This is a genomic window from Arthrobacter sp. 10N44_2, from assembly GCF_056394385.1.
In genome coordinates, this window is record NZ_JBFTHT010000006.1 from 1 (window position 1) to 115,343 (window position 115,343).

Sequence of the window (115,343 nt, forward strand, 5' to 3'; positions counted from 1 at the left end):
CCGGACCAGCGCCCGTCCGCAAACCAGACATGTCAGAGATATACAAGCACCCCAGCCACCCTAAGCTTTCAAAGCTTAGCTACCCCTGATTTGCCCCGCCGTCACTGGGAAGCAGGACCAATCCATACACACGTTTTGTCCTATAACCCCCGGCTGCCCCCAAACCGGTCCGGTACACGGCCTGCCATAACAGCGGCCCCAGGGCCCGCTACGAGCGCCCCACATCCCCGGGCAGCCGGCAGGGCATCCAAGGCCGGTGCCGGCGTCGACCCGCCAAGGCATCCCCTCACTGCCCGCCAGGATGCTTCTAAATTCGTCAAGCCGGGTTCTGATGGCGCAGCCAGCGCAGCGAAAGGACAAACCAGCTCCTTGGAACTGGCCCCCTACATATTAAGTTCCTGGCGTTGTGCAAGTATTAGTCCACTGACCTTGGGGGGTGTCCGGTGATGATCACAGGCAAGTTCAAGTACGCCGCTACTACCACAACGCTGGGGCTGATCTGCGTCCTAACAGCCTGTGGCATGGAGGCGCAGCAGTCCTCGAATGCCCGGTCTTCGCAGTCCCCGCAGCATACGGAATTCGGCTCTATCGAGGAAGCCCGCCGAGCCGTTGCCGATGTCATTGGCTGCGAGGAAGCGCCCAAAACGGCCCCCATCATCAATCCGGAGCTGGCCGGTTACACGGCCGAATACGCCGTCTGTTCAAAACGTGTACAGGTCGAGTGGTTCAAGACCGAAGAGGCCCGAAATGCTGAGCAGCAGCTGTATGCGGACAGCACCCAGCCTTTAGCCATCGTGGAGGGTAAAAACTGGATGGTCGTGGACATGTCCGAGGCACTTCAGGAGTCTCCGAGCGGTATGGACTTGAAGGGCCTGGCGCAAGAGCTCGGCGGCCAGTTCAAATCCTTGAATGGTGCCAAGCAGTCTTAGAACACCAAGAGTTAGGCCTCATCAGTACGTGGGTGCAGGGTGAGCGTGGTTGAGAGCGCGGTAGATCTGGCGAGTGATGTATCTCTTGAGGCTACGAATGATCTCCTTCTTGGTTCGTCCTTGGCTTGTTCGTTTGGCGACATAGTTCTGGGTGCTTTGGTCACGCTTCATTCTGATGAGGGCGATGGTGTAAATCGCTTTGCTGAGTTGGCGGTCCCCACCTCGGTTCGAGCGGCATCAGGTGCTACTGCCCGATGACGCCGGGACCGGGCAGGTGCCGGCCAGGGCTGCGAACGCCGCTTCGGAGCGAATCCTCCCGGTGTGTGACCATGCGGTCAGGATGATTGCGGCAAGCACGGGTCCAATGCCGTAGATACCCAAAAGAGCCGGGTGCACTTGCTGCACAAGGGACTCGAGTTCGTCGTGGTTCCTGGCCATTTGCTCCTGCAGTATCAGGATCTGCTTCGCGAGCCGCGTTGCTTCGCAGCGGCAGGTTTGAACTCCGAATTCCTCGTCCCGTTCCCTCCAAGCTGCGATGGTGTTGATCTGTGTGACGGTCAAGGGCTTACGGGCGTCGACGCCGAGGTCGACGACGCGGAGGAGTGCGGTGAGAGCATTAATGGCTGCGGTCCGTTCCCTGGCGAACCGATACCGGACCCGGCTAGGGCGGACATATCCAAGCAAGCGCACTTCGGGAGATTCCCCTCGGAGGCAATACCATGGGTGAGCCACGCCCAAGCCAGGCCACAGCACCAGACTGCCGGCCACTCACAGAGCAGCCGGGTAAAGACTTACAGACCATGGGACGGGTCAGCAGCGGGCAGCGCCCGGGGTGGCTACCTGGCGGCACAAAGTACGCCGGCGGGGACCGCGGCGGAACTCGGTGAAACGGCGCCGACGAGGGGGCTTCCGCTCTCGGCGCAATTTGACGGCGATCGGCGCCCGATTCCAGTGATTTTCCCCAAAAAAGGCCGAAAACACGCGGAATTTGCCACCTCTGAGGCGCCAAGCTGGTAAGTTTTCGAACAGTGGTTTGTACGCATGCCGTGTGCAGGCTCCAAAAATCGTGACCGTCCAGGAGGACATAAATGGCTAAGAACCGTAGTGAACTTGTTGCAGAGGTAGCAGGCAAGGCCGGCACCAGCCAGGCAGCAGTCAACTCCGTGCTCGACGCACTGTTCGAGGTCTTCGAGACCTCCGTCGCCGCGGGCGAGAAGATCACCATCCCGGGCTGGCTCGCCGTAGAGCGCACCGACCGTGCAGCTCGCACCGGCCGCAACCCGCAGACCGGCGAGACCATCCAGATTGCCGCTGGCCACAGCGTCAAGCTGACCGCCGGCTCCAAGCTGAAGGCTGCAGTCGCCAAGAAGAAGTAGTCTTCTTCGCAGGCTTGAAAGGAGCGGCAACCCTCGGGTTGCCGCTCCTTTTGCGTCCCCGGCCAGTCCCTAACCCGGTCCCTAATCGGTCTTAGCCCGGCCGGGCGGCCTTCCCGACCAATCCGCAGTCCTTTGAGGGCCGGGCCGGCTGGGCGGATCCCCAGAGGCCCAGCCGCCGGCGCCGATTCGCTGAGCTAGGCGGCGTAGCGGACAATGGAGGTGTGCCTTCCGCAGTAAATCCCACGCCCACAACCGCAGCGCCCGTTCCCCCCGGGGACGCACGCGGCCCTGGCTCCGGTCCCGCCGGGATTGCCCGGCCTTGGCTGATCGCAGGCCTTGGCGCGTTGTTTATTGGCCTGGTAGCGGCACTTATCTTCTCCGGCGCAGCAGCCGCCCGCGAGGTCTCAGATCCCGGGGCGCTGGTGCGCTGGGGGCTTCCGGTGAGCAAAGCGATCCACAACGTCGCTGTCGCCACCGTGATCGGCGGCCTCATCTTCGCCGTCGGCATCCTGCCGCGAAACAGGAACGGCTCCCGGTCCAAGGAGCAGGACGCCCCGGAACATCCGGCCTTCACCCGGGCGCTGGCCGTGGCAGCGGCCGCCGGCGCCGTCTGGACGCTGTCCGCGATCACCGTGCTGGTCCTGGGCTACGCGGACATTGCGGGGCAGGGCATCTCCGGGGATCCGGAATTCACCCGCTCCCTCGTTTACTTCATGACGGACATCGAAACCGGACGCGCGTGGCTGGCTGTCGTAATCATCGCCGCCGTCGTTACCACCGCCCTGTTCGGAGTGCGCTCCCGCGGCGGCCTGGCACTGACACTGGTCCTTTCGCTGATCGGTCTGGTTCCCGCTGCCCTGATCGGACACTCCTCCAGCTCCAGCGACCACGAGGGCGCCATCAACTCGCTCGGCCTGCACCTGGTCGGCGTATCGGCCTGGGTGGGCGGCATCATCATGCTCGCAGTCCTCTCCGGGGTCCTGGAGGGCACGGGCGCCGGCGGCCGCACCTCGGGGGCAGCGTCGGGGACTGCAGACATCACCGAGCCAACCCTGCGCCGGTTCTCATCCCTGGCCGGCTTTGCCTTCGCGCTGGTCTTCGCCTCAGGCGTGATCAACGCCAGCATCCGCCTCACCACATGGGCAGACCTCTTCGGCTCGGCCTACGGGCAACTGATCCTGGCCAAGACGGCAGCGGTCCTGGTGTTGGGCGGCATCGGGCTCATGCACCGCCGCTGGGTCATCCCGCAGCTGGGCAACCGCGCCATGGGCAGGTCCGCGCGCCGGGTGCTGTGGCAGTTGGTGATCGTGGAGCTGATCATCATGGGAGCGACGTCCGGGATCGCCGTCGCGCTGGGGCGTTCCGCCCCGCCGCAGCCCACCACTTTCGCCCCCGACGCTTCGCCTGCCTTCATCCTCTCGGGCTACGAGCTGCCGCCGGAACTGACCCCGGACCGATGGCTCACGGAGTGGCGGCTCGACTGGCTCTGGATCGCCGTCGTCGTATTTGGCCTGGTGTCCTACCTCCTCGGCGTACGAAGGGTGCTGAAGCGGGGCGACTCGTGGCCCTGGTTCCGGACGGTCAACTGGGTGATCGGACTCATGGTCCTCACCTACGTGACCTCGGGGCCGCCGTCGGTCTATGGCAGGGTGCTGTTTTCGGCGCACATGGTGGACCACATGGCCCTGACCATGGTGGCCCCCATCTTCCTGGTCCTCGGCGCCCCCGTGACGCTGGCACTGCGGGCGCTGACCCCCCGGCGCGACAGCTCCCGCGGCCCGCGCGAGTGGCTCATGATCTTCATCCACTCCAAGTTCTCGCAACTGGTGACCCACCCGCTGTTCGCGGCCGCCAACTTCGCCGGCTCGATCGTGCTTTTCTACTACTCGGACGCGTTCGGCTATGCGATGCGGGACCACGTGGGCCACGAACTCATGAACCTGCACTTCGCCCTCACCGGCTACATCTTCGTGCTCACCATGATCGGCACCGATCCGTTGCCGCGCCGCGCACCGTACCCCATGCGGCTGCTGCTCCTGTTGGCCACCATGGGCTTCCACGCGTTCTTCGGCGTCGCCATCATGGGCGGCACCGGACTGCTGGCCGCCGACTACTTCGGCAACCTGGGGCGGACCTGGGGCCCCGCGGCCCTGCTGGACCAGCAGATGGGCGGTGCCGTGGCGTGGGGGATCGGCGAAGTGCCAACCCTGCTGGTAGCGATCGGTGTCGCCGTGATGTGGTCCCGCTCCGACGCGCGCGAGTCCAAACGCACCGACCGGGCGGCGGACAGGAATAACGACGCCGATCTCACCGCTTACAACGATATGTTTGCCAAGCTGGCCGAGCGCGACGCCAGGCTTGCCGAACGCAATTCAAAGCTGGAAGGACGCTCATGACCGAAACCGTACGCACCCACCTCCGGGTCCGGGCCTCCGAACTGGTGGGCCGCAACTGGCTTAACACCGGTGGCAAGTCCCTGGACCTTGAATCCCTGCGCGGCAAGATCGTGCTGCTGGACTTCTGGACGTTCTGCTGCATCAACTGCCTGCACGTCCTGGACGAACTCCGCCCGCTCGAGCAGCAGTACTCGGATGTCCTCGTGACGGTCGGCGTGCATTCGCCCAAGTTCGAGCACGAGGCCGATCCCGTGGCGCTGGCGGCCGCCGTCGAACGCTACGAGATCCGCCACCCTGTCCTTGACGACCCCGAGCTGGACACCTGGAAGGCCTATACGGCCCGGGCCTGGCCGACCCTGGTGGTCATCGATCCCGAGGGCTACATCGTGGCGCACCTCTCCGGCGAGGGCCACGCGGACGGCCTCGCCGTGCTGATCCCCGAGCTGATCGCCGAACACGAAGCCAGGGGCACCCTGCACCGGGGCGACGGCCCCTATGTGGCGCCGGAACCGACGTCGGGAACACTGCGCTTCCCGGGCAAGGCCTTGTTCCTGCCCGCCGGCCGCGGCGTCGGAGGCGCCGGCGACGGCTCGTGGCTGGTGACCGACACCGGCCATCACCGGCTCGTGGAACTCTCTACCGACTTTCAGACCGTGCTGGCCACGTACGGCTCGGGCGAAAAGGGCCACGCCGACGGCAACGCCGCCACCGCCCGGTTCAACGAACCGCAGGGCCTGGTGCTGCTGCCTGAGGATGTCGCCGCGGACGTCGGTTACGACGTCGTCATTGCCGACTCCGTGAATCACCGGCTCCGCGGGCTGTCCCTCGCGGACGGCGCCGTCCGGACGCTGGCCGGCAACGGCGTGCAGCGGCTGCTGGAAACCGGCCCGGCCCGCGTGGACGAGGAAGGCGCCGCCTACGGTACCCGGCTCGAGGCGGACCCGCTCGCGGTGTCCCTGAGCTCGCCGTGGGACGTCGTCTGGTCCACCAAGCTCAACGCCGTGGTGGTCGCGATGGCGGGAGTGCACCAGATCTTCAGCTTCGACCCGACCTCCGGGGCCGTAAAGATCATCGCCGGCAACGGCCTCGAAGGGCTCCTGGACGGCCCGGCCGCTGAAGCCTGGTTCGCCCAGTCCTCCGGCCTCGCCGAAGACGCGGACGGCAACATCTGGGTGGCTGACTCCGAGACCTCCGCCCTGCGCAAACTCGTGATTGATGACGCGGGCAGCATCACCGTCGAGTCGGCGGTGGGCAAGGGCCTGTTCGACTTCGGCTTCCGCGACGGACCCGCCGCGGAGGCGCGGCTGCAGCACCCGCTCGGCGTCACGGTGCTCCCTGACGGTTCGGTGGCCATCGCGGACACGTACAACGGCGCAGTCCGCCGCTACGACCCCGCAACGGGCACGGTCTCCACGCTGGCCCGCGGACTGTCCGAGCCCTCGGATGTGATTGTGGACCACACCCAGGTCGCCGGATCCGAACCGTTGCTGGTGGTGGTCGAGGCCAACAAGCACCAGCTCGTGTACGTGCCCATCCCGAAGGAAGCCCAGCAGGTGGACGAGGGTGCGGCGCAGACCCACCGGCCCAAGAGCCCTGTGGCGCCTGGGCCGCTCGAACTGGCGGTCCGCTTCACGGCGCCCACCGGTCAGAAGCTGGACGACCGCTGGGGCGATCCCACCCAGTTGAAGATCTCGTCCACACCCCCCGAACTGCTGGTCTCCGGCGGCGGGACGTCCGTGGGGCTCCTGCGCACACTGGAGCTTTCCTCCGACGTCCCCGAGGGCGTCTTGCACATCACCGCCCGCGCGGCCGCGTGTGACGGGCCCGAAGACGCCGACGGCGAGATCCCGGACCATGCGGCCTGCCACCTCTACCAGCAGGACTGGGGAATCCCCGTGCTCCTGCAGGCCGACGGAGACACCGAGCTGGTCCTGGACCTGCGCGGAATGGACTGAGCCGCTGCGCCAAGGCTGAGCCGAAGGCTGCCGTCCGTGACCCTGAATCACGGACAGCAGCCTTTTGGCTTTCTTCGGGCCTCCGGCCGCGGAGCCCCGGCGGGTACTAGTAGTCCAGCTGCGGCGTGAGCTTGACGGTGTCGCCGTCGATGTCCAGACGGGTCGTGAAGCTGAAATCGTGGACGGAGTCGATGTCGGACACGGCGCCCGAGAACAGATCCTGTTGGCGGGCCTTGATCCGGGCCTTGCCGTCGAGGGGCGCCACCACCCAGCGGCCGCCGAACGGCTCGATGCTGACGCTCGGGTAGTCCGTGATGCTCCAGTCGATGGTCCCGTCCATCACGCGGTTGTTGGTGGCGTGGTAGAACGGGCAGTTGGGCTGCAGCTTCTGCTGCTTGTCGGCCTCGTCCGCGCAGGAGTCCAGGAACTCCTTGACCTTGCCGCTCACGGCCTCCTTCAGGGCGCCCGTGGCCTCGGTCAGCAGGTTCAGCGGGGCCGGAGGCGCGTCCGCGGCCGACACGGTGGCGCGGGTGGCCGGGGCGGAGAAATACTGGCCGTTCAGGGTCGCCTCGTACTCGCCCGGGTAGAAGACTGCGAAGGAGTTGCGGCCGTTGGGCATGTTCACCGGCACGCCGTTGAGGGTGGCCTCGCTGGAGTTGACCACGGTGACGTCCAGGACGGGCAGCTCAGAGGGGACGAAAGACCATTTGTGGAAGAACAGCCACTCGGTGCCGGAGCGCTCCAACAGGAACTCGGTCCGCAACTTGTTGCCGTCGACTGTGTACTCCATGGGCACCATGACCTGATTGGCACCGCGCTCTTCCGCGGCGCCAAGCTTGACGTCGGAGACGCGTGCCGCCGCGGTTTGTAGGGCCGTGCCGTCGAGCATCGCCGGGTTGCTTTGTGGCACGGAGGCGCGCAACAGGCCCAGCGCCTTTTCGCCATCGCCCTTTTGCAGGGCACTCAAATATTCGCGGACTGGCTGCTGGGGCCCGGCAATGGAGTCGTTCACCAGGTTGATCGACACGATGGCCCCGGCAACGGCAAGCATCAGTCCCAGCAGCCACACTGCTGCGATTTTGACCAACGCCTGACTCATCTGCACCATTCTTACGTTACCTGTACCCCACAGGAATCCCGGTGTCACAGTCCGCATCTGTGACGCGGAGCATGGCTGAAGGCCGCCCGGCCCACGGGCAGGGAACGTTCGGTTGGATGCCGCCGCGGTGATCCCTAGCGGCGGCGGCGTTTGGAGGAAGTGCCGAAGACGCCGCGGAGCAGTTCCCTGCCAAGCTGGGTCCCCAGCGAGCGGGCCATGCTCTGAAGGCCACCGCCCAGGGCCCCTGCGAGTTCGCCGCCAATGCCCCCGCCACCGCCGGCCGGCGGCTGCGCCGGCCGGGGGGCACGCCGCTCGGCCACGTTGTCATCGTCGGGCATCCTGGGCGCCGGCGCGGGGCGGCTGCTGGGGCGGCCAAGGATTTCCTCCTCGATCCGCCGGGCTTCGGCGTCGATGGCGCGGGGGTCCAAACCGCCGCCCTGGGCGGATTCCTGGCTGCCGCCGTCCCGGGCGCCGCCGTGGTGTGCGGTCCCGGCCGCCGGCCCGGTGGGGGCAGCGCCTGTGCGGTCACCGCCTTCGGCGGCGATCTTCTCGTACGCCGAGATGTTGTCGACGGCGGTGCCGTACTTGGGCAGCAGGGCGGAAGCGGCGACGGTGCTGGAGATCAGCTCGTCGGTGCTGGGACCCATCACGGACTCCGGGGCGCGGAGCCGGGTCAGCGCCACCGGGGTCGGCGCGCCCTTCTCATTCAGGACTGTGATGACGGCCTCGCCGATGCCGGCGGTAGTGAGGGTCTCCTCGAGGTCGTAGTCGCTGGTCGGGAAGGTGGAGACGGTGGCCCTGAGGGCCTTGGCGTCCTCCGGGGTATAGGCGCGGAGGGCGTGCTGCACGCGGTTTGCCAGCTGGCCGAGGACGTCCGCGGGGACGTCCTTGGGGGTCTGCGTCACGAAGAAAATTCCGACACCTTTGGACCTGATGAGCCGGACGGTGGTGGTGATCGCATCAAGGAAGGCTTTCGAGGCGCCGTTGAACAGCAAGTGGGCCTCATCGAGGAAGAAGACGAGCTTGGGCTTGTCGAGGTCCCCGGCCTCGGGCAGGTCCTCGAAGAGGTCGGCCAGCAGCCACATGAGGAACGTCGAGAAGAGCATGGGCTTGGTCTGCAGCGTCGGAAGCTCCAGGCAGCTCACCACACCACGGCCGTCCGGCGCGGTACGCAGCAGTTCGGCGGTGTCGAACTCGGGTTCGCCGAAGAACTTCTCCATACCCTGCGCCTCGAGCGTGATCAGTTCGCGCAGGATCACGCCGGCGGTTGCCTTGGAGAGGCCGCCGAGTTCTTCAAGTTCGTCCTTGCCCTCGGCCGAGGTCAGGAATTGGATCACGGCCCGCAGGTCCTTGAGGTCGATCAGCTCCAGGTCTTTCTTGTCCGCGAAATGGAAGACGAGCTGCAGGCTGGATTCCTGGGTCTCGTTCAGGTCCATGATGCGGGAGAGCAGGATGGGGCCGAAGGAGGTGATGGTGGCGCGGACCGGTATGCCCTTGCCGTCGCCGCCGAGGGCCAGGAACTCCACCGGAAAAGTCTTGCCCGACCAGGCCTGGCCGATGCTCTCCGTGCGGGCCAGGAGTTTTTCGGTGCCCGTGGCGGCGGTGGCCAGGCCCGAGAGGTCGCCCTTGATGTCGGCCAGGAACACGGGCACGCCGGCGGTGGAAAGCTGTTCGGCCATCATGTGCAGCGTGACGGTCTTGCCCGTGCCTGTCGCCCCGGCCACGAGGCCGTGCCGGTTCATCATCGCGAGCGGCAGCCGGACGGAGGCTTCCTTGTGGAGTTCGCCGTCGACGATCGCCGCGCCGAGCTCGATCGTCGGGCCGTCCAAAGTGTAGCCCTGGACGATCGTGGCGACTTTGTCTGCAGTGGATTTGATGGCCATGCGGTTAGCTTAGCCGGGTCCGGGGTTCCCGGACCCGGCTAGGAGTGGCTTATTCGGCGAGGGCCTTGAGGACCTCCTTGGCCACGTCCTCGCTGGACTGCGGGTTCTGCCCGGTGATGAGGTTTCCGTCCCGCACAACGTGAGACGTCCAGGCCGCGCCGTTCTCCACTACCGCGCCCTTCTCCTTCAGGACGTCCTCCACGAACCACGGTGTATTGGGTCCCGTGCCGCCACCCAGCTCCTCCTCATTGGTGAAGACGGTGAGGCGGCGTCCGGCGAAGGTGAACGCGCCGTCGTCGTCCGTGGCGCTCAACAGCCCGGCCGGACCGTGGCAGAACGGCGCGATGATCTTGCCGGCCGTGTTGACGGCCGTCAGCAGGCGGCCAAGGTCGGCATCCTGGTACAGGTCGGCCATCGGCCCGTGGCCGCCCGGCATCACGACGGCGTCGTAGGCGGAGGCGTCGACGTCGGCCAGCACCAGCGGGTTGGACAGTTCGGCGTCGAGGGAATCGATGTAGCGGCGGAAGCTATCCGCACGGTCCTGCCCACCGGCAGACTCGGCCGCGAGGCTCACCTCATCCACCGTCGGCTTCTTGCCGCCAGGAGCGGCGATGTGCACGGTGTGGCCCGCGTCGAGAAGGGTCCGGTGGGAGACGACGAGCTCCTCGGCCCAGTACCCGGTGGGGTGTTCGCTGCCGTCGCGCATCGTCAGGGAATCTGCTGCCGAGACAACCATCAGAATATTTTTAGCCATGGTGCTGCTCCTGTTCTGCCGGCAGGGCCGGCGGACGGTGGATAAGGTGAAATATGGGAAGCGGCGCGGTTCAGCGGGTCGCTTCGAGTTCCGCATAGGTGGCGTCGTCGAGGACGACGCCGACGGCGGCCAGGTTCTCTTCAAGATGCTTGACGGAGCCGGTGCCGGGGATCGGCATCATGACGGGGGACCGGCGCAGAAGCCAGGCCAGCGCCACCTGGGAAGTCGTGGCGCCCAGCCGCTTCGCCGCCTCGTCGAGCGGTCCGCCCGGCCGGGCCAGCTCGCCAGCGGAGATCGGCGCCCACGGAATGAAGCCGATGCCGTTCTCCTCGGCGTACTCGAGGACGTCCTCGGAGCTGCGGTCGGTGAGGTTGTAGCGGTTCTGCACCGTGGAGACGGTGAAGTACTTCCCGGCTTCCTCCAGGTCCTCGACGCTGACCTGGGAGAGGCCGAGTGCCTTGACCTTGCCTTCCTTTTGCAGATCGCGAAGCACGGTGAACTGCTCGTCGCGGTCCACCTTGGGGTCGATCCGGTGCAGCTGCAGGAGGTCGAGGGAGTCGACCTTGAGTTTGCGCAGGCTCAGTTCCGTCTGCTGGCGCAGGTATTCGGGCCGGCCGACCGGAACCCAGACGTCGGGGCCGGTGCGGGTGAACCCCACCTTGGTGGCGATCTTGAGGCCGTCCCGGTAGGGATGCAGCGCCTCGGCGAGGATTTCCTCGCTGATGTTGGGGCCGTAAGAGTCTGCGGTGTCAATGAAGTCGACGCCGAGCTCCACGGCGCGGCGCACGACGGCGACCGCGGCGGCGCGGTCTGCCGGCTCGCCCCAGACGCCGTCGCCGACGATCCGCATGGCGCCAAAGCCCAGCCGGTGGACGGTTCCCAGATCCTTGAGGGCGATCGTGGCGGATTTTTCCGGATGCTGTGAATTGTCGTGGCTCATAGGAAAGTGAACATCCTCAGTCTGCTGACTATTCCAAGGCTCCCTAACGGGGCGTCCCCGCCCGTCGATGCGGGGGCGCCTGCAGGCGTGCGTTCCGGGCATTCCGGCGGCAAAACCTGCGCCGTGGCGGAATTACGCCACCGATTAGCGTTTCTGCGATTTTGCCTTAGACTGTGGCATGCCCAACTCGTTCCCGCGCATCGTGCTGGCCTTTGCCGTGACCCTCGGCCTTGTAATGCTGGGCGGAAGCCCCGCTTCGGCCACTACGGCCAGTACCTCGCGATCCGGAATCGATGTGTCCTGGCCGCAATGCGGGAAGACCCTCCCAAAGCAGCCGGCCTTCGCGATCGTCGGCGTCAACCATGGCCTGGCCAACAACACGAACCCGTGCCTGGCAAGCCAGCTGGCCTGGGCCAAGACCGCAAAGTCCCCGGCAGCGACGGCGCAGCCGAGGGTGGCGCTGTACGTCAACACGGCCAACCCCGCCCGGCAGGGGTCCTGGTGGCCCACGTTGAACACCTACAACGGGGTGAAGGTCACAAACCCCTACGGCAACTGCGCCTTGGGGTCGCTCAAAGCCTGCTCCTATATGTATGGGTGGGCCAAGGCGTCCGACGACGCCAAGCGCCGCGGGGTCAGCAACCCGCAGTCCTACCTCTGGTGGCTGGATGTGGAAACGGAAAACACCTGGCAGACAGACAAAGCCGCCAACGTCGCCGTCCTGGAAGGCATGGCCGCCTACTTCAAGAAGATCGGCGCCCGCGTGGGCCTCTACTCCACCGCCTACCAGTGGGGGGAGATCGCCGGAACCGTGAAGTTCGCCAGCCCGCTGGCAGGTCTGCCGAGCTGGCTCGCTGGAGCGGGATCGGCGGCCGGGGCCAAGGCGAACTGCGCCCGCCCCGGACTCACCCCGAACAGCCGCGTCTCGATGACGCAGTACATCTCCGGGGGCCTTGACTACAACTACTCGTGCCACTGAGCCGCCTGCAGAAATATCCCGGGGGCCGCCGTCGTTGACCCCAGTGTGCCCGCGCCGGAAACCCGGTGCCACCCAGGACCGCAGTCCCAACTCCGGCCCGCACACTGCTCCGCTACGAAAGGCCGGCTTTTCCGTGACTGTTCCGCTTTCCATTCTTGATCTCGCAACCATCGGCCCGGGCCAGACGGCGGCGGAAAGCTTCGCCGGCAGCGTGGCCATGGCGCAGCTCGCCGAGGACCGGGGTTACCGGCGGATCTGGTACGCCGAGCACCACAACATGTCCGCGATCGCCTCGTCCGCCACGAGTGTGCTGATCGCCCACGTCGCGGCCCACACCTCCAGCATCCGGCTCGGCGCCGGCGGCGTGATGCTGCCCAACCACTCGCCGCTGACCATCGCCGAACAGTTCGGCACGCTTGAGACCCTGCACCCGGGCAGGATCGACCTCGGCCTGGGCCGGGCGCCGGGCAGCGACCAGAACACCATGCGCGCCCTGCGCCGCGATCCGATGTCGGCAGACAGCTTCCCGCAGGACGTCCTGGAGCTCCAGGGCTACCTGAGCGGCCCCACCCGCATCCAGGGCGTGGAGGCCACCCCGGGCAAGGGCACCAACGTGCCGCTGTACATCCTGGGGTCCTCCCTGTTCGGCGCCAGGCTGGCCGCCCAGCTGGGCCTGCCCTATGCGTTCGCCTCGCACTTCGCGCCCAACGCGCTGCAGGATGCGGTGGCGGTCTACCGCCGCGAATTCCGGCCCTCCGCGCAGCTCGAGGCCCCGCACGTGATCGCCGGAGTCAATGTCATTGCCGCCGATTCCGCCGCTGAGGCGCAGGCGATGTTCCAGGCCACCAAGCGGGCCAGGGTTTCCTTGTTCTTCGGCAATGGCCGTGTGTTCAGCGACGACGAGGCGGATATGATCCTGGACTCGCCCCAGGGCCAGCAGATGGCGCAGATGATGAAGTACTCCGCGGTGGGCACCCCCGAGGCCGTCCTGGCGTACCTCGAGGAGTTCACGGCGCACGCCGACGCCGACGAACTGATCGTGGCGCACCAGAGCACCGGGACCGAACCCCGGCTCCGTTCTGTGGAACTTCTGGCCGACGCCGCCCGCCTCGTGCGGGCATAACGACCTGGGGCCTTCCGGGCTACAGTTCCCGGCGGGCGCCCTCGGACGCGGTGACGGGGAAGATGTGCGGGGCCGCGTATCCGGCCCGGGCGAAGTCGCGGGCAACGCCCGCGGCCACCGTTGCGGCGCCGTCGTTGCGGACCAGAGCAATGGCTGCGCCACCGAAACCGCCGCCGGTCATGCGCGCGCCGATGGCGCCCAATCCCTGCGCGCTGGCCACGGCGAGGTCGAGCTCAGGGGTGGAGATCTCGAAGTCGTCGCGCATGGACTCGTGCGATTCGTTGAGGAACGGCCCGATCGCGGCGGGACCGGAGGTCCGCAGTGCCGTCACGGTGTCGAGCACCCGCTGGTTTTCCGTGATGATGTGCCGGACCCGGCGGTAGGTCTGTCCGTCGAGCTGTGCCGCGGCGCGGGGAAGATCGTCCGGGCCCAGCGCCCGCAGGCTGCCGACGCCCAGGCGGCGGGCGCCGTCCTCGCAGGAACGGCGGCGGCTGGCGTAGCCGCCGTCGGCATGGGAATGGCTGGTGCGGGTGTCGATCACGAGCAGCCCCACCCCGGCACCGGCGAAGCCGAGGGCAACCGGCTCGGTCGACAGGTTCTGGCAATCGAGCAGGATGCCATGATCGGGCTCGCCAAGGAGCGAGGCCGACTGGTCCATGATGCCGGTGGGCGCGCCGACCACCCGATTCTCGGCCAGCTGGCCGATCCGTGCCAGTTCAGGCCTGCCCAGCCCCAAGTCCCAGAGATCGTTCAGGGCCAGGGCCACCGCGCATTCGATTGCGGCGGAGGAGGACAACCCGGCGCCGGCCGGGACATCCGAGGTCAGCGCCAGGTCCAGGCCGGACATCCGGGACGGGACGCCGGAACCGGCTGCTGAACCGGACGCGACGCCGGAACCGGCTGCTGAACCGGACGCGACGTCGGAACCGGCGCCGGCTGCTGCCGCCCGGGACATCGCCCAGGCCACGCCGAGGGGGTACGCGGCCCAGCCGGTGAGGCTATCCGGGTCCAGGCGGTCGAGGCTTACCTCTATGACGCCGGGGAAAGAGCTGCTGGTGACCCGGAGCAGACGGTCTGCGCGGACGCGGGCCGCCACCGTGGTGCGCTTGTCGATCGCGATCGGAAACGCGAAGCCCTCGTTGTAATCCGTGTGCTCACCGATCAGGTTGACCCGCCCGGGCGCCGACCACAAGCCGTCCGGCGCGCCCCCAAACTCGCTGGAAAAGTACCCACTTTCCCGTTCAAGGACCTCGTTCATGGCTGGGCTGCTTCCTGTTCTGTTGCTGGGAGTTCTGTGCGGAATGGCTCGAGCCCTGGTGTACGCGGTGGCGGCGATGCTGCCTCCATGGCGTCCCGGAGCCGGGCGGCGGCCGTTTCCGGCGGGATGTCCGCGATGAATGCCCCCATCGCGGCTTCCGACCCTGCCAGGTACTTGAGCTTGTCCTCCTCCCGGCGGGGCGAGGTCAGTTGCAGCATGAGCCGGATGTCGTCCCGGTGGGCGTGGACGGGAGCCTGGTGCCACGCCGAAATGTACGGCGTGGGGCTGTCGTAGAGGGCATCGACGCCACGCAGGAGCTGGCGGTACAGCAGGGAGAACTCATCGCGTTCCTCGTCGGTCGTGGCGGCGAGGTCCGGGACGTGCCGGTGCGGGAGGATATGCACTTCCAGCGGCCAGCGCGCGGCAAACGGGACAAACGCCGTCCAGTGCTCGCCCTGGAGCAGCACCCGCTCGGATTTCTGCTCGAAGCTGAGGATGTCCTCGAACAGCGCGCCGCCGTAACTTTCGATCGTGCGGACCAGCTGGGCCGTGCGCGGCGTGATGTACGGGTAGGCGTAGATCTGTCCGTGCGGGTGGTGCAGCGTCACGCCGATCGCTTCGCCGCGGTTCTCGAACGGAAAGACCTGTTCGACGCCGGGCAGCGCGGACAGCGCGGCCGTCCGGTCCGCCCAGGCTTCCACGACCGTGCGCATCCGGGACAGGGGCAGGCCCGCCAGGGAGCCGGTGTGTTCCGGGGAGAAGCACACCACTTCGCACCGGCCCACGGACTGCCGGCTGCGCCCCAGCCCCACCCGGGCGAGGTCATCCAGGCCTTCCGGCGCGGCGGCCCCCGCCAGGTCCGGCCCGAAGGAGGGGGACTTGTTTTCGAAGACGGCGACGTCGTAGAGGCTCGGAATCTCCGAGGGATTCTCCGGCGACGCCGGGGCCAGCGGGTCCAAGTGCGAGGGCGGCAGGACCACCCGGTTCTGCCGGGCGGCCGCGATCGAGATCCACTCCCCGGTCAGGGCGTCCTGGCGCATGGTGGCCGTGGGCGGCCGGACCGCCGGCGCGCGGAGATCCTCGCCCCGGTGCGGGGGCAGGGCGGTATCGGCATCATCGAAGTAGATGATGTCCCGGCCGTCGGAGAGCTTGTGGGAGCGTTTCGTAATCTGGCCCATGCTAGGGGTTCCTCACGGGGTGTGCGCTGTTAGCGGCTGGATAGGCGGCCGGAGCGGCGGCGGTGGCGCGGCGGACTGCCAGGAGCAGCCCGTGTTCCGGGTTCAGGACCGGCATTGGGAGCCCGGATTCGGCCAGGAAGCGTCCCGAGGCCTCGACGCCGCCCGCAAGCCACGCCGGTGGCGCCGCCTGCAGGAACGCCCGCCGGTCCCCGGCCGCCGGGTAGACCGCTTCCACCCGGTACGCGGTGTCCGGGAGCAGCCCGGGCAGGCAGACCTTCCCCGGGACTTCGGCGAACGGCGTCGCCACCGAGACCAGGGCGTAGAGGGCCTCGCCGCCGTCGTGGGACACGACCCCGTGCAGCCGGAGGGCCGGATCGGGCTCATCGGCCCGCACCATGCGCCCGCTGTGCAGGAGCGGCCGGTACTGCTTGAACAGTGCGATGGCTCGGGCAAGCTCGGTACGTTCGGCATCGTCGAGGCGCCGGACATCCCATTCGAGGCCGAAGTGGCCGAACATCGCCGTGATCGCCCGGAAGGAGAGATCGTGCGTTCGCGCCGTGGTGTGGCTCGTGGTGGGGCCAATGTGCGATCCGACGAGCTCCGGCGGCACCACCACGCCGGTCCAGCGCTGGATGGTCTGCCGTTCCAGGGCATCGTTGCAGTCCGAGGCCCAGATCCGGTCGGTGCGCTCCAGGATGCCGAGATCCACGCGGGCCCCGCCGGAGGAGCAGCTTTCAATCTCGACGCCGGGGTGGGCCTTGCGGAGCTCGTCCAGGAGCCGGTAGACGGCCTGAGTCTGGGCGTGCACGGACGGCCGGCCGGCGTGGCCCATCTCGGCCAGGTCCCGGTTCTGGTCCCATTTGAGGTAACTGATCCGGTATTCGCTCAACAGGGCATCGAGCCTGTCGAAGATGTATTGCCAGGCCGCCGGATTGACCAGGTCAAGGACCTGCTGGTGCCGCCATTGCACGGGCAGCCGGCCAGTCAGCCGGCCGGCCGGGCCGGCGATCCAGTCCGGGTGGGCGCGGGCCAGGTCCGAGTCTTCGTTGACCATTTCGGGTTCGACCCAGAGCCCGAATTCCATGCCGTGGCCGGTAACGGCGTCGATCAGCGGAGTCAGGCCTTCGGGCCACAGGTCCTCGTCGACGTACCAGTCGCCGAGGCCGGCGTGATCGTCGCGGCGGCCGCGGAACCAGCCGTCGTCGAGGACGAAGCGTTCCACGCCGAGACCGGCGGCCGCTTCGGCGAGTTCGAGCAGCGGCTCGAGGCGGTGATCGAAGTAGACCGCTTCCCAGACGTTGAGCACCACGGGACGGGCTTTGCCGGACCGCACGCCGGGGTGGTGCGGGCGCCCGCGGAACCAGCTGTAGAAGGCATCGCTGATGCCGTCCAGGCCCGCGGCGGAGTAGGCAGCGTACAGCCACGGGGTCTCGTAGCTGGCGTTCGCTTCCACGCTGATCTCGCCGGCGCCGAGCAGTTCCGAGGCGCCCAGGACGGTCCGGCCGTCCGCGGCGGCGTCAACGAAGCTCTCGTGGTTGCCGCTCCAGCCCAGATGCACGGCCCAGACCTGCCCGTGGCGGTTCCCGAATCCGGGGGTTCCGGCCGCGAGCAGGAGCGAGGCGTCGTGGCCGGTCCGGCCGTGCCGGCCCGAGCGGACCCATGTGCCTTGGCGCAGCGGCAGGCGCTGGGGGTGGGACTCCCGGCACCAGCGGCCGGTCAGGTCCAGGATTTCTGTGGCGGCGCGGCCCACGGGCAGCACGGCGGCGAGTTCGTCGAGGCTGTACGGACCGGCGCCGTCGTTGTCGAGCCGGTGCCGGAGCTGGAGCAGGCCGCCGTCGTTGATCCTGATCTCCGTGCGGACGCTGACACCGGCCTCGGGGTCGGCCTGGGTGATGACGGCCGAGCAGTCCGCCCCGCGGGACCGCTCGCCGCTGGACAGCTCAGCACTGGAACGTTCAACACTGACAACACGCAGACGGGCCGAGAACGCCTGGCCGTTCCGGTGGCCGCGGAGGCCGGGGCGCCCGCGCCAGCCGGAGGACGCCTGCGGGATCAGTCCCAGCGTCACCGGGACGTCGAGGGCCGAGTGCGGCACGGCCTGGCCCAACAGCGAAAGATCCGGCAGGGCCGGGCCGAGGTCGGCGCCGAAGTGCAGCATGGCGGCCTCGCCCGTGCTGAAGTCGATCAGCAGGGACGTTCCGGAGCGGCGCAGGTACAAGGGCTCCACCGGCGGGACGCCCACGGGGGAGCGGGTCTCGGCGGCAAGGGTGAGGTCCGGGTTGTTCACGGCAGCTCCAGGCGTAGTGGTTTGGGTGGGCGGGGGCCGAGCGGTCAGCCTGTGGCTGCTGCGGGGCTGGCTGCGCTGATGCTCCGGGCGTCGCCGGTATGGGCCAGGCGGAGCCGGCCGACGCGCTCGCCGAGGATGCGCCGGGCCTCGCTGCCCAGAAGGTCATCGCTGATGAGTTCGTCAGCGTCCTCCAGGCCTGCGATCGTGCTGATGCCGAGGGTGCCCCACTTGGTGTGGTCCGCCAGCACCACCACCCGCCGGGCCGCGGTGACGAAGGCCCGGTCGGTTTCGGCCTCGAGCACGTTGGGGGTGGTGAACCCTGCGTCGGCGTCGACACCGTGGACGCCGAGGAACAATACGTCCAGGTGCAGCTGTTTGAGCGAGGAAGTGGCCAGCGGGCCGACGAGGGCGTCCGAGGGTGTGCGCTCGCCGCCGGTCAGGATCACGGTGGACGGGGAGGCGCTCTGGTGGAAGACGTCCGCGATCCGCACCGAGTTGGTGACCACCGTGATCCGAGGGCCGGCGGACAGCAGCTGGGCCAGCGCCCACGTGGTGGTGCCGGCGCTGAGCCCCACCGCCATGCCCTCGCGCACCTGCGCGGCCGCCTCCTGCGCAATCGCCATCTTCTCGTCCTTGAGCTGGGTCACCTTCAGCTCGAAGCCTGGCTCGTGGGTGCCGGCGCCGCCGGGCAACTTGGCCCCGCCGTGGATCTTCTCCACGGCGCCTGCCGCGTCGAGGGCCTCGATGTCCCGCCGCACGGTCATCAGCGAGACGCCGAGCATCTTGGCGAGGTCCGCGACACGGACGATCCGCTCACGCTGGACCTCCGCGAGGATGGCGGAATGGCGGGCTGCGGCTAGCATGTGGAGTCCTTACAGGTTTGAGTGGCTTGACTGGTTTGAGTGGCTGGCGGAGGTGCCGACCAATCGGGCGGCAGCCGAACGGACGACGGCGGCACCGCCGGCCGCGAGGCCGAGTCCGCCGTCGAGTTCGGCGCCGGTGAGCAGGTCCACGCCTTCCAGCGGCAGCCGGACGTCGTGGGTGCCGTGGTTGATGCAGAACGTCCAGTCCGTCCCGTCCTTGCTGCGCCGGACCACTTCGACGTCGGCCGGCAGGTCCGGGACGAGCGGCTGCACCCTGGCATCGGCGCAGACGACGGCGAGCAATTCGCCCAGGCCCTCCGGCGCGAGTGACGTGGCGACATAGTAGGAGCGGCCGCTTCCGGCACGGTTACGGGTCACGGCGGGAGAACCGGCGGCCGGTCCCTCTTCCACGGCCGCGAGGACCTCGGCGGTGGTGGCATGCCCCAATTCGTTCCAGCAGCTACCCGCCCCGAAGCTGCTGAGCCGGATGCTTTCGCCGCCGCGCAGCGGGAAAAACTCTTCCATCTTCACGCCCAGCAGTCCGCTGAACGCGCCGGGGTAGCTGCCAAGCCTGATGTGGTCATTTTCGTCCACGATACCGGAGAAATAGGTCACCACGAGGTGGCCGCCGGAGCGCACGTACGCGTCCAGATTCGCGGCCTCGGCATCGCTCACGAGGTACTGCATCGGCGCGACGACGAGCCGGTAGCCGGATAGGTCATCGGTGCCCTGGCGGAAGTCGGTGGGGATGCCGGCGCGGTAGAAGGCATCGTGCCAGCGCCGGGTTTCGGCGATGTTGGAGGCGTCCACGCTCGGGTGCGAGTCCAGTTCCGAGGCCCAGCGGGCGTCAGTGTCGTGGAGGATCGCGACGTCCACCCGGCCGGACGCGCCCGTAACCACCGAGCCGCTGACTTCGGCCAGGCTGCGCAGCGCCTGGCCGAGCTGGACCACTTCGCGCCAAACCTTCGTGTCCGTGCCGGCGTGCGGCAGCAGTCCGGAATGGAACTTTTCGGCGCCGGCCCGCGAGGCCCGCCACTGGAAGAAGAGCGCACCGTCGGCGCCGCGGGCAACATGCTGCAGGGAGTTGCGCAGCATCTCGCCGGGCGCTTTGGCGATGTTGCGCGGCTGCCAGTTCACGGCAGAGGTCGAATGCTCCATGAGCAGCCACGGCTTGCCCTTGGCCCAGCCGCGGGTGAGGTCTGCGGTTGCCGCCAGTTCCTGGAAGTTCCGCGGATCCTCGGCAATCAGGTAGTGGTCGTTGGAGACCACATCCATCTCCTCGGACCAGCGCCAGTAGTCCACGGGCTGGTGCAGGCCCATGTTGAACCCCATGAAGTTGGTGGTCACGGGATGTCCCGAGTGCGTGCGGATGATCGCGGCCTCGGCCTTGTAGCATTCGAGCAGCTCATCGGAGGAGTAGCGGGCGAAGTCCAGCTGCTGGGTCGGGTTCACCCAGGTCCCGGAGGTGCGCGGCGGCAGGATCTGCTCCCAGGCCGAGTAGCGCTGGGACCAGAAGGCGGTGCCCCACGCGGCATTGAGGGCCTCCAGGCTGCCGTACCGGCGTTCGAGCCAGCGCCGGAAACCCGCGGCGGCACCGTCCGAGAAATCAGGCTGGTTGTGGCAGCCGTACTCGTTGTGGACATGCCACATCACGATGGCGGGGTGGTCCTTGTACCGGGTGGCGATCTGCTCGGTCAGGGCCGCGGCGGCCCGGCGGTATTCGGCACTCGACGCCGCGAAGGCCTGCCGGGAACCGTAGCTGTGCCGCACGCCGTCGGCTGTCACGGGCAGGGAGTCGGGGTACTTGTGGCTGAACCAGGGCGGCGGCGACGCCGTGGCGTTCGCCAGGTCCACCCGGATGCCGTTGGCGTGCAGCAGGTCCAGGACCCGGTCCAGCCAGCCGAACTCGTAGACGCCCTCGGACGGCTCAAGCAGGGACCAGCTGAAGATGCCCACGCTGACCAGGTTGACGCCGGCCTCGCGCATCAGCCGGACGTCCTCGTCCCAGGTCTCCTCGGGCCACTGCTCCGGGTTGTAGTCTCCGCCGAATGCCAGCATCGGGGAGCCTTCGGAGCCGAGGCGGGCGGTGATGTAGTCCATGGCGTTGTTGTGGTTGGAGCTGTTGTCCACGTTTATCCTTTGCTGGAGCCGAGGGTCAGGCCCGCCACGAAGTGGCGCTGCAGGAGCAGGTAGATGATCAGGGCCGGAACGGCCGTGATCATGGCGCCGGCGGCGATCAGGTTGTAGTTGGAGAGGAACTGGCCCTGGAGGTTGTTGATCGCGGTGGTGACCGGGAGCCGGTCTCCGCTTTGGATGAAGAGCAGGGGCCAGAAGAAGTCGTTGTAAATGAAGATCACCTCGAGCGTGCCCATGGCGGCCAGGGCCGGGCGGCACAGCGGCAGGATGATGTCCCAGTACTGGCGCCAGACGCCGGCACCGTCAACCAGGGCCGCCTCGGTCAGCTCGGGGGACAGGGCCTTCATGTAGTTCGAGAGGACGAACGTCACGAAGCCGATCTGGAAGGCGGTGTCCACGGCGATCACGCTGATGTAGGTGTTGAGCAGGTTCCCGGAATCGCTGACGGCGTAGGGAAGCTCGAAGTGCTTGAACATTTCAAAGAGCGGCGCCGCGAGCACCTGCGGCGGCAGCAGGTTTCCGGCGGTGAACATGATCAGCAGGGTGATGTTGAACTTCCAGCTCACCCGGCTCACGGCGAACGCCATCATGGAGGCGAAGAAGAGGATCAGGAACACCGAGGGGACCGTGATGAGCACGGAGTTCCAGAACAGCTGGGAAAAGCCGCCCTGTGTCCAGGCCTGGGCGAAGTTGTCGAAGTTGAAGGCGCCGCCGGTGCTGAAGTAGCCGTATTTGTCGGTGTCGGCTTTGGGCCGCAGGGCAGTGAAAATGGCCCAGGCCAGGGGTACGAGCCAGATCGCCGCCATGACGATGAGGAAGACGTGGGTGCCGTAGTGCTTCTTGCCCTGCTTGTTGTTGGCCGGCCTGCCGGGGCGGGGGCCGGTCCTGCCTGGGCCGGAGCTGCGCTGCCGGGCGTCTGCCGGGCTGCCGGCCGCGGCGGCATCGGTTGGATGGGCGATGCTCATGCCTCTTTGTCCTTTCCGAATGCGCGGGAGAGGTAAAACGTGATGGGGATCAGCGAGATGACGAGCAGGATGACGGCCAACGCCGAGCCGATGCCGATCACCTGCCCTTCGCCCACCAGGTTCTGTATGACCAGGGCGCTGATCAGTTCCAGCCCGTTGGTGCCGCGGTTGATCACGTAGACGATGTCGAACGCCCGGAGGGATTCGATGACGGTGATGACGATGATGATGACGTTCACCGGGCGCATGGCCGGGAAGACCACCTGGAAGAAGGTCTGGACCGCGTTGGCGCCGTCGATCTGGGCCGCCTCGCGCAGGGTCGGATCCACGCCCTTGAGCCCGGCCAGGTACAGGATCATGACGTAGCCGGCGTGCCGCCAGGTGGCGGCGAAGAGGGCTGCCCAGATGTTGACGCTGGAATCCCCGAACCAGTCGACGGCCTGGGGCGTGCCGGCGGTGCCAAGCAGGAAGTTCAGGAGGCCGCTGTCCCGGTTGTAGAACAGCTGCCAGATGATCCCGATCAGGGCCAGGGAGAGCATCACCGGGGCGAAGAAGATGCTCTGGTAGATCCGCGTGCCGCGGATGTTCTGGTCCAGGAGCACGGCCAGGAGCAGCCCCAGCGGGGTGGCGACGAGTGCCAGGAACGCCAGCCACAGCACGTTGTGCTGCATGGCCGGCCAAAACGGCGGGTAATCCTGGGCGATGAACTGGTAGTTCTCGACGCCGGCGGGCTTGATGTCGGTCAGCTCCAGCCCGTTCCAGCGGGTGAAGGACAGTCCGACCGACATGAGGGTGGGGATCCAGACCAGTACGAGCTGGATCAGCGTGGGGATGCCCACCATCAAGCCGAGCACCACTTTGTCGCGGCCGGACAGCCGCCGAACCCGCCGCGCGGGGGCTGCGGCTGCTTTGCGCCCCCGCGCCGACGGGTTGGTAGAGACACTCATGGAGATTCCTTGCCTTGTGAAATTCAGAGCGAAATGCAGAGGAAAGAGCCGTGCTGACCGCGCGGTCACCCGCGCGGTGGAGCGCCGGGATCATCACGTTGTTGGCCATGGCGGGCAGGGCATCGCGGTCGAAGAACTGGCTGATGTTCTTGGCGCCGCTGATGGCCTCGGCCAGCTTCTTGTTCAGCGGAGTGAACTTGGAGGTATCGGCGCCCTTGGCGGTGGCGATGTTGGACGAGTCGACCGAGGCGTACACATCCTGTCCTTCCGGGGTGCCGACGTAGGCCAGGAAGTCCCGGGCGGCCTGGTTCTGGCCGCCCTTCTTGGAGAGCAGCAGGCCGTCGATGGGTGCCTCGATGGCGTCCCGGCCTTCCACCGCGACCTCGGGGAACGGGAAGAAGTCGATGTCGTCGGCGATTGCCTTGTCCGTGAACTGCTGGGTGAGGAAGGAGCCGAGCAGGTACATGCCGGATTTCTTGTCCGCGAGGGACTTCGCCGAGTCCTGCCAGGTCATGCCCAGGGCGTTCGGGTTCTGGAACGGGAGCAGGGCCTTCCAGGTGTCGAAGACGTCGCTGACCTTCTTCTGGTCCCAGCTTTCCCGGTGCGCGGTGAGGTCCATGTGGAACTGGTAGCCGTTCAGGCGCATGTTCAGGTAGTCGAACGTGCCCATGGCGGGCCAGCCGTCCTTGTCCGCGAATTCAATCGGGATCAGGCCGTCGGCCTTCATCTTGGTGGCGAGGGTCTTCAGCTCATCGAACGTCGTGGGGACGGTGTACCCCTTTTCCGTCCAGAGGCTCTTGCGGTAGAAGAAGCCCCAGGGGTAGTTGTAGTTCGGGATCAGGTACATCTTGCCGTCGGCTCCGGTCGAGGCCTTTTTCAGGGCATCGGAGTAGTTTCCGCCGACCTTTTCCCAGACGTCATCGATCGGGGCGAGCAGCCCCTTGCCGGCGTAGTACTGCATGCGGTACCCGGCGAACCAGGTGAAAGAATCGTCGGGGCTGCCCTGGAGGTAGGTGTTGATCTTGTTCTGGAAGTCGTTGTGCGCCACCACGTTGGTGGTGACCGCGATGCCGGACTTCTTCTGGAAAGCGTCGGTCACCGCCTTGTAGGCAGCCTTGGGGACCTCGTCGGAGGACCCGGAACCGAACGTGGCCGTCTTGGCGCCGCCGCTGGCAGGTGCGCTGCCGCCCGTGCAGGCCGAGAGCAGGGGAATGCCGGCCATCGCGACCGCTCCGGCGCCGAAGGTCTTCAGCAGCGTCCTCCGGTCCCACCCGCCTCGGCTGGAGGCCCGGAGCAGTGCGTCTTCATGCATGGTCATAATTTCTCCTTTGAAGTAACGCGGGTGGAGTGAAGCAGCTCACATCATTAGCTATCATAATCGCACAATAAGGAACGTCAAGTAGCAAAAAAGAACATTTTGATGCGCATGGCCGGACTCGTCCGTTGACTTAGGGCGGGACCGCTCTTAGCGTTAAGCCCCTCAGGGTGCCGATGTGGTCCGCCGGTTGGCGGTGGCGCCCGGAACCGCGGATACATGGCGAAAACCCAGGTGCACCCATGAAGATCAAGTCCACAGCCGCCGCCACGCTGCTCGTCCTGCTGTTCCTGGGAGGATTGCTCGGCGGCCCGTCCGCGTCCGCGCCGGCGTCGTCCGAGGGCGCCACGTATTACGTGAGCGCCGACGGCAGTGACGCCAACGACGGGACGTCGCCGCAATCAGCCTGGGCGACGCTCGACAAGGTCAATGCCACTGCGCTTCGGCCCGGGGACTCGGTCAGCTTTCGCCGCGGAGACATCTTCTCCGGCGGCCTTGTTGTCGGCCAGAGCGGCACCAGCCGGCTCAAGGTCACGCTGAATGCCTATGGAAGCGGCGATCCGCCCGCTGTTACGGGCGGACTGGCAGGAACGTGCGTCAAGCTCGACGGTGACTACATCGCCGTTGACGGCCTGCGGGCGGAGTCGTGCGGCTATGCGGGCTTCAGTATCTACGGCGACCACGGCACCGTGCGGAACTCCGCCGCCAGGAACAATGCCGCGGGCATCAAAGTGAGCGAGGGCTCCGACTTCGGCACCTATACCAACAACACTCTTGCCGACAACAACATCATGAACGTCAATACGCCGGGGGAGCTGTGCGGCACCGCCACGGCCCTGAAGTGCGATGACGACTCGGGCGCCTTTGGCTTCCTGATCAACGGCAGCGACAACGAGTTCGCCGGCAATACCGTCACCGGCTCCACCGCATTGTCCTACGACTTTGGCCACGACGGCAGCGCGTTCGAAATTTTCAACGGCAACCGGAACAGGATCCACCACAACGTGGCCGTGGATAACAACGTCTTCTCCGAACTGGGGCGCGGCAAGGGCGGAACTGCCGACGGCAACACGTACAGCTACAACCTGGTCCGGTCCACCTGCGGCCCCAACTGCTCCCAGGCCATGGGGCTGATCGCGCGCGGCAGGACGTCCTCCTTCGGCCCGACCAACGGCACCACGTTCGAATACAACACCGTGTGGCTGGACGGCGCGGACTCCCAGGCTCTGGTCTGCCACGCGTCGTGCCCGGCCTCCACCGTCGTCAGGGGAAACATCCTGGTGGCCGCCCGCAACGCGCTGTGGATGGACGGCGCCGGCTGGACCGAGCGGGAAAACGTCCTCAACGGGCCCACGAACATCAGTCCCAATGCCACCTCCACTACCGAGCCGGCCGACTTTGTCAACGCACCCGCCGATCTCCACCTCTCCGGCGCGAGCCCGGCCATTGACCGGGCCGGGGTCAGCCCCTTCCCCCTGGATCTGGACGGGCGGCCGGCCAACCAGAAGGGCGACTGCCAGGGCGGCGGCGCGGCCGATGCGGGGACCTACGAATACAGGCCAGCCGGCTGCTGAAACGCAACGGCCCGGCGGCGCAGCAAGGAACCAGCACTGGTGCCAGGGTGTCCGGGCGGCCCGGCGGATGTTACACAGTCGCAACTGCCGGGACACCCGTGCGAAATCGTCCCGGGGTCATACTTGAAGTGCGTCCTCCCGGGGACGATTCGCAAGCAGGCATTGGGGACTACTCGAAGGACCGCGCCGATGCCCACACCGCTCAACCAGGCCCTGGCCGACTCTGCGCTTCTCACCAAATCCCTCCCGCTGGGCCTGCTCCGCGCTTTCGTGCAGACCAACGCGGCCGACGACGGGCTCACGCCGCAACTGCTGGCTGAGCTCAAGATCCTGGCCCGCACTCCTGGGCTGCTCGTGGCCTGCAACTACGGCGGCACGCTGTGCGCGGCAGAAGGCATTTCCACCGAGACCCTGCCGCTGGGCAGCGCGGCGATCGCGTTGAGGGCCCTGGCAGCCCTCCCGAACACGAACGCGGCTGTCATCTCCGGGCGGTCGCTGCGGGATCTGGCCGCCGTCTCACGGCTCCCCGCGGAGGTACACCTGGTCGGCTCGCACGGCGCGGAGTTCGACATGGGCTACGCCCACGGGCTGTCCCTCGCCACCGAATCAGTGCTGCAGCAGGCCAGCCAGGCACTCGCCGAAACCGTTGGCGCCTACCGGGGCATCAGCATTGAGCGCAAGCCGGTCGCCGTATCGGTGCACACCCGCCCGGCCGGCCCGGACATCGTCGCACTGGCCACCTCGAAGGCGGAGGAGATCGCCCGGGCGCACGGGCTGCATTTCGTCGTGGACGGCTCGGTGCTGGATCTCTCCGTGGTGGAACCGTCCAAGGCCTCCGCGCTGGAGCACCTGCGCTCCATGCTAGGCGTGAGTGCCGCCCTCTACGCAGGCGACGCCTCCAGCGATGAGCTGGCCATGGCGACGCTGCGCGGGCCGGACATGGCGCTGCGCGTGGGGGAGGGGCCCACCGTGGCAGCCCACACGCTCCGGGACCCGGAGTCGTTCGCCCGCGTCCTGGCGATCCTGTTCGAACTGCGGCGGGCGTGGCTGTTCGGCGAGGATGCCGTGGGGCTGGAGCGGCACTCCATGATCGGCAACGGCTCGTCCACCGCCCTGATCACCCCGGACGCGAAGATCTGCTGGATGAGCCACCCGCTGCCGGACAGCGGGTCGCTGTTTGCCCATCTGCTCGGCGGCGATGCGGCGGGGCACTTCTCCGTGGAACCGGCGAAGGCCTCGCAGGTCCTGGGCCAGCGCTACGTGGACAGCACCATGATCGTCGAAACCCGCTGGGCCGACGTCACCGTGACGGACTACCTGGAGCCGGCCCCGGACGGCATCACCAGCCTGGTCCGGGTGCTGTCCGGCACCGGCACGGCCCGGGTCGTCTTCGCCCCGCGGCCGGACTACGCGAATGCCCCGTTCAGCATGGAGGCGCGAGGAACTGAACTGCACGTCGTGGGAACCGCGGATCCGATCATTCTCCGGGCTCCCGGCGTGGCCTTTGCCATCACCTCCGACGGCCGGCACGCCACGGCCACGGGCGACGTCGATCTGCGGGACGGACCGGTGGTCCTCAACCTGCGCTGCGGCGACACGGAACCTCAGCCCGCGATGCCGGACGATGAGACCGGGCGCCGCGCCGCCGTCGCCCATCACTCCCGGCGCTGGGTCAACGAGCTGCAACTGCCCGGCGTGAAGCCGTCGCTGGTCCGTCGGTCCGCGCTGGTGCTCCGGGCGCTGGTCCATGAACCCACCGGCGCTGTGCTGGCCGCGCCCACCACCTCACTGCCGGAGGGAATCGGCGGCACCCGCAACTGGGACTACCGGTACTGCTGGCTGCGGGACGGGTCCATGACCGTCAACGCGCTCGTGGACCTGGGCTCCACGGCCGAGGCCGAGGGATTCCTGGCGTGGCTGGGCCGGATCCTGGCCCACGCCCCGGGTCCGGAGTGGCTCCATCCGCTCTACTCCGTGACCGGGGCGCCGCTGTCCACCGAGGCCATCATCGAGAGCCTGCCCGGCTACGCGGGATCCCGCCCGGTGCGGATCGGGAACGCTGCCGACCACCAGGTGCAGCTGGACGTGTTCGGCCCGATCGCTGAGCTGATCCACGCCCTCAGCGCCCGCCAGGGCATGCTCTCCGACCAGCACTGGGACCTGCTGGTCCAGATGGCCGCCGCCGTGCTGGCCCGCTGGCACGAGGCCGACCATGGCATCTGGGAGGCCAGGCGGGCGCCGCGGCACCATGTCTACACGAAGGTGATGTGCTGGGTGGCGCTCGACCGGGCGCTGCGCACGGCCGTCCGGCATGGCCGGGAACCGCTGCCGGCCTGGGAGCCCACGGCGGCGAAGATCCGGGAGGAAGTCCTGCGCGAGGGCTGGGACGAGTCGGCGTCCTCCTACACCGTGGCGTACGACAGCCCGGACCTGGACGCAGCCGTGCTGCACATCGGTCTCTCCGGCCTGCTGGACGTCAACGACCCCCGGTTCCTGGCCACCGTCACGGCGGTGGAGCGGGAACTGCGGGTGGGGCCCACCGTTTTCCGCTACAGGTACGACGACGGACTGCCGGGCCTGGAGGGCGGCTTCCACATCTGCACCACCTGGCTGATCGAGGCCTACATCGCCGTGGGCCGGATCGAGGAGGCCTGGGACCTCTTTGACCAGCTGGTGAACCTGTTCGGTCCCACGGGGCTGCTGCCCGAGGAATACGACCCCGGCACGGAAACCCACCTGGGCAACCATCCCCAGGCGTATTCGCACCTGGGCTTCATCCGCTGCGCCCGGCTCCTGCACGAGCACCAGAAGAACTGACCACCCGACCCGGGGACGGGCCGGCCGCCGCTATTCGCAGCCGACGCCGTCCCCGTCCCGGTCCAGCCTGCGGCTGTACCCCGGCTGGCCGACGCGGATGGGCGCCGCGCCGGCCGCACGGACCGCGGCACAGTTCGCGTACGCCACGCCGGCCGCCGGTGCCGGTGCCGGTGCGGGCGCGGGTGCTGGCGCAGGCGCTGGCGCGGGTGCTGCTTGGGCCGGAGCGGCTGCCGGCTGGGTGGCGGGGGCCAGGGCGTTCGGGCAGTTCGACAGGACCCGGGCCATGGCGTCGTGCTCGGCCTGGGTCACCCAGAGCCCATAGCTGGATTTCACCGAAATCTGGCGGGCGACGTAGTTGCAGCGGTAGGACTTGTTCGGCGGCAGCCAGGTGGCGGCGTCGCCGTCGCTCTTGCTCTGGTTGGCCGGGCCGTCCACCGCCAGCAGGTTCAGGGGATCGTTGGCGAAGGCCAGCCGCCGTGCCGGGCTGAGCTGTTGCGCGCCCTTCTGCCAGGCGTCGCTGAGGGCCACGACGTGGTCGATCTGGACGGCGGTGCTGGTGGCATTGCCGCGCAGGAAGTGGATGGCGACGGCCGTGTAGGGGTCGGCCAGGACGCCGGAGAGCACCACGCAGTCCCGCGTCCCGGGCCGGAGCGCGACAGAAGTAAGGTCGCGGCGGAGCACGTCGTTGCGGGTATCGCAGCCGTTGTGATCAACGTCGGACCAGGCCGGCCCGAACTGGTCGCGGGAATAGCCCGTCTTGGGGGCGCGGCCCTTGACGGGCAGCGTGGCCAGTACCGCGAGGGCCTTGCCCGCCAATGCCGGCTGCCGGGGCGCGGCGGCCGCAACATCGGCGCCGGCAACTTCGATGCCTGAAGCTTCGGCACTGGGAACTTCGGCACGGGGAACTTCGACACCGGGGGTGGCGTCCGGATCCAGCGGAGCGCTGTCCGTGCCGGCCGACGCAGTGGCGGGGGTAGCCGTGACGACGGGGAGGACGCCGGTTCCGGCGGCCGGGGGAACAGTACCCGGGCCGGAGCACGCTGACGTCGCCACCAGCAACAGGCCCGCCACCCCACGCGCGATCCAGTCGACCGCACCGATCCTCGGGCTGCGGGCACTCATTCCTTGGGCGCCGCTGGACTGGATGTCGCTGGACTGGATGCTGCCTGATCGCGTGCTGAGCAATTTTCCCCCACCTCATGCTGGCGCGCCGGGTATCCGGGCGCATAAGACCGGCCCCAGCCTACCGGTCCACACAGCAACGCGGGGTCACATCACGCCCATGCCGGGCCCCACCATGGGCGCTATGTGACCCCGCGTTGGCTCTCCGACGGAGTCAGCGGACCCCGGGGCGGGAGGCCGAGAAGAGAGCCGGCGCTCCGCCGTCGCCGGTCGCGAGGTCGGCCAGGATCCTGCCCACGACCGGCGTGAACTTGAAGCCGTGCCCGGAGAAGCCGGCGCCGATGACAACCGGCCCGATCCGGTCCAGGACAAAGTTCTCATCAACGGTGGTCGTGTAGGTGCAGCTGATGTCGGTGAGGGAGTCGGCGTCGACCCCGGGCAGCCAGTCCCGGGCGTAGCGCTGCAGGGCCGCCCGCTGCTCGGGCTCCGGCGCGAAGCTCCGCCGGTCCGGGTCCACCACCGGGCCCACCCCGTGCCATCCGGCCTTGATCCCCTCGCCCGGTGTTTGCATGCCGTAGACCGGCGAACGCCAGTACGCGTACGCGTCCCCGTGGCCGGGCATGTGGTTGAACCCCGGCCACTGGGCGCCCTCATCGGTGATGGCGAAGTGTGCGGGTTGTTCCTGCGTGACCGTCAGCCGGGGCAGGGGCGCGACCCCGGCGAGCAGTTTCGTGGTCCAGCCGCCGGCGGTGACCACTGCCTGCCTTGCGGTGAGCACCTCGCTGCGGCCGCCGGCCTCGAGCGTGAGCCGGACGCCGTCGTCGAGGACATTCAACTCGAGGACCTTCACATGATGGCGGATCTCGGCGCCGAGCCCGGCGGCGAGCCGCTGCAGCGCCGGCAGTGCGGCGTCCGGGTTCAACTGGCCGCCATCCGCCATGTGCAGCACGCGCGTATCGAAACGGATGCCCCGCCAGCGCCCGGAGGCTTCCCCGGCGGAGAGGAACTCCGCCCGGAGCCCGGCGGCAAGCAGCGCGTTCCGGATCTCGGGCAACCGCGGATCGGGGCCGTGGTTTACGACGCCGGTGCGCGCCAGCAGCCGCTCGCCGGCGTCCGCTTCGAGCTCCCGCCACAGCCCGGCCGCCTCTGCCAGCATGGCGACGTAGTCCGGATCCGCGTAGCCGGGGTTGAAGTTCCGGGTTGTGCCGTGGGAGGCGCCGTTGCGGTGGCCGGGACCGAACTGCTCCAGCAGGGTCACCTCCCGGCCGCGCCGGGCCAGCGCCCACGCGGCGGCCGAGCCCATCGCGCCGCCGCCGATGACCACAGTGTCCAGGGTTGTTTTCAAGGGTCCTCCTCCGGGTTTGGTGCCGGTCCGCCGATCCCGTTCAGCCGGGCCCGGCTGCCCGGCGAGGTCAGGCCAGCAGCAGGGCCACGCCGATCATGGCGGGCACAGCTACCACCGTAGTGATCAGCACGGTGTCCCGGGCTACCGTTACGCCGGTGCGGTAACGGCTGGCCGCGACAAACACGTTTTGGGCGGTGGGCAGGGCGGCCGTGACGACGGCGGCAAAGAGCGCCTGTTCCTGCATGCCGAGGACAAAATGGGCAAACAGGTAGGCCACCAGCGGGTGGACAACGAGCTTGAAGAAGCTCGCCAGCAGGGCGTCCAGCCGGCGTCCGGCGGCCGCCTGCAGCGGCTTGGAACCGTTCAGGCTCATGCCGAAGGCGATCAGCATGGCCGGGATCGCGGCCCCGCCAATCAAGTGGATGGGCTCCAGGATCAGCGGCGGTACCGTCCAGCCGGTTGCGGCCACGAGGAGCCCGAGTCCGGTGCCCACGATCATCGGGTTGCGCAGGATCATGAGCACGAAACTCAGGGGCGTAGTGCGGTGCGAGCTGGTGGTGGCGTCCAACGCCATGAGGAACAACGGGGTGAAGAAAGCCAGCTGGAAGATCAGTAGGGGTGCCACATAACTGGCATCACCGAGCACGAAGACGGCTATGGGAATGCCGAGGTTGGCCGAGTTGGCCAGCGACGAGCTCATGGAGGAAATGAGGGCTTCCGGCAGGGACCGCTTGAGCGCGAAGCGCACAATGCCAAAGAACAGGACCGCCGTGGTCACCGCCCCGACTGCCGTCACGAGCAGCGGCGCGGCAAAGACGTCGTGGAGTTTCGCCTTGCTGAGGGTCTCGAACAGCAGGGCGGGGCTGGCCACAAAAAACGTCAGGGCGCTCAGGACGGGGCGGGCGTTCTCGCCCAGGATATTGCGCCGGCCCACGAACATGCCGACCAGGATGATGGCCCAGACGACAAAGAATCCTGCCAGTACCCCTAGCACGCGGTTCTCCGCAGCGGGGCGGGCGGGCGGCGGGTGATGGTCACCCGTCCAGAGTAATCAGCTTTATTCCGCGGGCTGTCCTATTACGCCCGACGGCGCGCTGCCGCTAGTTGAGCGCGGCGTTGTTCAGCGAGTGCGGCGGACGCATGAGCCCGGGTGTCATGCCCTCGGCGGGGTCGTTGCCGATCTGGACAATCTTGTTGTCCTGGTCAACGTGGACCACCTTGGGGTTGTACGCCTTGGCCTCTTCCGTGGTCATCTGGGCGTAGGTGATGAGGATGACGATGTCGTTCTCATGCATCAGGTGGGCGGCGGCGCCGTTGATGCCGATCACGCCGGAACCGCGCTCGCCGGCAATCGTGTACGTCTCGAGCCGGGCGCCGTTGGTGACATCGACAATCGCCACGAGCTCCCCGGGCAGGATGTCGGCCGCCTCCAGCAGATCCAGGTCCACGGTGACGGATCCGACATAGTGCAGGTCCGCGTGCGTGACCGTCGCGCGGTGGATCTTGGATTTGAATATTGTGCGATTCATAACGACATCAGTCTAACGCGGGGCCACCGCCCGCGCTGTGGCCCACTGCACATGCCGCGGGCCGTTGCGCGCGCGGTTCCACATGCCGGAAGTCACGCGGGCCGGTCCACGGGGGCCGGACCGAGGACGCCCGCGGCCGCCGCCGGCACGATGGATGCCGCCGTCACCGCCAGGATTTCCCGGGCCGCCAGCAGTGCGGGCCGCCTGGCGCTCGAGCGCCGCACCGAGGTGAACACCGTACGGTGCGGATCCCCGGGCAGGTCCAGGAGTTGCGCGCTGGTGCCGCGGCCGGTCCACACGAGGTCGGGCATCAGGGCCACCGCATTTCCGGATTCGATCAGCCGGATCTGGGCCTGCAGGTCGGCGGTTTCAAAGCGGACGTCGGGCTCAAACCCGGCGCTCCGGCAGGCCTGCTCGGCCCAGTGCCGGGAGGCCGCTCCGCGGGGTTCCATCACCCAGGCCAGCCCTGCGGTATCGGCCAGCGTCCTGATGGGACCGCGGTCGGGCGAGGGGGGCGGAACGGCGAGCCGGATGGCGTCGCGGGTCAGGGCCACGCGGTCCAGTTCGGCGTAGTGCGGGGCGGCGTGGCCCGGGTACTGCTCGGCGATCACGAGGTCGAAGTCGCGGGCCCACGTCTCGTGCAGGGCCGTCTCCGGTTCCCGCTGGGTCATTTCGACCCGGACTTCCGGGTAGCTGGCGGTCATTCTGGTCAGGGTGTCCGGCATGAGCGCCAGCGCGGCAGACTGGAACACCGCAATCCGCACGGTGCCGGTGACCGTGGTCAGCGACGCGGCCAGGTCCGCCTCCGCCTGCTCGAGGGTCTCCAGGAGCTGGGAGGTGTGGGCCACCAGGACTTCGGCCTGCGGGGTCAGCTGCACCCGGCGCCCGGTCTTGCGGAGGAGCTCCACCCCGGCCTCCTTCTCAAGGAGGGCCAGTTGTTGCGAGACTGACGACGGGCTGTACTGAAGCGCTTCGGCCACTTCGGCCAAAGTGCCCCGGATCTTCAGTTCGCGCAACAGTCGCAAACGCCGGACGTCGAGCATCTCTATTCCTTTGTGAATCCTGACGGTTATTCATTAAGAGAATTCACTTTATCTAATGCAACCGGGCTTGCATACTGTTCTCACTCGATAAGCCCCATCACAGGGTGGAGTGATGGGCACCGCACCTAAGCAGGAGGCCCTCATGGCTACACGGGATTTGTCACAGTCGATCATGCGGCGCAAGCCCATCGACGACATCGAGGAAGAAAACAAACACAGCGGTCTGCACAGGAGCCTGGGGCTCTGGCAGTTGACGGCCATCGGCGTCGGCGGCATTATCGGCGTCGGCATCTTCTCCTTGGCGGGCCTTGTGGCCCACGGCAGCGAGTCCGAGCCCGGAGTCGGACCGGCCGTGCTCATCTCCTTCCTGATCGCCGGTCTGGCATCCGCCGCCGCGGCGCTGTCCTACGCGGAGTTCGCAGGCATGATCCCGCGGGCGGGCTCGGCCTACACCTACGGCTACGTTGCCCTCGGCGAGATCATCGGCTGGTTCATCGGGTGGGACCTGCTGCTGGAGTACATCGCCATCGTCGCCGTGGTGGCCATCGGTATTTCGGGCTATTTCGACGCGTTCCTCTCCGGTATCGGCATCCATATGCCCGCCTGGATGACCGCGACGCCGGATGAAGGCACCGGCGGCATCATCAACCTTCCCGCGATCCTCGTCTGCCTGCTCGTGACCTGGATCCTCTCCCGCGGTACCAAGACCTTCGGCCGCTTCGAACTGATCGCCGTCGGCATCAAGGTGCTGCTGATCCTGTTCATCATCGGCTTGGGCATCTTCTACGTGAACACCAACAACTACAACCCGTTCTTCCCCAGCGGTTTCGGTCCCGTGGTGGCCGGCTCCGCTACGGTGTTCTTCGCGGTGTTCGGCTACGACGCCATGAGTACCGCGGCGGAGGAGGCCACCGACGGCAAGAAGCACATGCCCAAGGCGATCATCCTCTCGCTGGTCATCGCCATGCTGCTCTATGCCGCCGCCACCCTGGTGCTCACCGGCATGCAGAACTTCACGGAGATCGACCCCAAGGCCGGCTTCGCCTCCGCCTTCAACAGCGTTGGCCTTCCGGTGATCGCGACGATCATCTCCGTGTTCGCCGTCCTGTCCATCCTCACCGTGATGCTGACCTTCCTCCTCGGCGTCACCCGCGTCTGGTTCTCGATGAGCCGCGACGGCCTGCTGCCCGGTTGGTTCTCGAAGACGGACCGGAAGGGCACGCCCCAGCGCGTGACCTGGATCGCCGGCGTCGGGGCCGCAATCCTGGCCGGCATCCTCCCGATCAAGGCCGTGGCAGACCTGACCAACATCGGCATCCTGGCCGCGTTCGTCGTCGTCTGTGTGTCGGTGATCGTGTTCCGCTACAAGAAGCCGGACGCCCCGCGGACGTTCCGGCTGCCGCTGATGCCCGTGGTTCCGGCGTTCGGCGTGTTTGCCTCGCTCTTCCTGATGTTCCAGCTGCACTGGGAGACCTGGCTGCGGTTCGTCGTCTGGCTCATCGTCGGCCTGATCATCTACTTCACGTACGGCCGCAGGCACTCGCTGATGAACCCTGACAGCCCGCGGCACGAGGAGATCGTGGAGATGCACCGCCCCCTGACCTAGCCGCCCCACCCCCCCGTTGCGCTATCACTTCTGGCTCCCATTCCCGGCTCTTCCCGGGTTTTAAGGCCCGGAAGTGATAGCGCAACGGGTTTTTAAGCGGCAGGGGTGGTTCCCGAACGTTCGGGCGGGAACCGGAAGCATCGGTTTTTCTAACCGGTATTGCTCAGAAAACTTCGCTTTATCTTATGAAAATCCGGTCGCATACTGTTTCGTAAGAGGTCCACATTTTGAGAAAGAACGTGTTTCAGCCATGACCAACATCTCCACGGAGCCCGGCGCCACCACCGGAAACGCCGCAGGCAACGACGCCACGCACGCCGCCGTTTCGGAAGGCTCCACGGTCCTTGAGGCCGCAGCCCTCGCCGAGGACACCATCGCGCTGGTGCGCCGCTGGCTCACCGAGGCCGCAAAGGTGCCCGTCGACGCCTCGGCCGAGCAGCTCGCCGGGGTCCTGAAGGACCCCAACGGCCTGGACTTCACCGTCGGGTTCGTCGACGGCGTCGTCCGTCCCGAAGACCTGCAGGTCGCCGCCCGCAACCTCGCCGCACTGGCCCCCAAGGTCCCGGCCTTCCTGCCCTGGTACATGCGCAGCGCGGTCCGCCTCGGCGGCACCATGGCCCCGGTCCTGCCCCAGGTGGTCATCCCGGTTGCCCGCCGGGTGCTGCGTGAAATGGTCGGCCACCTCATTGTCGACGCCACCGACGCCAAGCTCGGCCCGGCCATCGCCAAGATCCGCAAAGACGGCATCAAGCTCAACGTCAACCTCCTCGGCGAGGCCGTGCTCGGCGAACACGAGGCCTCCCGCCGGCTCGAGGGCACGCACACCCTGCTGTCCCGGCCCGACGTCGACTACGTCTCGATCAAGGTCTCCTCCACGGTGGCCCCGCACTCCGCCTGGGCCTTCGACGAGGCCGTGGAGCATGTCGTAGAGAAGCTCACCCCGCTCTTCGCCCGCGCCGCCTCCTACGCGTCCACTGGCCAGAAAGCCAAGTTCATCAACCTGGACATGGAGGAATACAAGGACCTGGACATGACCATCGCGGTCTTCACCCGGATCCTGGACAAGCCCGAGTTCAAGAACCTGGAGGCCGGCATCGTGCTCCAGGCCTACCTCCCGGATGCCCTGTCCGCCATGATCCGCCTGCAGGACTGGGCCGCCGCCCGCCGCGCCGACGGCGGCGCCGCCATCAAGGTCCGCGTCGTCAAGGGCGCCAACCTGCCGATGGAGCAGGTCGAGGCCTCCCTGCATGACTGGCCGCTCGCCACCTGGGGCACCAAGCAGGACTCGGACACCAACTACAAGCGCGTCATCAACTACTCGCTGCACCCGGACCGGATCCGCAACATCCGGATCGGCGTCGCCGGCCACAACCTCTTCGACATCGCCTTCGCCTGGCTCCTGGCCAAGCAGCGCGGCATCGCGGATACCGCAGAGCAGAGCATCGAATTCGAGATGCTGCTCGGCATGGCCCAGGGTCAGGCCGAAGCCGTCAGACAAGACGTCGGCTCCCTCCTGCTCTACACTCCCGTGGTCCACCCTGCCGAGTTCGACGTCGCGATCGCCTACCTGATCCGCCGCCTCGAAGAGGGCGCCAGCCAGGACAACTTCATGTCCGCCGTGTTCGAACTCAGCGAAAACGAAACGTTGTTTGAGCGCGAGAAGCAGCGCTTCCTCGCCTCGCTGACCAAGCTCGACGACGAGGTCCCGGGCCCGAACCGGCTGCAGAACCGCGCCCTTCCGGCCGCGCCGCTGCCGCACGACTCGTTCGAGAACACTGCCGACACAGATCCGTCGCTGCCCGCGAACCGCGACTGGGGCCGCGCCATCCTGGGCCGCGTCACGACGTCGACACTGGGCAACGCCTCCGTCGAGGCCGCCACGATCAACGATGCTGCCACTCTGAATGCCGTGATCGATACCGCCGTCGAGAAGGGCAAGGCCTGGGGTGCGCTCTCCGGCGCCGAGCGCGCCGAAATCCTGCACCGCGCCGGCGACGTCCTCGAGGCCCGCCGCGCCGACCTCCTCGAGGTCATGGCCTCCGAGACCGGCAAGACCATCGACCAGGGCGATCCGGAGATCAGCGAGGCAGTCGACTTCGCGCACTACTACGCCGAGTCCGCCCGCAAGCTCGACGACGTCGACGGCGCCACCTTCGTCCCGGCCAAGCTCACCGTTGTGACGCCGCCGTGGAACTTCCCGGTCGCCATCCCGGCCGGCTCCACCCTAGCGGCCCTCGCCGCCGGCTCCGCCGTCGTGGTCAAGCCCGCCAAGCAGGCCCGCCGCAGCGGCGCCGTCATGATCGAGGCCCTCTGGGAGGCCGGCGTTCCGCGCGACGTGCTCACCATGGTCCAGTTGGGCGAGCGGGAACTGGGCCAGCAGCTCATTTCCCACCCGGCCGTGGACCGCGTCATCCTGACCGGCGGCTACGAGACCGCCGAGCTGTTCCGCTCGTTCCGCAAGGACCTGCCCCTGCTGGCCGAGACCAGCGGCAAGAACGCCATCATCGTCACCCCGAGCGCGGACCTGGACCTCGCGGCCAAGGACGTCGCGTACTCCGCGTTCGGCCACGCCGGCCAGAAGTGCTCCGCCGCCTCGCTGGTGATCCTCGTCGGCTCCGTGGCGAAGTCGAAGCGTTTCCACAACCAGCTGATCGACGCCGTCACCTCGCTCAAGGTCGGCTACCCCCAGGACCCGGCGAGCCAGATGGGCCCGATCATCGAGCCCGCCAACGGCAAGCTCCTGAACGCCCTCACCACCCTCGGCGAGGGCGAGACCTGGGCCGTCGAGCCGCGGAAGCTCGATGATTCGGGCAAACTCTGGAGCCCCGGCGTGCGCTCCGGTGTCCGCCGCGGATCCTACTTCCACCTCACCGAGTTCTTCGGCCCGGTCCTGGGCGTTATGACCGCAGAGACCCTCGAGGAGGCCATCGCGATCCAGAACCAGATCGAATACGGCCTCACCGCGGGCCTGCACTCGCTGAACAGCGAGGAACTGGGGATCTGGCTGGACACCATCCAGGCCGGCAACCTCTACGTCAACCGCGGCATCACCGGCGCGATTGTCCAGCGCCAGCCCTTCGGCGGCTGGAAGAAATCCGCCGTCGGCGCCGGCACCAAGGCCGGCGGCCCGAACTACCTCGTCGGCCTCGGCGAATGGGTCAGCAAGCCCAGCACCGCCGCCGGCACCCCGGGCGCTGCTCCCGCCCACGCCGGCGTCCGCCGGATCGAGGACGCCGCCAAGGGCTTCCTGACCGCCGACGAACTCGCGCCGCTGCAGCGCGCGCTCGCCTCCGACGCCCGCGCCTGGGCCGAAGAGTTCGGCACCGCGAAGGACGTCTCCGGCCTAAGTGCGGAACGCAACGTCTTCCGCTACCGTCCTCTGCCCGTCACGGTCCGCCTCGCGGAAGGCGAGCCGCTTGCCGGCCTCGTCCGGACCGTCGCCGCCGGCGTCCTGGCCGGGTCCGTCCTGACGGTCTCCACCGCCGTCGAACTGCCCGCCCAGCTGCGCGCCGTCCTGTCCGGGCTTGGCATCGCCGCGACTGTTGAGAACGACGCCGAATGGCTCGCTTCCGCCGGCACCCTCGCCGCGGCGGGCAAGCTCTCCGGCGCCCGGATCCGGCTGATCGGCGGGGACGCCAAGGCGCTGGCCGAGTCCACGGGCGGACGCCCGGACCTGGCGGTGTATGTCCACCCCGTCACGGAAGCCGGACGCGTGGAACTGCTGCCGTTCCTGCACGAGCAGGCCATCAGCATCACGGCGCACCGCTTCGGCACGCCCAACCACATCTCGGACGCCCTGATCTAGCCCGGGGCTGCTAAAACCCCGGCTCGGGCGTGCTAAAACCCTGAAACCCAAAAAACACCGCCGCTGTGCAGGCACCATAAGGTGCGGCACGGCGGCGGCGTTTAACGGCCAAGGCGATAAGCGGAGTCGGGGCTAGCCGAAGTACCAGCCCGGCGGGACCCAGGAAGCGGGGACCGCGTGGGCGGAGAAATCGTCGCAGCCCGAGCAGAAGTAGGTGACCTCGCCGAGCTTGCTGACCGAGCCGTCCCGCCGGTGCGTTGCCGGGACGAAGGTCTCCAGGTAAATGAACTCGTCCGTGCCGCAGCGTTCGCAGTACGGGCTGGCCACATAATCGGACTCTGCGAGGGTAGCCGGGCGGATTCCCCGTTGGCCCGGGGTGGCCGCGTGCTGGGCCGCGGCTGAGTGCTGCATTCCGGCGGTCGAGTGGTGCATGGCCGCTGCGGGGTGGGCCGGCGCGGTTACCTGACGGGCGGACTTTGTCGCGTGGGCGGCGGGGGCGGGCAATCGGGGGTGATTAATGGCTGGCATCAATGGCGGCCTATCCCGAACGTTCCGACGCCAGCCACAGGCGCCAGCGACGGACAGCGTTCGTTTTTCGAATCGTTGTCGTGGGCCACTGCTTGACCTCGAACGGTGGATCTTAAGTAGTGTCAGGATAGATGAAGTACGTGCACCGTTCAATGGTCAAGTAAGTACTGCTCGGGTCCGGGTAGTCCGCCCCGTAGGTACCGTGACAGGATCAGCGCTGGCTGCGGGACCGCCCGCGCGTCAGGCCGGTCGCTTCAGGGTCCGGCCCACGATCGCCTGCGTCAGGGCATCGATCACCTCGGTATTGGCCAGCGGATTGCGGATGAGCGTGAAATCGACGTCGCCCACCGGCGGCAGATCGAAGCGGCGGGTGATGATTTTCAGATCCTCCGGCACCAGGGAGGAAGGCATTACCGCCACACCGATGCCGGCCCGGACGGCGGCCAGTACGCCGCTGATCTGGCGCGTGGTGCAGGTGATCCGCCAGGTGCGCCCGGTGGCCTCCAGGGCGTCGATCGCAAGCTTCCGGCTCAGGCTGGGGGAGGGGTAGGCGATCAGCGGGACAGGATCAGCCGGTTCCAGCACGGTCTGCTCCAGGCCGACCCAGGCGAAGGCGTCCTGCTGGACCACGGTTCCGTCCTTGGCCCCGGCCACCCATTTCACAAAGACCAGATCCAGTTGCCCGGCGTTCAGGCGCTTGTAGAGCTGGTCGCTTTGCCCGACCGTCAGCTCGAGGTTGATCTGGGGATAGATCTGCCGGAACTCCCGGAGGATGCGTGGCAGCCCGGTGATGGCGAGATCATCGGCCGTGCCGAAGCGCAGGCGGCCGCGCATGGCGGAGCCGGAGAAATAGCGGGCGGCGGAGTCGTGCGCGGCGAGGATGCTGCGGGCGAAGCCGGCCATGGCATCGCCGTTGTCGGTCAGGCGTACATCCCGGGTATCCCGGGCAATCAGCACCCGCTTGGCGGCGGTCTCCAGCTTGCGGACGTGCTGGCTGACGGTGGGTTGGGCCAGGCCGAGGCGCTCGGCGGCCTTGGTGAAACTCAAGGTTTCGGCCACGGCCAGGAACGAGCGGAGCTGGGCGGGTTCGAACATGGCGGTCTCCGGATCGGGTGCCGCATACCCTGCATTGCGTTTTGTAATGCGAGTTATGCGTGGAATAGGCTTCCATAATCTCTTGGGGCCAGCCTAGCGTTAAGTCCATTCCACTCACCCGCTCTTTTGAGGACTTTTCCGTGGCACCCCCTCCGCCGCTAGAGGCGAACGCAGCTTCCCTGCCGGACACCATCACCCAACCACTCGCCGTCGTCAGCCAGCCTCTGCCTTGGCGCCACACTTTCATTTCGCTCAAGGTCCGCAACTTCCGCATCTTCGCGATCGGGCACTTCGTCGCCGTCATCGCGCTCTGGATGCAGCGGATCGCCCAGGACTGGCTGGTGCTCCAGCTCTCCGGTTCCGTCACCGCCGTCGGCATCACCGTGGCCCTGCAGTTCCTGCCGTCCCTGTTCCTCGGCCCGTGGGCCGGCATGATGGCGGACCGCTTCGCGAAGCGGAAGATCCTCATGCTGTGCCAGTCGGTGGCAGCCGCGTTGGCCGCGGTCCTTGCCGTCCTGGCGCTCAGCCAGCGGATCGAGGTGGGGCACGTCTACGCGATCGCGCTGGTTCTGGGCCTCGTGACCGTGCTGGACCAGCCGGCCCGCCAGGTGTTCGTCAACGAGCTCGTGGGCCCCGGCTATCTGCGAAACGCGATCAGCGTGAATTCCACGATCTTCCAGCTGGGCGGCCTGATCGGTCCTGCGATCGCCGGGATCCTGCTGACCGCCGTGGGGGCCGGCTGGGCCTTTGCCGCCAATGCGGTGGCCTGCTGCTTCACGGTGGCCATGCTCCTGAGCCTGCGCAAGGACCAGCTGCATGTCAGCACCCCGGCCGCCAAGCGCCCGGGCATGCTGCGGGAAGGGCTGGACTATGCGCTCAGCAAGCCCACCATCTACTGGCCCTGGCTGATGGCCGGGTTCATCGCGGTGTTCGCGATGAGCCTGCCGGTGCTGCTGGCCGCGTTCGCGGACCACGTGTACGACGCCGGTGCCGGCGGCTACGGGCTGCTCAACACGCTCGTGGCCCTCGGCGCCCTGGCCGGCGCCATCACGTCGGCCCGGCGGCGCGCCCTGCGGCTGCGCTCCGTGGTGCTGGGCGCCGGGATGTACGGGCTCATGCTGTGCCTGGCTTCCCTGGCACCGTCCATGGCCTGGTTCGGCGCGGCCATGGTGCTGGCCGGATTCTGGTGCCTGATGTTCCTGACCGCCGCGAACCAGCTGGTCCAGGTCAGCGCCAACCTGGCGATCCGCGGGCGGGTCATGAGCCTGTACATCATGGTGCTGATCGGCGGCCAGTCGATCGGCGGCCCGATGATGGGCTGGCTGGCCGAGCACGCGGACCCGCACACCGCCGTCCTCGTCTCCGGCGGCGTCCCGGTGCTGGCTGCCGCGACCGTCGCCGTCGTCCTCGCCCGGCGCGGGCAGCTCATGCTCAAAGTGGACCTGAAAGACCGGCGCCGGCTGCTGCGGATCGTCCCGACCGATTTCCGCACCGAAAAAGGACAGCCGCTACGTGGATCCACGCAGCGGCTGCCCTGATTCGTCGCGGAAACCCCTAGAGCTCCAAGGGGCGGTGCGGGAACTCGGCTTCCCGCTGCTGGAACTGCAGCACATCCGGGTTCAGGACCACGCCGTCGCGGATTTCGATCGCGCGGCGGATAGTCTCGTTTCCCGCCCAGGCTTCGGGGCCGGACACCACGATCTCGAGGAACGGCAGCAGCGCCTCGCTGATTTCCCAGCTGGCGGAATTCCACAGATAGGACGGGCTGTGGTCCACGGCGTAGTAGTCGATGTGGTCACCCACTTTGAACATCGGCTCGGCGAAGGTGGTGGTTTTCGCCCAGCTGAAGCCCATGCCCTCGTCGCAGGAGACGTCCACGATCAGGCTGCCGGGCCGGAAGGCGGCCAGGTCCCCGGTGCGCAGGTAGGTCAGCGGCGCGTTGGGGTCCTGCAGCGTGCAGTTGACCACGATGTCGCTCGCGGCCAGGAACGGCGCCAGCGGCACGCGCCCGCGCTCGGTGATGACCTCGCTCAGGAACGGCGCCTCGCTGTCATGGTCGAACTGCGCGATGCGTACCGAGTGGATGGGAGAGCCAACGGCGGCAACACCGCGGTTGGTCAGCACCTGCACGTCATGGACACCGTGGGCATTCAGCGCCGTCACGGCGCCGCGGGCGGTAGCCCCGAAGCCGATCACGACGGCGCTCAGCCGGCGGCCGTAGTCTCCGGTGGAACCGGTCAGTGCCAGGGCATGCAGCACGGAACAGTAGCCGGCGAGCTCGTTGTTCTTGTGGAAGACATGCAGGCCGAAGCCGCCGTCGCTGGCCCAGTGGTTCATGGCCTCGAAGGCGATCAGCGTGAGTTTCTTGTCGATCGCCAGCTGGGTGACGGCCCGGTCCTGGACGCAGTGCGGCCAGCCCCAAAGGACCTGCCCGTCCCGGAGTTCGGCCAGGTCCTCGGGCTGCGGCTTGGGCAGGAGGACGACGTCGGCTTCCGCCAGCAGTTGCTGTCGCGGCGCGATGCGCCCCACGAGGGGTGCGAGCTCGGCGTCGGACCGGCCGAAGCGCTCGCCGTAGCCTTCCTCGAGGATCAACCGGTCCCGGATCTCCGGCGCGATGCGGTCCAGGTGCAGGGGGTGGATCGGGAGGCGCCGCTCGTCCGGTTTGCGTGTGCCGGCGAGGATGCCGAGCGTGAGGTAATTCGGTGAACGGGTCACTTCTTTTTGGGGCTCGCCGTCTTTGCGGCGGTCACTTTATCGAGGGAGCTGGCCGGCGCTGAAGCGGCCCTCTTGTCAGCGCGCTTTTCCTTAATGGATTTGCCGGATTTCTTGGATGCTGCTTGACGGGGGGATTTGTCAGCCATGATTGCTCCTGTAGCGGAACCGAAGAGGTTCCTGACTTCCGACGATACAGGTAGCAACCTAATAGGAGCCCGGGATGCTGTGGGGGCATTTGGAGCGGCTGACGGGAATCGAACCCGCGTATCAAGCTTGGGAAGCTAGCGCTCTACCATTGAGCTACAGCCGCAGTGGGACCGGCCTGAATTCCAGCCGTGAGTCCCGATCAACGAGGTTTACATTACCTCAGTCTGGCGCGCCAGCCGAATACACCAGTCCTGGCTGCGCGCAGAAACCGGAGGTATCCGGCGTGCCCGGCATCCTGTGGCACCGTGCACTGACATCGCAGCTGGTCTTTGTGCCGCGACGGCGGGGTGTTGGCATTCAGGCAAAGCAGGATAGGTAATTTTGCCCCCGATGCGGGTAAAGGGACGCACCCTAACGGCTGACTCCACGTGCTTCCTTCGAGTGGTCCGCCCATCCAACAGGGTAGTTGTCACTCGTGTGCACTGGAGGGCAATCCAATCTACTAGGAAGACCACAGCCGACCGAGTTGCTAGAAGGCATCAATATGTTTTGTCGTCGTCCATCGAGTCTTTCCTGCCGCCCCAGTGCGGGGCGGTCCAGGCTCGACCCCCGGGCGTTGTCCGAATCCGGGCCCCCGGGCCTCCTTCCGCTTTAGACAGAGGATCAGACCCGCGCCTGCTGGCCTCGTTTCTTCAACTGCAAATGCCTCTACCGAGGCCACATCAGGAGGAAAATCATGAGTATCGTCGAGGTATGCGGGAAGAATCCCGCGCGGCCGTGCGGGGACGGGAGTCACCTACCGCGCTCAACGAGGCAGGCGTTGTCGACGCACTCCGTCCTGCGCGCCACCCAAGGGGTGGTTGTCGGGGCTGTGGCTGTCGCCATGATGCTCGCGCTCGCGTTGTTGCCGGGTCCCGGCGCCTTGGCCGACACCGCGCCGTCAGATCCCGCCAACCCGGCCACGCCACCCACGGTCTCTGCGGACGCGTTGCCGACAGTGCAGATAGATGGTGTGGCGTGGCAGCAACTCGTCGTGGGCAACACTGTTTATGTGGTGGGTAGTTTCACGACCGCGCGACCGGCCGGTTCGGCTCCCGGGACCAACACAGTGGTTCGGAACAACATTCTGGCTTATGACATAACGACAGGAAATCTCAATACGACGTTCGCGCCGAGCTTGAATGCCCAGGCAAAGGCCATCACCGCAGCCCCCGATGGTTCCCGGATCTATGTCGCCGGCGCTTTCACCCAGGTCAACGGCGTGTCGCAGCCCTACGTGGCGGCGCTGAATCCGGCCACGGGAGCCCTGATCACGAGTTTTGCCCCGAAAGTGAATTCGCGCGTATACGCCCTGGCAGCCACGAACACTTCCGTTTTCATGGGCGGCTGGTTCAGCGGCGTCGGTTCTGTCAGCCGGTCCCGCCTAGCTGCGGTCCGCGCCTCAGATGCTGCGCTGCTGAGCTGGAATCCTGTGGTCGCGGGTGGAGACGTCAACAACATGGTGATCTCTCCAGATGGCACAAAGTTGGTCGCGGGCGGGAGCTTCACAAGTGTGAACGGATCGAGCAACCCGGGTTACGGCATGGCGGCCCTGAACACTTTGACGGGAGACCTATTGCCGTGGGCCGTCAACGGCCTGGCACGCAACGGTGGGGCCAACGCCTCAATCTATAGCCTTGCCACGGACGGAACGAGCGTTTACGGCACCGGCTATGTGTTCGGCTCGGGGGGCAACCTCGAAGGTGCATTCTCCGCCACCTGGAACGGAGGGGTGGTCAACTGGGTGGAAGACTGCCACGGAGACTCTTATGGTGTCTACCCCTCGGACACAGCGGTCTACGTCGTGGGCCACCCCCATTACTGCGGCAATATCGGAGGCTTCCCCGAGACCTCCCCTCGAACCCATCACCGCGCCCTTTCCTTCAGTAAGGCCCGAACAGGGACCATAACGACTGAACCGAGCACCAGCTACTTTAACTTTGCTGGCACCCCCCGGCCATCCCTCCTGCCCTGGTTCCCGGACATTGACGCCGGAACATTTACCGGCGCCAGCCAGGGCGCTTGGACTGTGACTGGAAATTCGCAGTACGTCATTTTGGGCGGAGAGTTTCCCAAGGTCAACGGAACCCCTCAGCAGGGACTGGTCAGGTTCGCGGTCAAGAGCCTTGCCCCGAACAAACGAGGGCCCGTACTGACCGGCAGTGCCATGAACCCGACCCTGCTCTCTGCGAAACCCGGAACCGCTCGTGTGGGTTGGCGGGCAGACTGGGACCAGGACAACGAGAACCTGAAGTATGAAGTCATCCGCGACGGCAATGAGGCCACGCCCATCTACACCAAAACCCAAGCGTCGACCTTCTGGAATCGGCCGGCAATGGGGGTCGTGGACTCGGGCCTCGTGCCAGGATCCACCCACAACTACCGCATCAAGATCACGGACCCGCTAGGCAACGTGACCAGGTCAGACAATGTCAACGTGACTGTGGCCTCGGCAAGTCTGAGCGCGTATGCCCAAGGCGTACTCACGGATGGTGCCGGGAGTTTCTGGAGGCTCGGAGAGGCAAGCGGTAACACTTTCGCCGACTGGGCCGGATGGGCAGACGCCGTCGTCGGCCCAGGCGTTACCAGGGGCACGCCGGGCGCAATTGTGGGGGATGCGAACACTGCGACGACGTTTAGCGGAATCGCAAGCGGATTCGCATCCACGCAGACGTCAATCCCCGGGCCCAGCGTGTTCAGCGCGGAAACCTGGATCAAGACGACCACCACGGCCGGCGGCAAGATTCTAGGCTTTGGCGACAGATCAACGGGAACATCCATTAAATATGACAGGCACGTCTACATGGACAATTCGGGCAAAATCTACTTTGGCGTAAACAACGGCGTGCGCAGGACGCTGAGTACCGCAAGAAGCTATAACGACGGCAACTGGCATCAGATCGTGGCAAGCCTGGGATCGAGCGGGATGGCCCTCTACATCGACGGCGTACGGGTCATTCAGCGGACTGATGTGACACGCGGGCAGGACTTTGCAGGCTACTGGAGAATAGGCGGGGACAGCACCGCTAATTGGCCCGGCGTCCGGTCGAGCAACTTCTTCCAGGGTGTCATTGACGAAGTCTCGATTTACCCCGGCGTATTGAGCCCGGCGCAGGTCCAGAAACACTACGTCGATTCCGGTCGCACTCCAGTCACTCCATGAGTGCAAGGGAACGCCTAGCCTCTACAGGGCTTTGAACGACCTCCCGAATAACTGCCGCGTCCCACGGGCCCCTTAGGGCTCCCGTGGGACGCCGCTGCGTCTGCGCCGTCGCGTCTGCGTCCGACACCAACAGTCGCAGGCACCTGCCCGGTTCGGGATCTTGCCGACTGCACGCAGCTGATCCACACTCGTCCCCGCAGTTCCGGCCACGCCTATGAGGAACGGCCCTAACCGGGCCGAATCGACCGCTTGCGTCCCTGCGACGTACGGGTATTTCACTATCGCTTGTGGGTATTCGGTGCAGGTACTCAGCCAATCTAAATAAATCCTACAAGTGGTTACCCGGATGAATAGGGGTAGACCCCACTCGTGTGCAGGGCAGGTCCATCCCCTTGACTAGGGGGACCAAAGCCGACCGAGTCATTAGAAGGTCTCAGCATGTATGACCAGCAGCTTCAGTGGGTCCCCCCCGGTTTGTTCCTAATGGATGAGCCTCACCGGCAGAGCGCACGGGAAATGACGCTCTCGCACCGGCAGACGCCAGCCGCCGCCCTCCTGACCCGGCGCCGCACTTTGCCCCCGTTCGCAGCGCTCACTGCTGCGAATAGTTGCGGGTCGTCTAATCGGCTCAAGGAAATCGGCGGCGGGCATGAGTGACGTCAAGCACCGCCGGCTACTCCATGCGGGGATACGCCCCACGAACACTATCCGAACCCCGGCCCCGGCAAAAATTTCAACGAGGCCTCAGCACTCGGTATGGGATGACGAATCCCCTGCCGATATCGCCGTTCCCCGGAGTGCAGCCACCCGCCGGTGGAAAAAATTCTCCAATCATCTCCGAATCACTGATGCGACAGCGATTTTCATTTCGGTCGCCTCGGCTTACCTTTTCCGCTTCGGCGCCGAGGTGCCGGCGGCGGCCGAGTGGGACTTTGAAACCAGCTACATCGTGGTATCAATGCTGATCCTGGTCACCTGGATTGCAGTTCTGGAGATTTACTCCACCCGAGATAGCCGGACGTTTGGTGCAGGCGCAACTGAATACAAGAGGGTAGTTCAAGCCACGCTCAAGCTATTCGGTGTCCTGGCAGTAGCAATGGTCTTTGTCCGTTTCGATGTCGCACGAGGCTACTTTGCGATTGCCCTGCCCCTAGGGCTTGTGCTGCTCACCGGAAGCCGGTGGCTTTGGCGGAAGTGGCTGAACCAGCAGCGGAGCCGGGGCGAGTACCTCTCCCGAGTCATCGTGATCGGAGATACGCCGGACGTCGAGTACGTGATCAACCAGATCGAACTGAATCCGGCCGCCGGTTATCAGATTTCCGGTGTGGCTTTGTCCACCCTGGATAAGTCCCTGGAGCTGCGGCCTCCCTGGTACCGCATTCCGGTTCTCTCGACACTGGCTGAGATTTCACGGATGGTCAAAGTCGCAGGCGCGGATGCCGTCATCGTTGCGGGCCCGCTCCCTGGAGGCAGCAAGTACATCCGGGAACTGGGATGGAAGCTCGAGGCTACCGGAACGGAACTCGTCCTGGCGTCACGCCTCACAAACGTTGCCGGTCCGCGAATCCACTGGCGCCCTGTAGACGGATTGCCGCTGGTGCATGTGGAGCTCCCTCAGTACGCCGGCGGCAAGCACGTACTGAAACGCGTAGTAGATGTCGTGGCTGCCTCAGCGGCGCTGGTGGTTTTGTCGCCCCTAATGCTGATCCTGGCCGTCATCGTCAAGCGCGACAGCGCGGGTCCAGTCATCTTCCGCCAGGTACGTGCGGGCAAGAACGGCGTTCCCTTCCACATGTTGAAGTTCCGGACGATGGTTCAGGCCGCTGAAACCGACATCGACTCCCTGCGAGACCTGAACGAGGGTGCCGGCCCGCTCTTCAAGATCCGAAATGATCCACGAATTACAAAATGCGGGCAATGGATGCGTAAGTTCTCCCTCGATGAGCTGCCCCAGTTCTGGAATGTGCTGACCGGCGAAATGAGCCTGGTCGGTCCCCGGCCCCCGCTGCCTCTCGAAGTCCAGAGCTATGAGAAATTCACCCACCGCCGGCTGCTGATTAAGCCCGGGATAACTGGGTTGTGGCAGATCAACGGCCGTTCTACCCTCCCCTGGGAGGAGAGCGTCCGACTGGATCTCTATTACGTGGAGAATTGGTCGCTCACAGGCGACCTCGTCATCCTGTGGAGAACCTTTAGAGCCATGCGCAGTCCCGTCGGTGCGTACTGAAGGAGATGCTATGACCCCCCGAATCGGCTATGCAGCGGGCGCCTTTGATCTATTTCATGTAGGCCACCTGAATTTGCTGCGGCAGGCCAAAGCGGAATGCGACTTCCTGGTTGCCGGCGTTGTCACCGATGAGCTCCTGGTCAAGACCAAGGGCCGGCCGCCGATAATTCCGCTGGCAGAACGTTTGGAAATCGTTCGCAATATCCGATTTGTAGATGATGCGATTTCTGAACACCTCCCGCGCAAGATCGACACCTGGCGTTCCAATCCCTTCGACGTTCTTTTCAAAGGGGACGACTGGAGGGGCACGCCCAAGGGCTTGGAGCTTGAACGAGATTTCGCGGCAGTGGGCGTGGACGTTGTCTATTTTCCCTACACCGTGCACACGTCCAGCACAGCCATTCGCCGGACCCTTGAGCTCCTAAACTCCGACGCTCAGGGGTGGGTGCCCCTGCAAGGCATCCCCTAATTCAAAACGTCCGGGCCCCACGGGGCCAGCCAGCAGGTCTCTCTAAAACCACATAGTCCCGGGGGGAAAAATGAAACATAAAGCTGTTCGGAGTGCCGGATTACGTATTGCACTGGTCGGGACACGGGGTGTGCCCGCACATTACGGCGGCTTCGAAACCTGTGTCGAGGAAGTGGGGCGCAGGCTAGCTGAGCGCGGCCATCTGGTAACGGTCTACTGCCGCTCCGGCAACGGCATAGACTCCCGCGTCAAGGAATACGAGGGGATGCAGCTTGTGCATCTGCCGGCACTCCGCCGACGCTCACTCGAGACTTTGAGCCACACCGGATTGTCGGTGGCTCATCTGCTGTTCCGCAGGGCTGACGCCACAATCGTTTTCAATGCAGCGAACGCTCCTTGGCTTCCCCTTCTCCGGTTGGCGCGTATTCCAGTTGCCACCCACATGGACGGCCTGGAATGGAAGCGGGCCAAGTGGGGGACCATCGGGAAGCGGTACTACCGCTGGGCAGAGGGATTTGCCGTCCGGTTTTCCAATGCCCTTATTGCAGATGCAGCCGGGATTCGTGACTACTACCGCGCCACCTTCAATGCCGCCACCCAGCTGATTTCGTACGGCGCACCCTTACTTGCGCCCCGGGAGCCGGAACGTCTCGCGGGCATCGGCCTGTCCTCCGGGCAGTACCATCTCGTGGTGGCCCGGCTGGAGCCGGAAAACCACGTTCATATGATCGTTGAAGGCTATGTCCGGAGCGCCGCCAAGCTCCCCTTAGTCGTCGTGGGAACCACGCCTTACGGCCAGGAGTACAGCCAAAAGGTGAAGGATTCCGCAGACTCGAGAGTGCGATTCCTTGGCGGGGTTTGGGACCAGGAGTTGCTGGATGAGCTGTACGCCAACGCCTTGGTCTACTGGCACGGCCATTCTGTCGGGGGCACCAATCCTTCCCTGCTCCGGGCGGTCGGTGCGGGTACGGCGACCAACGCTTTTGACGTCAACTTCAACCGCGAGGTGCTGGAGTCAGCCGGCGAATACTTCCGCGACCCGGCCGACGTCGCACGGTTGGCCGAGGACTCTGAGGCGCGTCTCGCCGGAACCAGATCGAGAGGGAGCCAAGCCCGGGAAATTGCGGCGAAGTACGACTGGGACCTGGTGGCAGATCTTTACGAAACGCTGTGCTACGGGCTGGACTCCGGTGCCCTGACCCACGCTCAAAACAGCGAACCCCCTGCCGCCGCACGGGCGCAGGACGAAAGCCGGGTGGCATCGTGAGCAGGGTAGGAGCACAGCATGCTCGGACGTCACCGCCGCGGACCGGATTCAAGGGAACGCTCGCAGCGCTGGGATCCGCCCAGAAACCCGTAGCGGCCGGGGCCCCGCCATATTCCATCCTCGTCAACCGGCGGGCCGGCAGATTCGTCGCGGCAGCAGCGTATCGCGCCGGCATGTCCCCTAACCAGGTCACCGCGGTCAGTGCAACCTTCACCTTTGGCGGGATAATCCTGCTGGCCACGGCCGCCCCGGCTGGGTGGGTCGGGGCACTCGTCTGGGCAGCGCTGGCGCTGGGATACATCTTTGACTCCGCAGACGGGCAGTTGGCGCGGCTCCAAGGGAGTGGCTCCGTGGCCGGAGAATGGCTGGACCACGTCGTGGACAGTACGAAGATCGTCAGCCTGCACCTTGCCGTTCTCATCGCGGCCTTCCGCCATTTCCAGCTTCCCTCGGATGGATGGCTCCTGGTTCCGATTGGCTACGCCATCGTCGGAACCGTGTCGTTCTTTGCGATGATCTTGAACGATCAGCTCAAGGCAGCGGTGCTGCTGAAGTCCGGCCGCGCTGCCATCCCCAGGAAGTCGTCAGCGCTCAAATCTGCGCTCTTAGTCCCCACTGACTACGGAGTGCTGTGTTTGGTGTTCCTGCTGCTGGGGGCCCCGCTTGCCTTCTTCACGGTTTACAGCTTGTTCTTCGCGCTCAACGCAATGCATCTGGCAGTGGCTTCGACCCGGTGGTTTGGCGATATGAGAAGCCTCTCAACATCCAAATTGGTCTCAACTCGGAGCGAATCATGAACAACAGCACGAATACTGCAGAGGGCCGTCCCCTAGACAGCCGGCGGAGAGTCCAGTTCCTGGTGATCGGATTTCTCCTGACCGTGTTCCTGATAGGAGCCATCATCTGGGGGACCAGCCAGTCCTCCAACAACCGTCCCGCGGGTCTAGCTGGCTCCTCAACCGGGGTTGTTGCGACGCCGACGCCGACGCCGACGCCGACACCGACAGCGACTCCGACGGAGACGGCAATGCAATCCTTGCCGGGCGGCACAACTGCCCCGGCCTCGCCGGCTTCCGCGCCGGCCCCGGAGCCGACGGCGGCCAGCCCGGCTCGTGCGCCCGCGACCGGCAGCGACGCGCAGCTTGCCAACGTGGACCAGCCTGTCGCGCCGCCGGTCCCGCTGGATCAACCAGCATCCATACGGGAAGGCATCACCGCCGAGATCAACGAGTTTGAGAGCGTCCAGGGACAGGCTCAAAAAGCCGGTGAGGTCGCCGGCCCATCCCTCCGGTTCACCGTCACTCTCCATAACAGCACGGACCGCCCCCTTTCGACGGCGGACGTCGTAGTGAACGTCAGCGCAGGTGCGGAGGATCTGCCTTCCATCACGCTCAGTGGGCCTGATGTGTCCGAATTTCCCCCCACGATCGCCCCCGGGGAGTCCGGCTCGGCCACGTATGTTTTCCTGGTTCCCGTAGACCAACGGGACAAGGTTCGAGTTCTCGTGAATTTTCAGGTTGATTCGCCTATTGCGGCATTCGAAGGTGCCGCACCGACAGAAGGTAAGCCATGATCGAACCGTCCAGTCCCCAACCCGTTCCAACAAACCGCTCTCGACGCCGGCCCGGTAACGGGCCTAGGAAGCTTGGCGCCGTCCTGCTCGCTTCCGCGGTTGCTATGTCGATGGCCCTGGTCGCGGCTCCTCCCGTTACGGCCGACACCGCTCCTCTTGATCCCGCCAACCCCGCCACACCCGTCACCGTCTCGGCGGATGCTTTGCCCACGGTGCAGATCGATGGAATCGTCTGGCAGCAGGTCATCATCGGCAACGTGGCCTACGCGGTAGGACAATTCAACACGGCCAGGCCGGCCGGCGCCGCACCGGGAACAAACACCGTCGCCCGGAACAATATCCTGGCCTACGACGTGACAACCGGAAATCTGATTACGACATTTACCGCCAGCCTGAACGGCATGGCGAAAACCATTGCGGCTTCACCAGACGGATCCAAGCTCTTCGTCGGGGGCGCCTTTTCGCAGGTGAACGGCGTAGCACGGCCCTATGTAGCTGCGCTGAACCCCACGACTGGTGCGCTGATCACGTCTTGGGCGCCGAAAGTTAACTCGCGTGTGGTGGCTCTCACGGCATCCAACAACGCCGTCTACATGGGCGGGTGGTTCAGCGGCGTCGGATCGGTCAGCCGCCCCAAGCTGGCCGCAGTGTCGACGTCAAACGCTACCCTGCTGAATTGGAACCCGGTCCCGGCCGGCGGCGACGTCAACACGCTGCTCGTTTCACCGGATGACTCCAAGGTTGTAGTGGGGGGCGGCTTCACCACACTCAACGGTTCGAGCAACCCCGGCTACGGCCTGGGGGCAGTCGATACTAACACCGGCGGGCTGTTGCCGTGGGCCGCGAACGGCTTGGTGAGGAACGGCGGGCCACAAGCAGCCATCCTCAGCCTCGCCAGCGACGGAACAAGAGTTTACGGAACGGGCTACGTGTTTGGCAACGGCGGGAACCTGGAGGGAACATTTTCCGCTGACTGGTCCGACGGTGCCATCAAGTGGGTCGAGGACTGCCACGGCGACACCTATGGCGTCTACGCATCCGATACAGCCGTCTACACCGTAAGTCATGCCCATTACTGCGGAAACATCGGCGGTTTTCCCCAGACGTCGCCAAAGTGGACATTCAATCATGCACTGGCGTTCAGCAAGGCAGCGACGGGCACTCTGACCGATGATCCCTATGGATACTTCAATTTTGCCGGGAATCCCTCGCCGTCTCTCCTTCAGTGGTACCCCGAATTCGCCGTCGGCACGTTCAGCGGCGCATCCCAGGCCGCCTGGAACATCACCGGCAACAACCAATACATCGTCGCGGGCGGCGAGTTCCCAAGCGTAAACGGAAAAGCCCAGCAGGGCCTGGTCCGGTTTGCAGTCAAGGGCATTGCGCCAAACAAGCAGGGCCCGGTGGTCACAGGCGCCGCCTTCAACCCGTCCGTTATCAGCACCGCCACCGGAACGGCGCGGGTCAGCTGGCAGGCGAACTGGGATAAGGACAATCAAAACCTGAGCTACCAGCTCATCCGTGACGGAAAGACTGCCACGCCGATCTACACCAAAACACAGGAGTCCGACTTCTGGCGTCGGCCGGGCATGGGATACATCGACACGGGACTGGCGGCCGGATCCACCCACACATATCAGATCATCGCCACCGATGCCTTCGGCAACACCGCGAAATCGAACGCCGTCAGCGTCACCACAGCCACGGCCGGGAGCGTCAGTGACTATGCCCGTGGCGTTCTCGACGACGGTGCGGCTGACTACTGGCGGTTGGGCGAAGGCAGCGGAGGGACCGCCGTAGACTGGGCCGGCTGGAGCGATATCAGCCTAGGGACCGGCGCAACACGCGGAACCGCCGGCGCCATCACCGGGGACACGAACGCTGCAACCACCTTCGACGGAACGAATACCGGGTTCGGGGCTACCCAGACCCAGATCCAAGGCCCGGACACGTTCACGGCCGAAGCGTGGTTCAAGACCACAAGCACTTCAGGAGGCAAGATACTCGGCTTTGGAAATAGCCCGACAGGACAGTCCGGCAGCTATGACCGCCACGTCTACATGGACAATGCAGGACGGATCATCTACGGCGTCTACACCGGAAACACGGAAACCCTGCAAAGCTCCGCCGGTTTCAATGACGGGCAGTGGCACCAAGTCACCGTCAGCCTTGGTTCTAACGGAATGGTGCTATATGTCGACGGAAAGCGAATTGCGAAGCGCGCGGACGTGACCAGCGGACAGCCCTACACCGGGGTCTGGCGGATCGGTGGCGACAACCTCAACGGCTGGCCGTCGCAGCCCGCAAGCAGCTACTTCCAGGGAAGCATCGATGAAGTAAGCATCTACCCGACCGTACTGGGGCTGTCCCAGGTCCAGAACCACTTCCAGGCCTCCGGCCGCACCCTTAACCTGCCCACTGCGCCTGTAGACAACTACGGCAAGGCAGTGTTCCAGCTCAACCCGGACCTGTACTGGAGGGTGGGCGAAACTACGGGAACGACGGCAGCCGACAGCGGTGCGGTAGGCAATACAGGTACCTTCGTCAGCGGAACGAGTCTGGGACGCCCAGGGGCGCTCGCAGGAGTGACTAATACCGCCGTCGAATTCGACGGCTCATCCGGCTTGCTCTCGTCCGACGCCCAGTTCTCCAACCCCACGGTTTACACGGAGGAGCTGTGGTTCAACACAACCACCACCAATGGCGGCAAGCTGATCGGTTTCGGTGGTTCCCAGACCGGACTCTCGGGCAACTACGACCGGCACGTCTACATGGAGAACAGCGGACAATTGACGTTCGGCGTTTGGACAGGTCAAGCCAACACCATTACGACTCCACAGCCGTACAACGACGGGTCGTGGCACCACATGGTGGCAACCCAGTCGTCGGACGGGATGAAGCTGTATGTGGATGGCCAGGAGGTCGGTTCCAATCCGCAGGCCGAGTCCCAGGCCTACAACGGCTACTGGCGTGTGGGTGCAGATACGACGTGGGGACCGCAGCCATACTTCGCGGGAGCCATCGACGAGGTGGCCGTGTACTCCACGGCGCTGAGTTCCTCCGACGTTTCGGCTCACTACGCCCTGGGTGCAGGCACCACGCCTGTCAACCAGTCTCCGGTGGCTGCCTTTAGCTCGGCTGTGGCGGATCTGACCGCGACGCTGGACGGGTCGGCGTCGGCAGACCCGGACGGCACGGTTGCCAGCTACGCCTGGGACTTCGGCGATTCCTCGCCGGCCGGGACAGGGCGGACTCCGTCGCACACATATGCAGCGGCGGGAACCTATCAGGTCAAGCTGACGGTRACGGATGACAAGGGAGCGACAGGGCAAGTGACGCAAGCAGTAWCGGTCGCCGCGGCCAACCAGTCTCCGGTGGCTGCCTTTAGCTCGGCTGTGGCGGATCTGACCGCGACGCTGGACGGRTCGGCGTCGGCAGACCCGGACGGCACGGTTGCCARCTACGCCTGGGACTTCGGCGATTCCTCGCCGGCCGGGACAGGGCGGACTCCGTCGCACACATATGCAGCGGCGGGAACCTATCAGGTCAAGCTGACGGTAACGGATGACAAGGGAGCGACGGGTACCGTCAGCAAGTCCATCACGGTAACGGCTCCTGCCAACCAGCCCCTGGCTAAGGACGACTTCGGTCGGACAGTTGCCGGCGGCTTCGGGCAGGCGGATGTCGGAGGCAACTGGACGACTCCGTCCGGTGCGAGCAACTATTCGGTCGCCAATGGAAATGCAACGATCAACAACGCTGCGGGAGCTACTCGAAGCGCATTCCTGAATGCGGTTTCTGCGGCCTCGGCCGTGACGCAGTTCGATGTATCCCTCGACAAGATCGGAGACGGTGGCGGGACCTTTGTCTCGGTGATAGGCCGTAACGCCGGCAGCTCCAACGACTATCGAGCCAAGCTATGGATTTCCAGGACCGGAGCCTTGACTCTGTACCTGACCAAAACGGTTGCAGGGGCGGAAACCATCCTTTCGACCAGGACCCTCGGGCTGACGTACAACATGGGAGATTCCGTGCGGATCAAAATGGCCGTGACCGGAACGTCGCCCAGTACTTTGAGCGCTAAGGCCTGGAAAACCAGCACCGCTGAGCCGGCAGCATGGAGCCTGACCGCGACCGACTCGACGTCGGCGCTCCAGGTCCCTGGCTCCGTCGGCATACTCAGCTACGTGTCGGGGTCGAACCTCAACGGCCCGGTAAAGGTGACCCTGCGTAACTGGCTTACCAGCAGGGAGCCCTAACTCCTGGCGCGACACGGCCGGGAACGCCGGCGGAGAGCCCCCTTGGGCGTGGTATTAATCACATTCAAGGGGGCTCTCCGCCGTCGGGGCGGGACTCGCGCGTGGTCGGCGTCACCCGCGTCAGGACTCGCGTCTGGCCGGGGGGACCCCAAAGGGAGCGCAATTGAGGTGACCCGACACACCGCGCCTCAAGGGGGAACAAACTCGTAGTGCTGGTTTGACACGCCGTCGCACCTTCCCCGATGCTGTAACGGCAAAAGTTATCCAGTCGTTACGTTGCGGTAGAGCGCAAGCTTGGGCGGCCCCTCAGATCTAAGGAACAAATAATGGAAGCGACTCATCTTTCCCGTAGGAGCGCCCTGGGATTAGGGGCCGCGGCGGCCCTCGGGCTGGCGGCAGGCCAGCTCGGTAACGCCACACCGTCCGCAGCGGCCATCGCTCGTCCGACGGGCACCGGCTACGTCCGCTATGAGGACCTGTACAGCTCCGGCAACGACCTGCAGACGGTCATCAACAAAGTTACCGGTAATCGGGTGCTGACCTTCCCCGAAGGCGTGTTCACCATTCCGTCCAATTTCCGCTACGGGTACAAAGACGGCGTGCGGTTGGGGAATCGTTCCGGTGGTGCCGGCTGTCGCGGCCTGGTGGGGTCCGGACGCAACACTATTTTTAGGATGGCCTCCTCGAGCCAGCCGAGGTGGACCGGTGGAGCTTCGCCCTACATGCTCATTCACGCGATCGCTTCCAGCGCAGATCCGATGATCACAGTCGAACTGCGCAACTTCCAAATCCAGGGAACCAGCCTGGGCCATGAGTACAACGGCCTTCGGCTGAGCCGGGCAAACGGCGTCGTCGATAACGTCTATATCAATGGCATCACCGGCTACGACTCTGTCCCGCCGGGCGAAACCGGGGGCATCAGCATATTCCAGTGCACTTCGGTGCGGGTAACCAATACCGAAGTGGATGGCCGCCGCGCAGGTGTGCGGGTTAGTTCCAGCCCCGTAATGGTGAACAACAGCTCGGGGATCACATTCCAGGACTGCTACTTCCACCATTCTCTTACTGGTGGCGGCGGCATTGCCTGGTTCGAGTCGCGTGATTCAACTGTGACCCGGGTGCGTTCGGAATACATCGGCTCCGGGACAGGCAAGCTTGCAGGGTACTGCTTCAACCACGAACAGTCCACGCGTATCACGTACAACGATCCCGTGATGATCTGTGACCGGAAGACCGCCGGCGGTACTTTGCACATGTCCTTAAACTCCGATGCAGCCCGCGGCGGAACAGACTGTGTGCTGACGGTGAAAAACCCCAAGTGGGACGGGACGAGTGTGGGCTCCGGAAAATTCGTTGTCGAGACTTGGACCATGGGGAACCAGGCCCAAAAGTCCGCCCCCCGCGTTTATGGCCCGACGGGGGCCGCGCTGCCGTTCACTTGGCTGCATCCGGCCTAAAGCCTGTTCTCGTCACCACCCCGGCCTGCGACCAAAGTGAGACTCATCAGCAGGAAGTTCATAGCTTGGCCGTGTTGCTTTCATGGGGCGACAAGTTGGCCCCGGTGCCCTGCCCCTGCCGGCGCCGGGCCAAGTCGCGCGTCACGTAGCAGAGATTAGGGATCAGCTGGCAGGCTGCAACCGAGATGGCGGAGCCGATGATCGGCCCCGCCGCGCCCAGCAGCGAAATCAGCCACCACGATATGGCAATGTTCAGCGGGACAAGCATGAGTATGGGCAGGACCTGAAACCGCAGGCCTGCGCTGTCGGTCATGTACATGCCCGTTGGGTATTTAGCTGCCTGGAGGGCGACGAAAACCGCGAACCCGGAAACGAGCCACGCATCCAGAATAATTCTGCCATCGGAAACAAAGGCAACGAGAAATGGCGTGGCGATGGCCAGTAGTCCGCCTAGGAATAGGCCACCCGCGGCAAACCAAATTGTCGGAACGAGCGGCGATTCGATGCGCGACGCCGATCTCGCCTTGGCATAAATGGGCCACAGAACTATTCCTGCCGCGGCAATAACTTGCAGAATCATGCCAAAAAGTTGCGAGGCAAGGTTGTACTGCGCCAGCTCCTCTCCATGGGTCAAATGGCTGAGCAGCAGCCGGTCGCTCTGCATAGCTATTGGAAGGGCGACCATCTGGAGGAGCATGGGCCAGGCAAGATGGAAGGCTTTGATGCCGGGCTCGCGTTTTATGTGCGGAACGGATCTGAGAGCTGAGGTCAGCTGAGGACTGAGCAGACGGCTGGCAATGATGAGGCAGATGATGGAGTTGACGGCAGCAGCGGCGTAGGAAAACACTGCCAAATAGCTGCCAACCGGCGCCGCAAGCCCAATCGATAGTAGAATTGCCAGCAATATGAGCGGGGCAACGACTATTTGGCTCTTAACCTGTGTGGCTGTCCGCTCAAGCCCGACCAGGATCCGTTGCCCCACCGCGAGGGGAAGGGTGATCCCGAATACGGCCATGCACAAAAAGGCCGCCCAAGCTCCGCCATCCGGTAGAAGGCCGTTGCCTAGCAACACGGGCCAAAGCCCCAGGACGGAAACCAGGGCGGACGTTGCCACGATTACGGTGCCGGAAACGAGGAGGATCCTCAAGGCAGTCAGCAGGGACCGACGAACGTGCTCGTCGCTCCTGGGATTCTTGGCCTCGGCGATCGAATTTATGACGACGGCGGCAATGCCTAAGTCCGCAAAGGGAAGAAGGCTCGGCAGAGAGGCAAGCAGGCCGTATTGCGCATAGGCTTCCGTACCGAAGTGAGAAAGTATCATTCGGCTGGTCACGATGGCGCACAGGCCTGAAAGACCTAGGACAATCATTTTTGTGCCCGCGGTTTTCCCCAGCTTGGACCACATGCTTGACCGATACGCTTCTGTGCCTACAGCCTGGGGATTTCTGCGAAGCGTCACCGTGCCACGTCCGGTGAGGCCTCGAACAGCCACTCGTCGGCGGCCAACCGTCCGTCAGAGTCAGGAAGACTTGCCGTCACGTCGTTGCCGAAGGGACCCGAGGCTATGGCCTTGCAGATGACATCCGCAAGCTCCTGCGCTGTTGCGTGCGGCGACACCACCGCATGGCCGTGGTCGGCAAGCCAGTCGCTCAGGCCCGTTTCGGTGGTCGTGACGATGGAACAGCCGTGTGCGAGCCCTTCTACAATCGGAAGCCCGACCTGTTCCCGCCATGTAGCTGTGGACTGCGATGGCAGAACCAGCACCTGGGCCTGCCGTAAGACCCGATGGATCTCATCGCGGCTTGGATCGATGTGGACCTCAACACTGCTGTTTGAGGTCCCAGCGCTTTCTGCTTCTGCCACCATGGCGCCCTTGCCCAGGATGACAAGTGCCGCTCCCGGATCTTGCTGAACAACGCCGGACCAGGCCGCCAGTACCAACGGGAATCCCTTCCGTCGGGACAGATCACCAAGGTATACGACGCGTGCTGGGACCTTCGGATAGTTCGGATTGCACTCGCACGGGGCCGGCAACGCGGGAACTAGACATTCTTCCTGTCCCTCCTGCAGGCGCGGGAGCACGTCGCGGTAAACCTCCTGCGCGGCCAGCGTTCCGAAGGCAATCCGGTCCACATGACGCCAGACGTAGAGGGCGAGGCGCCGTTCCACCATTTTCCGCGTCCGGGACTTCCAGCCCTGACCGCCAGATCCTGCAAAGGGATCGGCGTTGCCGATCGCGTACGTCACGATCCGGGTGCGGTGACCTCGTACCGCCCCCGCCAGGCGGACTGCAACAAGAGCCAAGAACGTCGCGGGGAGACTGGAGAGCATGAGGGGTTCATTAATCTCCAGCTGACGGACCCGGGAGCGGCCGAGGAGAAAGGCTGCTTTCAGCCGGTTGGCATGGACCAGGTGCAGTCCCTGCGTCAGCTGTTCATCAAAGTCGTACCTTTTCTGGCGGTAGAGGATAACAGCCGGCTCCAGTTGCCGGGCACGTTCGAGGTGTGCCGTCCTTAATGATTCATAGAGCCGGGCACGGGTGGAGTTCAGTTTAGGCAAAAACACTCAGTCTCTCTCCTTCGAACAGTGACACATGTCCGGCTCGCGTGCTTCTCAGATCGGTCAGGGAGGCCCCGCCAAAGGAAATCGGATCACGGCACGCGGCAGACTAACGTACCGGTTCCCGGTCCGGTCCTGCCTCGTATTTGCTGGACCTCTTCAATGCGGCAGTCTCCTTAATCTCGCGGTTAACGCGGCTTCGATAGGCAGATGGACGATGCCGCTCTTCGGCTACCACGGAGTCCTCAATTGCCCGACGGCGGTAGTCCGGCCAGGCCCGGTGTAGTAGCTCAATGGCATCCGCTATGGCGTCGGGGTCATCGGCTGGTACGAATAGGGGCACGGCATAGTTTCCTGCAGCCTCCCGAAGGCCCGACGTATCGCTGACAATCAGCAACCGTGCGGCGAGAAGCGCCTCTACCGCCGTGTTTCCAAAGGGCTCGTCAAGCCTTGACGGAACAATGGCGACATCAGCGCGCGCCAGGTTGGGCCAAACATCGGTGCAAAAACCAAGAAAACGGACGTGCCCTTCCAAGCGCAGGCTGGTCACCAGGCTTCGCAGTTCCGCCTCGTACCATTCGTAGCCTGGGTACACCGCGCCGACGAGCTCCAAGCTCACGTCAATCCCGCGCCGGCGAGCCCCGGCCACCCCGGCGACGGCAACGTCGACGCCTTTACGTGGAGACAGCCGGCCCACATAGACCATGCGCAGGGGCCCTACGACGGCTTCCCTGGGGGCGGTCACGGCATCCGGGCCGACCACTCCGTTGTACACAACCCGCACCCTCTTCGCGAGTGCCGGAAGAGTGTCAGTGAGGGTTTCTGCACTGTATCGACTGTTGGCGATAATTCGATCCGCCAGAATCAAAGGGGCAACAATCCCCAAGCGGACTGGCCACTTGGCCGACTTCTCCGCTTCATGGACGTGCGTCAGGACGGGGAGCCGGTTTAGCCGGGCCAACAAAAGCCACAGAGGAATGGTCAGAGTACTCACGTAAATCACGTCAGGGCCAGTCCTCCGGATGAGCCTCAGCCCGTGTATTGAGGCTTTTGCTGCCTCGACTGCCAGCTTGAGCAAACCGAGCGGATTGGCTGAGCTTTTGCGCAATACCGGCGACGGACACAAGCTGACGGTGGCGCCGCGCGCCTCAAGTTCTGCCACAAGCGGTCCCGTTTGAGGTACCGTCACAACGACCCTTGAGCCCTGTTCAACCAGTCCCTCTACTGTTTCGAGCATCACCCGGTCGGCGCCGTAGAGTTCAGAACTCGGGTGGGCCATTAGCACCGCTGGTGACGTGACGCATGCATGCATAGGGTCCTCTACTCCAGTCCAATCTGGGCGGCAAACCTCCGCTTTTCGCTGTCAGACACCGCGCCGCCGTCTGGGTCTGACGACGGTACTTTCTGGACACTAAGCTATATGGTGCTCACATGGCAATGAATCCGAAGCGCAAATTGGCGATTATCGTCGTGAACTACGGCTCGCATGAATTGTTGGAGACGAATATTGCGCCCGTGTCCGGCCACACACCGGATGTTTCTGTAGTAGTGGTCGACAACTACACGAATAGAACAGAACGGGACGCCGTTGCGAGCCTCGTTGCCCGGCGAGGCTGGACCTTGGTGGCGCCGGAGACCAACTTGGGATTCGGGGCCGGGATGAATCTAGGCGTCGAAGCTGCTGCCCGAGCCGGCGCACGAGCATTCCTGCTGATCAACCCCGATGCGACACTGGGCATGTCCAGCCTTCAGTTGCTGAGGGACGCCGTCGAACACAACCCGATGGCCGTCGTGGCTCCCCGTATCGTCCGGTCGGACGGAAGTATCTGGTTCACCGGGGCCACAGTTCGTATGGAGGACGGAGAAACCAGGGGGAGACGCCATGCATCCGCTGCGCTGCCGCCCGGTGAGCGCCGTTGGCTAACAGGAGCATGCCTACTGATAAGCCTCGAAATGTGGCAAGCCGCAGGTGGTTTCGATGACCGGTACTTCTTGTACTGGGAGGATGTGGACTTCTCCTTCCGCGTTGAGGCAGCCGGTGGAGCCCTAGAGGTGGTGGAGGAGGCCACAGCCACTCATGATGAAGGTGGCACCCAGGGCAGCGGACCGGGTTCCAGGGCCAAATCGCCCGTCTATTACTACTACAACATCCGCAACCGGCTGCTCTTCGCAGCGATCCACCTAAATCCGGATGACAGAAGGCGATGGAAGGGCTCGGCCATTCCGGCCGCTTGGCGCATCCTGCTTCGCGGCGGACGCCGGCAGTTCCTGCGGCCCGTCAGGCCAGTGTGGGCCGCCGTCCGCGGAACCCGGGACGGTCTCACCCTTCTTCGGCGTTGGTCATAAGGTTCGTCAATAGCCGCCTAAGGCGCTGAGGCCGAGATGTATCTTCCCCACGGCTTGGCGCACCTGATTCAGGGCCGCTTTATGGTGCAGTGGGCCCTGAAGATGCCCATCCGCAATATCCAGGCGCCGCTGGGCGCTTGGACCGCCCCGACTGAGCAGCGCCGGCAGCGCCATCGGCGAGCCTTCCGGGATAGCGACGGTACCGCGGAGACAGTTCATCGCTTCCACGATCTGGAACAGGGAGGCATCGCCGACCGGCACCCCGCCTGCGTGCCTCCCCCGGGATGCCAGTTCACCGAGGTAGGCAGCGGCTTCCCTGAGGGTGAACGTTCGGCGTCGTGCAGCTGCGTCCAGATAAGCAATTTCAGAGCGATGCTCGAGCGATGCGACTAGAATTAGTTCCGCGCGGCGCACGAGACCAAGTTCCAGTTTCCTTGAGCGGTGCTCCTTTGAGGCACCACTTTCAACGCCACCCTTGCGCAAAAGGGCGGAGGCGCCGCGACAGAGGCTCTGACCGTTCGCCGCATGCGTCCCGGCGCTCTGGATCTCAACGCCGGACCGGCCGACTCGCGCTGCGTAGTCGGTCAGTAACGCTTCCGCGTACGGCGACCGGCAGACGTTAGCGGTGCAGACTACCAGGATCGATGCCAAGACTGTGTCCTCATGTCCGCCATCCATGACCGCAGTGTAGCCCGTCATCTGTAAAACGGGTGATAGTTTCGGACCATATTCCGGTCAGCAAGCGGTAGGGTTGGCCGAAACGCTGCAAGGGGGATCTTGGATGGAGCTTGCCGAATACCTAGGGACGCTGCGCCGTCGGTGGCTGTTCATAACCGCACTGGCACTTTTGGGTGCGGGTATCGGCTTCGTCCTGGGGCTCAACTCACCAAAAATGTACAAGGCTTCAAGCAGCGTGTTCGTGTCGACTCAGCGCGGGAGTACAACCACGGAGCTCGTGCAGGGGTCAACGTTCACGCAGAACTTGATCCAGTCGTATGCGAAGCTTGCAAAAATGCCGTCTGTCCTCGGTCCGGTCATCACGAAGCTGAATCTGCAAACCACGCCGGAGCGGTTGGCCGATGCGGTTTCCGCGGATACTCCGCTGAATACGGTCTTGATCGAGATCGCGGTGACCGATGAATCGCCTACCCAGGCTGCCCTCATTGCAAATGCGGTGTCCTCTTCGCTAGCAACCACTGCGCAGGCACTGTCTCCTAAAGCTGACAATGGAACTCCTGCTATCACGATGCAGCAGGTCGAGCAGGCCCAGGCGCCCAACAACCCGTTTGCCCCTGATAAGCGATTCATGGCTTTAACCGGTTTTGCCCTGGGCCTGGCCGTGGCATCGGCTTATGCCCTGGGCCGACAGGTTATCGACACGCGGCTACGAACAGAGCAGGACGTTCAGCGAGCTACTGAGATTCCGCTCCTGGGGACCATTCCCGGTCTGCGCAGAAAGGGCGGGGCCGAGGTGGCCGACTTCCGGACGCAAAAGACCGGTGTGACCGCCGAGTCGTTCCGGAAACTCGCCGCTAATTTAGAGTTTCTTGATCCAGATGCGCGTGTCCGGTCCGTGGTTGTCACGTCAGCAGTTGCCGGGGAGGGAAAAAGTTCTACGGCAATCAACCTGGCCTTAGCCCTGGCAGAACGATCTGACCGGGTAATCCTGGTCGATGCGGATTTGCGCCGGCCCCGGATAGCTGAGTACTGCGGCATCGATGGAACGCTCGGACTCACCACCGTTCTTACCGGCAGGGCCAAACTAGGGGACGTCATCGAACCTTGGGGTCCCATCCGGGTCCTCCCGTCCGGTGCGGTACCCCCGAATCCGAACCAACTTGTAACTTCAGCCATGATGGCGGCCACGGTGGAAGCCCTGGTCCAGCAATTCGACATTGTCATTTTTGATTCCGCGCCACTCTTGCCCGTGGCCGACTCGCTCGCCCTATCCCGGCTGACCGACGGGGCGCTTCTCGTGGCGCGGGCCAATTCCACCCGCCGGGGCCAGTTGAAGGCGGCCGCGGACGCGGTCGAAAACGTCAAGGGTCGGGTCCTCGGCGTCATCCTGAACCGGATCAAACTCGGGCGGGACATCCCGAGGAGCTATGGCGACGCTGCCCTGCCGGCGGCAAAACATGCCATGGCGCCCGAGCACGAGTGGGAGCTGGGCGGAAGAGCCGATGACCTCTCCATCGATGGCGACGCCCTGAGGAAACTTGTGTGAGCCAGAGTGCGTTGCGACGGCCGGATCGACCACTAGCTAGCATTGACGCCGCACAGTGGCAGCACGCGACTGTCTGGGTGGCGTTTATCGTCCTGGTCCTTCTGGGCGCCCGCCTGCAATTGAGCCACACAATCACCGTAGGTTATGTGGCTGCGCTGGTCATCGCGCCCCTTTGGCTGGGGGCTCTCGGAAAGTTCCGAGGAGCGGCCAGCCTTTTTGTGCTGGGAATAGCCTGTTGCCTATCCGGTTTCTGGCTGTTGGCACTCAATGCCCCTGATCACCAGGTGGATTCGAGCACTGCCATAAATAACGTGACACTGCTCGTGGGTCTTCTGCTCACCGTTGGCACGGTCCTATGGGCAAAGCAAGTAATGCCCGAATGGTTGATCGGGTTAAGTTACGGGCTCGGTATGCTCTTGGGCGTATCGCGGTCGGGAGCCGCAGCGGAGAACGCCTGGAAATTCGGATACTCCGTTCCCGTCATTGTCATCAGCTTATCCATTGCGTATGGCGTTGGCCGCTGGGGCAGGCGCCGGCAAGGATTAGTGGAGGCCCTCACACTGACGTTGTTGGCTGTCCTGTGCCAGCTAAACGACTCGCGATCTATGTTTGGAATGCTGGGAATGGTCATGATTCTCGTACTCTGGCAGCTGGTGCCTCGAGGCAAGAGCGGGCGAAGGTCAGTGATAAAGACCATGCTCGCGCTCGCGTGCATGGCGGTGGCAGTGTACGACGTCCTTACAAGTCTGCTCGTGGAGGGTTACCTCGGCGCTGCTGCACAAGACCGCTCCGTGACACAAATCAACATGACAGGATCCCTCATCCTGGGAGGCCGGCCGGAAATGGCCGCAACGCTGGGACTGTTCGCCCACAACCCGCTGGGATTTGGCCTCGGTATCATTCCCTCGCCGACGGACGTCACCGTAGCGAAAACGGGCATGGCCTCCATCAACTATGAACCCAACAACGGTTACGTAGAAAAATACATGTTCGGGTCACAATTCGAGGTCCACTCCGTGGTGGGGGACCTGTGGGCACTGTTTGGCATTCCTGCACTCGCGCTAGCGTCGTTTATAGCCGTTTGGGCGCTTCGCGCCATAGTCGTTGGAATCACGCACGGACGGGGAAGCGCGTTGCCTCTTTTCCTGGCTGTCATCACGCTGTGGAATATCTTTTTCAGTCCCCTGCTGACTTCCGTCGCCACGATGGGACTGGGCCTGGGACTAATGCTGCCAAAGAAGAACCAACAGCGCGAGACGAGTGCTGCTGGGCCACTACGAGATGCCAATTAAAGGACGACCGAGACGGATGGCTATGAATGTAATTCACCAACTCTCCTTCAACTCGCTGACGGCAAGTTCCAACTACGTTGCACGGCAGCCGTCTGACCCAGTCCGTAAGGTCCGGTCCCATGGGTAGGACTGGCAGACAATCACCAGAACATGTATCGAGGAGGACCTTCCTCATCGCATCGTCGTCCGGCCTGGTGCTCGCATCCTGTTCAGCGAATGATGCCGTGCCCGAGCGATCGCCGATCTATACGGTGGACAGCCTTACCGGAACGACACCGTTCTATATCGCCCACAGGGGCTCCGGAGACAACTGGACCGAACACACGAAAGTCGCCTACGACTCCTCTAGGGCCGCGGGGGCGCGGGCTATAGAGGTCTCGGTCCACTCAACGTCCGACGGCGTCCTGGTCTGTCATCATGACGCTAATCTTTCGCGCCTAACAGGCGTCGACAAGGACATCGAGAACATGACGTACGCGGAACTCGCAGAGTTCCGCGTCGACGCGCGGCAATGGCTGGGGCCGTCAACGGCCCCCCAGCCGATACCCAAATTGTCGGACGTCCTGGACGCTTGCGCCGCCACACACGTTGTCTTCCTGGAGGACAAGCAGGGCACCAACACCAAAGTGCTCCTGGACCTCATGGATACCTATCCGGACTCGACCGGCCATTTCGTCTGGAAGCAGGACGCGGGCGTCAAAACGTTCGAAGACGCACGGGCCCGCGGCTATAAAACCTGGGGCTACTTTGTGGACGGAGCGGACAAGAAATTTGAAAAGTACGCCGCCCGTCATGACTTCGTAGGCATTTATCATCTGGCGGCTGACGCGGATATACAGCGGCTCGTCGGTTTCGGACGGCCCACGATCTGTTGGGAGGTTCATACACGTTCGAGAAGGGACAGCCTTCTTGAGCTGGGAGTCCGGGGCATGATGTGTCCCAACATTCCCTACGTGATGACCGACGTTCCGGCGGCCACCGCTGACACTTTCGCCACGGGGCTCCGCGCCGCAGGGGACCTTCCGTCGACCCTCGGTTGGGCCTTCCAGCCCCTTATTTCACCCCGGGAAGCAACCGTCACACTTGCCGACGACGTGGACCAAAGCTATTCACTTGGGTCCATGTGCCCCATCGCCGGCGATGAATATTCCATCGAATTTCAGTTGTGCTGGCCCACGAGGGTGCCTTCTTCGGTGCAGGCCGGACTAGCATTCGGCCTCACCAGCGACAGCCCGTATCAACCGCTCGAACCTGGTCCAGCCGGTTACCATCTCTTGTTGGATGACAAAGGCGAGCTTCGGCTTTACGCCAGGCGCGAGTCCGGCGCCTCCGAAAGTTTGGGCGTGTTGAGGACAGCTCCTCCGGTGCCCGGATCATGGATCAGTTTGAGGATCTCAGTGGAGAGCTCCCGCATAACGTTTTCCCGGCCCGACGCCGAAGAGGCGAAGGTATCGGTAACAACCGCGGAACACCGCGGCGGCTACTTCACCCTCTGTAAGGCCTATAAGGGAAAAGTCCCCATATCCTTCCGCGGGATCAAAGTCGACAGTGCATAGTTCTGGGCCCAGTCACGTCGGCTGCCAAATGGCCAACTATGTTCCAGCCTGGCTTCCTTCCCAAGGGCCGTGATGGCAGGCTGCCACGGATGCGCACGGCGGGAGAGCCTGTGGAAATTTACCGACAGAAAAATCCCGCACGCAAAACCCCACGGAGCCGGCAGATGCACTAGGGTCGGAGCAATGCCGTGTTTCCGCTCCTGGTGTTTGTTTGTGAGGACGAAGAGGTAACGAATGCGACTCATCGGATTTTCGAGGCTCGGCTCGCCGAAAGACCAAGATAAATCGGCCGCCCAGCGGACGGACTTGCCGCAGGCCAAACCGGGTAAGTTCCAGGGTATTCAGGCCCTTCGCTTCATCGCCGCACTACTGGTAGTGGTCACACACTCGACCTTTTATGCTCACGAAAGACTGTCGTCATCGGTCCCCGTCTGGAATGACGGCGTGGTTGGCGTCCGGGTGTTTTTCGTGATCAGCGGTTTTGTCATGGTTGCCTCGACGACTTCTCTCGCCGGTACTCGGGACGGCTGGAAGTACTTTTCAATGCGGAGAATAATCCGCATTGTTCCGATGTACTGGATGGCCACCACGGTCAAATTACTAACGATGTTGGTACTGCCTGCGGCGGTTCTTCATTCAGCGCTTGATCCCGGCAAGGTTGTCCTTTCATACTTGTTCCTGCCCTCACGTAACGCGGACGGAGCCGTGGAACCACTCTTGGGTGTTGGCTGGACTTTGGTGTTCGAGATGTTCTTTTACGCAGTCTTTGCCGTTGCGCTGCTCGTCAGGGCGAACGTCATCTACCTGGCTGGGGGCGTGCTAGTCCTTGTGGCTTGCGGATCTCTGTTCCGCGGAGCCAACTGGCCTGCCTGGGCCGTCTACTTTGATCCGATCGTTCTCTATTTCCTTGTGGGCATGCTCATTGCGAAGTTGACTCTCAACCCCCGAACGCGCCGCCGCTTGGCGCCGGCGGTCCTTGCGGTACTTGCACTCGGGATTTTATACATGGTGATCCACCCCGATATAGATGGTTCGTTGAACAATCGTGTCTTCGAAATGCTCGCGGTAAGCGCAATCGTCTTGGCGGTAGCCTGGCTTGAGCCGCTCATTGGACGAGGGGTCCCAAAGTTCGCGACGTTTCTGGGAGCCGCGTCCTACTCCCTGTACCTGTTTCATCCGTTAATTGCGCCAGCAATACCCGAAGTGCTGGTTCGGCTGGGAGTCACGAACGGCGTCGTTTCTGTCCTGCTGTCGATCGCGGCGGCACTGGTTGCAACCACGCTAATTTATCGGTTTGTGGAACTGCCAGTGACGGCCTGGCTGCAGACTCGTGTTCCATATGTCAACCGACAGCCCAAAGCGGCTGGTTCGCTCGAAACAGCGGACTCTGGAAAGTAATAGGCAGCCGAAAAATAGTTGGCCGACTCTTCGCATTACCGTCGGTTCGATATGCCCCGAGGCAAACCCTGCGGGTCTGTTGCGCCCTGATGGAGCATGCATTGCTCAAGGCAGATGCAAGTACAAATGCGAGTAGGACCGACGAAACGGCGAGAAAGTCGAGTACCGCATACTCGGGGACCCGAAGGGGGCTCAGCTTACCGTTCAACCCAGCACACAAGTGGTGTGCTGGGTTGAGCGGAATGTATCGCTGAAGTGCCGGCCCAGCACATCACCAGCGATGCCGTTCGAAGCAAATTCATGAGGGGGCAGCATGAGCGTTGAAAACAGCGGTCCATCAACGGAGTGTGCACCGTCGCCGCCCCAGCCGCCCGATGCCAGCCATGGCCATCACAGCGGGCCTCCGCAGCCGATGACGGGTAAGAAGTGGCTCGCTGTTCGGAACCGGCGCACGGATAAGCGTGCCGCGAGCGCAACGAAGAGGCGATTAACGCTCCGTGTCGCCACGTTTTGGCATCTCGTCACGGTGTCGGTTACGAGCGCTGCCCTTGTCTTCGCCGGATCGGTGGCCTGGAGTCCGGCGATGGCCCAACTGCTGCCCGGGAGAACGGAGGCTGCCGAAGCCGCCGTCGTCCCCGCCGTTCCGGGGGAACTTCGCGTCACAGCGGCGGGCGATTATTCCACTTCAGCCGCCGCTGCCGGTGTCCTCTCCCGAGTCGGACAGCTCAAACCGGACCTGCACCTGGCCCTGGGTGACCTTTCCTACGGTGCCACCGGAGCAGAGCAGTCCTGGTGCGATTTCGTCACAGCCCGCACAGGCGCGGGCTTCCCGTTCGCGCTGGTGTCGGGCAACCACGAAAGCAACGGACAGAACGGAAACATTAATGATTTTTCTGCTTGCTTGCCCAACCAGCTTCCCGGGGCGGTAGGGACCTACGGCCGGCAATACTACGTCGATGTCCCACAGCAGAATCCATTGGCACGATTTGTATTTATCACTCCGGGAATTCCTTTTACGGGCGGAACCCCTGACTACTCCGTCGGCAGCCCTCGTTATAACTGGACAGCAGCAGCAATCGACGGAGCCCGGTCCGCGTCCATACCCTGGGTCGTGGTGGCTATGCACACACCTTGCATCTCGATCGGTATATACGACTGCGTTGCAGGCACCGACATTACTAACCTGCTTCTCAGCAAGAAAGTGGACGTCGTCCTGAACGGCCATGAACATCACTATCAGCGCAGCAAGCAGCTTTCAGTAGCAGCCGGATGCGCGGGGCTCCAGCCTGGCGTCTACAACCCATCCTGCGTGCGTGACGGGGACAATTCCCTGGCCAAGGGAGCCGGCTCCGTATTCGCAACTGTCGGGACGGGCGGCGTAGGCCTGCGCGACGTCAATACCGCCGATCCGGAAACACCGTACTTCGCCGCCTATTCGGGGCTCAACCTGAACCCAAGTCACGGCCTGCTGGACATGAAGTTCACCGCCACCACCTTGGAGGCCGGATTTGTCGCCACGGACGGGGCGTTCACGGATGCCTTCATCGTCGCTTCGGCGGGGGGCAATGTGCTTCCAGCCGCGTCCTTCACCTCGTCCTGCTCTAGTCTCACCTGTGCATTCGACGCGTCGGCGTCCACAGATCCGGACGGCATCATAGCAAGCTATGCCTGGGACTTCGGTGACGGCATCGGCGGCAGCGGCCCTTCGCCGTCGCACTCCTACGCCGCCCCCGGCAGCTACGACGTCACCCTGACTGTCACTGACAACGGCGGAGCCACAAACGCGACAACGCGAACCGTCACAACAACAGCTGGCACAGCACCGTTTGCCCAGGACACGTTCAACAGGACGGTCAGTAATGGTCTCGGCACCGCGGAAACGGGTGGCCCATGGTCCGTGACGGGCAGCACGAGCGATTATTCCGTGGCCAGCGGGACAGGACGCCTGCGCATCGCCTCTCCAGGCGCCGTCAAGTACGCCTATCTGGGTTCTGTCAGTTCCTCGGCCACCGACCTCTACCTTGAGCTTGCGACCGACAAACCCGCCACCGGTTCCGGTCTGTATTTCTCGGCAGTCGGACGACGGGTTGCGGGATCCGGAGAATACCGGGCCAAGGCCCAGGTGACATCCACGGGAGCTGTGAACCTGTCATTGATCAGGACATCGGCCAGCGGTGCCGAAACCACGATCCAGAGTGGACTCACGATCGGTGGCCTGAACTATGCCGTCGGCGATCGATTGGCAATGCGCCTGCAGGTCACGGGCACGGGGACCACCACGATCCGCGCCAAAGTCTGGGAAGTGGGGACGGCCGAACCGGTAAGCTGGCAGCGCTCCGTGACTGACACGACGGCGGCTCTGCAGGCGGCGGGCGGCGTCGGGTTATTCACGTATCTTTCCAGCAGTGCTAACAATGCGCCGATCACTGTGCTGCTGGACAATGTGACGGCGGCGGTCCCGTAGCCGGTTCACGAGCCCTGGGCGCTGTTATCCGACCGGCGCCCAGGGTGTAATACAGGCCTCCGGCCAGGCGGACCGTAGTGAGTGCGGTACTTTTGAACCTGTGCTGATCTCTGACCGCGACATTCGAACCGAAATTGACTCCCAGCGGATTGTCCTCGAACCCTTCGACCCTGACATGGTCCAGCCGTCCTCGGTGGACGTCAGGATCGACAAGTTCTTCCGGCTGTTCGACAACCACAAATACGCCCACATTGACCCGGCCGAGGAACAGCCCGAGCTGACCCGCCTGGTGGAAGTTGAGTCCGGCGAGCCGTTCATCCTGCACCCGGGGGAGTTCGTCCTTGGCTCCACGTACGAGACCGTGACGCTGCCGGATGACATCGCGGCCCGCCTCGAGGGCAAGTCCTCGCTCGGCCGGCTCGGCCTGCTGACGCACTCGACGGCGGGTTTCATCGATCCCGGATTCTCCGGCCACGTCACGCTGGAACTGTCCAACATGGCCACGCTGCCCATCAAGCTCTGGCCCGGTATGAAGATCGGCCAGCTGTGCTTCTTCCGGCTGTCCTCGGCCGCGGAGCACCCGTACGGTTCGGGGGAATACGGCAACCGCTACCAGGGCCAGCGCGGGCCCACGGCCAGCCGCAGCCACCTGAATTTCCACCTCACCAACATCTAGGCGGGACGGCTGCCAGGCCGGACGGCCGCGCCAGCCAAGCCAGCCTCCTGGCCAGGCACCCAGTGCGCTGAGTCGCAGGGCGGCAGCGTTACGCCGGGCCCGAGGTCCGGAACGCGGGCCGCCGTGCCGGACGGCGCAGGAGCCGGACCAGCGGCTCCACAAAGCGGGCGGCCAGCGGCCCCACGATCGCCATGATCAGAACGTAGGCGGTGGCGAGGGCTGCCAGATCGGCGGGCACCACGCCGGAGGCAACGGCCAGGCCGGCGATGACAATCGAGAACTCGCCGCGTGCGATCAGGGCCGCGCCCGCGCGGTAGCGGCCGGGAATGCCAATCCCGGCCCGCTTGGCCGCCCAGTACCCGGTGACCACCTTGGTGGCTGCCGTCGCCACGGCAAGCAAAAGCGCCCAGCCCAGGACCGGGGGGATGGACCGGGGGTCCGTGTTGAGGCCAAAAACCACAAAGAAGATGGCCGCGAAGAGGTCCCGGAGCGGCTCCAGGATGCGCGTGGCGCTGTGGGCCGTGGCGCCGGAAATCGCGATGCCGAGCATGAACGCGCCCACGGCAGCGGAAACCTGCATGGCGGCCGCGAGCCCCGCGACGAGAAGTGCCAAGCCGAGCAGGTTGAGCAGGAAGACTTCGGAGTTTTCGCTGTGCACGGCCTTGGACACGTGGTGTCCGTGCCGCAGGGCCACCACCAGGACCAGGCTGACGACGGCAAGGGAGATCCCCACCGTCTGCAGCCCCAGCAGGATGCTGACGCCGGCCAGCGTGGCGGTCAGGACCGGCAGGTACACGGCCATGGCGAGGTCCTCGAACACCAGGATGGACAGCACCACCGGAGTTTCCCGGTTGCCGATCCGGCCAAGATCCGTGATGACCTTTGCGGCGATCCCGGACGATGAAATGTAGGTGACGCCGCCCATCACCATGGCCCCCACGACGCCCCATCCCAGCATCACCGCGAGCCCGGCACCGGGCAGGAAATTGAGCAGCAGGTCCAGGACGCCGGCCTGCCAGGACCGCCGCAGGCCGGTGACGAGCTCGGACGCCGTATATTCCAGCCCAAGCATAAGCAGCAGGAGAATTACGCCGATCTCGCCGGAAAGGTGCGCGAACTCGTGCATGCCTTCGAGCTTGACCAGGCCCCCGGCCCCGAAGAACAGCCCGCCCACCAGATAGAGCGGGATGGGGGACATGCCGATCCGCCCGGCCAACCTGGCCAGCAGGCCGAGGCAGAAGACGACGGCCCCCAGCTCGATCAGGGTCAGCGCGAGCGGATCCATCCGGCTTATCCGTTGCGCAGGATGCCGGCCGCCGTGTCCAGGCCTTCTTGCGTACCCACCGCAACGAGGAGGTCACCGGGGTGGAGGACGACGTCGGGTCCCGGGGAGGGCACGACCTCGCCTTCGCGCATGATAGCCACGATCGAGACCCCGCTCCGGGTCCGGATGCACGCCTTCCCCATCGGCTGGTTCTGGAAGGGTGACTCAGCGCTGATCGAAAACTGGCGCGTGACAATACCCGGGATTTCCCGGTGGGCTTCCGAGAGCTGCATGGCGATGCGCTGGCCGCCCAGGAGGTTGCCCAGGGCGGCGGCCTCATCCGCAGTCAGCGGGACAGAGGCCTGGCAGGTGTCAGGATCGTCCCAGGTCGAGACGATGAGTTCCGTCTGGCCCTCGCGGTATTCGACAACGCCGATCCGGCGTCCGGAGGCAGTCATGAAGTCCTTGCGCCGGCCGAGGCCGGGGAGGTCCGTCTCATCCACGTTCATACCCTCAGCCTAGTGCGCGAACCGTTGATTCGGCCGCCTCAGGACTCGGGGACCACCGCGATTTCGGTCTGATCGGGGGCCTTGACCGGCAGGAGCACGAGCAGGCCCACGAGCAGCACCACCATGATGCCGAGGATGCCCCAGCGCTGGGCCTCGCCCTCCGCTACGAAGGGTGCGGCGACGGCGATGCACAGCGTGAAGAGCGCGGGGGCGAGGAAGCTTACGGCCCGGCCCGTGGTGGCGTAGAGGCCGAAGAGCTCGCCGGATTCGCCGTGCGGGGCGAGCCTGGCGAGGTAGGCGCGGGAGGACGACTGGGCCGGCCCCACGAAGAGGCACAGCAGCAGGCCGAAGACCCAGAACGTGGTGGTCCCGGCCCAGGCCATGCCAAAGAACATGTAACTGCCGTTGCCGAGGACCAGGATCGCGGTACCCGCGACCAGCAGGCCGGCCAGAGACGCGATAATCACGGTCTTCGGCCCGATCCTGTCATCCAGGAAGCCGCCGAGGATGGCGCCGGCGGCCGCCACGACATTTCCGAAGATCGCGAAGAAGATGACGTCCTTGAGCTCGAAGCCAAAGGTGCCGGCCGCGATCACCCCGCCGAAGGTGAAGACAGCTGCCAGCCCGTCCCGGAAGATGGCGCTCGCGAGGAGGAAGTAGATAGTGTGCGGGCTGGTCCGGTAGATCGCCTTGATGCGCCGTACGAGCAGGCCGTAGGAGGCGAGGAACCCCAGTCCTGCGCCCCGGTCCGAGCGCGGCAGCTCCGGGACCGCGAACAGCACGGGCAGTGCAAAGACGAGGAACCACAGGGCCGAAAACACCGCCACCAGCCGGATGTTCAGGCTGTCCGCGGTGGAGGCGCCAAACCAGTTCACGCTGGGCTGGACGAAAAGCTGGAGCACAACCAGCAGCGCGACGATGCCGCCGAGATACCCCATTCCCCAGCCGAAGCCGCTCACTTTGCCGATGTTCCGCGGGGTGGAGATCTGGGTGAGCATGGCGTTGTAGTTGACCCCGGCAAACTCGAAGAAGACGTTGCCCAGCGCTATGAGCGTGACGCCCAGGATCAGGAAGTCCGGCCGCGGGAAGACAAAGAAGCACAACCCGGTCAGGACGACGACGGCGGCCGTGTTGACCCCTAGCCACAGCTTCCGCCGGCCGCCCGTGTCCGAGCGCTGCCCGGTGACCGGGGCCAGGAGGGCAACGGCCACGCCGGCGACGGCCAGCGCGGCGCCCAGGACTGCCGAGGCCTGGTCCTCCCCGCCGAATGCCTTGGAGGTCAGGTAGACGGTGAAAACGAACGTTGTCATGACGGCATTGAAGGCTGACGAACCCCAGTCCCACGAGGCCCACGCGAGGATCCGGCCACGGTGCGGGACGGGACTTCCCGATTCCAGTTCCGAGGGGCGCATGGCCTCTGGGGCGGCGGCAGTGTTCATAGCCAGAATCGTAGCCGCCCCGGGCGTCCTCCGAGGGGGAGCGGCAGGGGGTTTTGCCAGGCAGGGTTTAGCCCCGGCTTCACATTTGCGTCGAATTGTTCAGTGACCGGTGTCCCGGCCAAAAGAATTTGTACACGCTTGGTAAACTGACGGCACCGAACCTAACAAATGACCCGCCTGCTCCAACTTGCTGACAATCGACTTTCTGACGTTGCGGAGATACCAGTGATCACAGTCCTTGCCGTGCACTTTGCGGTGGCTGCTGTGGCCCCGCTGCTGTTCCGAAAGTTTGGCAGGAATTCGTTCTTCGCCCTGGCCGCGGTCCCCGCGGCCTCCTTTATCTGGCTGCTGCTGCAGCACGACGCAGTCTATTCAGGCACAGTCTATTCAGGTTCTGACGGGGCGATTACCGAAGTCATCCCCTGGATTCCCGGGCTGCAGCTCGAACTCGCGTTCCGGATGGACGCCCTGGCCTGGGTCATGTCCCTGCTGGTGCTGGGGGTGGGCGCGCTGGTGCTGGTCTATTGCGCCCGCTACTTCAAGGACAAGGACGACTACCTCGGCGGTTTCGGCGCCCAGCTCCTGGCCTTCGCCGGGGCGATGTTCGGCCTCGTTACCGCTGATGACCTTCTGCTGCTGTTCATCTTCTGGGAACTGACCACAGTGCTGTCCTACCTGCTGATCGGCTACGCCCGCACCCGGCTGTCCGCGCGGCGCTCGGCGTTGCAGGCACTCGTGGTGACCACCGCCGGCGGCCTGGCCATGCTCGTGGGGCTCATCATGCTCGGTTCGACGGCCGGAACCTACCGGATCCAGGCCATCATGGACCTGGCTCCCACCCTGGTCGCCGGCCCCGCAGGCGGGGTCGTGAACGCCGCCGTCGTCCTCATCCTGATCGGTGCGATCACCAAATCCGCCCTGGTGCCGTTCCACTTCTGGCTCCCCGGCGCAATGGCTGCCCCCACTCCCGTGAGCGCCTACCTGCACGCCGCGGCCATGGTGAAGGCCGGGATCTACCTTGTGGCCCGGCTGGCCCCCGGATTCGCGGACACCGCGGCCTGGCTGCCGATCGTGCTCGGCCTGGGCCTGGCCACCATGCTGGTGGGCGGCTACCGGGCCCTCCGGCAGACAGATATCAAGCTCATCCTCGCCTACGGCACCGTGAGCCAGCTGGGCTTCATGACCATGGTGGTGGGCCTCGGCACTCCCGACGCGGCACTCGCCGGAATAGCCCTGCTCCTGGCGCACGGGCTGTTCAAGGCCACGCTCTTCCTGGTGGTGGGCATCATCGACCACCAGTCCGGGACCCGGGACATCCGCGAGCTCTCCGGCGTCTACGGATCGGCCAGGGCACTGGCGGTCGTCGCGGCGATCGGCGCGGCCTCGATGGCGGGCGTGCCCCCGCTGGCCGGATTCGTCGCCAAGGAATCGGTGTTCGAGGCCTTCCTCCAGTACAAGTCGGAGACCGGGACCGGACCCTGGCTCTTGGCCGGTGTGGTCCTGGGCTCCATCCTGACCTTCGCCTACAGCGCCAGGTTCATGTGGGGAGCCTTCGCCCTCAAGCCCGGCGTGGAGCCCACGGCCTTCAAGCCGGTCAAACCGGCGTTCCTCGCCGCACCGGCGATCCTGAGCCTCCTCACAATCCTTTACGGGCTGTGGCCTGCCACCGTTGACGCCTGGATCCAGCCCTACGCGGAGCTTTTTGTGCACGGCTCCGAGGCCCCGCCCGGGCACCTGGCGCTGTGGCACGGCATCACCCCGGCCCTGGGCCTGACCGCAGTGACGTTCGTCCTGGGCCTGGCGATGTTCTACGGCCGCAACGCCGTGGCCCGGCTGCAGGCGCTGGTGCCGGGCTGGATCGACAGCGACCGTGCCTACCAGCTGACGATCGGCGCCCTGGACGACACCGCGGTATGGATCACCGGCCGGACCCAGCGAGGTTCGCTCTTCTTCTACCTGTCCGTCATCCTGACCGTGGCGTTCGTCCTGCCGCTGACGGCGCTGCTGCTGGCCAACAAACCGCTGCCGCCCGGTCTCTATGTCATCGATCCCGGCTCGCCGCTGCAGTTGGTGGCCGGCGCCGGAATCGTGATCGGGGCGCTGGCCGCGGTGCGCGCCAACAAACGGTTCCTGGCCGTCCTGATGGTGTCCGTCACCGGCTACGGGATTGCCATGATGTTCGCCCTGCAGGGAGCCCCGGACCTCGCCCTGACCCAGATGCTGGTCGAAACCATGATCCTGGTGGCGTTCGTGCTGGCCATGCGGAGCCTTCCGCCGGGGCTGCGGGACCGCACCGGCGGCAAGTACAGGGTCATCCGCGTGGTGATCGGCCTGGCATTCGGCGTCACCATGATTTTCGTGGCCATCCACGCCCTCGGCGCCCGGGTGGCGCCGCCGGTCTCCCTGCAGTTCCCGCAACTGGCCTATGAGGGCGGCGGCGGACTCAACGTCGTCAACGTGACCCTTGTGGACATCCGGGCCTGGGACACCTTTGGCGAGATCTCGGTCCTGGCCCTGGCCGCCACCGGCGTCGCAAGCCTCATCTTCGTCCGCGGCCGCGGTGACCGCATCCGGACATCCGCGAGCGTCGCGGAAGGGACCGTGGGCCGGCGGACCGGGGCCAGGGGCAGCACCAGGGAAGACGCCGCCCTGGCGATGAACCGGCGGTTCGCTGCCGCCACTCGCGACGCCTGGCTGGTGGCCGGCCGGACCCTGGCACCCGAACGCCGCTCGATCATTTTCGAGGTGGTCACCCGCCTCATCTTCCACTCGATGATCGTGTTCTCCATCTATCTGCTCCTCGCCGGCCATAACCTGCCCGGCGGCGGCTTCGCCGGCGGCCTCACCGCCGGCCTCGCCCTGACCATCCGCTACCTGGCCGGCGGCCGCTTCGAACTGCGCGAAGCGACACCAGTCGGCGCCGGCACCCTGCTGGGGATCGGTCTGGCCACGGCGGCCGCCGCCGGAATGACGCCGCTGCTGCTGGGCGGCGAAGTGTTCCAGAGCGCCATCGTGGAGCTGTGGCTGCCCGTCTTCGGCGACATCAAGTTCGTCACCTCGACCATCTTCGACATCGGTGTCTACGTCGTAGTCGTCGGACTGGCCCTGGACGTGCTGCGCAGCCTCGGCGCGGAGATCGACGAGCACTTCGAAGAACAACCCGAGACGTCCGAAGAGGGACCCGCCGAAGACCAGGACACCGGAGGATTCCCGGGCGGGGTCCCCGCCGAGTCCGCCGACGCGGAAACCACTGCCAAGGGGAGAACATGAGCGTCAACCTGACCCTGCTGACGGTCATGGGCGCCCTCTACGCCTGTGGCATCTACCTGCTCCTCGAACGCAGCCTCACCCGGGTCCTGCTGGGCCTCATGCTGCTGGCCAACGCCACGAACCTGCTGATCCTCGCCACCGGCGGCTACGCCGGGCTGGCGCCGCTCTTCGACAAGGACACCCCGGCGGGGGACTACAACGACCCCCTGCCGCAGGCCCTGATCCTGACCTCGATCGTGATCTCCTTCGCCGTCACGGCGTTCATGCTGGGCATCATCTACCGCACCTGGGTCCTGGCCCGCCAGGATGAAATCCAGGACGACGCCGAGGACCGCCGCGTCGCGGAAACGCCAAGCTTCGATGCCGAGGACGACTCCGTGATCCCGGTCGAGACTTCGGAGTTCCCGCTGGCCACGGTCATGTCCGGTGACCGCCCCGTGCGGGCCGACAAGGCCGCCTCTGAAGAACAGCCCGGTTCCCTCAACGTTGACCCTAGCCCGGAAGGAGGCGGAGAGTGAACATCACCAGCCTTGCCCCGCTCGCCGTCGTACTCCCCATCCTGGGCGCCGCCCTGACCTTTCTGCTCATCCATCACCCCAGGGTCCAGCGCGCGGTCAGCATCGCCGTGCTGACGCTGACACTGCTGCTGGAATGCTGGCTGCTGGCCTCCGTCTGGGATGGCGGCACGGCCGCGGTGAACATCGGCGGCTGGCTGCCGCCGTGGGGCGTCGTGCTGGTGGTGGACCAGTTCTCCTCCCTCATGCTCGTGGTGTCCTCGGCCGTGAGCCTTGCGGTGCTGATCTACGCAACGGGACAGGGCATGGCCGACGGCGACCGCGACGCGCCGGTCTCGATCTTCCACCCGACCTACCTGATCCTCGTGGCCGGGGTGTCCAACGCCTTCCTCACCGGAGACCTCTTCAACCTCTACGTGGGCTTCGAGATCCTGCTGACGGCCAGCTACGTGCTCATCACACTCGGCGGGACAGGCCCGCGCATCCGGGCCGGCGTGACCTACGTGGTGGTCTCCGTCGTGTCCTCGGTGCTGTTCCTGATCGCGATCGCCATGATCTACGGCGCCACCGGAACCATCAACATGGCGGACCTCGCCATCAAGCTCGGCGACCTCGACCAGGGCACCCGGACGCTGCTGCACGTCATGCTGCTGGTGGCCTTCGGCATCAAGGCCGCCGTCTTCCCGCTGTCCTTCTGGCTCCCTGACTCCTACCCCACCGCCCCGGCCCCGGTCACCGCGGTGTTTGCCGGGCTGCTGACCAAGGTGGGCGTCTATGCGATGGTCCGCACGGAAACGCTGCTATTCCCGGGGGATGCGCTCAACGCCCCGCTCATGGTCGCGGCGCTGCTGACCATGGTGGTGGGCATCCTCGGCGCCCTGGCCCAAAGTGACATCAAGAGGCTCCTGTCCTTCACCCTGGTCAGCCATATTGGCTACATGGTGTTCGGCCTGGCCATGTCCACCGTGGCCGGTCTGGGCGCCGCGGTGTTCTACGTGGCCCACCACATCACTGTCCAGACCAGCCTGTTCCTGGTGACCGGCCTGATTGAACGCCGCGGCGGCAGCTCGTCCATGGACCGCGTGGCAGGACTGGCCAAGCTCTCCCCGGTATTGGGGGTCCTGTTCTTCATTCCCGCCATGAACCTCGCCGGAATCCCGCCGTTCTCGGGTTTCCTGGGCAAGCTGGGGCTGCTTCAGGCAGGCGTGGAACTGGGGACGCCGCTGGCCTACGCCCTGGTGATCGGCGGCGTGCTGACGAGCCTGCTGACCCTGCTGGCGATCGCGAGGGTCTGGAACCGGGCGTTCTGGCGCAAGCCCGGGGACGCCGAACACCCCGATCCGGTGCTCCTGGCAGCGCCGGCCGACTCCGCCACGGGTGACCGGGCCGGCAAGACGAATGTGACCCTGCTGCCCCGCACCATGGTGGGCTCCACCCTGGGCCTGGTGGTCTTTGGCGTGGCCCTGACGGTCTTTGCCGGGCCGCTGTTCAGGGTGGCCGACCAGTCCGCCCAGGAGATGCTGGACCGGACCTCCTACATCCAGGCCGTGCTCGGCCCGGACGCGCCCGTGCCGCCGGTGCCCCCGTCGCTCCACCCGGTGCAGGTCCGGGAGGGCGGCGGAAAATGAACCGGAAAAGGATCTCGCTGCGCCAGGAACTGCCGCTGCTGGTCTGGCTCGTCTTTGTCTGGGGCGCGCTCTGGCAGAACTTCAGCCCGGGCAATCTCCTCTTCGGCGCCCTCATCGCGGTGCTCGTGGCGCGCATTTTCTATCTGCCCCCGGTGGAACTCGGCGGCCGCTTCAACGTGCTCCGCGCCGTGCCGTTCGCCCTCATCTTCCTCGGAAAAGTCGTCGCGGCAAGCTTCCAGGTCCTGTACCTGGCCGTGGTCCGCGGCCCCAACGTGGTCAGCGCAGTCGTAGCCGTGCCGCTCCGAAGCCATTCGGACCTCCTGGTCACGGCCACCGGGCACGTGATCTCGCTGATTCCCGGGTCCCTCGTGGTGGAGGTGGACAGGTCGACGTCCACGCTCTACATCCACGGCATCAACGTCCGCAATGCCGAGGACGCGGCCAAGCTGCGCAAAGAGGTCCGGGACACCGAGGCCGGGCTGATCCGGATCATGGGGACCAAAGCCGAACTTTCCGCCCTGACACAGGAGACCCCCGCATGATGCAGACCGTCCTGACGGTGACCGCCGTCGTACTGTCCCTGGCCGCCGCGGGGGCGATCGTCCGGATCGCGCGGGGGCCCTCGCTGCTGGACCGGGTTCTGGCCGCCGACGTGCTGCTGGCCATCTTCGGCGCGGCCCTGTGCATCGACATGGCCGCCAACCGGCACCTGAACAACCTGATGCTGCTCGTTGCGATTTCCCTGATCGGATTCGTCGGCTCGGTCACCGTGGCCCGGTTCGTGGCCGACAGGCGGGAGGGCGTCCGTGAATCCTGACACAGTGATCGACGCCGTCTCCGCCGTGTTCATGGTGACCGGAGCCCTGATGTCCCTCGCGGCCGCCATCGGGCTGCTGCGATTCCCGGACCTCATGAGCAGGATGCACGCGGCCACCAAACCGCAGGTCCTCGGCCTGTTCCTGCTGCTGGCGGCCCTCGGCCTGCAGATGCGCACCTGGTCGGTGTGGCCCGTCCTGCTGGTGGCCTGGCTCTTCCAGCTGCTCACCGTCCCCGTGTCCGCCCACATGGTGGGTCGGGCCGGCTACCGGACCAAGCACCTGCACCCGGAGCTGCTGAGCTCCGACGAGCTCGAGGCGGTAGTCCAGAAGGCCGCCCAGCAGGCGGCCACGCACGGAGCGGACGACGACGACGACCGCTGAGCCCCGTCTGGCCAGGCGGACCCGGCCGCACGTCGCCCCGTCCGGCCCGGCGGACCCGGCCGGGGCCTTCGACTGCCGCGGCGGGCGCCGCGGCCAGTCGCGTCAGGTCAGACGACGTCCTGGGTCTTGGCGAAGCGGGTGATCGCGCGCTGGGTGCCGCGGTTGGCGAGCACCTGGATGATGGCGCTGACCGAGGCGGAGATCAGGGCGAACGTCAGGGCCGAGCGCAGGGTGGTGGGAACGTCGTCCTCCTGGCCCTTGGGCGGCTTGTTGCCCGTGGACTTTTCCCACATGGTGTCCACCAGCTTGGTGCCGGCAAAGCCGGCCAGGAGGCTGACGCCGGTGCCGAGCAGCTTGATGAGGATGTTCATTCTTCGGTCTCCTTGGGACGGGAACGGTTTTCCCCTAGCCTAGCGTTCCGGGGTGAGGACCATCCGCAGGGCCTCGACCACGAGTTCGTGATCCGCCTTCTGGGGCAGGCCGGAGACGGTGACGACGGCGACGGCGCCCGTGCCGCGCACGTAAATGGGAAACGCCCCGCCGTGGGCGGCGAACTCCGACTGATCCCACCAGGCGTTGTCCTCGATCCTTCCGCCGGCAGCGCGGGCCCGGAGGCCCACCAGCAGGGACGGGACCTCGTACCGCATGGCGGTGCGCTTTTTGGCGTTGATCCAGCGCTCATTGTCCGGTGTGGCGCCGTCCAGCGCGGCGTGGAAGAGCACCTGCTCGCCTTTGGTGATGTCGACGGCAATGGGCAGCGAGCGTTGCCTGCCCAGCTCGACAAGGAGGAGCCCGAGGTCCAGGGCGTCATCCTTGCTGAACGACGCGAACTGGAGCGCCTCTATCTCGGCCAGCACGCGGCCAATGAGCGCCGCCAGGGAACCCCGCGGCTGCGGCTCATTGGAGTCGGGATCGTATTCCCCGGAGGGATCTTGGGTGACCGGTGTGTGCGACAAAATATTCCAGCTTTCCGGTGGGTGACGAGGCCGCCCGCTGGCGGGTCCGGGGGTCCGGCACGACGACTCTACCAAGAGGGATTTCCGGGCCGCCGGGACTGCCGCCGTCCGGTCCACGATTGTGACGGCACACCACTGAAATCCCGGCCGTCCGGGTGTAAACTGAGCCAGCCCACAAGGGCGAAAATAATTACGACAGGGGAGCGCCGCCGTCGGGCATCGCCGGAAAAATCCGGGGAAACCTTTGGTGGGCGCTGAGAGTGCGGACAGCCGCAGACCCTCGAACCTGATCCGGTTAGTACCGGCGCAAGGGAGTCGAGTTCTCAGGATGCGCGGAGGGCGGCGGAAGCCGAGACCGGCCGGCGCACCCTCCCCTCCTGTTCCTCAGGAGGACGACATGACAGATATTTCAGCACAGCATGGTTCCGCCAGCCGTTCATCCGCCCGGCGCAACTACAGCTGGCGCGTGGTGGACATTGTGGTGGCCGCGTTGATCGCCGTTGCCGGCGGCGTCATTTTCTGGGCCTGGTCCCAGGGCGCGAACCTGATCTCGACTCCGGTCAACGCGGTCTACCCGCCGTTGAGCGGACTCTACGCCGGCGGCTGGATGATCCCGGCGGTGCTGGGCATGCTCATCATCCGCAAGCCGGGCGCCGCGCTCTTCTGCGAAACCGTCGCGGCCACCGGCGAGCTCATCATGGGTTCGCAGTACGGCACCACGGTGCTGATCTCCGGCATCCTGCAGGGCCTCGGCGCCGAACTGGTCTTCGCGGCCTTCCTCTACAAGAAGTTCAACCTGCCCGTCTCCGTGCTGGCCGGCGCCGGCGCTGGCCTCTTCTGCGGCCTGAACGACTCCTTCCTGCCGTGGGGCTGGAACATCGCCTACGAAGCCGGCGACAAGCTCGCCTACATCGTCTTCACCACGATCTCCGGCGCAGTGATTGCCGGCGGACTGGCCTGGCTCGCCACCCGCGGCCTGGCGAAAACCGGAGTGCTGGGCTCCTTTGCCTCCCGCAAGGCCGCCACGGAGCCCGTCTTCTCCTGAGCCCCGTCGCTGAATCCTGCAGAGAATCATGAGATCTTCACCGGGCGTCCGGCCGGCCGCCGTCACGGCCCGCGGCTGGGGCTGGCGGCATGCCGGACGGACCAGGCCCGCCGTCAGCGGCCTTGACCTGGACATCCAGCCGGGGGAGCGCGTGCTCCTGCTGGGGCCCTCCGGCGCCGGCAAGTCGACGCTGCTCCACGCCCTGGCCGGCGTTCTGGGCGACGGCGCGGCCGGCGACTCCGGGGACCCCGGCGACTCCGGCGACTCCGGCGAAGCCGAAGATGCAGACGAGACCGGCAGCCTCCTGATCGACGGTGCCGCGCCACGGGCGCAGCGCGGCCGCGCCGGGCTGGTGCAGCAGGACCCGGAAACGCAGGTGGTGCTCTCCCGCCTCGGCGACGACGTCGCCTTCGGGGCGGAGAACCTCGCCGTCCCGGCGGCGGAGATCTGGCCGCGCGTGCGCGAGGCCCTCGACGACGTCGGGCTGGGACAGCTGCCGCTGGACCACCCGACGGCGGCCCTCTCCGGCGGCCAAAAGCAACGGCTCGCGCTCGCCGGGATCCTCGCGATGCGGCCAGGGCTGCTGCTGCTCGACGAGCCGACCGCCAACCTCGACCCCACGGGCGTCCTGGAGGTCCGCGACGCTGTGGGCCGCTGCCTGGACAAGACAGGCGCCACGCTGGTGGTCGTGGAGCACCGGGTGGGGGTCTGGAAAGACCTGGTGGACAGGATCGTGGTGCTGCAGCCAGGGTCCGCCACGGACTCCGCGGTCTTGATTGACGGACCGCCGGACCGGGTCCTGGCCGAGGCGCGGGACATGCTCATCGGTGCGGGCGTCTGGGTGCCGGGCTACGTCCCGGCGACGCGGATGCGGACACCGGCGCGGGGCGCGGGACAGACTCTGCTCGCGGCCGACGCGCTCGCGGTGTCCCGCGAACGGCCGCGGCGGGCCGGGCTGCGCGACGGCTTCCGCACCATCGCGCCGCGTCCGGTCCAGTCCGGGGTCTCGGTCCGGGTCCGCGCCGGCGAGGCGCTGACCATCACCGGACAGAACGGCACAGGGAAGTCCACCCTGGCGCTGACGCTGGCCGGTCTCCTGCGGCCCGTCGCGGGAACAGTCTCGGCCACGGCGGAGCTGAGCAGCCCCGCCACCGGTCACTCCAGCGGTCGCTCCAGTGGCCGCGTACGCGACGGCGCCGGACCCGATCCCTACCGGTGGAAGGCCCAGCAGCTGATCGCCAGGATCGGAACCGTCTTCCAGGAACCCGAGCACCAGTTCGTTACCGGCAAGGTCCTCGACGAGCTCATGTTCGGACCGCGCCACCTCGGCTACGGCGAAGACCGCGTGGACGAACTGCTGGAGCGGCTGCGGCTGACGGAGCTTGTGGACGCCAACCCCTACACGCTCTCCGGCGGCGAGAAGCGGCGCCTTTCGGTAGCCACTGTGCTGGCGGCGCACCCCCAGGTGCTGGTCCTGGACGAGCCCACCTTCGGCCAGGATGCCAATACCTGGGCCGAACTCGCCTCGTTCCTCTCCGAGCTCCTCGACGCCGGCACCGCCGTCGTGTCCGTGACGCATGACGCCGAATTCAGCGCCGTCCTCGGCGGCGCCGAACTCCGCCTCCGGCCACGGGAAACCGCCGCCGCGGACGCTCCCGGCCCGGATCTCGAGCTGCCGGAGGGGGCCTCGCCATGAGGGACGCGCTGAGCCTGCGCGGCAACCATGCGCTGCTGACCCGAGCCAACCCGCTCGCCAAGTTCACGGCGGTCACCCTGATCACCCTGGTCCTGGCGCTCTCCATTGACTGGGTGTCGGCGTCGGTGGCGCTGGCGTTCGAACTGCTGCTCCTGCCGCTGGCGGGCCTGACTGTGGCCTTGCTGTGGCAGCGCGGCTGGCCGCTGATCCTCGCCGCGGCGCTGGGCGGCTGGAGCACGGCCATCCTGGCGGCCGATTCCGGACCCGTCCTGCTCGATGCGGGGATCTGGTCCGTCAGCGCCGGTTCCCTGCAGCTGGGGATCGGCTTCATGCTCCGCGGGCTCGCGATCGCATTGCCCGCGGTGCTGCTGATGAGCTGTACCGACCCCACGGACCTGGCCGATGCCCTGGCCCAGAACGCGAAACTGCCGCACCGGTTCGTCCTGGGCACCCTGGCCGCGATGCGGCTCGTCGGAATCATGGCCGAGCAATGGCAGACCATCGGCATGGCCCGGCGGGCCCGCGGCGTGGGCTCGAGCGGCAACCCCTATCAGCGGTTCCGCGCCACGCTGGGCCAGAGTTTCGGCCTGCTGGTGCAGGCGATCCGGAGCGCCTCGCGGCTCGCGGTGACGATGGAGGCCCGCGGGTTCGGCGGTGCCGCCCGGACCTGGGCGCGGCCCTCCACGTTCAGCGGACTCGATGCCTGGGTGCTGCTGGGCGGGCTCGGCATCGCCGCCGCCGCCGTCGCCGCGGCCCTCGGCGCGGGCACCTGGAACCTCGTCTTCCTCACCCGCCAGTAGACCGGCGCCGCCGGCCGGGCAGCCCGGGAGTTCCGGCGGGGCGGCCCGGGAGTTCCGGCGGCCTGCCGGTTATCGCATGGCGTGGGTATCCGTGTGAGATTGGCGCCATTCCGGCCGGAATTGCCGTGGTTTATAAATCATGCGTGATATTTTCGGGAGCATGACTCAACCGACTGCTGAACACGTAGGCATCCTGCTCCGCGAGGCGCGCGGCGCCAAGGGCTGGACCCAGGGGCAACTCGCCGCCGAGCTGGGCACCAGCCAGAGCGCCATCGCCCGGATGGAACAGGGCAAGCAGAACCTGAGCCTGAAGATGATCCAGCGCCTGGAGGCGATCGTCGGGCACAGCATCGTCAAGGTGGGCCGGCCCCAGATGACCCACCTGCGCGTCGAGGGCGGCCGCACCCTCGCCGGCGCGGTGGACGTCAACAGCAGCAAGAATGCCGGCGTCGCGCTGTTGTGCGCCAGCCTCATCAACCGCGGCACCACCACGCTGCGCAGGCTTGCCCGGATCGAGGAAGTCAACCGGATCGTGGAGGTGCTGACCAGCATCGGCGTCGAGTGCACCTGGCTCAACGCGAACGACCTCCAGATCCGCCGCCCCGCCGTCCTGGACCTGGCCTCCATGGATGTGGAGGCGGCCCGAAGGACCCGCAGCGTCATCATGCTCCTGGGCCCGCTGCTGGACGAGGCCGACACCTACCGGCTGCCCTACGCCGGCGGCTGCGACCTCGGCACCCGCACCGTGCAGCCGCATATGCAGGCACTGCGCCAGTTCGGCCTTAGCGTGGAGGCGAAGTCCGGGTTCTACGCGGTGCAGGCGCCGCCGTCGGACGGTCACGACCGCTCCTTCGTGCTCAGCGAACGCGGCGACACCGTCACCGAGAATGCCATCATGGCCGCAGCCCACCGCCGTGGCACCACCATCATCCGCAATGCCAGCCCGAACTACATGGTGCAGGACCTGTGCTTCTACCTGCAGATGCTCGGCGTGGACATCGCCGGGGTTGGCACCACCACGCTGAAGATCACCGGCCGCCCGTCGATCGACGCCGACATCGAATACTTCCCGTCCGAGGACCCCATCGAGGCGATGAGCCTCATCACCGCCGGCATCGTGACGAACTCGGAAGTCACCATCCGCCGCGTCCCGATCGAGTTCATGGAAATCGAACTCGCCACGCTCGAGCAGATGGGCCAGCGGCTCGAGGTTTCCGGGGAGTACTTTGCCCGCAACGGCCGCACCCGCCTGGTGGACGTCACCACCAAGCCTTCGGAGCTGCGGGCGCCGGAGGACAAGATCCACCCCATGCCCTTCCCCGGGCTGAACATCGACAACCTGCCCTTCTTCGCGGTGATCGCCGCCAACGCCCACGGCCAGACAATGATCCATGACTGGGTCTACGAGAACCGGGCCATCTACCTGACCGAGCTCAACAAGCTCGGCGCCCAGGTCCAGCTGCTCGATCCGCACCGCATTTACGTCAACGGGCCCAGCAAGTGGCGAGCGGCCGAGGTGGGCTGCCCGCCTGCCCTCCGCCCCGCCGCCTGCCTGCTGCTGGCCATGCTGGCGGCCCGTGGCGTCTCGGAGCTGCGGAACATCTATGTCATTGAACGCGGCTATGAGGACCTGGCTGAGCGGCTGAACACCATCGGGGCGAAGATCGAGTATTTCCAGGACTGAGCCCCGCGTTGGTGTGGGGCGTTTCGGCGGATCCTGACGCACAATAGATTCATGCGCACCTTCGGCGTGGAGGAAGAACTGCTGATAGTGGACCCCGAATCGGGGATGCTGCTTGCCCTCGCTGACCTCATGCTGCCGAGTCTGGTGCCGCCGCAACAGGAAGCCGCCAGGGTTCTCCCGGCACAGAAACCGGTCCACGAAGGCGCCGACTTCAGCTACGAGCTCAAGCTCGAACAGATCGAGACCCAGACGCATCCGTGCCTGGAATACACGGAACTGCTCCGGCAGCTCAGGCGTGGCCGGTCCCTTGCGGACCAGGCCGCCCGGGCGCACGGCGGCCGGGTCGCGGCCCTGGCCACGTCGCCCCAAGGCTCAGCCACCCACCTGACGCCGAATCCGCGCTATATGACCATGCAGCAGCGCTTCGGGCTCACCGTCCGGAACCAGCTGACCTGCGGCCTCCACGTCCACACCTTTGTGGAGTCTCCGGAGGAGGGCGTGGCGGTAATGGACCGGATCCGCGACAAGCTGGCCGTGCTGATAGCACTCAGCGCGAATTCCCCCTACTGGAACGGGGCCGAGACCGGATTCGAAAGCTACCGCACCCAGGCCTGGAACCGCTGGCCGGGCTCGGGTCCCACGATGATCTTCGGCAGCCTGCCCGTCTACCGCCGCGTGGTCACCCGGCTGGTCGAAAGCGGCGTCCTGATGGATGAGGGGATGGTCTATTTCGACGCGCGGCTGGCCCGGCAGCATCCCACCGTGGAGATCCGGGTCGCGGATGTCTGCCTGCGGGCCGAGGATGCTGCCCTGATTGCCGTACTGGTGCGCGCCCTCGTGGAGTCGGCCGCGCGGGAATGGGACGACGGCGTCGATCCCGCCCCGGTGCCCACGCTGCTGCTGCGGATGGCCGCGTGGCAGGCCAGCAATTGCGGACTGCGCGGGGAGCTCCTGGACTTCGGAACCTTCACCCCGGCCCCGGCCGCGGACGTGGTCAGGGCGCTCGTGGACTTCGTGGCCCCGGTGCTTGAGGAACAGGGCGAGCTGGAACTGGCGCGCGAGGGCGTCGAGCGGATTCTGGCAGAGGGCACCGGTTCGCAGCTGCAGCGCGGCCCGTTCCGGGCCGGCGGCCTGCCCGCCGTCGTCGAGCGGGCCATCGAACTGACCACCGAGGGGCCCGTCGCCGAGGGGCCGGCAGACAATCGTTCGGCCCTGGGCCGGTTGCGCCCGGCCTGACCGGGAGCCCGCAACACTTGCGGGTGCGGGATGCCCTAGATGTACTGCCCAGGGAGGTTGGTTAAGCGGCTGATGGGCGGCTGGCCTCCGATTGCGGTGTGGGGCCTATGGTGATTGTAGTGGTGCAGCCATGCCGGGAGGGCGTTTCTGCGGGCTGATTCCGTGGCGTAGAAGCGCTTGAAGGCCCATCCGTCGGCGAGGGTGCGGTGGAAGCGTTCGATCTTGCCGTTGGTCTGCGGCCGGTAGGGGCGGGTCTTCTTCGCCTTGATGTTCAGCTCCCGGCAGGTGTCCCGCCAGAGGTGGGATTTGTAGGCTGAGCCGTTGTCGGAGAGGACCCGCTCGACGGTGACGCCGCGGGCGGCAAACCAGGACACGGCCCGCCTGAGCACTTCGACTGCGGTGGCTGCTGTTTCGTCGCTGTGGATCTCGGCGTAGGCGACCCGTGAGTGGTCGTCGATGACGGTGTGCACGTAGGCGATGCCGATCAGCGGGCCACGATGTCTGCTGCGCGGTTTGTCCGGGGTTCCTGCCCGGTTCATGCCGCCTTGTTGCCGGCCGACGTAGCGCCAACCGCCGCCGTCGGGGATGTTCCCTAGCTTCTTCACATCGACGTGGATCATCGCTCCAGGAGTCTCATGCTCGTAGCGGCGGATGACCTCCCCGGTGCGCTTGTCCACGTGATGCAGCCGGTTCAGCCGGCACCGGACCAGAACCGCGTGCACGGTCGAGGCCGGCATGGCCAGCTTCGCGCCGATCGCGACCGGGCCCAGACGCTGCTTCCAGCGCAGATGCACGACCTTGCGCACCAGCTGCTGCGGCGTCCGGTTCGCCACCCGGTGCGGGCGCGAGGACCTGTCGGCCATGCCGTCCTGACCCATCGCGGCGTAGCGGGCCGCCCACCGTTTGGCCGTGGGCCAGGAGCAATTGAACTGCTCGGCAGCCCGGGACACCGGCCAGCCGTGATCTACGACCAGACGCGCGACGCGCAAACGTTGGCGTGGAGTCAAAGCGGCATTAGCGTGGGACACGAGGACCTCCTGGTCGCTGCAGCGGTTGTCTAAGCAACTCCACTGTGCAACCGGAGGTCCTCACCTTTAGGTCAACGACTCCAGCGAGTCATCACATTCACCGAACCAACGTCCCTGGGCAGTACACCTAGACCTGCTTGAGCGCCTGGCCGAGGTCGCGGATCAGGTCCTCCACATCCTCCAGGCCCACCGACAGCCGGACCACGCCGTCGCTGAGCCCGATCGCCGCGCGGCCTTCCGGGCCCATCGCGCGGTGCGTGGTGGTGGCCGGGTGCGTGATGAGCGTCTTGGCATCGCCCAGGTTGTTGGAGATGTCGATGATCCGCAGCGCGTCCAGGAGTGCGAACGCGGCCTGCTTCGCCGTGCGCCCGGGGGAGGGCTGCAGCTCCAGGGTGAGCACGGTCCCGCCGGCCTTCATCTGCTGCACTGCGAGCGGGTACTGCGGGTGGGACGGCAGCAGCGGGTACTTTACCCAGCCGACCGCGGGCTGTCCCTCGAGCCATTCGGCCAGCCGCAGCGCGGAGGCCGAGGAATGGTTGACGCGCAGGGCCATGGTCTCCAGGCCCTTGGTGAGCACCCAGGCGTTGAACGCCGAAAGCGCCGGACCGGTGTGCCGCATGAGCTGCTTGACGGGCCCGTCGATGAATTCCTTGGTGCCCAGGATCGCCCCGCCCAGGACGCGGCCCTGGCCGTCGATGTGCTTGGTGCCGGAGTAGACCACCACGTCCGCGCCGAGGTCGCCGCAGCGCTGGAGCAGCGGGGTGGCGAAGACGTTGTCAACCACCACCGTGGCGCCGGCCGCGTGCGCCAGTTTGCTCACGGCGGCGATGTCCACGATTTCCTGCATCGGGTTCGACGGCGACTCGAAGAACACCGCCGTGGTCGGCTCGGACAGCGCGGATTTCCACTGCTCCAGGTCCGGGCCGTCCACGAAGACCGTCTCGACACCCCAGCGCGGCAGGATTTCGTTGAGGATCACGAAGCACGAGCCGAACAGCGAGCGGGCCGCGACCACCCGGTCGCCGGCCGCCAACAGCGCGCCCAGGGCGGTGAAGACGGCGGACATGCCGGACGCCGTCGCGAAACACGCCTCCGTTCCCTCGAGCAGCCGGAGCCGCTCCTGGAAGGTGGCGACGGAGGGGTTGCCGTAGCGGGAGTAGACGAAGCGCTCGTCCTCACCGGTGAAGGCGCGCTCGGCGGCGGCCGCGGACTCGTAGACGAATCCTGAATTGAGGAAGATCGGCTCGGTGGTTTCCTGGAAGCCGGTGCGGTCAAGGCCGCCACGGACGGCCTGGGTGTCGGCCGCCCAGCCGGCGGCGTCGGGATTGAAAGTCACTTAGATCTTTCCGAGGTTGGTGGGCAGGCCGCGGTTCTTCCAGCCATTGACGGTGCGTTCGCCAAAGCGGTCGGTCTCGCCTTCGAAGCCCTCAAGGACGTTGTACGAGGTGTAGCCGGCGGCCGTCGCGGCCGTCGCAGCCGCGATCGACCGGGCCCCGGAACGGCAAAGGAACACCAGTTCGACGGCGGTGTCCTCCGGCGCCTGCTGCCTTAGCTGTTCCACGAAGTGCGGGTTCGGCGTGCCGCCGGCGAGGTTCCACTGGATGAAGAGCGGATCGTTGCGGCTCTCGCCCGCGGCCGCGGTGTCCGGGATGCCGATGTGGGCCCATTCGCCCTCGGTCCGGACATCCACCAGGATGGCTCCGGCCTCCAGCTTGGCCCACGCCTCCTGCGGGCTGAGGTCTCCGGCGTAGCTCATGCGTGGCCCGCGAAGGCCCCGTCGGCGCCAAATTCGTCGGCGTCGAGCTCATCAACCGCATTGGCCACGGCGGCGTCCGCACTGGCAATCGCGGCCGGCAGGACCAGCGCCTGCGCCACGATCACGGTGCTTCCGTTGAAGCTGGCGGCGGGGCTTCCATGCAGCACGTAGCCCTCGGCCAGGGCGGCTGACACCCGCTCGCAAAAGGCGCGGTCATCCGCCCCGGTGAACAGGCGGTAGGCCAGCCTCTCCTCGCCCCCGGATGCTGTGCCGGGTGCTGTGCCGGGTGCGGCTGTTGTGGGTATTGACGTGTCGGGCACGACGGATCTCCTCTTTCACGCTTGCAGCTCGAATTCTCGAATGCCGAGTATTCACCTGAGGCACCCCGCCGCGAAAGGGAGGGTTGCCGACCGGCCAGTCAGGGCTTGGCACCGGTTCTCATTACTCCCCAAAAACGTAACACCTGCGACGCCGGCCCGCACCGCCGCCGTCGTCATGTTCCGTAACCGGACCGCGCCCCGGGCGAGTAGTGGCGGGCTCCAGTTTCGGGTACAGCCCACTCGTGTCTGCCGGGACGTTTCGCCGTTTACTGGGGGGATTAGGCCCGACGAGTCGTCCGGAGCTGCAGGTGATTCGAGCAATGTGTGAATCAAGCAGTCCCGGAATCGACTCGTCTGTCCATCAACAAGCTGTCTGGGAATCGGTGGCTGGAACGGTCGGAGCCGCAGCCGCGGTCCGGCCGGTGACGGCGGAATGGAGCAATCGTGGGCCCGCGCATACTCGTTACCGGGATTACAAGCGCCGCCGGACGGGCCGTCGCGGCCCAGCTCGAAGCCCGGGGCCTCCCGTACCTCGGCTCCGACGCCCGTGCCGACACCCGCCAGGCCGGGGAGGCTCCCGCCGCCGCGGTCAGGCTCCTGCCGGCGACGAACCCGGACATGGTCCTGGACCTGCGCCGGGTGGTGGACCGCGAAGCCATCAACGTCATCATTCCGACCCTCACCGTGGAACTCCCGGTCCTGGCCGCGGCCCGCGCCGGATTCGCCCAGGACGTGCGGATCATCGTGACCGACCCCGCCGCGGTGGCCCTCGCCAACGACCACCTATTCACCACCTGGGCGCTGCAAGCCGCCGGCATCCCGGTGCCCAGGTTCGCGGTTCCGGGCGACCTCGCCGCCGCGCCGGCTTCCCTCGCCGGCCTCAGCGGCCCCGTGGTGGTCAAGCCGCGGGTCTTCAAAGGCTCCCATGGGATCCACCTGCTGGCCGGAACCGACTCCGTTAGCTGGAAGAACATGCCGGCGGGGCAACTGGTCCAGGAATTTATCCCGGGCGCCGACTATGTGTGCCTGGTGTTCGGCACCCCGGCACGCAACGCGATGGCGCCGGTGGCGGTGGTCCTCGAGAAGACCAGGACTCCGTATGGACGCGCCGGCAGCGACGAGGTCAGCCGCAGGGTGCCGGCGAACCAGGCCGGGGATGTGCGCAAGCTGGGTCTGGCCGCCGTCCGCACGCTTGGGCTGACCGGGCCGGTCCAGGTCCAGATCCGCCGCCGCACCGACGGAACGCCCGTGGTGCTGGGTGTCTGCGCGACCCTGGGGGAGAACAGCACCTGGGCCCCGGAAATGCTCGACGCCGTGCTCGCAACGTTCATGCTCCCGGCGTTCAACCCGGCCTCGTTCCGCCTGTGCCCGGCAGTGCCCGCGGACGCCCTGGGGTGAGCGCAACACCAACGCGGGGTCACTTACGGCCCATCCGAGGACATGCGATGGGCCGTAACTGACCCCGCGTTGCTATTCGATGGTCGCGAAGAGGGCGTTGAGTTCGGCCGTGAGTTGGCGCCGGAGTTCCGGGGTGCCGATTTCCTGCCCGTCGATGTGGTTGACCGGGGCCAGGAGCCGGATGCTGGAGATCAGCCAGACCGCGTCGGCGTCCAGCAGGTCCTTCGGCTCCAGCGGGCCGTAGCCCAGCTCCCAGCCGGCGGCCTTGGCGGCGGTGAACAAGGCGCCCTGTGATGTGCCGGGCAGGATGCCGCTGTCCAGCTGGGGAGTGATGAGCCGCCGGATGGTGCGGACGCCGCCGGCGCCGTCGTCCGAGGTTTCCAGGTGGGCCAGCAGAACGGTCGACGTCGGACCTTCGAGCACCCTGCCGTCCGCGGACGTGAAGATGACGTCGTCGGCGCCCTGCCGGTGGGCGTAGCGCAGCGCCGCCATGTTCACGGCGTAGGAAAGGGTCTTGGCGCCGAGCAGGAGCCACGGGGCGCGCTCGCCGACTTCACTGTCGTAGCCGCGGTCGAGCAGGATGACGTCGATCCCGGTCTCGCGCTGCCGCCGTCCCGCGGCCGCCGGGGCGGAGGCCTGGACCCAGCACGTGGGGGCAGCCGCGCCCTCCGGCCCGCGGGTGACAATCAGCTTCACCACCACCTCGTCCTGCTCCGCGCCGCCCGTTGCAGCCGCGGCGGGTTCCTGCCGCCGGAACTCGCGGATGGCGGTTTCCACCGCCCGCCGCCATGCGTCCTCGGCGGGGATGTCCAGCTCCAGAAGCCGGGCAGAGCCGGCCAGCCGGGTCAGGTGCGCCTGGATCTTGCGGGGCCGGCCGCCGACGGCCAGGAGGGATTCGAAAACGCCGTCGCCGCGGGTGGCGCCCAGGTCCGTGGCCATCAGCTGCGGCTGCGACGCGTCGGCAACGCGGCCGCCGTCGAACGCCGGGTCGAGGAAGACCAGAACGGTCGCGGGCGCGGGAACAGGGGCAGGAGTGGTCATGGCTAAAGCTTAGTCTCGGTGGTCCCGGGATAGGATTTGGTCACTGCCCGTTCGGAACTGTTCCGCGTGGCTTGTACGTTGAGGGGTTCGCCTGTGTTTTGGCCATTTCCGCTGGCGGAGACTTTACCGTCCTGGGCGATTCTGATTTTGACGGTGATCGACTTCGCCATCCGAGTGCTGGCACTGGGCATCATCCCCGGAAACCGGCGGCCCACCACCGCGATGGCCTGGCTGCTGGGCATCTTCATCGTGCCGACCATCGGCCTGCTGCTGTTCCTGCTGTTCGGCAACTTCCGGCTCTCCCGCAAGCGCCGCGCGCAGCAGGACGCGGTCAATACCCGAGTGCGCGCCGGGACCTCGGAACTGGCGATGCTGGAAAGCCGCTACGCCGGACCCGAATGGGTGGCTTCCGCCGCGGAACTGAACAAGACGCTGGGCTCGCTGCCGATGGTGGACGGTAACCAAGTGGAGCTGCTGCCCGGCTACCCCGACTCCATCAAGGCGATGGCCGCGGCGGTCCGCGGCGCAAAGTCCTTCGTCAATGCCGAGTTCTACATCATGAGCTCGGACCACGTCACGGACGATCTGCTGACCGCGCTGGAAGAGGCCGCCGAGCGCGGCGTCGAGGTCCGTGTCCTGTTCGATCACCTTGGCACGCTTCGCATCAAGGGCTACCGCAAGCTGATCGCCCGGCTCAAGGCCAGCAAGATCCGCTGGCGGCCCATGCTGCCGCTCAGCCCGCTGCAGGGGCAGTGGCGCCGACCGGACCTGCGCAACCACCGCAAGATCATGGTGATCGACGGCGAGATCGCCTTCACCGGATCGCAGAACCTGATCGAGCCCTCCTACAACAACCCCAAGCACCGCAAGATCGGCCGCGAATGGGTCGAGCTGATGGCCTGCCTGCGTGGACCGATCGTCACCACGCTCAACGTCGTCTTCGCCACGGACTGGCTCAGCGAGACCGACGAATCCATTGAGGAACAGCTCGCGCACCGGCCCGAACTGCACGCCGGCAACATCACCGCCCAGGTGGTGCCCAGCGGCCCCGGCTTCATCACCGAAAACAATCTGCGGCTCTTCAACACGCTGATTTACTCGGCTCAGCGCAAGATCTCGATCTGCAGCCCGTACTTCGTCCCTGATGACTCGCTGCTGTATGCGGTGACGACGGCGGCGCAGCGCGGCGTCGACGTCGAGCTCTTCGTCTCGGAAAAAGGCGACCAGTTCCTGGTCCACCACGCCCAGCAGTCCTACTATGAGGCGCTGCTTGAAGCCGGGGTGCGGATCTACCTCTACAAGGCCCCCTTCGTGCTGCACGCCAAGCACTTCACGATCGACGACGACGTTGCCGTGCTGGGTTCCAGCAACATGGACATGCGCTCCTTCTCGCTGAACCTGGAGGTCTCGGTGATGCTCCTGGGGGAGGACATCGTGCGGCGGATCAGCGCCGTGGAGGACACCTACCGGGGCATTTCGCGCGAACTTACGCTCGAGGACTGGATGAAACGTCCGATGGGCGTCAAATACGTGGACAACGTCGCGCGGCTGACGGCCACCCTGCAGTAGCCGCGGCCGGCGGGACAGCCGACTCAGCCCGTGGGAAACCCGGCGCCGAGCGTCGAGAGGACGCCGAACGCTTTGGTCCGGATTTCGTCGTACTCCTCCTGCGGGGTCGAGTCGGCGGTGACAGCGCCGCCGACGCCGAGACTCAGTTCCGCGGCACCCTCGCCGAGGGCGCTGACCACGAGGGCCCGGATTGCCACGGCGAGGTCGGCGGCCCCGTTCAGGGAGAAGTAGCCGATCGCCCCGGAGTACACGCCGCGCGGCGCGGCCTCCAGCCGGTCCAGGATGGCCATGGTGCTGACCTTCGGCGCGCCGGTCATCGAACCCGCGGGGAAACAGGCCGCAACCGCCTCGGCCCGCGGCATCCCGGGCCGCAGCCGGGCATCGATGGTGCTCACCATCTGGTGCACGGTGGCGTAGCTCTCGATCGCACACAGCCGGCTGACGGCCACCGAACCCGGGACGGCGAAATGGCTCAAGTCGTTGCGCAACAGGTCCACGATCATGATGTTTTCCGCCCGGTCCTTGGCCGAAGACTCCAGCTCCTGGCGCAGGGCGGCATCCGTGCCTGGATCTGTGTCCCGGCGGCGCGTGCCCTTGATCGGCTCGGCCCGCATCCTGCCGTCCGCGGCAATCTGCAGGAACCGCTCCGGCGACGTGCTCGCAACGGCGAGCCCGCCGAACCGCAGGAAGCTGGCGAACGGGGCCGGGTTCCGGCGCCGCAGGTCCAGGTAGGCCGGCCACGGATCCACGCCGTGAGGCCCCGCGGGCGAGGCAGCCGTGAGCACCGTGGTCAGGCAGACCTCGTAGGTGTTTCCTTCCGCGATCTCACGCTGGGCCTCGGTGACCTTCGCCTTGTAGCCGGCTTCCGTGTCCCGGGCGGCGAAGCGCGGGGCGGTGGTTTGCGGGGCGCTGACACGCTGGGCCGGGGAGGCATGAGCGGCCGCTTGCGCCGACGCGGCCGCGGTGACGGCCGTGCGTGCCGTCTGAAGCCAGTCCCCGGCGTCGGGTGCGTCCAGGGTCAGCAGCCAGGCAGTGCCCTCGGCATGGTCAAGGACCACGGCACGGCCGGCGAAGATCAGGCAGGCGTCCGGGGTGGCGGCGGTGACGTCGTTCCCGCCGGTTTCGCGCTTGAGCTCGTAGCCGAGGTACCCGAGCCAGCCCAGGGTGAACTCGCACGGGTAGGCCTCGGGTGCGCGGAGCGCGCGGCGGCCCCACGCGCCGTCGAGCCAGCGGAAGAACGGGCCATCGGTGGTCACGGTGGCCTGGCCCGTGCTGACGCGGGTCCGTCCGGAACTGTGCCGGACGGCCTGGCCGAAGCGGCCGCCGTCGTCGGCCAAAATGCTGAAGCGGCTCCGCTCCGCTGCCTCCGGGGCCAGCCCTGCCGGGTCCAGGGAGGAGTCGAGCCACACGGCGTTGGGTGAACCGCCAAAGAGCGCCGCAAACAGCTGCCCGGCCTCGGGCCGGGCCTCGATCCGTTCTGCCAGCAACTGCAGCCCGCGCCGGGCGGCGAGTTCGGGCAGCAGGGCAGGGGCGACGGCGGGAAGGTACTGAAGGGCCTGCAGGACGTCGTCCGGGGCGGTGCCGTCCGCCAGGTTGAGCACGTGCAGATCCGCGCGGGACGGGACGTCATCGGCCGCCAGCCACTCCGCTTCCTGCGCAGCCCACTGGTCCCAAAACGGTTCGTAGGTGTCGCCGTCCCGGGCCAGCGCCCGGGCCCGGCGGTCCGCGTCGGAGGAGTCCGCCCAGATCACGGCGTCCAGCAAGGGCACTGCGGCCGCCGCGGCGGCACCGACGCCCTCCACCAGGACGATTTCGGCCGGGCGTGTGGTGCGGGCCTCGCCGTCGTAGTGCCGTGCCCAGTCCCAGCTGACCCATTCCGCGTTCTCCCCGCGCCGCAAGGGCGAAAGCACGGTGGTAACGTAGCGCTCGATCCCCGCCGCCAGCCCGTTCCAGCCGGGATAGATGTCCTCGAGGTGGAAGAGCGAGACCTTGTGGTGTTCCCTCAACCGCGCCGCCAGTTCGATGGCCAGGGTGGTCTTGCCGGAGCCGGAGCGCCCGTCGATTGCGATGATGACGGGTGCGGGGCTCATGAAATAGAGCGTACCGGCTGCTGTGCATTGGCTTGATCACTGCCGTGATGTTGCCCGTCCTGCCGCCCAAGCTCGGTGCGTACGTGCTGCACAATCCCCGGAAGGGAGGCCCGGATGAGGTTCCAGGTGGTGTCGAAGTCGGTGTGGCCGCCGTACCACGGGTCCTCGATGCCCTGCTCCAGCGGGTCCTCGTCGGCCACGGCGGGGTCGAAGCTGCGGAGCATGCGGATCTTGGCCAGCGAGACCCGGTCCGGTGCTGCCTGCCGGAGCCAGCCGTAGTGGTCGACGTCGAGGGCCAGGATCAGATCCCGGCTCGCGAACCATTCGGGCCGCCATTCGCGCGCCACGTGGCGGTCCGAAGCGATGTTCTGCGCCGTGAGTTTGCGCGCTGCCCGGGGATCGATGGGCCGGCCGGCCTCATACGCGGTGGTGCCGGCGGAATCGACCACGGCCCCCGTGAGGCGCTCGGCCCGGAATGCCTCAGCCAGCATAAGTTCCGCCATCGGGGACCGGCAGATGTTTCCGGTGCAGACCGCGATGATCCGGTACTGGCTCGACATTGAGGTCATAGCTAAGCATGAACGATCCCGGGCCTCTTGGCTAGCTGGCCCCCGCGAAGTATTACAAAAAATGTCAACTGACTTTTAGTTTTTGTCATGCCCGGGCCCGGGTGCGGCCGGCTCCAGCCCGAGGTGCCGGACCAGCGCGTCGAGGACCGGCAGCTGGCCCTTGACCAGCCTGGACCGGGCTGCGGGCTCGGCGGTCCATTCCGCGCGGTCGATCTCGGGGAAGCTGCCGATCGTGCCGGATCCCCTCGGCCACTCCAGCTCGAAGGTGTTGCTCACGATGCGTTCGGGCCGGAAGTCCGCTTCCGCCGTGAAGACCGTGATGATCTTGCCGGAGGGCTGGCGGAAGTCGCCAAGCCGGTGGTAGTCGGCGGCGGGTGCCGGTGTGCCGATTTCCTCCGTGAACTCGCGGTGCGCGGCCGCCAGGGGGTCCTCGTCGGCGAGGTATTCCCCCTTGGGGATGGACCAGCCGCGGGAGTCCTTGCGGGCCCAGAACGGTCCGCCCATGTGGGCTATCCAGAGCTCAAGCTGCGGTGTGCTGCCGGATGGCGGCGCCCCGCCGGGCGGTGATGCACCCCTTAGCCGGTACAGCAGAAGGCCGGCGCTGCGAACGGTCATGGCTCCCTCCTGCCCCAAGGGTATTCCCGCGGCGTTTGAGCGGCCGCGATCAGGCTGCCGGTCCCCACAGCGCCTTGCGGAGCAACCCCTTGAGGGTTGCGATCTCCGGGGCGCTGAGGCCGGCCAGGGCGGCGGATTCCGCGTCACGCGCCGCGGCCTCGGCCCGCCGGAAGAGGGCTTCCCCCTCCGGGGTCGAGGAAACAATCTTGGCGCGCCGGTCCAGCTTCCCGGGCGCCCGGATCACCAGCCCGCGCTTCTCCAGCTCGTCGATCAGGGCGACAATCTGGCTCGGGTCCAGGCTGAGGAACTCGGCCATCTCCCGCTGGGTTGGTTCCAGCCCGCTGTTGGCCAGGGCCAGCACCGAATAGGAGCGCTCCTTGAGATCGAACGCGGCCAGGGCGCGGTTGTTCAGGACCGACCCGCCGGCATGCAGCTTGGCCAGCAGGAAACCCGCGTCCAGGCTGATGGTTGCCGCCGTGAGCTTCTCCGCAGGCTCGGTGCCCGGCTCGTCGTCAACTTCGGTCGCCATGCCCAACTCCAATAGTCCAAAAAATAAATCGTTGACTTTTTCAACTATCCATATTTTCATGGATACAGAACAGCATCCCATGCCGCGGGGCCGGATGCACAAGGCAGCTAGCAAAGGAGCGGCAATGAGCCTGTCAGGAAAAGTAGCAATCGTCACCGGAAGCGGACGGGGCCTCGGCCTGGCCTACGCCCGGGAACTGGCCCGCCAGGGCGCCGCCGTCGTCGTCAACGATGTGGACGCCGAGGTCGCCGCCGACGCTGTCCGGACGATTCAGTCCGACGGCGGCCGCGCAGCCGCCGTCGTCGCCCCGGTGGGCAGCTCCGACGTCGCCAAGAAGCTCGTGCAGGCGGCCGTCACGGAGTTCGGCCGGCTGGACATCCTGGTCACCAACGCCGGCATCCTGCGGGACAAGAGCCTGCTGAAGATGACGGACGAGGACTTCGACGCCGTGATCAACGTCCACCTGCGCGGCACCTTCACCTGCGCCCGGGAGGCCTTCGGCTACTTCAAGGAGCACGGCATTCCCGGCCGCATCATCACCATCGGCTCCCCGACGGGCCAGCGCGGCAACTTCGGCCAGACCAACTACGCCGCCGCGAAGGCCGGAATCGTGGGCATGGTGCGCACCTGGGCGCTGGAAATGAAGAAAGCCGGCGTCACCGCCAACGCCGTCATTCCCGTGGCCGCCACCGCCATGACCAAGACCGTCCCGTACTTCCAGAAGGCCGTCGAGGCCGACGAGCGCGGCGAGACGATGCCGGCCTTCTTCCGCCACGACCTCGGGTTTGGCACGGCCGGCGACGTCGCCGGGCTGGTGGCCTTCCTGGCCTCCGACGCGGCCGCCGGCGTCACCGGCCAGGCAATCGGGGCGGGCGGTGACCGGCTGCAACTCTGGACCCACCCCGACGCCGCCGCCACCGAATACCGCGAGGGCGGCTGGGGCTACCAGGATCTCGTGGAGAACTTCGGTGCGCTCTTCGGGGACAAGCTGCAAAGCGTCGGCGAGGACTTCCTGCCGCTGCCGGCGGAACTGCAGCCCGAACCGGCCGAGGTCCGCTGAGATGGCTGCCCAGCGCTACGAACCCGGCATCGACGCCGCCTCACTCGATGCGATCGACATGCACGTCCACCTCGAAGTGGACGGCCACGGCCACGAGTCCCTTCCGGCGGCCCTGACCGAGGCCTCCGCCAAGTACTTCAAGGCCGAGGACCGCAGCCCTTCGCTGGACCGGATCGCCGAGGTCTACCGCGAACTGAACATGGCCGCCGTCGTCTTCACCGTCGACGCCCGGACCCAGCTCAAGCACGAGCCCAACAGCATCCCGGACCTCATTGCCGGGGCGGCGCGGAACAACGACGTCCTGATCCCCTTCGGGAGCGTGGACCCCCGCACCGGCGCCGAGGCGATCCAGGGCGCCAAGCACCAGGCAATCGACCTCGGCGCGCGCGGGTTCAAGTTCCACCCGAGCCTGCAGGGCTTCGACCCCTCCAACGAGCAGTTCTACCCGCTCTGGGAAACCCTGCAGGAACTGCGCCTGCCGGCCATCTTCCACACGGGACAGAACGGCATGGGGGCCGGGCTCCCGGGCGGGTACGGCATCAAACTGGCCTACTCCAACCCGCTCCTGCTCGACGCCGTGGCCGCGGACTTCCCGGACCTGCAAATCATCATGGCCCACCCCTCGGTGCCGTGGCAGGACGAGGCCAACTCGATCGCCACGCACAAGGCCAACGTGTTCATCGACCTCTCCGGCTGGTCCCCGAAGTACTTCCCGGAGTCCCTGGTCCGGATGGCCAACTCGGTCCTGCAGGACAAGGTCCTGTTCGGCACCGACTTCCCGCTCATCACCCCGCAGAAATGGCTGGGCGCCTTCGCGGACCTGCCGCTGAAGGACGAGGTCCGGCCCAAGATCCTCAAGCACAACGCCGTCCGCCTGCTCGGGCTCGGTGGCTGAGGTGTCCGTGGAAACCGCGCCCCAGACAACAGCCCAGGAGCGCCTCTACGGCGTCTGCGACTACTACGACGCCGAATCCCTCCTCACCGACGCGGAGCGGAAAGTGCTGGGGCGGCTGCGGGAGTTCCTGGACACCCAGGCCCGGCCGCTCCTGGCCGACTACTGGGAGCGCGGCGAGTTCCCGGACCAGCTCGCGCGGCCGCTGATCGATCTGGACCTCATGGAACCGGCGGAACTGACCGGCGCCCCGGGTGCGGGTCAGACGCCGGCCCGGGGCATCTACCAGGGCTTCCGGATCTTCGAACTCGCCCGCACGGACGCCTCGCTGGCCACCTGGTACACGGCCCAGGCCGGGCTGTTCCGGACCGCCATCCGGGTCGGGGCCTCCGCGGAACAGCAGGCCGAATGGATGCCCAGGGTCATCGACTTCTCGCTCAAGGGCGTCTTCTCGCTGACCGAGCCGGAATCCGGCTCCGACATCGCCGGCGGACTCGCGACGACGGCCCGCAGGGAAAAGGGGCGTGAGGCCGGCCCGGACGGCGACACCTGGGTCCTGGACGGCGCCAAGCGCTGGATCGGCGGCGCGGCAACGGCCGACGTCCTTGCCGTCTTCGCCCGCGACGTCGCCGACGGCCAGGTCAAGGCTTTCCTCGTGGACCGCGAGGCGCCCGGCGTGACCCTGGAGAAGATCCACGGCAAGACCGCGCTGCGGATGATGCAGAACGCCCACATCACCCTCAACGGCGTCCGCGTCCCCGAGGCCAGGCGGCTCCACAACGTGAACTCGTTCCGGGACGTGGCGGCGATGCTGCGGGCCATGCGCTCGGACGTCGCGTGGATCGCCGCCGGCATCGCGGCAGGAGCTCTCGAAGCCGCGCTGCGCTACGTCTCCGGGCGCCGGCAGTTCGGCCGCCCGCTCGCGTCCTTCCAGCTCGTCCAGGAAAAGCTCGCCCGGATGCTCGGCAACGTCACCTCGGCGCTGTCCCTGGTGGTCCGGCTGACCGAACAGCAGGAGAAGGGCATCTACCGGGACCAGGACTCGGCCCTGGCCAAGATGCAGACCTCCCTGCTGATGCGCGAGACCGTGGCGCTGGCCCGCGAAGTGGTTGGCGGCAACGGCATCACGCTCGCGGCCGACGTCGCACGGTTCCATGCCGATGCCGAGGCCGTCTACTCCTACGAGGGGACCCACGAGATCAATGCCCTGATCGTCGGCCGGGCCCTCACCGGCCACAGCGCCTTCACCCACTGACGCTCTTTACCCGCTGACGGTGTTCCGCCGTCGTCGTACAACCAAACCCAACCGCTCCAGGAGCCAAAGATGCCCAACCTCGTCGTCGACTTCGACAAACTCCTCACCCTCGCCGGCACCGACCTCGGCGTCACCGACTACCGCGAAATCACCCAGGAACAGATCAACAAGTTCGCCGACGCCACGGGCGACGACCAGTGGATCCACGTGGACCCGGAACGCGCCAAGGACGGCCCGTTCGGCGCCCCGATCGCCCACGGCTTCCTCACCCTCTCGCTCATCATCCCGTTCTGGGGCGAGCTGTTCGACGTCGACGGCGTCACCACCAAGGTCAACTACGGCCTCGATAAGGTCCGCTTCACCTCCCCCGTCAAGGTGGGTTCGCGCATCCGCATGCGGGCCACCATCGCGGAAGTCACCGAGGTCAAGGGCGGCGCCCAGATCAAGGTGGCCAACACGATCGAGATCGAAGGCCAGGAACGCCCGGCCGTCGTGGCCGAGTTCCTCGCCCGCTTCTACAAGTAAACCGCCACACCCCTTCACCATCCCCCCTCTGCCATAAGGAACAACGATGTCCCAAATTTCGCAGTTGCAGGCCATGGACGCGGGTACGCGTCGCCGTGAAGCACGGACCGTCATCGCCTCCAGCTATCTCGGCAGCACCATCGAGTACTACGACTTCCTGCTCTATGCCACGGCCGCCGCGGTGGTCTTTCCCAAGGTGTTCTTCTCCGGCGCGGACGAATGGGTGGGGGTGGTGGCCGCGTACGGGACGTTCGCCGCCGGCTACGTGGCACGGCCCCTCGGCGGCATCATCTTCGGCCACTTCGGCGACCGGCTGGGACGCAAGAACATGCTGATTGTCTCGATGCTGGTCATGGGCATCGCCTCCACCCTGATCGGACTGGTGCCCGGGGCCGCGGTGGCCGGAGCCTGGGGTGCCGTGATGCTCGTCATCCTTCGGGTCTGCCAGGGCATTGCCGTCGGAGGGGAGTGGGGCGGCGCCGCCCTCATGGCGCTGGAGCATTCGGAATCGGGCAAGCGCGGCTTCGCGGCTTCGTTCGTCAACGCCGGCGCCCCCACCGGCGCGGTGCTGGGCACCCTGGTGATGGGCGCGTTCGCGGCCCTGCCCAACGAGCAGTTCCTGGCCTGGGGCTGGCGCGTGCCCTTCCTGCTGTCCTTCGTCCTGCTGGGCATCGGCATGTTCGTCCGGCTCAAGGTCTCCGAAAGCCCCATCTTCAAGGCGGCACTGGAACAAGAGAAAGCCGAACGGGAACAGGCCGAACGGGACAACACCCAGCGGACGGTGCCGGGCAGCGCGCCGGTGCGCCGCGAGATTCCCCTCCTGCAGGTCCTGCGCCGGCCCAAGACCCTGATCTTCACCATGCTGGCCGGCGCGGCCGGGTTTGCGCTCCAGGTGGTGCTGGCCACGTTCTCCGTGACCTACGCCGTGTCCAAGGGTGCGGACCGGCAGGGCGTTCTCTACGCCTTCGCGGCCGCCTCCTTCGTGTCCATCGCCTTCGTGATCATGGGCGGCCGGCTCTCCGACAAGCTGGGACGGCGGCCCGTCATGATCGGCGGCCTGGTGCTCTTCATCCTTTACCTCACGCCGATGTTCCAGCTCCTGTCCTCCAACAACATCGGGCTGATCTTCGTGGCCTTCGCCGTTGGCCTCATGATCCATTCCACCCTGTTCGGCCCGCTCGCGGCGTTCGTGTCCGAGCAGTTCGGAACCACATCGCGCTACACCGGCGCCTCGCTGGGCTACCAGCTCGCCACGCTCCTCGGCGCGGGATTCACGCCGGGCATCGTGGCGCAGATCTTCAAGGATTCCGGACAGGACACCGCCGCCGTGGTCTGGTACCTGGCCATCATGTCCGTCGTGTCGATCGTCTTCATCCTGCTGACGCGAGAGCCCAAGAACAACGATCTGCAGACTGTCCGGTCCTAACCAGGCCCGCTGGCGCTACCGTCTAACTAGAAAGGATTTTCCGTGGAGAATTTTGGCATCGGCTCGTGGCTGCAACGGCGCCGCCCGAAGTCGGGCACCAAGACCGCAATCATCGCCGGGGAACGCAGTCTCAGCTACAGCGAGCTCGCGGGACGCTCCACCCGGCTCGCCAACGCCCTCCGGGACCGCGGCGTAATCAAAGGCGACAGAGTGGCCTACCTGGGCGAAAACGATCCCTCCTTCCTGGAGACCCTCTTCGCCGCCGGCCTGGCAGGTGCCGTCTTCGTCCCGCTGAACACCCGGCTCGCCCCGCCCGAGATCCAGTTCCAGCTCCGGGACAGCGGCGCTGTCGTGCTGGTCCACTCGGAGGCGCTCGCGGTGCTCGCCGAACGCGGCTCGGCGGAGACCGCCGTGGGTTCGCGGATCGTCGTCGACGAGTCAACAGCGCCAGCCGAAACAGTCCCCGATCCAACGCTGCCCGATCCAACGCTGCCCGACGGCGGGGCCGACGGCGGCGCTGGCCGGGGAACCGCCGTGGAGGCGTATGAGGCCGTCATTGCGTCCGGTGCGGCGCTGGCGCCGGACGAGCCCGTGGGCCTGGACGACGCCGCCATGATCCTCTACACCTCCGGAACCACCGGAAACCCCAAAGGCGCGCTCCTGACCCACGGCAACATCACGTGGAACTGCATCAACGTGCTGGTCGATTTCGACTTTGCCTCCACCGACGTGGCTCTCATGATCTCCCCGATGTTCCACGTCGCCTCCCTGGACATGGGCGTCCTGCCCACGCTCCTCAAAGGCGGCACCGTGATATTGGAGGCCAAGTTCGATCCCCGCCGGACACTCGAGCTGATCCAGCAGCACCGCGCAACCACCATCAGCGGGGTGCCCACGACCTACCAGATGCTCTGCGAGCACCCGGACTGGGACGCCACGGACCTCAGCTCGCTGAACAAACTGACATGCGGCGGGTCCGCGGTGCCGATGCGGGTCCTGGAAGCCTACGAGCGGAGGGGGCTGCGCTTCTCCAACGGCTACGGCATGACCGAGACGGCCCCGGGCGCCACCACGCTGCCGGCGGCGAGGTCCCGGGACAAGGCCGGGTCCTCCGGACTGCCGCATTTCTTCACCGATGTCCGGGTGGCCGATCCCCTCGACCCGGCGTCCGGGCCCGCTGCGCCCGGAATGGTGGGGGAGATCCAGATCAAGGGTCCCAACGTCATCCACCAGTACTGGAACCGGCCCGAGGCCTCGTCGGACTCCTACACAGGGGACGGCTGGTTCAAGTCCGGCGACATGGGCTACAAGGACCCGGACGGTTTCGTGTTCATCTCCGACCGGCTCAAGGACATGATCATCTCCGGCGGGGAGAACATCTATCCCGCCGAGGTGGAGCAGGCGATCGCCGAGCTCGACGCCGTCGGAAGCGTCGCGGTGATCGGGGTGCCGGACGAGAAATGGGGCGAAGTGCCGCGGGCCGTGGTGCTGTTGCGGGAGGGCGCCCGGCTCACGGAAGAGCAGCTGCGCTCCCACCTGGAGGGCCGGCTGGCGAGGTACAAGATCCCCAAATCCGTCGTCTTCGTGGACGAGATGCCCCGGACAGCGAGCGGCAAGATCCGGAAAGCGGACCTTCGGAAGCTGGCGCCCGGCCACGTCTGACAGGGGAGCCCGGTCCCGGACGGTGAGCCGGCCGCCGGTGCCGGGACGCCGGCGGCCGCGGTGCCTAGTGGATTGCGGCCAGCAGGACGCCGACGCCGACGAAGAGCCCGCCGAACGTCCGGTTCAGGACCTTTTGTCCGCGGGCGTCGCGGGTGAAGCGCTGGAAGGACCGGGCCGCAGCCGCGAAGAAGAACCACATGACCGCCACGTCGATCACGATCACGGTAGCGGCCAGGACCACGTACTGCGGCAGCAGCGGCTGCTCCGGCCGGATGAACTGCGGCATGAAGGCCAGGAAGAAGACCACGGCTTTGGGGTTGAGCAGATTGACCCAGAGGCCACGGCGGAACATGGACAGGCCCGGCTCGTTGCGCAGGGCCGCGGCCTTCTCCTGGTCCAGGTCCGGCTTGTGCAGGAACTGCCGGATGCCCAGGTAGACCAGGTAGGCGGCGCCGGCGTAGCGGATCACGTTGAAGGCAACCGGTGAGCTCGCCACGAGCACCCCGACGCCGAGGGCCACGATCAGGATGTGCACAACGAGGGCGGCCTGCTGGCCCAGGATGCCCCAAAGGGACCGGCGGAATCCCGAGTTCAGGGAGTTGCTCATGGTGTTGATGGCGCCCGCGCCGGGAGTGAAGCTGATCAGGACGCCGGCGCCGGCCAGGGCCAGCCAAAGGGAGGGTTGCACCAGGTAAGTTTACGGTCCCGGCCGTGGCGGGTCCGATTGATGACGGGAGTCAGTCGCGGCGGAGGCCGTAGCTGAGAATCATGTTGCCTTTGCTGGTCTGCTGGGACGACTGCAGCTCCAGCCGGGTGAGGGCATCGCCGTCGTTGAACAGCCGCCGCCCGCTGCCGGCGATCACGGGATGGACGATCAGCATCAAGGTGTCGAGCAGCCCGGCGAACAGTAACTGGTGGACCAGCGAAATGCTGCTGAAGATCCCGATTTCGCCGCCGTCGCTGTTCTTCAGGGCCGCGACGAAGTCTTCCAGCGGGCCCTCGATCAGGCGTGAATTTTGCCAATCCAGCTCGCCTGTCAGGGTCCTGGACGCGACAAATTTCGGCAGCGGATTGATGAATCCGGCAAAGTCCGCGTCGCTTTCGGCGTTGGGCCAGTATTCTGCCCATTGCTGGTAGCCCACGCGGCCGAGGAGCGCGGTGTCGATCCGGCCCATCATCTCGCCCATCCCGGCGCCGAGCTCTTCGTCGAAGCTGTCGAATTGCCACTTGAACGGGTCTTCAACCACGCCGTCCACAGAGCAGAAAAGGCCGGCCGTCAATTTGCGCATGGGTTTCTCCTTGCCGTGGGTCTCCAGTGCAGATATCTAATGCACCCTATCCGCAGACCCGGAAGCAGGGAATGGCTGCAGACAACTCGACGGCGAACGCCCCGGAGGCCGGCCGTGCCGCCAGCATCGCGGGCCTTGGGCGTGCAAGGAGCGCGCCCAAGACCCGCTAAGGGTTAGCCGTTGGACGTGTAGCCATCCGTGGCGGTGTCCCCGGGGCCGCCATGGCCGCCGCCGGGGCCGCCCTGGCCTTCCTGGGTTGCGGTCACCGTGAAGTTCGCATCCAGCAGGACGGTGGCGCGCGTGCCGTCCGCCTTCGTGATGTGGGCTTCGTAGGTGGCGCCGTCGGCGTCGGTCTCCATCCGCTCGATCGTCGCATCCGGCTGGGCGGCCTTTACCGCCGCCTCGACCTTCGTGGCGGTGTCGCCGGTGAGAACCTCCTCCGTCTTTCCGTTGGCCTGGTGCGGGCCGCGCTGGCCCCCGGTGCCGTAGCCGTCGGTGGCCTGGGCCGAGGACGAGCTGCCGGTGGAATCGGCAGCCATCGCGGGGATGGCCGATGCGCCGATGGCGCCGCCGCCGATCACCGCAGCGAGCATGATGCCCGCGGTGGTCTTGTTGATCTTTGCCATGGTGAAACTCCTTTGCTGGGGCCCGGGCTTCCGGGCCGGCCGAGGATTCGGCCTGTACCCAGCCTCAGGCGCGGAGTTATGGCTGCACTTTCGGCGGGCTGTGCCGGTGCTGTGACCGCTGGCCGCCGCTCACGCCCGGGCGATGACCTCGCCGTTGGGAATCAGAAACCAGCCGTCGTCGGTGGAGCCCCACCGGTGCCAGCCCGCGGAAATCCGGGCCAGGTCCGCCTCGCTGGCCAGGCCGTACTCGAGCGCTTGGTCGGCAAAGGACGAATGCAGCACCCGCTCGCCCCACACCCGGGCCTGCCAGCGCCGCTCATGCCCAGTGGCGTAGAGCCAGTTGCTGCTGGACGGCGCCACATCCGTGAAGCCGGCGGCCTGCGCCCAGGACACGAGCCGGCGGCCGGCGTCGGGCTCGGCGCCATTGCGGCGGGCGATCCGCTGGTAGAGCTCCATCCAGTCGTCGAGTTCGGGGATGGCCGGGTACCAGCTCATGCCGTGGAAGTCGGCGTCGCGCACCGCCACTATCCCGCCTGCCTTGGCCGCCCGCCGCATCTCCCGCAGCGCCGCGACGGGGTCCGTGAGGTGCTGGAGGACCTGATGGGCGTGGACGACGTCGAAGGATTCGTCCGGGAAATCGAGGTCGTAGATGTTGCCGGCGGCAAAGCCGACATTGTCCACGCCGCGCTCGACGGCGAGGGCCGCGGCCTGGGCGATGATGTCGGGGGAGCGGTCCAAGCCTGTGACCCTGGCCGGCGCCACCAGCTCCGCGAAGTCGCAGGTGATGCTGCCCGGGCCACAGCCGACGTCGAGGACGGAGGTCCCGGGCATCAGATGCGGGAGCACGAACGCTGCCGAGTTTTCCGCCGTGCGGGAGGCATGGGCACGGACCACCGACTCGTGGTGGCCGTGCGTGTACACATCGTCAGGCTGCTGCGCACTCATAATGGAACGCTACCCTCCCTCGCCCGGAAAAGGGTGGACCCCCAACTGCCCGCCATTCCCGACAAGTGCCGGGGTAGCGCAGCGATGAGGCAGGCCCCGCCCAGACGGTGGGATTGGATCTGGGCGGCCAAGGCAGGGCATGCACGTGGGGCCAGCCGCCCAGGCGGCGCAAACGCTGCACCACAGATTTCCATTCCGAGGGAAGGCTTACGAGCTGCAAATCGGGCTGGCTCCTACGCCTTGATCTGGACCCGCAGGTATCAGTGGGGCTGACCGTCAATTTAGGCGGCCGGATCCATCTACCGCCGTCAAACGACCGCGGCTGTGGCGGCGGAGGTCTTCGCGGTGGTGGTGTAGCCGGTCTTGGTTCCGGTGACGGTGACGGTGAGGGTTTTGCCGGCGTCGGCTGCAACAGGCTTGTATGTTGTGGCGGTCGCGCCGGTGATGGCGACGCCGTTGGCTTTCCACTGATACGTCAGGGTCACCGGTGACGGTCCCCAAGTCCCCGGGACCGCGGTCAGGGTCGAGCCGACCTTAGCCGTGCCCGTGATGGTCGGTACAGGCGCTATCAGGGAGCCTTTCGCGACTACTGCTGTGGCCGTGGAGGTCTTCGCAGTGGTGGTGTAGCCAGTTTTGGATCCGGTGACGGTGACGGTGAGGGTTTTGCCGGCGTCGGCTGCAACAGGCTTGTATGTTGTGGCGGTCGCGCCGGTGATGGCGACGCCGTTGGCTTTCCACTGATACGTCAGGGTCACCGGTGACGGTCCCCAAGTCCCAGGGGCCGCGGTCAGGGTCGAGCCGACCTTAGCCGTGCCCGTGATGGTCGGTACCGGCGCCGTCAGGGAGCCTGCGGCGACGGCGGCAGTTGCCTTGGAGACCTTGGCAGTGCTGGGGTACCCGGCCTTGCCTCCGGTTACCTTCAGGGTGATGGTCTTGCGGTAGTCGGCGGCAAACAGCGTGTAGGTGTTCTTTGTGGCACCGGTGATGGCGGTTCCGGAGCGGAACCACTGGAAGCCCAGTACATCCGGCGTCGGTGACCAGGTCCCAGTCACCGCTGTCAGGGTCCGGCCCACCTGGGGAGTCCCGGAGATGCCTGGTACAGGAGTTGAGGACCAAATCCAGCCCATGTTGAGGGTGTAGGTCTTGCCCCAGCTTGCCCAGCCGCCGCTGTAGCCATAGATCTTGATGTAGGCGCGGCCAGCAGGGAGGCTGATTTGTTGGCTGGCGAGCCAGGTACCGTCAGCGGCGGAGCCGTCGAGGTCGAAGTTGTAGAGGTTGGTGCCGTTGGCATTGTAAATGCTGACCGTGTAGGTGGGTCCGGTTCCGAGCCCGGCGGGGAACTTGAAGTTCAGGCCGACCCGGCCTGCCTTGGGCAGGTCGATCGCGTAGTAATCGGTGTCATCGATGCCTTCGCTGAGTGCCGAACCGGAAACCGTGGTCCCCAGGGGCACCACTGTCGCGGCCGAGGTGGAGCTGTTGGGTTCGAGTTCGACGGTCCCCGCGGTCAGTGTCGTGTTGAGGGTGTAGGTCTTGCCCCAGCTTGCCCAGCCGCCGCTGTAGCCATAGATCTTGATGTAGGCGCGGCCAGCGGGCAGGAACGTGCCTTGGCTGGCGAGCCAGGTACCGTCAGCGGCGGAGCCGTCGAGGTCGAAGTTGTAGAGGTTGGTGCCGTTGGCATTGTAAATGCTGACCGTGTAGGTGGGTCCGGTTCCGAGCCCGGCGGGGAACTTGAAGTTYAGGCCGACCCGGCCTGCCTTGGGCAGGTCGATCGCGTAGTAATCGGTGTCATCGATGCCTCCGCTGAGTGCCGAACCGGAAACCGTGGTCCCCAGGGGCACCACCGTCGCGGCCGCCATGGTGTTGTTGGGTTCAGTTTCTGCCGTCGCAGCTAGGGAGGGCGCAGCTGTCAGAAGTGAAAGAAGCACCGCCAGGAGTGCTGTGAGTGCAGTGCGTGCCGGACTGAAAATGCGACGCATGGCGCCGATCCCACGTGATGCCAATTTGTCCCCCTGAATTGTGCGTCTGTTGCATTGCACTAGATAAAGTGTGGAGAGCGTCCGCTCAAGATAATGAAGTGCTCGAATTGTCATGCTGAATTTTGCTAAATGACCGGCTTCGTCACATCGAAAGGAAGCTGTCAAGTCGCTTGAGTCGCGGCATGTTGGTTAGGTGGGTGCGGGGAACTCGCTTTGCCGGGGTCGAGCCTCGCTATTCTTGGGGGAAAATGACGTTGTGGCGTGACGTTGGCTGCGTTGCTGTGCCACGTCGCAAGGCTAGGTATCCAACCTGTACATTTTCTTGGCTTCCTCGTCGGAACCCGAGTGCTTTCTCGCACGGTGAAGCGCCTGCGCAGAGTGCGGCGCGGTGGTAAATCCGCCCCCAGCGCGAATTAGATGGCATCGACATCATTCGTCGACGTCACCAATTCAGCATCCTGCCAGTCTCCTGGCCCAGTGCACCCGCAGCTCAGGTGGTGCCGGAAACGGTGCTGGCGGAAGCCGTGCTTGTTACCCAGTCGCAGGCTGCGGCGCACCCGTGACGGCGCGCTTCGGATCAGCCGGGGCCGCGAGTCAGCCGGGGCGCTGCCCCGGCGCTTGCTCCGGCCCGGGGCCGCGGGCCGCTTCCTCACCGGCCCGGACAGTGGCATCGATCATGGAGTTCATGAAGCGGGTGGCGATCTCCAGTTCTTCGGGCGTGAAGTTCGCCATGGCTGCGCCCATGTGGCGGGCCAGCGGCAGGAACATTGCGCCGCCGTCCCGGTAGGCCTTGGGCGTCATGCGCAGCTGCACCTGGCGGCGGTCAGCGCCCTCGCGCTCACGGACCACGTGGCCGGAACTGTGGAGCCGGTCGATCAGTGCGGTGGTGGCCGGGGAGCTGAGGTTCAGCTCTTTCCTCAGCACCCCTGGAGTGACAATCTGGTCCCGCGCCGCGTGCCGCATGATGACGGCGAGGGCGTTGAGGTCCGTGCGGTGCATGTCGTTGCGGCCGCCGGCGGAGTCCACGTAGCGGTTGGCTTCGAGGGTGAATTCCTGCAGGAGCCGGACGAGGGGCGGCGGACCGGCGGCTTCGGGCGGGACTGTGTTCTTGGGCGAGACCGCGTCTTCGGATAGGCCCGGGGATTCGGCTGACACGGCGGACCTCCTTCGTCCCTTGATCCTGCCCCGGTGGTCTGACCGCGGCAGGTCGGCGCTGTCGACGGCGCCTTCGGGAGTCTACTGCAGGGTCTGCGGAGAGGCCTGACGCCGGCTGTCTTTCCATTCTCCTCCGGTGCCCCCGGCAAATGGGTTATCTCTATGATGGAGATAGTCTACTATGGAGTTGATCTCTGCTCCCACTCCGAGGCGCACCCTGGAAGGAAACATGAAAACGACTTCGTCCGCGGCGACCCGTGTCCCGTTCTGGCTGCGCTGGCTGGTCCCCGCAGTGCTCGTCCTGGCCTGGCTGGCGATCGCCGGCGTCGGCGGCCCTACATTCGGCCGCCTGAGCGAGGTGTCATCAAATGACCAGGCATCGTTCCTTCCCGCCGGGGCCGAGGCCACCGAGGCTGCGGACTGGCAGGCAAAGTTCAGGGACTCCAAGGAGATCCCGGCAGTGATCGTGGTTGAGAGCGACTCCGCCTTCACCCCGGCCCAGCTCCGCGAGACCGCGGCCCTCAAGGGCAAGCTAGAGGCCCTGCAGGCCGGGAGCACGGTTATCGGTCCCATCCCTTCCGAGGACGCCAAGGCAGTCCAGTTCGTGGTGCCCATTGCTTCCTCGGCGGAAGTGAAAACAGTCGTCAAGGAACTGCGCAACGAGGTCCGGGCGTCCGCGCCGGCCGGAATGCAGACATTCGTCACCGGACCGGCCGGCCTCACCGCGGACCTTGTGAGTGCCTTTGCCGGCATTGACGGCATCCTGCTGCTCGTGGCCCTGGGCGCCGTGTTCCTGATCCTGCTGATTGTCTACCGTTCCCTGCTGCTGCCCGTCATGGTGCTGTTCACGTCGGTCTTCGCGCTGTGCGCCGCGATCCTGCTGGTGTTTGGCATGGCTAAGGCCGGCTGGATCCAATTGAACGGCCAGAGCCAGGGCATCCTGTCCATCCTGGTGATCGGCGCAGCCACCGACTACGCCCTGCTGTATGTGGCCCGGTTCCGCGAAGCCCTGACCCACACCACCAACCGGACGGCCGCCGCCGTCACCGCATGGAAGGCGGCCTGGGAACCGATCCTGGCCTCCGGCGCCACCGTAATCATCGCGCTGCTCTGCCTGCTGTTCTCCGACCTCAACTCCAACAAGGCCCTCGGCCCGGTGGCGGCGGCGGGCATCCTCTGCGCGCTCTTCGCCGCCCTGACCCTGCTGCCGGCCCTGATGGCACTGCTGGGCCGGGCAGCGTTCTGGCCGTTCCGGCCCAAACTGCTCCCGGAAACCGATCGGGAACCGGAACTGGTCACCGGCCTCGAGGGCCAGAAGGGACTCTGGCGGGCCACCGGTTCGCTCGTATCCCGCCGGCCGCGCACGGTCTGGGTCGCCTCGGTGCTGCTGCTCCTGGTAGCCGCTACCGGCCTCCTGCAGCTTAAAGCCAACGGCGTCGCCCAGACCGACGTCATCCTCACCTCCTCCAATGCCGTCGACGGGCAGGATGCCCTGGGCCGGCACTTCGACGCCGGGTCCGGCAGCCCCGCGGTGATCGTGGCCGACGAGGCAAACGCCCAGGACGTTCTGGCGAAGCTGCAGACCAGCGACGGCGTCGGAGACGCCTATCTGCTGGCCGAAGGCGGCGCCCCGGTCATCACCGGCGCCCCGGGCGCGCCGGCTGCCCCCGCAATCAGGGACGGGAAGGTCCTGATCAA

General features: G+C 66.2%; 92 protein-coding genes, 1 tRNA gene and 2 riboswitches (1 of these 95 running past the window's edge). Of the genes, 47 read left to right on the forward strand and 46 right to left on the reverse strand.

Annotation, left to right across the window (positions count from 1 at the left end):
- The first annotated feature begins 446 nt into the window (after nucleotides 1–446).
- Nucleotides 447–929 carry a hypothetical protein gene (locus tag AC1DBX_RS08465; protein WP_476931530.1) on the forward strand — a complete coding sequence of 161 codons (483 nt, stop codon included), beginning with the start codon at nucleotides 447–449 and terminating at the stop codon, nucleotides 927–929.
- Between the two features lie 237 nt (nucleotides 930–1,166).
- On the opposite strand, the gene AC1DBX_RS08470 is transcribed toward AC1DBX_RS08465, so the two are convergent.
- Nucleotides 1,167–1,619 (reverse strand): transposase, encoded by a 453-nt coding sequence (locus tag AC1DBX_RS08470; RefSeq protein ID WP_476931531.1) that lies wholly within the window; start codon nucleotides 1,617–1,619, stop codon nucleotides 1,167–1,169.
- 398 nt (nucleotides 1,620–2,017) lie between these two features.
- Here AC1DBX_RS08470 and AC1DBX_RS08475 point away from each other — a divergent pair, with 398 nt between their 5' ends.
- The 3 genes from AC1DBX_RS08475 (at nucleotide 2,018) to AC1DBX_RS08485 (ending at nucleotide 6,656) form a co-directional block, all read left to right on the forward strand.
- Complete coding sequence (locus AC1DBX_RS08475) at nucleotides 2,018–2,305, forward strand: HU family DNA-binding protein (RefSeq protein ID WP_011776355.1); 288 nt, start codon at nucleotides 2,018–2,020, stop codon at nucleotides 2,303–2,305.
- A gap of 221 nt (nucleotides 2,306–2,526) precedes the next feature.
- The gene (locus AC1DBX_RS08480) at nucleotides 2,527–4,701 is read left to right on the forward strand and encodes a bifunctional copper resistance protein CopD/cytochrome c oxidase assembly protein (RefSeq protein ID WP_476860381.1); all 2,175 of its coding nucleotides are present in this window, start codon (nucleotides 2,527–2,529) and stop codon (nucleotides 4,699–4,701) included.
- Nucleotides 4,698–6,656 carry an NHL domain-containing thioredoxin family protein gene (locus tag AC1DBX_RS08485; RefSeq protein ID WP_476931532.1) on the forward strand — a complete coding sequence of 653 codons (1,959 nt, stop codon included), beginning with the start codon at nucleotides 4,698–4,700 and terminating at the stop codon, nucleotides 6,654–6,656. The genes AC1DBX_RS08480 and AC1DBX_RS08485 overlap by 4 nt, the downstream gene beginning before the upstream one ends.
- Before the next feature lie 106 nt (nucleotides 6,657–6,762).
- Here AC1DBX_RS08485 and AC1DBX_RS08490 read toward each other — a convergent pair whose 3' ends face one another.
- From AC1DBX_RS08490 to AC1DBX_RS08505, 4 genes are all read right to left on the reverse strand, one after another.
- On the reverse strand, nucleotides 6,763–7,755 hold the full coding sequence (locus tag AC1DBX_RS08490; protein WP_476857287.1) for a hypothetical protein: 993 nt from the start codon (nucleotides 7,753–7,755) through the stop codon (nucleotides 6,763–6,765).
- A gap of 134 nt (nucleotides 7,756–7,889) precedes the next feature.
- Nucleotides 7,890–9,638 (reverse strand): helicase HerA-like domain-containing protein, encoded by a 1,749-nt coding sequence (locus AC1DBX_RS08495; protein WP_476871780.1) that lies wholly within the window; start codon nucleotides 9,636–9,638, stop codon nucleotides 7,890–7,892.
- Nucleotides 9,639–9,687: 49 nt separating this feature from the next.
- Nucleotides 9,688–10,392: a type 1 glutamine amidotransferase domain-containing protein gene (locus tag AC1DBX_RS08500; RefSeq protein ID WP_476931533.1), complete on the reverse strand. Its 705-nt coding sequence runs from the start codon at nucleotides 10,390–10,392 to the stop codon at nucleotides 9,688–9,690.
- A 70-nt stretch (nucleotides 10,393–10,462) separates the two neighbouring features.
- Nucleotides 10,463–11,332, reverse strand: a complete 870-nt coding sequence (locus AC1DBX_RS08505; RefSeq protein WP_476931534.1) for an aldo/keto reductase — start codon at nucleotides 11,330–11,332, stop codon at nucleotides 10,463–10,465.
- 178 nt (nucleotides 11,333–11,510) lie between these two features.
- Here AC1DBX_RS08505 and AC1DBX_RS08510 point away from each other — a divergent pair, with 178 nt between their 5' ends.
- Together AC1DBX_RS08510 and AC1DBX_RS08515 are read left to right on the forward strand one after the other, a co-directional pair.
- Complete coding sequence (locus tag AC1DBX_RS08510; RefSeq protein WP_476931535.1) at nucleotides 11,511–12,311, forward strand: glycoside hydrolase family 25 domain-containing protein; 801 nt, start codon at nucleotides 11,511–11,513, stop codon at nucleotides 12,309–12,311.
- 133 nt (nucleotides 12,312–12,444) lie between these two features.
- Nucleotides 12,445–13,434 carry an LLM class flavin-dependent oxidoreductase gene (locus AC1DBX_RS08515; protein WP_028278201.1) on the forward strand — a complete coding sequence of 330 codons (990 nt, stop codon included), beginning with the start codon at nucleotides 12,445–12,447 and terminating at the stop codon, nucleotides 13,432–13,434.
- 19 nt (nucleotides 13,435–13,453) lie between these two features.
- On the opposite strand, the gene galK is transcribed toward AC1DBX_RS08515, so the two are convergent.
- The 7 genes from galK to AC1DBX_RS08550 all read right to left on the reverse strand — a co-directional run bounded on the left by galK (nucleotide 13,454) and on the right by AC1DBX_RS08550 (nucleotide 23,068).
- Complete coding sequence (gene galK, locus AC1DBX_RS08520) at nucleotides 13,454–14,692, reverse strand: galactokinase (protein WP_476857292.1); 1,239 nt, start codon at nucleotides 14,690–14,692, stop codon at nucleotides 13,454–13,456.
- The gene (gene galT / locus AC1DBX_RS08525; RefSeq protein WP_476850788.1) at nucleotides 14,689–15,870 is read right to left on the reverse strand and encodes a galactose-1-phosphate uridylyltransferase; all 1,182 of its coding nucleotides are present in this window, start codon (nucleotides 15,868–15,870) and stop codon (nucleotides 14,689–14,691) included. The genes galK and galT overlap by 4 nt, the downstream gene beginning before the upstream one ends.
- A gap of 1 nt (nucleotide 15,871) precedes the next feature.
- On the reverse strand, nucleotides 15,872–18,097 hold the full coding sequence (locus AC1DBX_RS08530) for an alpha-galactosidase (RefSeq protein ID WP_476931615.1): 2,226 nt from the start codon (nucleotides 18,095–18,097) through the stop codon (nucleotides 15,872–15,874).
- Nucleotides 18,098–18,201: 104 nt separating this feature from the next.
- Nucleotides 18,202–19,020 (reverse strand): DeoR/GlpR family DNA-binding transcription regulator, encoded by an 819-nt coding sequence (locus AC1DBX_RS08535; protein WP_079550600.1) that lies wholly within the window; start codon nucleotides 19,018–19,020, stop codon nucleotides 18,202–18,204.
- Between the two features lie 9 nt (nucleotides 19,021–19,029).
- Nucleotides 19,030–21,150: a beta-galactosidase gene (locus AC1DBX_RS08540; RefSeq protein WP_476931536.1), complete on the reverse strand. Its 2,121-nt coding sequence runs from the start codon at nucleotides 21,148–21,150 to the stop codon at nucleotides 19,030–19,032.
- 2 nt (nucleotides 21,151–21,152) lie between these two features.
- Complete coding sequence (locus AC1DBX_RS08545) at nucleotides 21,153–22,121, reverse strand: carbohydrate ABC transporter permease (RefSeq protein WP_243180492.1); 969 nt, start codon at nucleotides 22,119–22,121, stop codon at nucleotides 21,153–21,155.
- A complete protein-coding gene (locus tag AC1DBX_RS08550; protein WP_028278192.1) occupies nucleotides 22,118–23,068 on the reverse strand; it encodes a carbohydrate ABC transporter permease in 951 nt (316 codons plus the stop codon). Before AC1DBX_RS08550 ends, AC1DBX_RS08545 begins: the two co-directional genes overlap by 4 nt.
- A gap of 16 nt (nucleotides 23,069–23,084) precedes the next feature.
- Between AC1DBX_RS08550 and AC1DBX_RS08555 the strand changes: the two genes are divergently transcribed.
- From AC1DBX_RS08555 to AC1DBX_RS08565, 3 genes are all read left to right on the forward strand, one after another.
- Nucleotides 23,085–24,419 (forward strand): hypothetical protein, encoded by a 1,335-nt coding sequence (locus AC1DBX_RS08555; protein WP_476931537.1) that lies wholly within the window; start codon nucleotides 23,085–23,087, stop codon nucleotides 24,417–24,419.
- 206 nt (nucleotides 24,420–24,625) lie between these two features.
- Entirely contained in the window at nucleotides 24,626–25,957 is a 1,332-nt protein-coding gene (locus AC1DBX_RS08560) for a hypothetical protein (RefSeq protein WP_476931538.1), read from the forward strand.
- 189 nt (nucleotides 25,958–26,146) lie between these two features.
- Nucleotides 26,147–28,774, forward strand: a complete 2,628-nt coding sequence (locus AC1DBX_RS08565) for a trehalase-like domain-containing protein (protein WP_476931539.1) — start codon at nucleotides 26,147–26,149, stop codon at nucleotides 28,772–28,774.
- 30 nt (nucleotides 28,775–28,804) lie between these two features.
- Here AC1DBX_RS08565 and AC1DBX_RS08570 read toward each other — a convergent pair whose 3' ends face one another.
- The 5 genes from AC1DBX_RS08570 to AC1DBX_RS08590 all read right to left on the reverse strand — a co-directional run bounded on the left by AC1DBX_RS08570 (nucleotide 28,805) and on the right by AC1DBX_RS08590 (nucleotide 33,813).
- Nucleotides 28,805–29,959, reverse strand: a complete 1,155-nt coding sequence (locus AC1DBX_RS08570) for a GmrSD restriction endonuclease domain-containing protein (RefSeq protein ID WP_476931540.1) — start codon at nucleotides 29,957–29,959, stop codon at nucleotides 28,805–28,807.
- Between the two features lie 151 nt (nucleotides 29,960–30,110).
- Complete coding sequence (locus tag AC1DBX_RS08575) at nucleotides 30,111–31,241, reverse strand: FAD-dependent oxidoreductase (protein ID WP_476931541.1); 1,131 nt, start codon at nucleotides 31,239–31,241, stop codon at nucleotides 30,111–30,113.
- A 67-nt stretch (nucleotides 31,242–31,308) separates the two neighbouring features.
- Entirely contained in the window at nucleotides 31,309–32,235 is a 927-nt protein-coding gene (locus AC1DBX_RS08580; protein WP_018774009.1) for an AEC family transporter, read from the reverse strand.
- A 106-nt stretch (nucleotides 32,236–32,341) separates the two neighbouring features.
- Nucleotides 32,342–32,770 (reverse strand): aspartate 1-decarboxylase, encoded by a 429-nt coding sequence (panD, locus tag AC1DBX_RS08585; RefSeq protein ID WP_028275366.1) that lies wholly within the window; start codon nucleotides 32,768–32,770, stop codon nucleotides 32,342–32,344.
- Nucleotides 32,771–32,862: 92 nt separating this feature from the next.
- A complete protein-coding gene (locus tag AC1DBX_RS08590; RefSeq protein ID WP_476857298.1) occupies nucleotides 32,863–33,813 on the reverse strand; it encodes a LysR family transcriptional regulator in 951 nt (316 codons plus the stop codon).
- 142 nt (nucleotides 33,814–33,955) lie between these two features.
- Between AC1DBX_RS08590 and AC1DBX_RS08595 the strand changes: the two genes are divergently transcribed.
- Nucleotides 33,956–35,419: an amino acid permease gene (locus tag AC1DBX_RS08595; protein WP_476931542.1), complete on the forward strand. Its 1,464-nt coding sequence runs from the start codon at nucleotides 33,956–33,958 to the stop codon at nucleotides 35,417–35,419.
- Nucleotides 35,420–35,669: 250 nt separating this feature from the next.
- Nucleotides 35,670–39,224, forward strand: coding sequence for a proline dehydrogenase family protein (locus tag AC1DBX_RS08600; RefSeq protein WP_476931543.1), 3,555 nt, complete (start codon nucleotides 35,670–35,672; stop codon nucleotides 39,222–39,224).
- 132 nt (nucleotides 39,225–39,356) lie between these two features.
- Here AC1DBX_RS08600 and AC1DBX_RS08605 read toward each other — a convergent pair whose 3' ends face one another.
- Nucleotides 39,357–39,635: a hypothetical protein gene (locus AC1DBX_RS08605; RefSeq protein WP_476871766.1), complete on the reverse strand. Its 279-nt coding sequence runs from the start codon at nucleotides 39,633–39,635 to the stop codon at nucleotides 39,357–39,359.
- A 357-nt stretch (nucleotides 39,636–39,992) separates the two neighbouring features.
- Nucleotides 39,993–40,847, reverse strand: coding sequence for a LysR substrate-binding domain-containing protein (locus AC1DBX_RS08610; RefSeq protein ID WP_079550633.1), 855 nt, complete (start codon nucleotides 40,845–40,847; stop codon nucleotides 39,993–39,995).
- Nucleotides 40,848–40,987: 140 nt separating this feature from the next.
- On the opposite strand from AC1DBX_RS08610, the gene AC1DBX_RS08615 reads away from it, so the two are divergent.
- A complete protein-coding gene (locus AC1DBX_RS08615) occupies nucleotides 40,988–42,385 on the forward strand; it encodes an MFS transporter (RefSeq protein ID WP_476931544.1) in 1,398 nt (465 codons plus the stop codon).
- A 16-nt stretch (nucleotides 42,386–42,401) separates the two neighbouring features.
- Here AC1DBX_RS08615 and AC1DBX_RS08620 read toward each other — a convergent pair whose 3' ends face one another.
- The 3 genes from AC1DBX_RS08620 to AC1DBX_RS08630 form a co-directional block, all read right to left on the reverse strand.
- The gene (locus tag AC1DBX_RS08620) at nucleotides 42,402–43,562 is read right to left on the reverse strand and encodes a N(5)-(carboxyethyl)ornithine synthase (protein WP_476931545.1); all 1,161 of its coding nucleotides are present in this window, start codon (nucleotides 43,560–43,562) and stop codon (nucleotides 42,402–42,404) included.
- Nucleotides 43,559–43,708, reverse strand: a complete 150-nt coding sequence (locus tag AC1DBX_RS08625) for a hypothetical protein (RefSeq protein WP_018774018.1) — start codon at nucleotides 43,706–43,708, stop codon at nucleotides 43,559–43,561. The genes AC1DBX_RS08620 and AC1DBX_RS08625 overlap by 4 nt, the downstream gene beginning before the upstream one ends.
- Nucleotides 43,709–43,798: 90 nt before the next feature.
- Nucleotides 43,799–43,872 (reverse strand) — tRNA-Gly (locus AC1DBX_RS08630).
- A 720-nt stretch (nucleotides 43,873–44,592) separates the two neighbouring features.
- Between AC1DBX_RS08630 and AC1DBX_RS08635 the strand changes: the two genes are divergently transcribed.
- From AC1DBX_RS08635 to AC1DBX_RS08670, 8 genes are all read left to right on the forward strand, one after another.
- Nucleotides 44,593–46,911: a LamG-like jellyroll fold domain-containing protein gene (locus AC1DBX_RS08635; protein ID WP_476871764.1), complete on the forward strand. Its 2,319-nt coding sequence runs from the start codon at nucleotides 44,593–44,595 to the stop codon at nucleotides 46,909–46,911.
- Between the two features lie 649 nt (nucleotides 46,912–47,560).
- On the forward strand, nucleotides 47,561–49,138 hold the full coding sequence (locus AC1DBX_RS08640; RefSeq protein ID WP_476871763.1) for a sugar transferase: 1,578 nt from the start codon (nucleotides 47,561–47,563) through the stop codon (nucleotides 49,136–49,138).
- A 10-nt stretch (nucleotides 49,139–49,148) separates the two neighbouring features.
- Nucleotides 49,149–49,607, forward strand: coding sequence for an FAD synthase family protein (locus AC1DBX_RS08645; RefSeq protein WP_476871762.1), 459 nt, complete (start codon nucleotides 49,149–49,151; stop codon nucleotides 49,605–49,607).
- A gap of 70 nt (nucleotides 49,608–49,677) precedes the next feature.
- Nucleotides 49,678–50,874 (forward strand): DUF1972 domain-containing protein, encoded by a 1,197-nt coding sequence (locus AC1DBX_RS08650; RefSeq protein ID WP_476871761.1) that lies wholly within the window; start codon nucleotides 49,678–49,680, stop codon nucleotides 50,872–50,874.
- Nucleotides 50,875–51,047: 173 nt separating this feature from the next.
- Nucleotides 51,048–51,671 (forward strand): CDP-alcohol phosphatidyltransferase family protein, encoded by a 624-nt coding sequence (locus AC1DBX_RS08655; RefSeq protein ID WP_476871760.1) that lies wholly within the window; start codon nucleotides 51,048–51,050, stop codon nucleotides 51,669–51,671.
- A gap of 353 nt (nucleotides 51,672–52,024) precedes the next feature.
- Nucleotides 52,025–52,447: a hypothetical protein gene (locus tag AC1DBX_RS08660; RefSeq protein ID WP_476931546.1), complete on the forward strand. Its 423-nt coding sequence runs from the start codon at nucleotides 52,025–52,027 to the stop codon at nucleotides 52,445–52,447.
- Nucleotides 52,448–52,551: 104 nt separating this feature from the next.
- Nucleotides 52,552–56,706 (forward strand): LamG-like jellyroll fold domain-containing protein, encoded by a 4,155-nt coding sequence (locus AC1DBX_RS08665; RefSeq protein ID WP_476931547.1) that lies wholly within the window; start codon nucleotides 52,552–52,554, stop codon nucleotides 56,704–56,706.
- 326 nt (nucleotides 56,707–57,032) lie between these two features.
- Nucleotides 57,033–58,163 carry a hypothetical protein gene (locus AC1DBX_RS08670; RefSeq protein ID WP_476871757.1) on the forward strand — a complete coding sequence of 377 codons (1,131 nt, stop codon included), beginning with the start codon at nucleotides 57,033–57,035 and terminating at the stop codon, nucleotides 58,161–58,163.
- A gap of 58 nt (nucleotides 58,164–58,221) precedes the next feature.
- Here the strand turns inward: AC1DBX_RS08670 and AC1DBX_RS08675 are convergent, their stop codons facing one another.
- The 3 genes from AC1DBX_RS08675 to AC1DBX_RS08685 form a co-directional block, all read right to left on the reverse strand.
- Nucleotides 58,222–59,568 carry a lipopolysaccharide biosynthesis protein gene (locus AC1DBX_RS08675; protein ID WP_476931548.1) on the reverse strand — a complete coding sequence of 449 codons (1,347 nt, stop codon included), beginning with the start codon at nucleotides 59,566–59,568 and terminating at the stop codon, nucleotides 58,222–58,224.
- Between the two features lie 50 nt (nucleotides 59,569–59,618).
- Complete coding sequence (locus AC1DBX_RS08680; RefSeq protein ID WP_476871755.1) at nucleotides 59,619–60,728, reverse strand: glycosyltransferase family 4 protein; 1,110 nt, start codon at nucleotides 60,726–60,728, stop codon at nucleotides 59,619–59,621.
- A 103-nt stretch (nucleotides 60,729–60,831) separates the two neighbouring features.
- Complete coding sequence (locus AC1DBX_RS08685; RefSeq protein WP_243180557.1) at nucleotides 60,832–62,001, reverse strand: glycosyltransferase; 1,170 nt, start codon at nucleotides 61,999–62,001, stop codon at nucleotides 60,832–60,834.
- Nucleotides 62,002–62,153: 152 nt separating this feature from the next.
- On the opposite strand from AC1DBX_RS08685, the gene AC1DBX_RS08690 reads away from it, so the two are divergent.
- Nucleotides 62,154–63,068, forward strand: coding sequence for a glycosyltransferase (locus AC1DBX_RS08690; RefSeq protein WP_476931549.1), 915 nt, complete (start codon nucleotides 62,154–62,156; stop codon nucleotides 63,066–63,068).
- A gap of 6 nt (nucleotides 63,069–63,074) precedes the next feature.
- Here the strand turns inward: AC1DBX_RS08690 and AC1DBX_RS08695 are convergent, their stop codons facing one another.
- Nucleotides 63,075–63,719, reverse strand: a complete 645-nt coding sequence (locus tag AC1DBX_RS08695) for an arsenate reductase/protein-tyrosine-phosphatase family protein (RefSeq protein ID WP_476871752.1) — start codon at nucleotides 63,717–63,719, stop codon at nucleotides 63,075–63,077.
- Between the two features lie 130 nt (nucleotides 63,720–63,849).
- Here AC1DBX_RS08695 and AC1DBX_RS08700 point away from each other — a divergent pair, with 130 nt between their 5' ends.
- The 6 genes from AC1DBX_RS08700 (at nucleotide 63,850) to dcd (ending at nucleotide 72,678) form a co-directional block, all read left to right on the forward strand.
- A complete protein-coding gene (locus AC1DBX_RS08700; RefSeq protein WP_476871751.1) occupies nucleotides 63,850–65,292 on the forward strand; it encodes a tyrosine-protein kinase domain-containing protein in 1,443 nt (480 codons plus the stop codon).
- Nucleotides 65,289–66,584, forward strand: coding sequence for a hypothetical protein (locus AC1DBX_RS08705; protein WP_476871750.1), 1,296 nt, complete (start codon nucleotides 65,289–65,291; stop codon nucleotides 66,582–66,584). Before AC1DBX_RS08700 ends, AC1DBX_RS08705 begins: the two co-directional genes overlap by 4 nt.
- A gap of 224 nt (nucleotides 66,585–66,808) precedes the next feature.
- A complete protein-coding gene (locus tag AC1DBX_RS08710) occupies nucleotides 66,809–68,140 on the forward strand; it encodes a glycerophosphodiester phosphodiesterase (protein ID WP_476931550.1) in 1,332 nt (443 codons plus the stop codon).
- 234 nt (nucleotides 68,141–68,374) lie between these two features.
- A complete protein-coding gene (locus AC1DBX_RS08715) occupies nucleotides 68,375–69,538 on the forward strand; it encodes an acyltransferase family protein (protein WP_476931551.1) in 1,164 nt (387 codons plus the stop codon).
- A gap of 313 nt (nucleotides 69,539–69,851) precedes the next feature.
- Nucleotides 69,852–72,002, forward strand: coding sequence for a PKD domain-containing protein (locus AC1DBX_RS08720; protein WP_476931552.1), 2,151 nt, complete (start codon nucleotides 69,852–69,854; stop codon nucleotides 72,000–72,002).
- A 100-nt stretch (nucleotides 72,003–72,102) separates the two neighbouring features.
- Nucleotides 72,103–72,678 carry a dCTP deaminase gene (gene dcd / locus AC1DBX_RS08725; protein ID WP_026538211.1) on the forward strand — a complete coding sequence of 192 codons (576 nt, stop codon included), beginning with the start codon at nucleotides 72,103–72,105 and terminating at the stop codon, nucleotides 72,676–72,678.
- Between the two features lie 88 nt (nucleotides 72,679–72,766).
- Here the strand turns inward: dcd and AC1DBX_RS08730 are convergent, their stop codons facing one another.
- From AC1DBX_RS08730 to AC1DBX_RS08740, 3 genes are read right to left on the reverse strand one after another with little or no spacing between them, the layout of a single operon-like run.
- Complete coding sequence (locus tag AC1DBX_RS08730; protein WP_476931553.1) at nucleotides 72,767–73,963, reverse strand: cation:proton antiporter; 1,197 nt, start codon at nucleotides 73,961–73,963, stop codon at nucleotides 72,767–72,769.
- A 5-nt stretch (nucleotides 73,964–73,968) separates the two neighbouring features.
- The gene (locus AC1DBX_RS08735; protein WP_028275382.1) at nucleotides 73,969–74,451 is read right to left on the reverse strand and encodes a cation:proton antiporter regulatory subunit; all 483 of its coding nucleotides are present in this window, start codon (nucleotides 74,449–74,451) and stop codon (nucleotides 73,969–73,971) included.
- 38 nt (nucleotides 74,452–74,489) lie between these two features.
- Nucleotides 74,490–75,890 carry an MFS transporter gene (locus AC1DBX_RS08740; RefSeq protein WP_476857319.1) on the reverse strand — a complete coding sequence of 467 codons (1,401 nt, stop codon included), beginning with the start codon at nucleotides 75,888–75,890 and terminating at the stop codon, nucleotides 74,490–74,492.
- Nucleotides 75,891–76,115: 225 nt separating this feature from the next.
- Between AC1DBX_RS08740 and AC1DBX_RS08745 the strand changes: the two genes are divergently transcribed.
- The 6 genes from AC1DBX_RS08745 to mnhG are packed head-to-tail and all read left to right on the forward strand — an operon-like array spanning nucleotide 76,116 to nucleotide 82,502.
- Nucleotides 76,116–79,160, forward strand: coding sequence for a Na+/H+ antiporter subunit A (locus AC1DBX_RS08745; RefSeq protein WP_476931554.1), 3,045 nt, complete (start codon nucleotides 76,116–76,118; stop codon nucleotides 79,158–79,160).
- Nucleotides 79,157–79,678 (forward strand): Na(+)/H(+) antiporter subunit C, encoded by a 522-nt coding sequence (locus AC1DBX_RS08750; protein WP_230009245.1) that lies wholly within the window; start codon nucleotides 79,157–79,159, stop codon nucleotides 79,676–79,678. The genes AC1DBX_RS08745 and AC1DBX_RS08750 overlap by 4 nt, the downstream gene beginning before the upstream one ends.
- Nucleotides 79,675–81,303, forward strand: coding sequence for a Na+/H+ antiporter subunit D (locus tag AC1DBX_RS08755; protein ID WP_476850770.1), 1,629 nt, complete (start codon nucleotides 79,675–79,677; stop codon nucleotides 81,301–81,303). Before AC1DBX_RS08750 ends, AC1DBX_RS08755 begins: the two co-directional genes overlap by 4 nt.
- Nucleotides 81,300–81,845: a Na+/H+ antiporter subunit E gene (locus AC1DBX_RS08760; protein ID WP_476931555.1), complete on the forward strand. Its 546-nt coding sequence runs from the start codon at nucleotides 81,300–81,302 to the stop codon at nucleotides 81,843–81,845. The genes AC1DBX_RS08755 and AC1DBX_RS08760 overlap by 4 nt, the downstream gene beginning before the upstream one ends.
- Entirely contained in the window at nucleotides 81,842–82,120 is a 279-nt protein-coding gene (locus tag AC1DBX_RS08765) for an MrpF/PhaF family protein (RefSeq protein WP_018774043.1), read from the forward strand. The genes AC1DBX_RS08760 and AC1DBX_RS08765 overlap by 4 nt, the downstream gene beginning before the upstream one ends.
- A gap of 31 nt (nucleotides 82,121–82,151) precedes the next feature.
- Complete coding sequence (gene mnhG, locus AC1DBX_RS08770) at nucleotides 82,152–82,502, forward strand: monovalent cation/H(+) antiporter subunit G (protein ID WP_476873848.1); 351 nt, start codon at nucleotides 82,152–82,154, stop codon at nucleotides 82,500–82,502.
- A gap of 107 nt (nucleotides 82,503–82,609) precedes the next feature.
- Here mnhG and AC1DBX_RS08775 read toward each other — a convergent pair whose 3' ends face one another.
- Entirely contained in the window at nucleotides 82,610–82,873 is a 264-nt protein-coding gene (locus AC1DBX_RS08775; protein WP_223915203.1) for a DUF4235 domain-containing protein, read from the reverse strand.
- Nucleotides 82,874–82,912: 39 nt separating this feature from the next.
- Nucleotides 82,913–83,458: a heme-degrading domain-containing protein gene (locus AC1DBX_RS08780; protein WP_476850769.1), complete on the reverse strand. Its 546-nt coding sequence runs from the start codon at nucleotides 83,456–83,458 to the stop codon at nucleotides 82,913–82,915.
- Between the two features lie 187 nt (nucleotides 83,459–83,645).
- Nucleotides 83,646–83,789: riboswitch (TPP riboswitch) on the forward strand.
- A 66-nt stretch (nucleotides 83,790–83,855) separates the two neighbouring features.
- Here AC1DBX_RS08780 and AC1DBX_RS08785 point away from each other — a divergent pair.
- From AC1DBX_RS08785 to AC1DBX_RS08805, 5 genes are all read left to right on the forward strand, one after another.
- Nucleotides 83,856–84,503 carry an ECF transporter S component gene (locus tag AC1DBX_RS08785; RefSeq protein ID WP_028275391.1) on the forward strand — a complete coding sequence of 216 codons (648 nt, stop codon included), beginning with the start codon at nucleotides 83,856–83,858 and terminating at the stop codon, nucleotides 84,501–84,503.
- Nucleotides 84,504–84,531: 28 nt separating this feature from the next.
- The gene (locus AC1DBX_RS08790; RefSeq protein WP_476931556.1) at nucleotides 84,532–86,199 is read left to right on the forward strand and encodes an ABC transporter ATP-binding protein; all 1,668 of its coding nucleotides are present in this window, start codon (nucleotides 84,532–84,534) and stop codon (nucleotides 86,197–86,199) included.
- Nucleotides 86,196–86,999, forward strand: coding sequence for an energy-coupling factor transporter transmembrane component T family protein (locus AC1DBX_RS08795; protein WP_476857324.1), 804 nt, complete (start codon nucleotides 86,196–86,198; stop codon nucleotides 86,997–86,999). Before AC1DBX_RS08790 ends, AC1DBX_RS08795 begins: the two co-directional genes overlap by 4 nt.
- Nucleotides 87,000–87,159: 160 nt before the next feature.
- Nucleotides 87,160–88,683 carry a UDP-N-acetylglucosamine 1-carboxyvinyltransferase gene (locus tag AC1DBX_RS08800; protein ID WP_028275394.1) on the forward strand — a complete coding sequence of 508 codons (1,524 nt, stop codon included), beginning with the start codon at nucleotides 87,160–87,162 and terminating at the stop codon, nucleotides 88,681–88,683.
- 51 nt (nucleotides 88,684–88,734) lie between these two features.
- On the forward strand, nucleotides 88,735–89,919 hold the full coding sequence (locus AC1DBX_RS08805) for a glutamate--cysteine ligase 2 (protein ID WP_476857325.1): 1,185 nt from the start codon (nucleotides 88,735–88,737) through the stop codon (nucleotides 89,917–89,919).
- A 35-nt stretch (nucleotides 89,920–89,954) separates the two neighbouring features.
- Here the strand turns inward: AC1DBX_RS08805 and AC1DBX_RS08810 are convergent, their stop codons facing one another.
- From AC1DBX_RS08810 to AC1DBX_RS08825, 4 genes are all read right to left on the reverse strand, one after another.
- A complete protein-coding gene (locus AC1DBX_RS08810) occupies nucleotides 89,955–90,947 on the reverse strand; it encodes an IS481 family transposase (protein WP_476931557.1) in 993 nt (330 codons plus the stop codon).
- Between the two features lie 127 nt (nucleotides 90,948–91,074).
- Nucleotides 91,075–92,283 (reverse strand): O-succinylhomoserine sulfhydrylase, encoded by a 1,209-nt coding sequence (locus AC1DBX_RS08815; RefSeq protein ID WP_230008211.1) that lies wholly within the window; start codon nucleotides 92,281–92,283, stop codon nucleotides 91,075–91,077.
- The gene (locus AC1DBX_RS08820) at nucleotides 92,284–92,703 is read right to left on the reverse strand and encodes a rhodanese-like domain-containing protein (RefSeq protein WP_476850764.1); all 420 of its coding nucleotides are present in this window, start codon (nucleotides 92,701–92,703) and stop codon (nucleotides 92,284–92,286) included.
- On the reverse strand, nucleotides 92,700–93,008 hold the full coding sequence (locus AC1DBX_RS08825) for a DUF1737 domain-containing protein (protein WP_476931616.1): 309 nt from the start codon (nucleotides 93,006–93,008) through the stop codon (nucleotides 92,700–92,702). The genes AC1DBX_RS08820 and AC1DBX_RS08825 overlap by 4 nt, the downstream gene beginning before the upstream one ends.
- Before the next feature lie 27 nt (nucleotides 93,009–93,035).
- Nucleotides 93,036–93,149: riboswitch (SAM riboswitch) on the reverse strand.
- A gap of 318 nt (nucleotides 93,150–93,467) precedes the next feature.
- Between AC1DBX_RS08825 and AC1DBX_RS08830 the strand changes: the two genes are divergently transcribed.
- On the forward strand, nucleotides 93,468–94,421 hold the full coding sequence (locus AC1DBX_RS08830; RefSeq protein WP_476931558.1) for an ATP-grasp domain-containing protein: 954 nt from the start codon (nucleotides 93,468–93,470) through the stop codon (nucleotides 94,419–94,421).
- 72 nt (nucleotides 94,422–94,493) lie between these two features.
- Here AC1DBX_RS08830 and AC1DBX_RS08835 read toward each other — a convergent pair whose 3' ends face one another.
- Nucleotides 94,494–95,462, reverse strand: a complete 969-nt coding sequence (locus AC1DBX_RS08835; protein WP_476931559.1) for an aminodeoxychorismate lyase — start codon at nucleotides 95,460–95,462, stop codon at nucleotides 94,494–94,496.
- A 93-nt stretch (nucleotides 95,463–95,555) separates the two neighbouring features.
- Between AC1DBX_RS08835 and cls the strand changes: the two genes are divergently transcribed.
- Nucleotides 95,556–97,031 (forward strand): cardiolipin synthase, encoded by a 1,476-nt coding sequence (cls, locus tag AC1DBX_RS08840; protein ID WP_476857328.1) that lies wholly within the window; start codon nucleotides 95,556–95,558, stop codon nucleotides 97,029–97,031.
- Nucleotides 97,032–97,054: 23 nt separating this feature from the next.
- Here cls and pabB read toward each other — a convergent pair whose 3' ends face one another.
- The 4 genes from pabB to AC1DBX_RS08860 all read right to left on the reverse strand — a co-directional run bounded on the left by pabB (nucleotide 97,055) and on the right by AC1DBX_RS08860 (nucleotide 100,834).
- Nucleotides 97,055–99,121, reverse strand: a complete 2,067-nt coding sequence (gene pabB, locus AC1DBX_RS08845) for an aminodeoxychorismate synthase component I (protein WP_476931560.1) — start codon at nucleotides 99,119–99,121, stop codon at nucleotides 97,055–97,057.
- Entirely contained in the window at nucleotides 99,118–99,690 is a 573-nt protein-coding gene (locus AC1DBX_RS08850) for a low molecular weight protein-tyrosine-phosphatase (RefSeq protein WP_476850760.1), read from the reverse strand. Before AC1DBX_RS08850 ends, pabB begins: the two co-directional genes overlap by 4 nt.
- A gap of 75 nt (nucleotides 99,691–99,765) precedes the next feature.
- Entirely contained in the window at nucleotides 99,766–100,305 is a 540-nt protein-coding gene (locus AC1DBX_RS08855) for an NUDIX hydrolase (RefSeq protein WP_476860342.1), read from the reverse strand.
- Between the two features lie 49 nt (nucleotides 100,306–100,354).
- Nucleotides 100,355–100,834 (reverse strand): MarR family winged helix-turn-helix transcriptional regulator, encoded by a 480-nt coding sequence (locus tag AC1DBX_RS08860; protein WP_230008326.1) that lies wholly within the window; start codon nucleotides 100,832–100,834, stop codon nucleotides 100,355–100,357.
- A 124-nt stretch (nucleotides 100,835–100,958) separates the two neighbouring features.
- Here AC1DBX_RS08860 and AC1DBX_RS08865 point away from each other — a divergent pair, with 124 nt between their 5' ends.
- The 6 genes from AC1DBX_RS08865 (at nucleotide 100,959) to AC1DBX_RS08890 (ending at nucleotide 107,654) form a co-directional block, all read left to right on the forward strand.
- Nucleotides 100,959–101,894, forward strand: coding sequence for an SDR family NAD(P)-dependent oxidoreductase (locus tag AC1DBX_RS08865; protein WP_476931561.1), 936 nt, complete (start codon nucleotides 100,959–100,961; stop codon nucleotides 101,892–101,894).
- A gap of 1 nt (nucleotide 101,895) precedes the next feature.
- Entirely contained in the window at nucleotides 101,896–102,789 is an 894-nt protein-coding gene (locus AC1DBX_RS08870; protein ID WP_476931562.1) for an amidohydrolase family protein, read from the forward strand.
- A 7-nt stretch (nucleotides 102,790–102,796) separates the two neighbouring features.
- Nucleotides 102,797–104,041, forward strand: coding sequence for an acyl-CoA dehydrogenase family protein (locus AC1DBX_RS08875; RefSeq protein WP_476931563.1), 1,245 nt, complete (start codon nucleotides 102,797–102,799; stop codon nucleotides 104,039–104,041).
- A gap of 69 nt (nucleotides 104,042–104,110) precedes the next feature.
- Nucleotides 104,111–104,566, forward strand: coding sequence for a MaoC family dehydratase (locus AC1DBX_RS08880; protein WP_018774069.1), 456 nt, complete (start codon nucleotides 104,111–104,113; stop codon nucleotides 104,564–104,566).
- A gap of 46 nt (nucleotides 104,567–104,612) precedes the next feature.
- On the forward strand, nucleotides 104,613–105,992 hold the full coding sequence (locus AC1DBX_RS08885; RefSeq protein ID WP_476850754.1) for an MFS transporter: 1,380 nt from the start codon (nucleotides 104,613–104,615) through the stop codon (nucleotides 105,990–105,992).
- Between the two features lie 42 nt (nucleotides 105,993–106,034).
- On the forward strand, nucleotides 106,035–107,654 hold the full coding sequence (locus tag AC1DBX_RS08890; RefSeq protein ID WP_476931564.1) for an acyl-CoA synthetase: 1,620 nt from the start codon (nucleotides 106,035–106,037) through the stop codon (nucleotides 107,652–107,654).
- 64 nt (nucleotides 107,655–107,718) lie between these two features.
- Here AC1DBX_RS08890 and AC1DBX_RS08895 read toward each other — a convergent pair whose 3' ends face one another.
- The 6 genes from AC1DBX_RS08895 to AC1DBX_RS08920 all read right to left on the reverse strand — a co-directional run bounded on the left by AC1DBX_RS08895 (nucleotide 107,719) and on the right by AC1DBX_RS08920 (nucleotide 113,645).
- On the reverse strand, nucleotides 107,719–108,342 hold the full coding sequence (locus tag AC1DBX_RS08895) for a LysE family transporter (RefSeq protein ID WP_230008202.1): 624 nt from the start codon (nucleotides 108,340–108,342) through the stop codon (nucleotides 107,719–107,721).
- Between the two features lie 49 nt (nucleotides 108,343–108,391).
- Nucleotides 108,392–108,943 (reverse strand): dihydrofolate reductase family protein, encoded by a 552-nt coding sequence (locus AC1DBX_RS08900; protein ID WP_476850751.1) that lies wholly within the window; start codon nucleotides 108,941–108,943, stop codon nucleotides 108,392–108,394.
- Nucleotides 108,944–109,116: 173 nt separating this feature from the next.
- Nucleotides 109,117–109,569 carry a hypothetical protein gene (locus AC1DBX_RS08905; RefSeq protein WP_476931565.1) on the reverse strand — a complete coding sequence of 151 codons (453 nt, stop codon included), beginning with the start codon at nucleotides 109,567–109,569 and terminating at the stop codon, nucleotides 109,117–109,119.
- 129 nt (nucleotides 109,570–109,698) lie between these two features.
- On the reverse strand, nucleotides 109,699–110,514 hold the full coding sequence (locus AC1DBX_RS08910; protein ID WP_476931566.1) for a methyltransferase domain-containing protein: 816 nt from the start codon (nucleotides 110,512–110,514) through the stop codon (nucleotides 109,699–109,701).
- 308 nt (nucleotides 110,515–110,822) lie between these two features.
- Nucleotides 110,823–112,439 (reverse strand): hypothetical protein, encoded by a 1,617-nt coding sequence (locus AC1DBX_RS08915; protein ID WP_476931567.1) that lies wholly within the window; start codon nucleotides 112,437–112,439, stop codon nucleotides 110,823–110,825.
- 645 nt (nucleotides 112,440–113,084) lie between these two features.
- Entirely contained in the window at nucleotides 113,085–113,645 is a 561-nt protein-coding gene (locus AC1DBX_RS08920) for a MarR family winged helix-turn-helix transcriptional regulator (RefSeq protein ID WP_476857031.1), read from the reverse strand.
- 229 nt (nucleotides 113,646–113,874) lie between these two features.
- On the opposite strand from AC1DBX_RS08920, the gene AC1DBX_RS08925 reads away from it, so the two are divergent.
- Nucleotides 113,875–115,343: the 5' portion of an MMPL family transporter gene (locus AC1DBX_RS08925; protein ID WP_476931568.1), read on the forward strand. Its footprint extends 766 nt past the window's final position; only the first 1,469 of its 2,235 coding nucleotides appear in the window; it begins with the start codon at nucleotides 113,875–113,877; its stop codon lies beyond the right edge, outside the window.

What these genes read in the sequence shown, in the direction of transcription:
- AC1DBX_RS08820 (WP_476850764.1), bottom strand. Translation starts at nt 92,703, where the DNA reads ATGAGCTACGCCGGAGACCTCAGCCCGCAGGAGGCGTGGGCCAAGCTG.
- AC1DBX_RS08870 (WP_476931562.1), top strand. Translation starts at nt 101,896, where the DNA reads ATGGCTGCCCAGCGCTACGAACCCGGCATCGACGCCGCCTCACTCGAT.
- AC1DBX_RS08655 (WP_476871760.1), top strand. Translation starts at nt 51,048, where the DNA reads ATGTCCCCTAACCAGGTCACCGCGGTCAGTGCAACCTTCACCTTTGGC.
- AC1DBX_RS08690 (WP_476931549.1), top strand. Translation starts at nt 62,154, where the DNA reads ATGGCAATGAATCCGAAGCGCAAATTGGCGATTATCGTCGTGAACTAC.
- AC1DBX_RS08610 (WP_079550633.1), bottom strand. Translation starts at nt 40,847, where the DNA reads ATGTTCGAACCCGCCCAGCTCCGCTCGTTCCTGGCCGTGGCCGAAACC.
- AC1DBX_RS08715 (WP_476931551.1), top strand. Translation starts at nt 68,375, where the DNA reads ATGCGACTCATCGGATTTTCGAGGCTCGGCTCGCCGAAAGACCAAGAT.
- galK (WP_476857292.1), bottom strand. Translation starts at nt 14,692, where the DNA reads ATGAACGAGGTCCTTGAACGGGAAAGTGGGTACTTTTCCAGCGAGTTT.
- AC1DBX_RS08800 (WP_028275394.1), top strand. Translation starts at nt 87,160, where the DNA reads ATGACTCAACCGACTGCTGAACACGTAGGCATCCTGCTCCGCGAGGCG.
- AC1DBX_RS08500 (WP_476931533.1), bottom strand. Translation starts at nt 10,392, where the DNA reads ATGGCTAAAAATATTCTGATGGTTGTCTCGGCAGCAGATTCCCTGACG.
- AC1DBX_RS08675 (WP_476931548.1), bottom strand. Translation starts at nt 59,568, where the DNA reads ATGTGGTCCAAGCTGGGGAAAACCGCGGGCACAAAAATGATTGTCCTA.
- AC1DBX_RS08750 (WP_230009245.1), top strand. Translation starts at nt 79,157, where the DNA reads ATGAGCGTCAACCTGACCCTGCTGACGGTCATGGGCGCCCTCTACGCC.
- AC1DBX_RS08640 (WP_476871763.1), top strand. Translation starts at nt 47,561, where the DNA reads ATGAGTGACGTCAAGCACCGCCGGCTACTCCATGCGGGGATACGCCCC.
- AC1DBX_RS08465 (WP_476931530.1), top strand. Translation starts at nt 447, where the DNA reads ATGATCACAGGCAAGTTCAAGTACGCCGCTACTACCACAACGCTGGGG.
- AC1DBX_RS08765 (WP_018774043.1), top strand. Translation starts at nt 81,842, where the DNA reads ATGATGCAGACCGTCCTGACGGTGACCGCCGTCGTACTGTCCCTGGCC.
- AC1DBX_RS08850 (WP_476850760.1), bottom strand. Translation starts at nt 99,690, where the DNA reads ATGACCTCAATGTCGAGCCAGTACCGGATCATCGCGGTCTGCACCGGA.
- AC1DBX_RS08905 (WP_476931565.1), bottom strand. Translation starts at nt 109,569, where the DNA reads ATGGCAAAGATCAACAAGACCACCGCGGGCATCATGCTCGCTGCGGTG.
- AC1DBX_RS08795 (WP_476857324.1), top strand. Translation starts at nt 86,196, where the DNA reads ATGAGGGACGCGCTGAGCCTGCGCGGCAACCATGCGCTGCTGACCCGA.
- AC1DBX_RS08565 (WP_476931539.1), top strand. Translation starts at nt 26,147, where the DNA reads ATGCCCACACCGCTCAACCAGGCCCTGGCCGACTCTGCGCTTCTCACC.
- AC1DBX_RS08685 (WP_243180557.1), bottom strand. Translation starts at nt 62,001, where the DNA reads ATGGCCCACCCGAGTTCTGAACTCTACGGCGCCGACCGGGTGATGCTC.
- AC1DBX_RS08855 (WP_476860342.1), bottom strand. Translation starts at nt 100,305, where the DNA reads ATGACCGTTCGCAGCGCCGGCCTTCTGCTGTACCGGCTAAGGGGTGCA.
- AC1DBX_RS08785 (WP_028275391.1), top strand. Translation starts at nt 83,856, where the DNA reads ATGACAGATATTTCAGCACAGCATGGTTCCGCCAGCCGTTCATCCGCC.
- AC1DBX_RS08740 (WP_476857319.1), bottom strand. Translation starts at nt 75,890, where the DNA reads ATGAACACTGCCGCCGCCCCAGAGGCCATGCGCCCCTCGGAACTGGAA.
- AC1DBX_RS08790 (WP_476931556.1), top strand. Translation starts at nt 84,532, where the DNA reads ATGAGATCTTCACCGGGCGTCCGGCCGGCCGCCGTCACGGCCCGCGGC.
- AC1DBX_RS08900 (WP_476850751.1), bottom strand. Translation starts at nt 108,943, where the DNA reads ATGCGCAAATTGACGGCCGGCCTTTTCTGCTCTGTGGACGGCGTGGTT.
- galT (WP_476850788.1), bottom strand. Translation starts at nt 15,870, where the DNA reads ATGGGCCAGATTACGAAACGCTCCCACAAGCTCTCCGACGGCCGGGAC.
- AC1DBX_RS08835 (WP_476931559.1), bottom strand. Translation starts at nt 95,462, where the DNA reads ATGACCACTCCTGCCCCTGTTCCCGCGCCCGCGACCGTTCTGGTCTTC.
- AC1DBX_RS08535 (WP_079550600.1), bottom strand. Translation starts at nt 19,020, where the DNA reads ATGCTAGCCGCAGCCCGCCATTCCGCCATCCTCGCGGAGGTCCAGCGT.
- AC1DBX_RS08590 (WP_476857298.1), bottom strand. Translation starts at nt 33,813, where the DNA reads ATGCTCGACGTCCGGCGTTTGCGACTGTTGCGCGAACTGAAGATCCGG.
- AC1DBX_RS08760 (WP_476931555.1), top strand. Translation starts at nt 81,300, where the DNA reads ATGAACCGGAAAAGGATCTCGCTGCGCCAGGAACTGCCGCTGCTGGTC.
- AC1DBX_RS08730 (WP_476931553.1), bottom strand. Translation starts at nt 73,963, where the DNA reads ATGGATCCGCTCGCGCTGACCCTGATCGAGCTGGGGGCCGTCGTCTTC.
- AC1DBX_RS08880 (WP_018774069.1), top strand. Translation starts at nt 104,111, where the DNA reads ATGCCCAACCTCGTCGTCGACTTCGACAAACTCCTCACCCTCGCCGGC.
- AC1DBX_RS08910 (WP_476931566.1), bottom strand. Translation starts at nt 110,514, where the DNA reads ATGAGTGCGCAGCAGCCTGACGATGTGTACACGCACGGCCACCACGAG.
- AC1DBX_RS08505 (WP_476931534.1), bottom strand. Translation starts at nt 11,332, where the DNA reads ATGAGCCACGACAATTCACAGCATCCGGAAAAATCCGCCACGATCGCC.
- AC1DBX_RS08720 (WP_476931552.1), top strand. Translation starts at nt 69,852, where the DNA reads ATGAGCGTTGAAAACAGCGGTCCATCAACGGAGTGTGCACCGTCGCCG.
- pabB (WP_476931560.1), bottom strand. Translation starts at nt 99,121, where the DNA reads ATGAGCCCCGCACCCGTCATCATCGCAATCGACGGGCGCTCCGGCTCC.
- AC1DBX_RS08550 (WP_028278192.1), bottom strand. Translation starts at nt 23,068, where the DNA reads ATGAGTGTCTCTACCAACCCGTCGGCGCGGGGGCGCAAAGCAGCCGCA.
- AC1DBX_RS08485 (WP_476931532.1), top strand. Translation starts at nt 4,698, where the DNA reads ATGACCGAAACCGTACGCACCCACCTCCGGGTCCGGGCCTCCGAACTG.
- AC1DBX_RS08600 (WP_476931543.1), top strand. Translation starts at nt 35,670, where the DNA reads ATGACCAACATCTCCACGGAGCCCGGCGCCACCACCGGAAACGCCGCA.
- AC1DBX_RS08475 (WP_011776355.1), top strand. Translation starts at nt 2,018, where the DNA reads ATGGCTAAGAACCGTAGTGAACTTGTTGCAGAGGTAGCAGGCAAGGCC.
- mnhG (WP_476873848.1), top strand. Translation starts at nt 82,152, where the DNA reads ATGGTGACCGGAGCCCTGATGTCCCTCGCGGCCGCCATCGGGCTGCTG.
- AC1DBX_RS08635 (WP_476871764.1), top strand. Translation starts at nt 44,593, where the DNA reads ATGATGCTCGCGCTCGCGTTGTTGCCGGGTCCCGGCGCCTTGGCCGAC.
- AC1DBX_RS08490 (WP_476857287.1), bottom strand. Translation starts at nt 7,755, where the DNA reads ATGAGTCAGGCGTTGGTCAAAATCGCAGCAGTGTGGCTGCTGGGACTG.
- AC1DBX_RS08645 (WP_476871762.1), top strand. Translation starts at nt 49,149, where the DNA reads ATGACCCCCCGAATCGGCTATGCAGCGGGCGCCTTTGATCTATTTCAT.
- AC1DBX_RS08650 (WP_476871761.1), top strand. Translation starts at nt 49,678, where the DNA reads ATGAAACATAAAGCTGTTCGGAGTGCCGGATTACGTATTGCACTGGTC.
- AC1DBX_RS08700 (WP_476871751.1), top strand. Translation starts at nt 63,850, where the DNA reads ATGGAGCTTGCCGAATACCTAGGGACGCTGCGCCGTCGGTGGCTGTTC.
- AC1DBX_RS08670 (WP_476871757.1), top strand. Translation starts at nt 57,033, where the DNA reads ATGGAAGCGACTCATCTTTCCCGTAGGAGCGCCCTGGGATTAGGGGCC.
- AC1DBX_RS08625 (WP_018774018.1), bottom strand. Translation starts at nt 43,708, where the DNA reads ATGGCTGACAAATCCCCCCGTCAAGCAGCATCCAAGAAATCCGGCAAA.
- AC1DBX_RS08860 (WP_230008326.1), bottom strand. Translation starts at nt 100,834, where the DNA reads ATGGCGACCGAAGTTGACGACGAGCCGGGCACCGAGCCTGCGGAGAAG.
- AC1DBX_RS08775 (WP_223915203.1), bottom strand. Translation starts at nt 82,873, where the DNA reads ATGAACATCCTCATCAAGCTGCTCGGCACCGGCGTCAGCCTCCTGGCC.
- AC1DBX_RS08885 (WP_476850754.1), top strand. Translation starts at nt 104,613, where the DNA reads ATGTCCCAAATTTCGCAGTTGCAGGCCATGGACGCGGGTACGCGTCGC.
- panD (WP_028275366.1), bottom strand. Translation starts at nt 32,770, where the DNA reads ATGAATCGCACAATATTCAAATCCAAGATCCACCGCGCGACGGTCACG.
- AC1DBX_RS08865 (WP_476931561.1), top strand. Translation starts at nt 100,959, where the DNA reads ATGAGCCTGTCAGGAAAAGTAGCAATCGTCACCGGAAGCGGACGGGGC.
- AC1DBX_RS08495 (WP_476871780.1), bottom strand. Translation starts at nt 9,638, where the DNA reads ATGGCCATCAAATCCACTGCAGACAAAGTCGCCACGATCGTCCAGGGC.
- AC1DBX_RS08605 (WP_476871766.1), bottom strand. Translation starts at nt 39,635, where the DNA reads ATGCAGCACTCAGCCGCGGCCCAGCACGCGGCCACCCCGGGCCAACGG.
- AC1DBX_RS08735 (WP_028275382.1), bottom strand. Translation starts at nt 74,451, where the DNA reads ATGAACGTGGATGAGACGGACCTCCCCGGCCTCGGCCGGCGCAAGGAC.
- AC1DBX_RS08805 (WP_476857325.1), top strand. Translation starts at nt 88,735, where the DNA reads ATGCGCACCTTCGGCGTGGAGGAAGAACTGCTGATAGTGGACCCCGAA.
- AC1DBX_RS08545 (WP_243180492.1), bottom strand. Translation starts at nt 22,121, where the DNA reads ATGAGCATCGCCCATCCAACCGATGCCGCCGCGGCCGGCAGCCCGGCA.
- AC1DBX_RS08560 (WP_476931538.1), top strand. Translation starts at nt 24,626, where the DNA reads ATGAAGATCAAGTCCACAGCCGCCGCCACGCTGCTCGTCCTGCTGTTC.
- AC1DBX_RS08595 (WP_476931542.1), top strand. Translation starts at nt 33,956, where the DNA reads ATGGCTACACGGGATTTGTCACAGTCGATCATGCGGCGCAAGCCCATC.
- AC1DBX_RS08510 (WP_476931535.1), top strand. Translation starts at nt 11,511, where the DNA reads ATGCCCAACTCGTTCCCGCGCATCGTGCTGGCCTTTGCCGTGACCCTC.